Annotated in this window: 116 protein-coding genes, 2 pseudogenes and 1 other annotated feature (2 of these 119 running past the window's edge); of the genes and pseudogenes, 116 read left to right on the top strand and 2 right to left on the bottom strand. The window is 36.5% G+C overall.

Annotation, left to right across the window (positions count from 1 at the left end; genetic code table 11):
- The 36 genes and pseudogenes from F7888_RS05280 to pyrE all read left to right on the top strand — a co-directional run.
- Nucleotides 1-539 carry the final stretch of a UDP-N-acetylmuramoyl-L-alanyl-D-glutamate--2,6-diaminopimelate ligase gene (locus tag F7888_RS05280; RefSeq protein ID WP_191778218.1) on the top strand. It extends 925 nt beyond the left edge of the window, so 539 of the gene's 1464 nt are visible here — the last part of the coding sequence; its start codon lies off the left edge, out of view; its stop codon occupies nucleotides 537-539.
- A gap of 2 nt (nucleotides 540-541) precedes the next feature.
- On the top strand, nucleotides 542-1012 hold the full coding sequence (locus F7888_RS05275) for a hypothetical protein (RefSeq protein ID WP_191777924.1): 471 nt from the start codon (nucleotides 542-544) through the stop codon (nucleotides 1010-1012).
- A complete protein-coding gene (gene mraY / locus F7888_RS05270) occupies nucleotides 1005-1982 on the top strand; it encodes a phospho-N-acetylmuramoyl-pentapeptide-transferase (protein ID WP_191777922.1) in 978 nt (325 codons plus the stop codon). Before F7888_RS05275 ends, mraY begins: the two co-directional genes overlap by 8 nt.
- Complete coding sequence (gene murD, locus F7888_RS05265; protein ID WP_191777907.1) at nucleotides 1983-3335, top strand: UDP-N-acetylmuramoyl-L-alanine--D-glutamate ligase; 1353 nt, start codon at nucleotides 1983-1985, stop codon at nucleotides 3333-3335.
- A gap of 82 nt (nucleotides 3336-3417) precedes the next feature.
- Complete coding sequence (gene spoVE / locus F7888_RS05260; protein ID WP_191777905.1) at nucleotides 3418-4518, top strand: stage V sporulation protein E; 1101 nt, start codon at nucleotides 3418-3420, stop codon at nucleotides 4516-4518.
- 390 nt (nucleotides 4519-4908) lie between these two features.
- Nucleotides 4909-5997: an undecaprenyldiphospho-muramoylpentapeptide beta-N-acetylglucosaminyltransferase gene (gene murG, locus F7888_RS05255; protein ID WP_191777902.1), complete on the top strand. Its 1089-nt coding sequence runs from the start codon at nucleotides 4909-4911 to the stop codon at nucleotides 5995-5997.
- Nucleotides 5998-6073: 76 nt separating this feature from the next.
- A complete protein-coding gene (gene murB, locus F7888_RS05250; RefSeq protein ID WP_191777900.1) occupies nucleotides 6074-6982 on the top strand; it encodes a UDP-N-acetylmuramate dehydrogenase in 909 nt (302 codons plus the stop codon).
- A gap of 259 nt (nucleotides 6983-7241) precedes the next feature.
- Nucleotides 7242-8033: a cell division protein FtsQ/DivIB gene (locus F7888_RS05245; RefSeq protein ID WP_191777899.1), complete on the top strand. Its 792-nt coding sequence runs from the start codon at nucleotides 7242-7244 to the stop codon at nucleotides 8031-8033.
- On the top strand, nucleotides 8017-8724 hold the full coding sequence (locus F7888_RS05240) for a DUF881 domain-containing protein (protein ID WP_191777897.1): 708 nt from the start codon (nucleotides 8017-8019) through the stop codon (nucleotides 8722-8724). Before F7888_RS05245 ends, F7888_RS05240 begins: the two co-directional genes overlap by 17 nt.
- 54 nt (nucleotides 8725-8778) lie before the next feature.
- Entirely contained in the window at nucleotides 8779-9492 is a 714-nt protein-coding gene (locus F7888_RS05235) for a DUF881 domain-containing protein (protein ID WP_412095980.1), read from the top strand.
- Between the two features lies 1 nt (nucleotide 9493).
- Entirely contained in the window at nucleotides 9494-9856 is a 363-nt protein-coding gene (locus tag F7888_RS05230; protein WP_191777895.1) for a small basic family protein, read from the top strand.
- A 125-nt stretch (nucleotides 9857-9981) separates the two neighbouring features.
- Nucleotides 9982-11271, top strand: coding sequence for a cell division protein FtsA (gene ftsA, locus F7888_RS05225; RefSeq protein WP_191777893.1), 1290 nt, complete (start codon nucleotides 9982-9984; stop codon nucleotides 11269-11271).
- Nucleotides 11272-11315: 44 nt separating this feature from the next.
- The gene (gene ftsZ / locus F7888_RS05220) at nucleotides 11316-12461 is read left to right on the top strand and encodes a cell division protein FtsZ (protein WP_191777891.1); all 1146 of its coding nucleotides are present in this window, start codon (nucleotides 11316-11318) and stop codon (nucleotides 12459-12461) included.
- 275 nt (nucleotides 12462-12736) lie between these two features.
- Entirely contained in the window at nucleotides 12737-13663 is a 927-nt protein-coding gene (gene spoIIGA, locus F7888_RS05215) for a sigma-E processing peptidase SpoIIGA (RefSeq protein WP_191777889.1), read from the top strand.
- A gap of 58 nt (nucleotides 13664-13721) precedes the next feature.
- Complete coding sequence (sigE, locus tag F7888_RS05210; protein ID WP_191777886.1) at nucleotides 13722-14441, top strand: RNA polymerase sporulation sigma factor SigE; 720 nt, start codon at nucleotides 13722-13724, stop codon at nucleotides 14439-14441.
- Nucleotides 14442-14597: 156 nt separating this feature from the next.
- Complete coding sequence (sigG, locus tag F7888_RS05205) at nucleotides 14598-15377, top strand: RNA polymerase sporulation sigma factor SigG (protein ID WP_191777884.1); 780 nt, start codon at nucleotides 14598-14600, stop codon at nucleotides 15375-15377.
- Between the two features lie 121 nt (nucleotides 15378-15498).
- Nucleotides 15499-15756, top strand: a complete 258-nt coding sequence (locus F7888_RS05200; RefSeq protein ID WP_191777882.1) for a YlmC/YmxH family sporulation protein — start codon at nucleotides 15499-15501, stop codon at nucleotides 15754-15756.
- 152 nt (nucleotides 15757-15908) lie between these two features.
- Nucleotides 15909-16742 carry a peptidoglycan editing factor PgeF gene (gene pgeF / locus F7888_RS05195; protein WP_191777880.1) on the top strand — a complete coding sequence of 278 codons (834 nt, stop codon included), beginning with the start codon at nucleotides 15909-15911 and terminating at the stop codon, nucleotides 16740-16742.
- Nucleotides 16743-16749: 7 nt separating this feature from the next.
- The gene (locus F7888_RS05190) at nucleotides 16750-17424 is read left to right on the top strand and encodes a YggS family pyridoxal phosphate-dependent enzyme (RefSeq protein ID WP_191777878.1); all 675 of its coding nucleotides are present in this window, start codon (nucleotides 16750-16752) and stop codon (nucleotides 17422-17424) included.
- A gap of 16 nt (nucleotides 17425-17440) precedes the next feature.
- On the top strand, nucleotides 17441-17887 hold the full coding sequence (locus F7888_RS05185) for a cell division protein SepF (RefSeq protein WP_191777876.1): 447 nt from the start codon (nucleotides 17441-17443) through the stop codon (nucleotides 17885-17887).
- 5 nt (nucleotides 17888-17892) lie between these two features.
- A complete protein-coding gene (locus tag F7888_RS05180; protein ID WP_191777875.1) occupies nucleotides 17893-18156 on the top strand; it encodes a YggT family protein in 264 nt (87 codons plus the stop codon).
- 66 nt (nucleotides 18157-18222) lie between these two features.
- On the top strand, nucleotides 18223-18996 hold the full coding sequence (locus F7888_RS05175; RefSeq protein ID WP_191777873.1) for a YlmH family RNA-binding protein: 774 nt from the start codon (nucleotides 18223-18225) through the stop codon (nucleotides 18994-18996).
- Between the two features lie 332 nt (nucleotides 18997-19328).
- Nucleotides 19329-19829, top strand: a complete 501-nt coding sequence (locus tag F7888_RS05170; protein WP_191777870.1) for a DivIVA domain-containing protein — start codon at nucleotides 19329-19331, stop codon at nucleotides 19827-19829.
- Nucleotides 19830-19897: 68 nt separating this feature from the next.
- Nucleotides 19898-20118, top strand: a binding site (T-box leader).
- Nucleotides 20119-20203: 85 nt separating this feature from the next.
- Complete coding sequence (gene ileS / locus F7888_RS05165; RefSeq protein ID WP_191777868.1) at nucleotides 20204-22972, top strand: isoleucine--tRNA ligase; 2769 nt, start codon at nucleotides 20204-20206, stop codon at nucleotides 22970-22972.
- Nucleotides 22973-23186: 214 nt separating this feature from the next.
- A pseudogene (locus F7888_RS05160) lies at nucleotides 23187-23486 on the top strand (TraR/DksA C4-type zinc finger protein); the annotation flags it as partial.
- Between the two features lie 191 nt (nucleotides 23487-23677).
- On the top strand, nucleotides 23678-24145 hold the full coding sequence (gene lspA, locus F7888_RS05155; protein WP_191777865.1) for a signal peptidase II: 468 nt from the start codon (nucleotides 23678-23680) through the stop codon (nucleotides 24143-24145).
- Nucleotides 24142-25050 (top strand): RluA family pseudouridine synthase, encoded by a 909-nt coding sequence (locus F7888_RS05150; RefSeq protein ID WP_191777863.1) that lies wholly within the window; start codon nucleotides 24142-24144, stop codon nucleotides 25048-25050. Before lspA ends, F7888_RS05150 begins: the two co-directional genes overlap by 4 nt.
- Before the next feature lie 200 nt (nucleotides 25051-25250).
- The gene (gene pyrR / locus F7888_RS05145; RefSeq protein ID WP_191777861.1) at nucleotides 25251-25793 is read left to right on the top strand and encodes a bifunctional pyr operon transcriptional regulator/uracil phosphoribosyltransferase PyrR; all 543 of its coding nucleotides are present in this window, start codon (nucleotides 25251-25253) and stop codon (nucleotides 25791-25793) included.
- A gap of 347 nt (nucleotides 25794-26140) precedes the next feature.
- Nucleotides 26141-27046 (top strand): aspartate carbamoyltransferase catalytic subunit, encoded by a 906-nt coding sequence (locus tag F7888_RS05140; protein WP_191777859.1) that lies wholly within the window; start codon nucleotides 26141-26143, stop codon nucleotides 27044-27046.
- On the top strand, nucleotides 27040-28326 hold the full coding sequence (locus F7888_RS05135) for a dihydroorotase (protein ID WP_191777857.1): 1287 nt from the start codon (nucleotides 27040-27042) through the stop codon (nucleotides 28324-28326). The genes F7888_RS05140 and F7888_RS05135 overlap by 7 nt, the downstream gene beginning before the upstream one ends.
- A complete protein-coding gene (locus tag F7888_RS05130; protein ID WP_191777855.1) occupies nucleotides 28323-29423 on the top strand; it encodes a carbamoyl phosphate synthase small subunit in 1101 nt (366 codons plus the stop codon). The genes F7888_RS05135 and F7888_RS05130 overlap by 4 nt, the downstream gene beginning before the upstream one ends.
- Nucleotides 29408-32620, top strand: coding sequence for a carbamoyl-phosphate synthase large subunit (gene carB / locus F7888_RS05125; protein ID WP_191777852.1), 3213 nt, complete (start codon nucleotides 29408-29410; stop codon nucleotides 32618-32620). The genes F7888_RS05130 and carB overlap by 16 nt, the downstream gene beginning before the upstream one ends.
- Complete coding sequence (locus tag F7888_RS05120) at nucleotides 32617-33396, top strand: dihydroorotate dehydrogenase electron transfer subunit (protein WP_191777843.1); 780 nt, start codon at nucleotides 32617-32619, stop codon at nucleotides 33394-33396. Before carB ends, F7888_RS05120 begins: the two co-directional genes overlap by 4 nt.
- 11 nt (nucleotides 33397-33407) lie before the next feature.
- Nucleotides 33408-34334 (top strand): dihydroorotate dehydrogenase, encoded by a 927-nt coding sequence (locus F7888_RS05115; RefSeq protein ID WP_191778212.1) that lies wholly within the window; start codon nucleotides 33408-33410, stop codon nucleotides 34332-34334.
- Nucleotides 34306-35022, top strand: a complete 717-nt coding sequence (pyrF, locus tag F7888_RS05110; RefSeq protein WP_191777841.1) for an orotidine-5'-phosphate decarboxylase — start codon at nucleotides 34306-34308, stop codon at nucleotides 35020-35022. The genes F7888_RS05115 and pyrF overlap by 29 nt, the downstream gene beginning before the upstream one ends.
- Nucleotides 35019-35654, top strand: coding sequence for an orotate phosphoribosyltransferase (gene pyrE, locus F7888_RS05105; protein ID WP_191777839.1), 636 nt, complete (start codon nucleotides 35019-35021; stop codon nucleotides 35652-35654). The genes pyrF and pyrE overlap by 4 nt, the downstream gene beginning before the upstream one ends.
- A gap of 49 nt (nucleotides 35655-35703) precedes the next feature.
- On the opposite strand, the gene F7888_RS05100 is transcribed toward pyrE, so the two are convergent.
- Nucleotides 35704-37413 (bottom strand): Rqc2 family fibronectin-binding protein, encoded by a 1710-nt coding sequence (locus tag F7888_RS05100; protein ID WP_191777837.1) that lies wholly within the window; start codon nucleotides 37411-37413, stop codon nucleotides 35704-35706.
- A gap of 171 nt (nucleotides 37414-37584) precedes the next feature.
- Between F7888_RS05100 and F7888_RS05095 the strand changes: the two genes are divergently transcribed.
- The 16 genes from F7888_RS05095 (at nucleotide 37585) to spoVM (ending at nucleotide 54770) form a co-directional block, all read left to right on the top strand.
- Complete coding sequence (locus F7888_RS05095) at nucleotides 37585-40263, top strand: calcium-translocating P-type ATPase, SERCA-type (RefSeq protein ID WP_191777822.1); 2679 nt, start codon at nucleotides 37585-37587, stop codon at nucleotides 40261-40263.
- A gap of 123 nt (nucleotides 40264-40386) precedes the next feature.
- Nucleotides 40387-41262, top strand: coding sequence for a YicC/YloC family endoribonuclease (locus tag F7888_RS05090; protein ID WP_191777820.1), 876 nt, complete (start codon nucleotides 40387-40389; stop codon nucleotides 41260-41262).
- 74 nt (nucleotides 41263-41336) lie between these two features.
- A complete protein-coding gene (gene remA / locus F7888_RS05085; protein ID WP_191777818.1) occupies nucleotides 41337-41600 on the top strand; it encodes an extracellular matrix/biofilm regulator RemA in 264 nt (87 codons plus the stop codon).
- 15 nt (nucleotides 41601-41615) lie between these two features.
- Nucleotides 41616-42233: a guanylate kinase gene (gmk, locus tag F7888_RS05080; RefSeq protein WP_191777816.1), complete on the top strand. Its 618-nt coding sequence runs from the start codon at nucleotides 41616-41618 to the stop codon at nucleotides 42231-42233.
- A 1-nt stretch (nucleotide 42234) separates the two neighbouring features.
- Nucleotides 42235-42474: a DNA-directed RNA polymerase subunit omega gene (gene rpoZ / locus F7888_RS05075; protein ID WP_191777814.1), complete on the top strand. Its 240-nt coding sequence runs from the start codon at nucleotides 42235-42237 to the stop codon at nucleotides 42472-42474.
- 95 nt (nucleotides 42475-42569) lie between these two features.
- Nucleotides 42570-43775 carry a bifunctional phosphopantothenoylcysteine decarboxylase/phosphopantothenate--cysteine ligase CoaBC gene (gene coaBC / locus F7888_RS05070; protein ID WP_191777812.1) on the top strand — a complete coding sequence of 402 codons (1206 nt, stop codon included), beginning with the start codon at nucleotides 42570-42572 and terminating at the stop codon, nucleotides 43773-43775.
- A complete protein-coding gene (gene priA / locus F7888_RS05065; RefSeq protein ID WP_191777810.1) occupies nucleotides 43772-46186 on the top strand; it encodes a primosomal protein N' in 2415 nt (804 codons plus the stop codon). The genes coaBC and priA overlap by 4 nt, the downstream gene beginning before the upstream one ends.
- Nucleotides 46187-46234: 48 nt before the next feature.
- Nucleotides 46235-46738, top strand: a complete 504-nt coding sequence (gene def, locus F7888_RS05060) for a peptide deformylase (protein WP_412095979.1) — start codon at nucleotides 46235-46237, stop codon at nucleotides 46736-46738.
- 7 nt (nucleotides 46739-46745) lie between these two features.
- Nucleotides 46746-47690: a methionyl-tRNA formyltransferase gene (fmt, locus tag F7888_RS05055; RefSeq protein WP_191777806.1), complete on the top strand. Its 945-nt coding sequence runs from the start codon at nucleotides 46746-46748 to the stop codon at nucleotides 47688-47690.
- 2 nt (nucleotides 47691-47692) lie between these two features.
- A complete protein-coding gene (rsmB, locus tag F7888_RS05050; protein ID WP_191777804.1) occupies nucleotides 47693-49036 on the top strand; it encodes a 16S rRNA (cytosine(967)-C(5))-methyltransferase RsmB in 1344 nt (447 codons plus the stop codon).
- Between the two features lie 5 nt (nucleotides 49037-49041).
- Nucleotides 49042-50133 (top strand): dual-specificity RNA methyltransferase RlmN, encoded by a 1092-nt coding sequence (rlmN, locus tag F7888_RS05045; RefSeq protein WP_191777802.1) that lies wholly within the window; start codon nucleotides 49042-49044, stop codon nucleotides 50131-50133.
- A 4-nt stretch (nucleotides 50134-50137) separates the two neighbouring features.
- On the top strand, nucleotides 50138-50887 hold the full coding sequence (locus F7888_RS05040; protein ID WP_191777800.1) for a Stp1/IreP family PP2C-type Ser/Thr phosphatase: 750 nt from the start codon (nucleotides 50138-50140) through the stop codon (nucleotides 50885-50887).
- Nucleotides 50888-50892: 5 nt separating this feature from the next.
- Nucleotides 50893-52854 carry a Stk1 family PASTA domain-containing Ser/Thr kinase gene (pknB, locus tag F7888_RS05035; protein WP_191777798.1) on the top strand — a complete coding sequence of 654 codons (1962 nt, stop codon included), beginning with the start codon at nucleotides 50893-50895 and terminating at the stop codon, nucleotides 52852-52854.
- A 14-nt stretch (nucleotides 52855-52868) separates the two neighbouring features.
- A complete protein-coding gene (gene rsgA / locus F7888_RS05030; RefSeq protein WP_191777796.1) occupies nucleotides 52869-53753 on the top strand; it encodes a ribosome small subunit-dependent GTPase A in 885 nt (294 codons plus the stop codon).
- 5 nt (nucleotides 53754-53758) lie between these two features.
- Nucleotides 53759-54406 (top strand): ribulose-phosphate 3-epimerase, encoded by a 648-nt coding sequence (gene rpe / locus F7888_RS05025; protein WP_191777794.1) that lies wholly within the window; start codon nucleotides 53759-53761, stop codon nucleotides 54404-54406.
- A gap of 283 nt (nucleotides 54407-54689) precedes the next feature.
- A complete protein-coding gene (spoVM, locus tag F7888_RS05020; RefSeq protein WP_057996873.1) occupies nucleotides 54690-54770 on the top strand; it encodes a stage V sporulation protein SpoVM in 81 nt (26 codons plus the stop codon).
- A gap of 111 nt (nucleotides 54771-54881) precedes the next feature.
- On the opposite strand, the gene rpmB is transcribed toward spoVM, so the two are convergent.
- Nucleotides 54882-55070 carry a 50S ribosomal protein L28 gene (rpmB, locus tag F7888_RS05015; protein ID WP_078547210.1) on the bottom strand — a complete coding sequence of 63 codons (189 nt, stop codon included), beginning with the start codon at nucleotides 55068-55070 and terminating at the stop codon, nucleotides 54882-54884.
- Between the two features lie 325 nt (nucleotides 55071-55395).
- Between rpmB and F7888_RS05010 the strand changes: the two genes are divergently transcribed.
- The 64 genes and pseudogenes from F7888_RS05010 to F7888_RS04695 form a co-directional block, all read left to right on the top strand.
- Nucleotides 55396-55758 (top strand): Asp23/Gls24 family envelope stress response protein, encoded by a 363-nt coding sequence (locus F7888_RS05010; RefSeq protein WP_191777792.1) that lies wholly within the window; start codon nucleotides 55396-55398, stop codon nucleotides 55756-55758.
- A 17-nt stretch (nucleotides 55759-55775) separates the two neighbouring features.
- Nucleotides 55776-57458, top strand: a complete 1683-nt coding sequence (locus tag F7888_RS05005; RefSeq protein WP_191777791.1) for a DAK2 domain-containing protein — start codon at nucleotides 55776-55778, stop codon at nucleotides 57456-57458.
- Between the two features lie 87 nt (nucleotides 57459-57545).
- On the top strand, nucleotides 57546-58208 hold the full coding sequence (gene sdaAB / locus F7888_RS05000; RefSeq protein WP_191777789.1) for an L-serine ammonia-lyase, iron-sulfur-dependent subunit beta: 663 nt from the start codon (nucleotides 57546-57548) through the stop codon (nucleotides 58206-58208).
- 40 nt (nucleotides 58209-58248) lie between these two features.
- The gene (gene sdaAA / locus F7888_RS04995) at nucleotides 58249-59130 is read left to right on the top strand and encodes an L-serine ammonia-lyase, iron-sulfur-dependent, subunit alpha (protein WP_191777786.1); all 882 of its coding nucleotides are present in this window, start codon (nucleotides 58249-58251) and stop codon (nucleotides 59128-59130) included.
- 1 nt (nucleotide 59131) lies between these two features.
- Complete coding sequence (recG, locus tag F7888_RS04990; RefSeq protein ID WP_191777784.1) at nucleotides 59132-61180, top strand: ATP-dependent DNA helicase RecG; 2049 nt, start codon at nucleotides 59132-59134, stop codon at nucleotides 61178-61180.
- A 108-nt stretch (nucleotides 61181-61288) separates the two neighbouring features.
- Nucleotides 61289-61888 carry a transcription factor FapR gene (gene fapR, locus F7888_RS04985; RefSeq protein ID WP_191777782.1) on the top strand — a complete coding sequence of 200 codons (600 nt, stop codon included), beginning with the start codon at nucleotides 61289-61291 and terminating at the stop codon, nucleotides 61886-61888.
- Nucleotides 61872-62858, top strand: a complete 987-nt coding sequence (plsX, locus tag F7888_RS04980; protein WP_191777780.1) for a phosphate acyltransferase PlsX — start codon at nucleotides 61872-61874, stop codon at nucleotides 62856-62858. The genes fapR and plsX overlap by 17 nt, the downstream gene beginning before the upstream one ends.
- 20 nt (nucleotides 62859-62878) lie before the next feature.
- Nucleotides 62879-63823, top strand: a complete 945-nt coding sequence (gene fabD, locus F7888_RS04975; protein WP_191777778.1) for an ACP S-malonyltransferase — start codon at nucleotides 62879-62881, stop codon at nucleotides 63821-63823.
- 1 nt (nucleotide 63824) lies between these two features.
- Entirely contained in the window at nucleotides 63825-64565 is a 741-nt protein-coding gene (fabG, locus tag F7888_RS04970) for a 3-oxoacyl-[acyl-carrier-protein] reductase (RefSeq protein ID WP_191777776.1), read from the top strand.
- Nucleotides 64566-64648: 83 nt separating this feature from the next.
- The gene (acpP, locus tag F7888_RS04965) at nucleotides 64649-64885 is read left to right on the top strand and encodes an acyl carrier protein (RefSeq protein WP_191777774.1); all 237 of its coding nucleotides are present in this window, start codon (nucleotides 64649-64651) and stop codon (nucleotides 64883-64885) included.
- 100 nt (nucleotides 64886-64985) lie between these two features.
- Entirely contained in the window at nucleotides 64986-65720 is a 735-nt protein-coding gene (rnc, locus tag F7888_RS04960; RefSeq protein ID WP_191777773.1) for a ribonuclease III, read from the top strand.
- A 346-nt stretch (nucleotides 65721-66066) separates the two neighbouring features.
- Nucleotides 66067-69630, top strand: coding sequence for a chromosome segregation protein SMC (smc, locus tag F7888_RS04955; protein WP_191777771.1), 3564 nt, complete (start codon nucleotides 66067-66069; stop codon nucleotides 69628-69630).
- Between the two features lie 15 nt (nucleotides 69631-69645).
- Nucleotides 69646-70647, top strand: a complete 1002-nt coding sequence (gene ftsY, locus F7888_RS04950) for a signal recognition particle-docking protein FtsY (protein WP_191777769.1) — start codon at nucleotides 69646-69648, stop codon at nucleotides 70645-70647.
- 89 nt (nucleotides 70648-70736) lie between these two features.
- Nucleotides 70737-71066 (top strand): putative DNA-binding protein, encoded by a 330-nt coding sequence (locus F7888_RS04945; protein ID WP_191777768.1) that lies wholly within the window; start codon nucleotides 70737-70739, stop codon nucleotides 71064-71066.
- A 13-nt stretch (nucleotides 71067-71079) separates the two neighbouring features.
- Nucleotides 71080-72420 (top strand): signal recognition particle protein, encoded by a 1341-nt coding sequence (gene ffh, locus F7888_RS04940; protein WP_191777767.1) that lies wholly within the window; start codon nucleotides 71080-71082, stop codon nucleotides 72418-72420.
- 96 nt (nucleotides 72421-72516) lie between these two features.
- Entirely contained in the window at nucleotides 72517-72789 is a 273-nt protein-coding gene (rpsP, locus tag F7888_RS04935) for a 30S ribosomal protein S16 (protein ID WP_191777766.1), read from the top strand.
- Nucleotides 72790-72803: 14 nt separating this feature from the next.
- Complete coding sequence (locus F7888_RS04930; protein WP_191777765.1) at nucleotides 72804-73034, top strand: KH domain-containing protein; 231 nt, start codon at nucleotides 72804-72806, stop codon at nucleotides 73032-73034.
- 227 nt (nucleotides 73035-73261) lie between these two features.
- Nucleotides 73262-73645: a YlqD family protein gene (locus F7888_RS04925; protein ID WP_191777764.1), complete on the top strand. Its 384-nt coding sequence runs from the start codon at nucleotides 73262-73264 to the stop codon at nucleotides 73643-73645.
- Between the two features lie 10 nt (nucleotides 73646-73655).
- Entirely contained in the window at nucleotides 73656-74171 is a 516-nt protein-coding gene (gene rimM, locus F7888_RS04920) for a ribosome maturation factor RimM (protein WP_191777763.1), read from the top strand.
- Entirely contained in the window at nucleotides 74168-74902 is a 735-nt protein-coding gene (trmD, locus tag F7888_RS04915) for a tRNA (guanosine(37)-N1)-methyltransferase TrmD (protein WP_191777762.1), read from the top strand. The genes rimM and trmD overlap by 4 nt, the downstream gene beginning before the upstream one ends.
- A 139-nt stretch (nucleotides 74903-75041) precedes the next feature.
- Nucleotides 75042-75386 carry a 50S ribosomal protein L19 gene (gene rplS, locus F7888_RS04910; RefSeq protein WP_191777760.1) on the top strand — a complete coding sequence of 115 codons (345 nt, stop codon included), beginning with the start codon at nucleotides 75042-75044 and terminating at the stop codon, nucleotides 75384-75386.
- Between the two features lie 146 nt (nucleotides 75387-75532).
- Nucleotides 75533-76063 (top strand): signal peptidase I, encoded by a 531-nt coding sequence (gene lepB, locus F7888_RS04905; RefSeq protein ID WP_191777758.1) that lies wholly within the window; start codon nucleotides 75533-75535, stop codon nucleotides 76061-76063.
- A gap of 33 nt (nucleotides 76064-76096) precedes the next feature.
- Entirely contained in the window at nucleotides 76097-76966 is an 870-nt protein-coding gene (ylqF, locus tag F7888_RS04900) for a ribosome biogenesis GTPase YlqF (RefSeq protein WP_191777756.1), read from the top strand.
- 292 nt (nucleotides 76967-77258) lie between these two features.
- Nucleotides 77259-78047: a ribonuclease HII gene (locus tag F7888_RS04895; protein WP_191777754.1), complete on the top strand. Its 789-nt coding sequence runs from the start codon at nucleotides 77259-77261 to the stop codon at nucleotides 78045-78047.
- On the top strand, nucleotides 78044-79135 hold the full coding sequence (locus F7888_RS04890; RefSeq protein WP_191777752.1) for a hypothetical protein: 1092 nt from the start codon (nucleotides 78044-78046) through the stop codon (nucleotides 79133-79135). The genes F7888_RS04895 and F7888_RS04890 overlap by 4 nt, the downstream gene beginning before the upstream one ends.
- Complete coding sequence (locus F7888_RS04885; protein ID WP_191777750.1) at nucleotides 79132-79416, top strand: EscU/YscU/HrcU family type III secretion system export apparatus switch protein; 285 nt, start codon at nucleotides 79132-79134, stop codon at nucleotides 79414-79416. The genes F7888_RS04890 and F7888_RS04885 overlap by 4 nt, the downstream gene beginning before the upstream one ends.
- A 333-nt stretch (nucleotides 79417-79749) precedes the next feature.
- Entirely contained in the window at nucleotides 79750-80910 is a 1161-nt protein-coding gene (gene sucC / locus F7888_RS04880) for an ADP-forming succinate--CoA ligase subunit beta (RefSeq protein WP_191777747.1), read from the top strand.
- A 17-nt stretch (nucleotides 80911-80927) separates the two neighbouring features.
- Nucleotides 80928-81830, top strand: coding sequence for a succinate--CoA ligase subunit alpha (gene sucD / locus F7888_RS04875; protein WP_191777746.1), 903 nt, complete (start codon nucleotides 80928-80930; stop codon nucleotides 81828-81830).
- A 118-nt stretch (nucleotides 81831-81948) separates the two neighbouring features.
- The gene (gene dprA, locus F7888_RS04870; RefSeq protein ID WP_191777745.1) at nucleotides 81949-82827 is read left to right on the top strand and encodes a DNA-processing protein DprA; all 879 of its coding nucleotides are present in this window, start codon (nucleotides 81949-81951) and stop codon (nucleotides 82825-82827) included.
- Nucleotides 82828-82950: 123 nt separating this feature from the next.
- Entirely contained in the window at nucleotides 82951-85026 is a 2076-nt protein-coding gene (topA, locus tag F7888_RS04865) for a type I DNA topoisomerase (protein WP_191777744.1), read from the top strand.
- A 92-nt stretch (nucleotides 85027-85118) separates the two neighbouring features.
- Nucleotides 85119-86426, top strand: a complete 1308-nt coding sequence (gene trmFO / locus F7888_RS04860; RefSeq protein WP_191777743.1) for an FADH(2)-oxidizing methylenetetrahydrofolate--tRNA-(uracil(54)-C(5))-methyltransferase TrmFO — start codon at nucleotides 85119-85121, stop codon at nucleotides 86424-86426.
- Between the two features lie 61 nt (nucleotides 86427-86487).
- On the top strand, nucleotides 86488-87390 hold the full coding sequence (xerC, locus tag F7888_RS04855) for a tyrosine recombinase XerC (protein WP_191777742.1): 903 nt from the start codon (nucleotides 86488-86490) through the stop codon (nucleotides 87388-87390).
- Nucleotides 87391-87417: 27 nt separating this feature from the next.
- Entirely contained in the window at nucleotides 87418-87960 is a 543-nt protein-coding gene (gene hslV, locus F7888_RS04850) for an ATP-dependent protease subunit HslV (protein WP_191777741.1), read from the top strand.
- A 19-nt stretch (nucleotides 87961-87979) separates the two neighbouring features.
- A complete protein-coding gene (gene hslU / locus F7888_RS04845) occupies nucleotides 87980-89380 on the top strand; it encodes an HslU--HslV peptidase ATPase subunit (protein WP_191778210.1) in 1401 nt (466 codons plus the stop codon).
- A gap of 34 nt (nucleotides 89381-89414) precedes the next feature.
- Nucleotides 89415-90194, top strand: coding sequence for a GTP-sensing pleiotropic transcriptional regulator CodY (codY, locus tag F7888_RS04840; protein WP_191777740.1), 780 nt, complete (start codon nucleotides 89415-89417; stop codon nucleotides 90192-90194).
- A gap of 231 nt (nucleotides 90195-90425) precedes the next feature.
- Nucleotides 90426-90809: a flagellar basal body rod protein FlgB gene (flgB, locus tag F7888_RS04835; protein ID WP_191777738.1), complete on the top strand. Its 384-nt coding sequence runs from the start codon at nucleotides 90426-90428 to the stop codon at nucleotides 90807-90809.
- A gap of 2 nt (nucleotides 90810-90811) precedes the next feature.
- Nucleotides 90812-91258, top strand: a complete 447-nt coding sequence (gene flgC, locus F7888_RS04830) for a flagellar basal body rod protein FlgC (RefSeq protein WP_191777736.1) — start codon at nucleotides 90812-90814, stop codon at nucleotides 91256-91258.
- A gap of 10 nt (nucleotides 91259-91268) precedes the next feature.
- A complete protein-coding gene (fliE, locus tag F7888_RS04825) occupies nucleotides 91269-91574 on the top strand; it encodes a flagellar hook-basal body complex protein FliE (RefSeq protein WP_191777735.1) in 306 nt (101 codons plus the stop codon).
- A 60-nt stretch (nucleotides 91575-91634) separates the two neighbouring features.
- Nucleotides 91635-93242, top strand: coding sequence for a flagellar basal-body MS-ring/collar protein FliF (gene fliF / locus F7888_RS04820; RefSeq protein WP_191777734.1), 1608 nt, complete (start codon nucleotides 91635-91637; stop codon nucleotides 93240-93242).
- Nucleotides 93243-93255: 13 nt separating this feature from the next.
- On the top strand, nucleotides 93256-94272 hold the full coding sequence (fliG, locus tag F7888_RS04815) for a flagellar motor switch protein FliG (protein ID WP_191777733.1): 1017 nt from the start codon (nucleotides 93256-93258) through the stop codon (nucleotides 94270-94272).
- Complete coding sequence (gene fliH, locus F7888_RS04810; RefSeq protein WP_191777732.1) at nucleotides 94265-95032, top strand: flagellar assembly protein FliH; 768 nt, start codon at nucleotides 94265-94267, stop codon at nucleotides 95030-95032. The genes fliG and fliH overlap by 8 nt, the downstream gene beginning before the upstream one ends.
- Nucleotides 95033-95035: 3 nt before the next feature.
- On the top strand, nucleotides 95036-96352 hold the full coding sequence (gene fliI / locus F7888_RS04805; RefSeq protein WP_191777731.1) for a flagellar protein export ATPase FliI: 1317 nt from the start codon (nucleotides 95036-95038) through the stop codon (nucleotides 96350-96352).
- A gap of 5 nt (nucleotides 96353-96357) precedes the next feature.
- Nucleotides 96358-96801 (top strand): flagellar export protein FliJ, encoded by a 444-nt coding sequence (gene fliJ, locus F7888_RS04800; RefSeq protein ID WP_191777730.1) that lies wholly within the window; start codon nucleotides 96358-96360, stop codon nucleotides 96799-96801.
- Nucleotides 96802-96810: 9 nt separating this feature from the next.
- Nucleotides 96811-97392 carry a MotE family protein gene (locus F7888_RS04795; RefSeq protein WP_191777729.1) on the top strand — a complete coding sequence of 194 codons (582 nt, stop codon included), beginning with the start codon at nucleotides 96811-96813 and terminating at the stop codon, nucleotides 97390-97392.
- A 135-nt stretch (nucleotides 97393-97527) separates the two neighbouring features.
- The gene (locus F7888_RS04790; RefSeq protein ID WP_191777728.1) at nucleotides 97528-99129 is read left to right on the top strand and encodes a flagellar hook-length control protein FliK; all 1602 of its coding nucleotides are present in this window, start codon (nucleotides 97528-97530) and stop codon (nucleotides 99127-99129) included.
- Between the two features lie 10 nt (nucleotides 99130-99139).
- Nucleotides 99140-99577, top strand: coding sequence for a flagellar hook assembly protein FlgD (gene flgD / locus F7888_RS04785; RefSeq protein ID WP_191777727.1), 438 nt, complete (start codon nucleotides 99140-99142; stop codon nucleotides 99575-99577).
- A gap of 9 nt (nucleotides 99578-99586) precedes the next feature.
- Nucleotides 99587-99973, top strand: coding sequence for a TIGR02530 family flagellar biosynthesis protein (locus F7888_RS04780; RefSeq protein ID WP_191777725.1), 387 nt, complete (start codon nucleotides 99587-99589; stop codon nucleotides 99971-99973).
- 87 nt (nucleotides 99974-100060) lie between these two features.
- Entirely contained in the window at nucleotides 100061-101017 is a 957-nt protein-coding gene (flgG, locus tag F7888_RS04775) for a flagellar basal body rod protein FlgG (protein WP_191777723.1), read from the top strand.
- Between the two features lie 64 nt (nucleotides 101018-101081).
- A complete protein-coding gene (locus F7888_RS04770; protein WP_191778208.1) occupies nucleotides 101082-101306 on the top strand; it encodes a flagellar FlbD family protein in 225 nt (74 codons plus the stop codon).
- Complete coding sequence (gene fliL, locus F7888_RS04765) at nucleotides 101296-101721, top strand: flagellar basal body-associated protein FliL (RefSeq protein WP_225228607.1); 426 nt, start codon at nucleotides 101296-101298, stop codon at nucleotides 101719-101721. Before F7888_RS04770 ends, fliL begins: the two co-directional genes overlap by 11 nt.
- 43 nt (nucleotides 101722-101764) lie before the next feature.
- A complete protein-coding gene (fliM, locus tag F7888_RS04760; RefSeq protein WP_191777719.1) occupies nucleotides 101765-102763 on the top strand; it encodes a flagellar motor switch protein FliM in 999 nt (332 codons plus the stop codon).
- Nucleotides 102756-103964, top strand: a complete 1209-nt coding sequence (gene fliY / locus F7888_RS04755; protein ID WP_225228606.1) for a flagellar motor switch phosphatase FliY — start codon at nucleotides 102756-102758, stop codon at nucleotides 103962-103964. The genes fliM and fliY overlap by 8 nt, the downstream gene beginning before the upstream one ends.
- A gap of 20 nt (nucleotides 103965-103984) precedes the next feature.
- The gene (locus F7888_RS04750) at nucleotides 103985-104347 is read left to right on the top strand and encodes a response regulator (protein WP_191777718.1); all 363 of its coding nucleotides are present in this window, start codon (nucleotides 103985-103987) and stop codon (nucleotides 104345-104347) included.
- Between the two features lie 33 nt (nucleotides 104348-104380).
- The gene (gene fliO, locus F7888_RS04745) at nucleotides 104381-105049 is read left to right on the top strand and encodes a flagellar biosynthetic protein FliO (RefSeq protein WP_191777716.1); all 669 of its coding nucleotides are present in this window, start codon (nucleotides 104381-104383) and stop codon (nucleotides 105047-105049) included.
- Entirely contained in the window at nucleotides 105046-105711 is a 666-nt protein-coding gene (fliP, locus tag F7888_RS04740; protein ID WP_191777714.1) for a flagellar type III secretion system pore protein FliP, read from the top strand. The genes fliO and fliP overlap by 4 nt, the downstream gene beginning before the upstream one ends.
- A gap of 18 nt (nucleotides 105712-105729) precedes the next feature.
- Nucleotides 105730-105999: pseudogene (gene fliQ / locus F7888_RS04735) on the top strand (flagellar biosynthesis protein FliQ).
- A gap of 4 nt (nucleotides 106000-106003) precedes the next feature.
- Nucleotides 106004-106780, top strand: a complete 777-nt coding sequence (gene fliR, locus F7888_RS04730; RefSeq protein WP_191777713.1) for a flagellar biosynthetic protein FliR — start codon at nucleotides 106004-106006, stop codon at nucleotides 106778-106780.
- Between the two features lie 3 nt (nucleotides 106781-106783).
- Nucleotides 106784-107866: a flagellar biosynthesis protein FlhB gene (gene flhB / locus F7888_RS04725; RefSeq protein WP_191777711.1), complete on the top strand. Its 1083-nt coding sequence runs from the start codon at nucleotides 106784-106786 to the stop codon at nucleotides 107864-107866.
- A gap of 34 nt (nucleotides 107867-107900) precedes the next feature.
- A complete protein-coding gene (gene flhA / locus F7888_RS04720) occupies nucleotides 107901-109937 on the top strand; it encodes a flagellar biosynthesis protein FlhA (RefSeq protein WP_191777709.1) in 2037 nt (678 codons plus the stop codon).
- Nucleotides 109934-111085, top strand: a complete 1152-nt coding sequence (flhF, locus tag F7888_RS04715) for a flagellar biosynthesis protein FlhF (RefSeq protein WP_191777707.1) — start codon at nucleotides 109934-109936, stop codon at nucleotides 111083-111085. Before flhA ends, flhF begins: the two co-directional genes overlap by 4 nt.
- On the top strand, nucleotides 111078-111944 hold the full coding sequence (locus F7888_RS04710) for a MinD/ParA family protein (RefSeq protein WP_191777705.1): 867 nt from the start codon (nucleotides 111078-111080) through the stop codon (nucleotides 111942-111944). The genes flhF and F7888_RS04710 overlap by 8 nt, the downstream gene beginning before the upstream one ends.
- Before the next feature lie 15 nt (nucleotides 111945-111959).
- Nucleotides 111960-113036: a protein-glutamate methylesterase/protein-glutamine glutaminase gene (locus F7888_RS04705; RefSeq protein ID WP_191777703.1), complete on the top strand. Its 1077-nt coding sequence runs from the start codon at nucleotides 111960-111962 to the stop codon at nucleotides 113034-113036.
- 14 nt (nucleotides 113037-113050) lie between these two features.
- On the top strand, nucleotides 113051-115108 hold the full coding sequence (locus F7888_RS04700) for a chemotaxis protein CheA (RefSeq protein WP_191777701.1): 2058 nt from the start codon (nucleotides 113051-113053) through the stop codon (nucleotides 115106-115108).
- A gap of 25 nt (nucleotides 115109-115133) precedes the next feature.
- Nucleotides 115134-115343, top strand: partial view of a chemotaxis protein CheW gene (locus F7888_RS04695; protein ID WP_191777699.1) — the start only. 255 nt of this gene lie beyond the right edge of the window; 210 of the gene's 465 nt are visible here — the first part of the coding sequence; the start codon lies at nucleotides 115134-115136; its stop codon lies beyond the right edge, outside the window.

The raw sequence follows: 115343 nt of genomic DNA, 5'->3' as shown, positions 1-115343 counted from the left end.
TAGCGACATGTCTCGTATCTAATATTCCGCTTTCGCAAATTGTTCGTTCAGTTGGTGAAATTGAAGGGATTGCTGGACGGTTTGAGGTTGTAAATGGCGGACAGAACTTTACGGTTGTTGTTGATTATGCACATACTCCAGACAGCTTGGAAAATGTACTGACGACTGTAAATCAATTGGCGAAGGGACGAACGATTGTTGTTGTTGGTTGCGGTGGTGACAGGGATCGAACAAAGAGACCATTAATGGCAAACATCGCTGTGAAAAATGCTGATTTAGCGATTTTTACATCTGATAATCCAAGATCTGAAGATCCAGCAGAAATTCTTCGTGAAATGGAAGCTGGAGTGGATGAACAGCATTATGTTTCGATGGTAGACCGTGCAGAAGCGATTAATTATGCAATCTCACAAGCGAGAGAACATGATATTATTGTTATTGCCGGAAAAGGGCATGAAACATATCAAATTATTGGTGACAAAACCCATAAGTTCGATGATCGCCTTGTTGCCATGAAGGCAATTAAGGAGTTGAGTTAATCATGTTATCTTATCAAGACTTGAAGACGTTATTTAAGGAATATCGTGGAACACCAGATAATATTGAATTTCACGAATTATATATTGATCCTACGAAGAAAGTGAATAGAGGGTTATTTGTTCCACTTAGTCAAGATCCGACTGCTGACTTGAAGCAGGCATTGTACAATGGTGCTATTGGATCACTGTGGAAGAAAGAAATCGAACTACCAAGCTTTCTCCCAAATCATTTTCCACTTTTTATCGTGGAGGAACAAGTTGACGCAATCAAACAAGTAATCACACTTGTTAAAAAAAACAAAGGAATAAATGAACAGACTATGGAAACAAGAATATCTCTTACTTTTGGAAATACACATATTGAAGAAGGCAATACATTTGAACAAGAAATAATGAAGGAAATAAAAGCATTACAAGCATTATATCAAGAGGAAGCTACAAATAATAAGCAAGGAGGGGAACGTCATGAGTGAACAAGTGATTTTATTTACAATCTTTCTAGGCTTTTTCATTTGTGTGATTCTATCACCCTTTTTCATTCCCTTCCTAAGAAGACTAAAATTTGGGCAAAGTATTCGAGAAGAAGGACCTAAATCTCATCAAAAGAAATCTGGTACACCAACAATGGGTGGAGTGATTATCCTTCTATCTATTATCATTACAACATTAGTAATGACTGGGAAGTATGCAGAAGAAATGACCGCAAAAACACTTTTATTACTATTAGTAACTGTAGGATTCGGTTTATTAGGGTTTTTAGATGATTTCATTAAAGTTGTGATGAAAAGAAATCTTGGTTTAACTTCAAGACAAAAATTAATTGGACAAATCGTTATCTCTGTCATCTTCTATATCATTTTTAAACAAAATGAATTTTCAACAGTTGTAAGTATTCCAGGGATTGATTATGGGATTGATTTAGGTAATTTTTATGTCTTCTTCATTATTTTTTGGTTAGTTGGTTTTTCAAACGCGGTTAACCTTACAGATGGGTTAGACGGATTAGTTTCTGGTGCTACTGCTATTGCGTTTGGAGCTTTTACTGTCTTAGCTTGGTATCAAGCTGAATTTGAGGTTGCCATTTTCTCAGTGGCTGTAGTTGGAGCTGTTTTGGGATTTCTAGTTTTTAACGCTCATCCAGCGAAAGTGTTTATGGGAGATACAGGTTCTCTAGCTTTAGGTGGTGCGATTGCAACAGTTGCCATCTTAACAAAACTAGAAATTCTACTGATTATTATTGGTGGAGTTTTCGTCATTGAAACATTATCTGTAATTATCCAGGTTATTTCATTCAAAACAACTGGAAAACGAATATTTAAAATGAGTCCATTACACCATCACTATGAATTAGTAGGATGGAATGAGTGGAGAATTGTAGTTACTTTTTGGAGTGTAGGTTTATTATTAGCCATGCTCGGAATCTATATAGAGGTGTGGATTTAATTGAAAAATACAGAGATGTTTCGAGGTAAACATATATTAGTCCTTGGACTAGCTAAAAGTGGATTTGCAGCTGCTGATGTATTACATAGCCTAGGTGCAAAGGTTACTGTGAATGACCAAAAGCCATATGAGGAAAATGTAACAGCCCAAGCATTGGAAGCTAAAGGAATAAAAGTGATTTGTGGAGGTCATCCAATTTCGATATTGGATGATCATTTTGACATCGTTGTTAAAAATCCTGGAATTCCGTATAGTAACCCTATAGTAAAATTAGCATTGGAAAAAAATATTCAAGTTATTACAGAGGTTGAAATTGCTTATTACTTAACCGATGCACCTTTTATTGGTATCACGGGTTCAAATGGCAAAACAACAACTACTACGTTGATTTATGAAATGTTTAAAGAGGGAAACAAACAACCATTAATAGCGGGGAATATCGGTACTGTCGCATGTGAGGTTGCTAGGAATTCAGAGCCTGACAATGTAATTGTGACTGAATTATCTTCATTTCAGTTAATGGGTGTTCCTACTTTTTCACCTAAAGTAGCTGTCCTTTTAAATATCTTTGACGCTCATTTAGATTATCATGGAACAAAACAAGAATATGTCAAAGCAAAAGGGAATATCTTCAAAAATCAATCTAAGGACGATTATAGTGTGATCAATGCAGATGATGCGGAAATCGTTTCGATAGCTAAGCAAAGTCAGGCAAAAAAAGTCTACTTTTCAACCTCAAAAGTGTTAGAAAGTGGAGCATATGTAAAAGATGGTCACGTCTACTTTGATCAAGAAGCAATCATGACTGTGTCGTCAATTGCTCTTCCAGGGAAGCATAACCTAGAAAATATTCTTGCTGCAGTAGCTGTTGCGAAGATTATGAATGTAGATCATACTGCGATCATTCATGTCCTAACAACATTTACTGGTGTGAAGCATCGCTTGCAATATGTAGAGACAATTAATGGTCGGAAATTCTATAATGACTCGAAGGCAACAAATATTCTTGCCACCAAAAAAGCTATTTCAGCCTTCACTCAACCACTGATTTTACTTGCTGGTGGGCTTGATCGTGGGAATGAGTTTGATGAGTTAATTCCAGAATTAAAGAATGTTAAAACTCTGATCGTATTTGGTGAAACGGCTGATAAAATCAGTAAAGCCGCTCGTGTTGCTGGAATAGATACAATAAAACATGTCGATAATGTAGAGAAAGCTGTACAAATGGCTTATGCTCTGTCAGAAGATAAAGATGTGATTTTATTATCGCCAGCTTGTGCAAGTTGGGATCAATATAAGACTTTTGAAGAAAGAGGAGACATTTTTATAAACGCAGTGCATAAGCTTAAGTAAGGGGCTCGTCTTATTAATGGTAATGAACAATTAAACCGTTTTTAACACATGCTCTTAATTTAAGAACGTTGAGGTGTGTGCATTGTCGACCAAAAAATCTACGCCAGACATCATATTAGTTGTAATCACTCTTTCTCTATTAACTGTTGGATTAATCATGGTTTATAGTGCAAGTGCAATTTGGGCAACTTACAAGTTCGATGATTCATTTTTCTTTGCGAAACGGCAATTATTATTTGCTGGTGTCGGTGTATTAGCGATGTTCTTTATTATGAATGTCGATTATTGGACATGGAGAACATGGGCAAAAGTCATTATCATTGTTTGCTTTGTCCTACTTATCCTAGTACTAATACCCGGAGTTGGGATGGTAAGAAACGGTTCAAGAAGCTGGATTGGTGTCGGTGCTTTTTCGATTCAGCCCTCTGAATTTATGAAACTTGCGATGATTGCTTTTCTAGCCAAGTACTTATCAGAGAATCATAAGAAAATTACTTCGTTCAAGAAAGGGTTAGTTCCTTCATTATCGCTTGTATTCCTTGCCTTTGGGATTATCATGCTTCAGCCTGACTTAGGAACAGCTACAGTGATGGTTGGGACATGTATTGTGATGATTTTTGTAGCGGGTGCTAGAATTAGTCATTTTGTTATGCTTGGGATGCTTGGAGTTGCTGGGTTTGTTGGGCTTATTGTTTCTGCCCCATACCGGATAAAGCGGATTACCTCCTTTTTAAATCCGTGGGAGGATCCGTTAGGAAGTGGATTCCAAATTATTCAATCCTTATATGCAATAGGTCCAGGTGGACTATTTGGATTAGGACTAGGTCAGAGTCGTCAGAAATTCTTTTATTTGCCCGAACCTCAAACAGATTTTATCTTTGCAATTCTAGCAGAGGAGTTGGGCTTTATTGGTGGGACATTTGTGATTCTATTATTTAGTCTTCTGCTCTGGAGGGGTGTTAGAATTGCACTAGGTGCACCAGATCTATATGGAAGCTTTCTAGCTATAGGAATAATTGGTATGATTGCTATTCAGGTTATTATTAATGTCGGTGTAGTGACGGGATTAATGCCTGTTACAGGTATTACTTTACCATTTTTGAGTTACGGTGGTTCGTCCTTAACCCTCATGCTAGCTGCTGTAGGTGTTTTACTGAATATAAGTCGATATGCCCGTTATTAAAAAGATTATTAGACTGAGCTTTACTCATGTTATAATATCTTCTAAAGTAAACCCTGTTAATTAACAGGGTTTCTTTTGCGAAGGCTGTTTTCGTATATATTGTTGCTTTTGATACCGCAGCCTGAATACACTCCGCGTCCTGTGGGGTAACCGGTGAGCCTCCTCGTCGCTGGTGCTCCTGCGGGGTCTCACTTTGGCTACTAGTCCCACGGGAGTCTCCGTGTATTCAGTCTGCTAGAAATCTATTCTCAATTAATTCACCTCAAAAAACAACAGTCTTTGAGAAAACAGCCTTTGCGAAAAAACATGTGTACAGGCTCATATGAATAAAATAGAAAAAGTGATGATTGGTTAGAACGTTAAATGACCAATGATTGGAGGAGTTACAAAATGAGGATATTAGTAAGTGGTGGGGGAACTGGTGGTCACATCTATCCAGCATTAGCATTAATAAATGAAATAAAAAAAATGAACCCACAGGCTGAATTTCTATATATCGGTACAAAAAAAGGGTTGGAAAATCAAATTGTTACTAGAGAGGGTATTCCTTTTAAGACAATTGATATAACTGGTTTTAAAAGAAAACTATCCTTTGAAAATGTAAAAACTATAACAAGATTTCTCAAAGGTGTTTCAGATAGTAAACGATATATAAAAGAGTTTAAGCCGGATGTTGTCATTGGTACAGGTGGATACGTATGTGGTCCTGTTGTCTATGCAGCTTCAAAGTTAAACATTAAGACCGTTATTCACGAGCAAAACAGTGTTCCTGGATTAACAAACAAATTTTTAAGTCGTTATGTTGATAAAGTGGCGATTTGCTTTGAAGAAGCAAGAGTATTCTTTCCAAACGACAAAGTCGTTATGACTGGTAATCCGCGTGCGTCTGAGGTTCTGGGAAAAGACGGATTAAAAGGGAAGTTGAGTGTAGGCTTAAAACCAGGGAAGAAATCAGTTTTAATTGTCGGGGGTAGCCGTGGGGCAAAGCCGATTAATGATGCATTCCTTGAAGTGTTACCACAAGTTGCAACAAAAGACTACCAGTTCTTATATGTAACTGGAGAGGTGCATTATGATAAAGTGATTGATAAGGTAAAGGAAGTTGGGAATCCTGATAATGTTATCATCAAACCATTTCTACATAATATGCCTGAGGTCCTATCAGGAGTTGATTTAATTGTTGCTCGTGCAGGTGCAACAACTTTAGCTGAAATTACAGCACTAGGACTTCCTAGTATTTTAATCCCAAGCCCATATGTTACAAACAATCACCAAGAAAAGAATGCTAGGTCATTAAGTGATCACAATGCAGCAATCTTACGACTAGAACGTCATTTTTCTGGTGAACTACTACTAAAAGATATTGATTCAATTCTTTTAAATGAAAACACATTGACAGAAATGAAAAAGGCCTCTGAGTCAATTGGAATTAAGGATGCTGCTGACAGACTATATAAATTAATTAAAGAGATAAAATAACTGTATAAGTTCCTATAGGTATATGTCATGAATATGATAAATATACAGTTGGTTTTAAGTTAGGAGGTATAAGGAAATGAATAAATTATTTGAGGAATTACAAGCTGCCGATGTTGGCAAAATTCTACTAAACGAGCCTTTGGCTAATCATACGACTATTAAAATTGGTGGTCCAGCTGACTTGCTGCTTATTCCTAAGGATATAAATGGTTTAAAAACGACGATGGATCTTATTAGAAAACATAATACAGCTTGGACTGCTATTGGTAGAGGGTCAAATCTACTTGTTTCAGATAAGGGAATTGAAGGTGTTGTCATAAAATTAGCAAATGGACTTGACCATCTTACAATTAATGGAACAACCATTACGGTTGGTGGTGGATATCCAGTTGTGAAGCTTGCGATGGTTATTAGTAAGGAAGGGCTTGATGGCTTTGCCTTTGCGAGTGGAATCCCTGGTTCTGTTGGTGGGGCAGTTTATATGAATGCAGGTGCACATGGATCTGACATATCAAAAATATTAACGAAGGCTCATATCCTTTTTGAAGATGGAACGATGGAATGGCTGTCAAATCGTGAAATGGAATTTTCATACCGTACGTCAATCCTTCAACATGAACGTCCAGGAATTGTATTAGAAGCGGAATTTGAATTAAAAGAAGGAACAAAGAAAGAAATTATGGCGATTATGCAGAAAAACAAAGATTATAGAAGAGATACTCAGCCATGGAACTTTCCTTGTGCGGGTAGTATTTTTCGTAATCCACTCCCCAATTATGCTGGACAATTAATAGAATCAGCAGGTCTAAAAGGATATTCCATAGGTGGAGCACAAATTTCTGAAATGCATGGGAACTTTATTGTGAATGCAGGAGGAGCTACTGCTCAAGACGTTTTAGATCTCATCACGTATATAAAAGAAACAATTCTTGAAAAATACGATGTTGTTATGGAAACAGAAGTAGAAATTATAGGGCGAAAGTAATATGTATTCTTTCACCAAATATCTGGTAATTATGTTATAATACTTTCCATAAGTTGATCAAATGCATGAGTTGGTCATTAATCAATCTAGAGTTTGGAATATAAGCGGCTTGAAAACTTAAAGATTACTAAGATAACCTTATTATCTAATTGTTTACTTGCCGCTTCTTCAATAATAGGACAACCTATACGAGATTGAAAATACCTAAAGAGATTTATGTATTCGAATTCCGACTTGCATCTAAAGTGGGGGATCAGAATTGGCCAATAAAGTTGTTACAATTGAAGACAGAATACCAAAGCTCAAACAAAAGAGAAAACAAAAAGCAAATCGAAGAATTATCATTACAATCTTTTGTTTTTTCTTTATGGTTATTTCTGTTACTTATCTACAATCTCCATTAAGTAAAGTTTCTACAATTACTGTTAACGGAAATCAGCATGTATCAAATGATGATCTGATTAAACTAAGTAGACTTTCAAATCAGACTAGCTTCTGGAAGATTAATAAAGCTGAAATTGCAGATAATGTAAGTCAACATGAGGAGATCAAATCAGCCTCTGTGAAAAGAAAACTACCTAATCATATCGTTATTGAAGTTGAAGAGCTTCAAAGAGTAGCTTATGTGCAAGAATCAGATAAATTATATCCGGTCTTAGAGAATGGAAAAACGCTCAAAGCTGTAAATGAGTTTGGACAAGCTATTGACGCTCCTCTATTAGTTAACTGGAATGACGGTAATATTGTTGAACTAGCAAGAGAATTGAATGAATTAACAGTAAGTGTTGCGAATTCGATATCAGAAATCCACCATACCCCTCAAGATTCAGACAATCAGCATGTAACGGTATTTATGAATAATGGTTATGAGGTCAGTGTTACGCTTAGAGGATTTGCTGAAAAAATGGAGGCATATCCAACCGTCATAAGTGAATTGGATCCTTCCCTAAAAGGAGTTATTCATTTAGATGTTGTTCCGTTCTTTAGAGAATACAAAACAACAGAAGATGAGTTAGAAGAGGGGGAGGTACCAAATGAAACTGAAGGGTAATCATGCTGTACTTGCATTTGTCTGTATTGTTCTCGGTTTTATGATTTCCTTCTCTTACCAATTCACAAAACAAGAAACCTCGCAAGGTAGATTGACTGATCGACAATGGAGTAAGGAAAATGAAATACGAACCAGTTTAATTGAACAAGAGGAAAGAAACATGGAGCTCCAAGAAGAATTAGCATCAAAGCAAGCTAGAGTTAGGGAAATTGAAGAGGAGCTTGCAAGGAAAGAACAAGAGCAAATCTACTTTAATTTAGTTGAGGATGTTGAAAAATACCGCATGTTTATTGGTGAAATTCCAGTAAAGGGACCAGGGGTTAAGGTCACGTTAGAGGATGCTTCCTATGTCCCATCTGGCGAGGATGTTAATAACTATTTAGTACATGAAAGTCACTTATTTAAAGTGATAAACGAGCTATATATATCTGGTGCTCAAGCGGTATCTGTCAATGGGAAGAGACTGACTCATAAATCATATTTGTATTGTAATGGTCCAGTCGTGATGGTAGATGGTAATCAATATCCAGCTCCATTTGTCATCTCAGCTATTGGTAACCCAGATGTATTAATTCCAGCCTTAAATATAAATGGTGGGATAAATGAACAATTAGTACAGGATAACATTGTGGTTACGATTGAAAATACAGAAGTAACAATGGAACCCTTGCTTCAAGCATCTAATGATTAATTAGAGAGAATGAAGGAGAGTTCCGCCCTTATACATAGAAAAAGGTGGTTTGGTTTGGGAAAACATATGAATATCAGTTTTTCAATCGTATTAGTTGTGATTGGATTCATGCTTGCTGTTCAGTTTCAAACTGTGAAAGAGCCTGTTGTTCGTGATACTCGTGATATGTGGGAATTAAGAGATGATTTGAAAAAGGCTCAAGAATTACATTCAGAGTTAATTAATGAGATTTATAAATATGAAGAAAAAATTGTGCAGTATAATTCGAATCGTAACGATGGCAAAGAAGAAGTCTTAAAAGCAACCCTAGAGGAATTAAAGGAAGCAGCGGGATTGACTGAAGTGAAGGGTCCAGGGATCATTTTGACTGTTGATCGTGCTTTTAATGAAATAGGGGTACCAAGCGAGGCAGTTTCTGCTGAAATTCTTCGAAGATTAATTAATGATCTTAATTCATATCAAGCTGAGGCAATAGCAATCGATAATCATAGAGTCATTAATACAACGGTTATCAGAGAAATACAAAGAACAACGAAAATCGATTCTTACTCAATTAGATCACTTCCATTTCAAATAAAAGTGATTGCACAAGATGCTGAGAAATTATATAACCGAATGAAAGCATCAGAAGCTGTAGATGAGTTCTTTGTTGAGAACTTAAAGCTATCAATATCGAAGCCCGTTGCTGAAGTGACTATTCCAGCATATGACGACCCGATAAGGATTAAAGATATGGAACCTGTTAAAACAGAAAAAGGTGGAAATTAAAATGTGGCTCCCTTTAATCGGACTATTAATAGGAATCATTCTGGGACTATCGTCTCAGTTTACAATACCTGAAGAATACTCGAACTATTTATCGATTGCCGTACTAGCTGCTCTTGATACATTGTTTGGTGGGATTCGCGCACATCTTCAAAATATCTATGATCAAGCAGTGTTTGTATCAGGATTTTTCTTTAACATCATTTTAGCTGCAAGTTTAGCTTTCCTAGGTGTTCATCTTGGTGTAGACTTGTATTTAGTAGCTGTATTTGCTTTTGGAGTAAGATTATTTCAAAACATTGCTGTTATTAGAAGAATTTTAATATCAAAATGGAGCTTATCTCGTAATAAAATAGAAAAAAATTGATTTAATTAAAAGGGTTAAGCACTCTATTTGTTGAATATTTTTCTTATGAATAAATTTACATTTATATTGTTGTTCTTCAAATTCCTAAACGAAGACCTGTTAATTGCAAAAGGAGGTGCCAAAGAATGAACAGCAATGAAATTTGTGTTAGTCTAGACATCGGTACATCCAGTGTTAAAGTAATCATTGGCGAAATGGTCAACGACTCTTTAAACATTATTGGGGTGGGGAATGTAAAATCAGAAGGCTTGAAAAAAGGTTCCATTGTAGATATAGATGAAACCGTTCATTCTATTAAAAAAGCAGTCGAACAAGCTGAAAGAATGGTTGGAATTCCAATCAACCAGGTTGTAGTAAGTATTCCAGCTAATCAAGTACAGCTTCAAGATTGTCATGGTGTTGTGGCTGTATCAAGTGAAAACAGACAGAATAGGGAAATTAGTATTGATGATGTAACCAGAGTGATAGAAGCAGCTCAATTTGTATCAATTCCTCCTGAAAGAGAAATCATTGATGTCATACCAAAGCAATTTATCGTCGATGGCTATGATGAGATTAATGATCCAAGAGGAATGCTAGGAGTACGATTAGAAGTCGAAGGTACGATTATCACTACTTCTAGAACGATCTTACATAATTTACTTCGATGTGTTGAAAGAGCAGGGCTTGATATAGTTGCTATTTGTCTTCAACCATTAGCCGCTGGCTCGATCACACTTTCTGAAGATGAAAAGAATCTTGGCGTTGGACTTATTGATATTGGTGGAGGCTCAACCAGTATTGCTCTTTTCGAGGACGGACACTTAAAAACGACAAGTGTTTTACCAATCGGTGGCGATCACATCACAAAGGATCTATCCATAGGTTTGAGGACCTCTACTGAGGATGCTGAAAAAATCAAAATTAAGCATGGACATGCTTTTTATGATTTAGCTTCAGAGGATGAGGTGTTTAGTGTACCGATTATTGGTAGTGATCAACATCAACAATTTACTCAATTAGAAATATCAGATATTATAGAAGCAAGGCTAGAAGAAATTTTTGATCTTGTTCAAAACGAGGTCAGAAAACTAGGTGCTAATGATTTACCAGGAGGATATGTGTTAACTGGTGGTGTCGTTAATATGCCTGGAGTATTAGAGTTAGCTCAAGCTGTTTTGCAAAATAATATTCGAATCGCAAAGCCAGACTATATTGGGGTAAGAGAACCGCAATTTTCAACGGGTGTAGGTCTTATACAATTCGCATATGAGCATGCTAAGATTCAGGGCCGTGAAATCAGTTCTACTGTGCCAGTAGAGCATACTGAAAAAAGAGTACCAAAACAACAGCAACAAGTAAAAAACAAACAAATTGAACCTGAACAAAAAATAGGAAAAAAAGTAAAGAAATTCTTTGGTTACTTCTTTGAATAAGAAGTTATAAGAGAAGTATTTATGGAGAATTAGGAGGACCTAGGATGTTGGAGTTTGATACCAATCTTGATCAATTAGCAACTATAAAAGTAATTGGTGTTGGTGGCGGAGGAAACAACGCTGTCAATCGAATGATAGAACATGGTGTTCAAGGTGTTGATTTCTTAGCAGTTAACACAGACGCTCAAGCCCTAAATTTATCAAAAGCAGAAACTAAGATGCAAATTGGTGGAAAGCTAACTAGAGGTTTAGGTGCAGGTGCAAATCCAGAAGTTGGAAAGAAAGCTGCAGAAGAAAGTAAGGAACAAATTGAAGAAGCTCTAAGAGGAGCTGATATGGTATTCGTTACAGCTGGAATGGGCGGAGGTACTGGTACAGGTGCTGCGCCAGTTATTGCTCAGATTGCCAGAGATTTAGGAGCATTAACAGTAGGTGTAGTAACTAGACCATTCACTTTTGAAGGGCGTAAACGTGCTGGACAAGCTTCAGGCGGAATTGCTGCTATGAAGGAAGCTGTTGACACGCTTATTGTCATTCCAAATGATCGTTTATTAGAAATTGTCGATAAAAATACTCCAATGTTAGAAGCATTCCGCGAAGCGGATAATGTGTTAAGACAAGGTGTTCAAGGTATTTCAGATTTAATTGCTGTACCTGGTTTAATTAACCTTGATTTCGCTGATGTGAAGACAATCATGTCTAACAAAGGTTCTGCATTAATGGGGATTGGTGTTGCAACTGGTGAGAACCGTGCGGCTGAAGCTGCTAAGAAAGCAATCTCAAGTCCATTATTAGAAACGTCAATTGATGGAGCTCAAGGTGTTCTAATGAACATCACTGGTGGAACAAATCTAAGCTTGTATGAAGTTCAAGAAGCAGCTGATATTGTGGCAACGGCGTCTGATCAAGAAGTGAATATGATTTTTGGTTCTGTAATTAACGATAACCTAAAGGATGAAATTGTCGTTACTGTTATTGCAACTGGATTTAACGAAGCTGAAGTAAGTCAACCGAAGCCTTCTTCACGTCCTTCATTCCAAACACAAAAGCCAACACCTGTGAAAAGAGAGACTAAGCGTGAAGAGCCTGTTGTTGGGCAACCAGAACAAGCAAATCCGCGAGGGAATCAATCAAATGAAGAGGCATTAGATATCCCAACATTCTTGAGAAATCGAAATCGCCGTAGATAATTATAAATAAGTGTCAAGAGCTACCTATTAAATGGTGGCTCTTGACACTTTTTTATTTTCTGCATTTCACTATATTTATAGTTTTCCTAGAGCAGAATGAAGACTTGAATTACCCCTTCTTCCAAATTTCTACGATACACTGACAAAAAACGAAGGAATCTCTTAAAATTTCTTCACTATTATCGGCATGAAATGACAGACTTCCTTATAAGATGTACTATATACTAATTTTTAATAAGGTACTTTGCTTAGATTTGCGTGAAAGGAGTACACGTTTGTATATCTATTTAGATATTATATGGTTGTTAAACTTTCTGTTTGATTTTATGTTATTGCTCTTAACAGCAATTATCTTAAAAAGAAAGATCGTGAAGTGGAGGATATTCCTAGCTGCATTGTTAGGGTCAACGATTGTGTTATTGATGTTTATGCCAATTCAGTCACTAGCATCACATCCAATTGTTAAGATTTTATTTTCATGCCTTATTATTTTGACAGCGTTTGGCTATAAAAAATTTCGTTATTTTTTTCAGGGGTTGCTCACCTTTTATTTCACAACATTCATGATTGGAGGTGGAATGATAGGTGTCCACTATTTCTTTGAATATGAGGTTAGTATTACGAATAATGTAATGGCTACCTCTACTACTGGCTTTGGGGATCCAATTAGTTGGTTATTTGTATTTATAGGTTTCCCATTAGCATGGTATTTCTCTAAACAACAAATCGATCATATTGAAACGAAAAAAATTCATTATGATCAAATAGTGACCGTGGAAGTCAGCATCGACCACATATCATTTTCTCTCAAAGGGTTAATAGATAGTGGAAACCAACTCTATGATCCAATAAGTAAAAGTCCGGTGATGATCTTAGATACTAAAAAAATCGAACATATATTACCGAAAAGTATTTTAGAGCAGTCAAAGAATCTAGATTCCTTAGGAACCAATACAACAGAGGAATCACATCCGTGGGAAAGTAGAATTCGACTAGTTCCATATCGTGCAGTAGGTCAAGACCATCAGTTCCTATTAGCTTTAAAGCCTGATGAAATTACTCTGTATTATAATAACGAGAAAATAAGAGTCAAAAAAGCACTTGTAGCCTTAAATCATACAACTCTGTCATCTGTGGATGAGTACCAATGTATCGTTCATCCTAAAATGCTCATTACATCCTCAGTACAACCAGCATCTTAAATCATATTGCTAATACTATCTTACTCACAATTTTACAAAATAGAAGGGAGAACATGCAGTGACAAAACTAAAACTTCGTTTAACATATATGTGGTATAAATTGTTAATCAAATTAGGGATAAAAACAGATGAAATTTATTATATAGGCGGTAGTGAAGCATTGCCTCCCCCATTATCAAAAGAAGAGGAAGAGGTTTTACTTCAGAAGCTACCAAATGGTGATAAGGCTGCAAGATCGATTTTAATTGAACGTAACTTGAGATTGGTTGTATATATTGCGAGAAAATTTGAGAATACAGGTATTAATATTGAAGATTTAATTAGTATCGGTACGATAGGATTAATAAAAGCAGTAAATACATTTAATCCTGAAAAGAAAATTAAATTAGCTACATATGCATCAAGATGTATTGAAAATGAAATCCTTATGTACTTAAGACGAAATAACAAGATCCGTTCCGAGGTGTCTTTCGATGAGCCGCTAAATATAGATTGGGATGGTAACGAATTATTATTATCAGATGTACTTGGCACAGATGAGGATATTATTACAAAGGATCTTGAGGCAAATGTAGATCGGAAATTATTAATTAAAGCACTTCATCAATTAAATGACCGAGAAAAGCAAATCATGGAGCTACGATTTGGTTTAATTGGTGGAGAGGAAAAAACCCAAAAGGATGTTGCAGATATGCTTGGGATTTCTCAATCCTATATATCTAGATTAGAAAAAAGAATTATAAAAAGACTAAGAAAAGAATTTAATAAAATGGTGTAAATCGTTATTGTTATATTGGGATTTCTGATATATTGATCACTTATAGACACTGCATTTTCAAATTTTGAGGATGAAAAGAAAGAACAATCGTGCATATTTTTCCCACCTAAGGAGATACTTAACTTTGTACAGCAACTCCTGTTAGGAGGGAAAGAATTGACTCGAAATAAAGTAGAAATATGCGGTGTAGATACATCAAAACTCCCAGTACTTAAGAATGAAGAAATGCGTAAGCTTTTTAGACAAATCCAAAGCGGTGATTTGTCTGCCAGAGAAAAACTAGTTAATGGTAATTTAAGACTAGTACTTAGTGTGATTCAGCGTTTTAATAACAGAGGAGAATATGTTGATGACCTGTTTCAGGTAGGATGTATTGGCCTAATGAAATCTATTGATAATTTCGATTTGAGCCAAAACGTTAAATTTTCAACATACGCTGTACCAATGATTATTGGGGAAATAAGACGTTATCTTCGTGATAACAATCCAATTAGGGTCTCACGTTCACTAAGAGACATTGCTTATAAAGCATTGCAGGTGAGAGAGCGTCTAATGAGTGAGACAAGCAGAGAACCAACTGCTGAAGAAATTTCAAAGGTTCTAGAGGTTCCACACGAAGAAATTGTATTTGCACTTGATGCAATCCAAGATCCAGTTTCATTATTTGAACCGATTTATAATGATGGTGGAGATCCTATTTATGTGATGGACCAATTAAGTGATGAAAGAAATCGAGATATAAATTGGATCGAGGAAATCGCCTTGAAAGAAGGAATGAGAAGGCTAAATGAACGAGAGAAGCTAATTTTAAGAAAGCGTTTCTTCCAAGGGAAGACACAAATGGAAGTGGCAGAAGAAATTGGGATCTCTCAGGCCCAGGTTTCACGACTTGAAAAGGCTGCGATTCGACAAATGAATAAGAACATCCAAAATTAAAAGAGACTATCTACAGTCTCTTTTTTAATATGAATTGATATTTATCGAAGTTTTGTTCATGAATTCATAGTACAACATCATATATTGAAGATAAGAAAAAAGTTGAGGGGTAGGAGAGACGATGGTATATATTTCAGAATTGCAGGCCAAAGATGTGGTTAGTGTATCTGATGGGAAACGATTAGGGAATATTGGGGATATCGATATTAATTTATCAACTGGAAAGATTGAGGCCATCATTATTTCAGGCTCAGGTAAGGTGTTGGGCTTTTTTGGGAAGGATGAAGAGGTTTCAATTCCATGGAATCATATTATGAAGATAGGTACGGATGTCATTTTAGTAAAGTATCCACAAGCGCCTCAAGCTTTAATAGAGTAACGCACTTATTTTGACATTTTTCAATTTATTCCCCCTCTAATTAGATAAATTATGATAAAATAAGCAGATAAGAACCGAGAAAATTGTTCCTTTTTAAGGATATTTAGGTAACTTAATCGAAAGTTTTCTATTAAGAGCAAAGGGAGTTTACTATGCAAAGTGATCCATATAAAAGTAGTTCTCGGAATACATTCTTACAATTGAATGATTTTAATAGCTTAAGCAATGATGATACAATTATAGCAGGGTTTTCAACTAAAAATGGTGGTTTTAGTAAGGATGGCTTTTCCACTTTAAATCTCGGTTTTCATGTGTTTGATGACGAAGAGTTAGTCAAACAGAACAGGAGATTATTAGGTGAACATCTGGGTATTCAGGCAGATAAATGGGTAGGATGTGAACAAGTTCACGAGGCGGCTGTTGTTAAAGTGACGAAGGAGATGTGCGGGCGTGGAGCATTGAATTATAAAGATGCCATTCCAAGAACAGATGCGATTTACACAACCGAGAAGGATTTGCTGCTAACACTTTGCTATGCAGATTGTGTGCCATTATATTTCTATGATCCTACTAGTGGGATGATAGGAATTGCACATGCTGGGTGGAAGGGAACAGTAAATGACATCGCTGGTGAGATGGTCAGAACATGGGTCCAAAATGAAGGTGTGAATCCTCATAATATTTATGCAAGCATTGGACCTGCTATTGATCAGTGTTGTTATATCGTTGATGATGCTGTCATAAATGCGATTAAAGATTTGGAAATCAATCATACCGGCGTGTTTAAGGAGGTAAGAACTGGTCAATACCAGCTTAACTTAAAATACCTGAATGAATTACTTATGATAGAAGCTGGAATTCCAAAGGAGCAAATCAGTGTTTCTTCCTACTGTACAAGTTGTGAGACTGGACTCTTCTTCTCACATCGACGAGACAAAGGGAAAACAGGAAGAATGTTAAGCTATATAGGTCGTAAGGAGGTTTGAACAGAAAGTGAATGTTGCAGAGAATCTAGCAGCGATAGAACAACAAATATCTCAATCATGTAAAGCCGTTGATAGGAATCCACAAGATGTCAAAGTGATTGCTGTAACTAAATATGTGAGTATTGCAACTGCTGAAGAAGCATATCATGCTGGGGTAACACATCTTGGTGAAAACAGAGAAGAAGGTTTAAATGAGAAGTGGTCTTACTTTGGCGAGAAATTTACATGGCATTTCATCGGATCTCTTCAAACCAAAAAAGTTAAGAAAATCATTGATAAGGTGGATTATATCCATTCATTAGATCGACTATCACTTGCTGAGGAAATTCAAAAACGAGCATCACAAAAAATAAAATGCTTTGTACAATTAAATGTATCAGGTGAAGAGTCTAAACATGGGATTCATCCAGATGAATTACAATCATTCATACAAAATCTCGAAGCGTATCCTTTGATTGAAATTGTAGGATTAATGACGATGGCTCCATTTACTGAGGATAGGGATCTGATTCGAGCTTGCTTTCATAAATTGAAAGTATTACAGCAGGAAGTACAAGCATTACAATTAGCTTATGCACCATGTCAGGAGCTTTCAATGGGGATGTCAAATGACTATGATATTGCAGTAGAAGAGGGAGCAACGTTTATTCGTATAGGAACATCACTAGTTGGTAACAAATGAAGAGGAGGGAATAACAATGGGGATAAAAACTAAATTTAAGAGTTTTTTTGCTTTAGATGATGAATATGAATATGAAGAACAAGAACAGTACGATGTGGATGAAATTGAACCACCTGCTCCTACTACAAGATCAGTTAAACATAATAAACAGAATGTAGTAAGCTTACAAAGTGTTCAAAAATCATCAAAAATGGTATTATTTGAACCAAGGGTATATGCTGAAGCCCAAGAAATAGCGGACCATCTAAAAAATCGTCGAGCAGTTGTTGTGAATTTACAGCGAATTCAACATGATCAGGCGAAGAGAATTGTAGATTTTTTAAGTGGGACAGTCTATGCTATAGGCGGAGACATCCAACGAATTGGCTCTAACATATTCTTATGTACACCAGATAATATTGATGTGTCAGGTAATATTTCAGAGGTTTTTGCAGAGGAAGAGTATACAGATAAGAGGTGGTAGTGTTAATGGATTTGATTTTTGGAATATTGATAAGTCTCCTGAATGTTTATTCTTACGCGTTAATTGCATATATTTTGATGTCTTGGTTTCCTAACGCGCGTGAATCAAGTATTGGACAGTTTCTTGCTAGAATTTGTGAACCATATTTAGAACCTTTTCGAAGAATCATACCACCACTCGGGATGATTGATATTTCCCCAATCGTGGGTATATTAGTCCTGAATTTCGCAGGTATGGGATTAAGCGCCCTATCTAGAATGTTTACATAGGCTAACAAAGGGATCCGAAAAAGGTTCCCTTTTTATCTGGACTTATAATTGAAATGGATTGATTTGATGGACATTTATCAGCATTTTCGAAAAGAGGAACATGCTTTTATTGATAAGGTACTTGAATGGAAAACAGCAGTAGAATTTGAATATAGTCCTAAGCTTTCAGATTTTCTTGATCCTAGAGAACAAGAAATCGTCAAATTAATTGTTGGTGAGCAATCAGACGTTTTAATGAAAGCATTTGGAGGTAGTCCTACTTCCGAGAGAAAAAGAGTTTTAATTTATCCTTCGTATTTGACACCTACAGAAGAAGATTTCCAGCTTTCGTTGTATCAATTGGTGTATCCTTCAAAATTTGTTACGATTGAACATCGGCAAATACTAGGTTCTTTGATGTCAATTGGATTAAAACGATCTAAGTATGGTGATATTCTGATAGTTGATGATCTTATCCAAATTATTGTTTCAAAAGAAGTGGACACTTTTATTGAATTAAATTTACAGTCTATTGGGAGAGCAACCGTATCTCTTAAGAAACGACCGTTGTCAGAAATAATACAACAAAAAGAAGAATGGGCTGAACAAGTCTTATCACTTTCCTCTCTTCGCTTAGATGTTGTGATTTCTTCTGCGTTCCAAATTTCTAGGCAAAAAGCTCAAAGCATTATACAAAATGGACAAGCTAAGCTCAATTGGAAAATTGTTGAAAACACAGCTTTCGAATGCAAAGAAGGAGATATCATTTCTGTTAGAGGGTTCGGTAGATTGAAGCTTATATCGAACGAAGGGAAATCAAAAAAAGATAAATTTAGATTCACTGTAGGAAAACAAAAATAAATTTGGTTTTTTTGCAGGATTTAGGGCGATTCTGTCGAATTGTATAATTCAAACACACAAATATAAATAACTTATAGTTAAAGGCTGTTTTCTCAAAGTTTGTTGTTTTTTGAGGTGAATTAATTGAGAATAGATTTCTAGCAGAATGAATACACGGAGACTCCCGTGGGACTAGTAGGCTCCCACAGGACGCGGAGTGTATTCAGGCTGCGGTATCAAAAGCAACAATATATACGAAAACAGCCTAGTTAGAATATGAACTTGATTTGTGAATTAAAGCAACAATCTATCTAAACACAGCGACAATAAAATACTAACTGGAGGTGGCTTTTGTGCCTTTAACGCCATTAGACATTCATAACAAAGAGTTTACAAAAGGTTTTCGTGGATATGATGAAGATGAGGTAAATGAATTTCTTGATCAAGTCATCAAAGACTATGAAATGGTCATTCGTGAAAAGAAAGAGCTTGAAAATAAACTATTAGAACAAAATGAAAGACTTGGCCATTTTACAAATATTGAAGAAACATTACATAAATCAATTGTCATAGCTCAAGAGACAGCTGAGGAAGTAAAGCGCAATGCTCAGAAGGAAGCGAAATTAATTATTAAAGAAGCCGAAAAGAATGCTGATCGAATTATTAATGAATCGCTAGCTAAATCTAGAAAAATAGCGATAGAAATTGAAGAATTGAAAAAGCAATCTAAAGTATTTAGAAATCGTTTTAAAATGCTAATTGAAGCTCAATTAGACATGCTTGAAACAGATGACTGGGATCACTTAATGGAATACAATGTTGAGCCTGTTTTGGCAGAAGCAGAAGAAAAATAAGTAACTAGCCTTGACTAAAGACTTTAACTCACATATAATTTTGTAACGATAAATATATTTAAATAACCAAAATGACATTGATAGGGACAGTAATTATTATCAATACTTATTTTAGCGATTCGAGAATGGTGGGAGCTCGATATAAGTGATAGTAATGAAAATCACCCTTGAGTTCCGTGCTGAACGATTTCAGTAAGCATAGGCGAATACATTCTCGTTACGAATGATTAAGTGGACTATTATTTAGTCTATTAGGGTGGTACCGCGGGAAAACCTTCTCGTCCCTTTTGGGATGAGAAGGTTTTTTTGTGTTATTTTATCGTTCTAAATATGGTTATATTGGAAAAGATAGTGATGAAATGAGGAGGATAACAATGGATTACAAAGACACGTTATTAATGCCAAAAACGGAATTCCCGATGCGTGGCAATTTGCCAAATCGTGAACCACAGCTTCAAGAAAAATGGAATGAAATGAACATCTATCAAAAGGTGCAGGAACGCACGAAAGATCGTCCACTGTTCATTCTACACGATGGCCCTCCATATGCGAATGGAGATATTCACATGGGTCATGCGTTAAACAAAATTTTGAAGGATATCATCGTCCGATTTAAATCAATGGACGGGTATAATGCTCCGTATGTTCCAGGTTGGGATACACATGGTTTACCAATCGAAACGGCATTAACGAAAAATAAAAAGGTGAACCGAAAGGCAATGAGTGTTGCCGAATTCCGTAAGCTTTGTGAAGAATATGCATATGAACAAATTAACAATCAAAGAGAACAGTTTAAGCGTTTAGGTGTTAGAGGTGATTGGGAGAATCCATATATTACATTAAAGCCTGAATATGAAGCACAGCAAATTAAAGTATTTGGTGAGATGGCTAAGAAGGGCTATATCTATAAAGGGAAAAAGCCAGTATATTGGTCACCATCAAGTGAGTCTGCACTTGCTGAAGCTGAAATTGAATATCAGGATAAGCGTTCTGCTTCAATCTACGTTGCATTTGATGTGAAAGATGGTAAGGGTGTACTAGAAGGTGATGAGAAGTTCATCATCTGGACTACAACACCTTGGACAATTCCTGCAAACTTAGGTATTAGTCTTCATCCCGATCTTGATTACAGTGTAGTATCTGTTGAGGGAACGAAATATATTGTTGCAACACAATTAGTTGAATCAGTAACTAAGGAACTTGATTGGAATGAACCAACGACAGTTAAGACAATCAAGGGGAGCGAGCTAGATCAAATCGTTGCAGTTCATCCATTATATAAACGTGAGTCATTAGTGATGAACGGAGAACATGTTACAACTGATGCTGGTACAGGTTGTGTTCATACAGCACCAGGCCATGGTGAGGATGACTTCATTGTTGGACAAAAATATGGTCTAGACGTATTATGCCCAGTTGATGAAAAAGGGTATATGACAAATGAAGCTGTTGGGTTTGAAGGGCTATTCTACGATGAAGCAAATAAGCCAATTGTAGCAAAGTTACAAGAAGTAGGTGCTTTATTAAAGTTAGCCTTTATTACTCACTCTTATCCACATGACTGGAGAACGAAGAAACCAACCATTTTCAGAGCAACTGCTCAATGGTTTGCATCGATTAAAGATTTCCGCAATGAATTAATGGATGCTGTTAAAGAAACAAAATGGGTACCAGCATGGGGTGAAACTCGTCTATATAACATGGTAAGAGATCGTGGAGATTGGTGTATTTCACGTCAACGTGCATGGGGTGTTCCAATTCCTGTATTCTATGGCGAAAATGGAGAACCAATTATTACTGACGAAACAATCGATCATGTATCACATTTATTTAGACAGCATGGGTCAAATATTTGGTTTGAAAAAGAAGCTATTGACTTATTACCAGAAGGATTTAAGCATGAGTCAAGTCCTAATGGAAAGTTCACAAAAGAAACCGATATTATGGATGTTTGGTTTGATTCTGGTTCGTCTCATCAAGCCGTTTTACTTGAAAGAGATGATTTGCAAAGACCAGCTGACCTTTATTTAGAAGGTTCTGACCAATACCGTGGATGGTTTAACTCATCTCTATCAACTGCAGTTGCTGTAACTGGTAAAGCACCATATAAAGGTGTTCTAAGCCATGGATTTGCTTTAGATGGAGAAGGAAGAAAGATGAGTAAATCTATTGGTAATGTTGTCATTCCTGCAAAAGTTATGAACCAGCTTGGTGCTGACATTCTTCGCTTATGGGTAGCATCTGTTGATTATCAATCTGATGTGCGCGTATCTGATAATATCCTAAAGCAAGTAGCTGAAGTATATCGCAAAATTAGAAATACATTCCGCTTCTTGCTAGGAAACTTAGCTGACTTTGATCCAGTTAAAGACAGTGTTGCATATGACAACTTAAGAGAAGTAGATCAATATATGCTTGTGAAATTAAATAAATTAATTGATAAAGTGAAGCTTTCATATAACCAATATGAATTTGCAGCAATCTATCACAATGTACACAATTTCTGTACGATTGAGCTAAGTTCATTCTATTTAGATTTTGCAAAAGATGTCCTTTATATTGAAGCTTCATCAAACGAAGAGCGTAGAGCGATTCAAACTGTTTTATATGAGTCATTAATTACGCTAACTAAGCTAGTGGCTCCAATTCTTCCACATACTGCTGATGAAGTATGGAATTATATTGACTCTGTAGAAGAAGAAAGTGTTCAATTAGTTGATATGCCAGAATCAAAGCAATTTAACAATGCTGATTCATTAGAAGAGAAATGGGATGCATTCATGGAGCTAAGAGATGATGTATTGAAAGCTCTCGAAGTTGCACGTAATGAAAAAGTCATTGGAAAATCTTTATCAGCACAAATCGAATTGTATCCAAACGAAAAAGCAAAGGCGCTTTTAGACTCTGTTTCAGAAAATCTTGCGCAATTATTTATCGTTTCAGGATTTAAGATTGCAGGAGCTTATCAGGATGCTCCAGAGCAAGCAAAGGAATTTGAACAAGTTAAGATTGTTGTAACACCTGCTGAAGGGGAAACATGTGATCGTTGTTGGGTTGTTTCAACAACAGTAGGCCAAGACCAATCACACCCAACATTATGCTCACGCTGTGCTGAAGTAGTTACTGAAAGCTACTCTGTATAATAAGAAGAAGGAATGGGACTTTTGTTTCCATTCCTTCTTTTTTATGGATAATCAGACTCGTACTCAGTCACAATACGCATTACTTCTGCGTATTGTATCAATAAGGAATGCATTATACAGGAAAAAGTTGTAGGCTTTTTTTAATTTGTTTTCGGATACACTATCACTACTACCTAATAAGCATTAATCAAAAGCATGACAAGGAGGCGTTCAAATGAACGATCAATATGCAGAGATTAAAGCAGAGTTAGAGTTAACAAGAAAAGAATTACGACAAAGGTTATCCAGTACAACAGATATGGAAGCTAGCTATGAAATGCTTTTCGAAAATCCAATAAATGAAAAAGAAAAAATGGTTCTTCACCATATAAAGGAAGATTTACAAGATGTTGAACGAGCATTAGGAAAACTTAAATATGGATCGTATGGTATATGCGAAGAAACAGGAAAACATATCCCAGTTGATAAGCTAAAGATTATTCCTACAGCAAGAACCCTTTATGATTTTTCATTTAGTGATTTATTTGAAAAGCGTCAATTTTCCTCATCAATCCATTCAACAAATTCCACAAAGGTATCTGCACAATAACAGAAGTGAGAAAAATCACTTCTGTTTATTTTTGCGGTTTTTAGAATGCATTTTACCGATATCGTTTATTATGCTAAAATCAGTTAGAGCATGTACTAGTTGAGAGGGGTATAGTTGTGATTTATTACGCAATAGCATTTATCATCATTTTGGCAGACCAGCTGTCCAAATGGGCAATTGTCCGTTATATGGAATTAGGAGAGCGCATTCCAATCATTAATGAGTTCTTATACATAACATCACATCGAAATAGAGGAGCAGCTTGGGGAATATTACAAGGTCAAATGTGGTTTTTCTATATTATAACAGCCATTGTAGTTGTTATTCTTGTCATTTATATTAAGAACCTTAAACCTCAGCAGAAGATGTTTGGTATTGCACTAGGTTTAATGCTAGGTGGAGCAATTGGTAATTTTATTGACCGTATTTTTCGTAAGGAAGTAGTAGATTTTATAGATGTACTGATTTTTTCTTATGATTTCCCGATTTTCAATATTGCCGATTCGGCTTTAGTAATTGGTGTAGGCTTTATATTTGTATTAACCTTGCTTGAAGGGAAAGAGGATAAGGAGAACGTTAAATGAGTGATAATATAATTTTGGTTGAAAATGAAGAGCAAAATGACAGAATTGATAAAGTTATTTCGATGCAAAATAGTGAATGGTCAAGAAGTCAGGTTCAGCAATGGATCAAAGAGGGACATGTCACTGTGAATGGTCAAAGGGTAAAATCTAATTATAAAAGCACGCCAGGTGACAAAATTGAAATTAGCTTACCAGAACCAGAGTTACTTGATGTTGTTCCAGAGGAAATGAATTTGGAAATTTTCTATGAGGACGCAGATGTTCTTGTAGTAAATAAACCTAAAGGGATGGTTGTTCACCCAGCACCAGGTCATTACACAGGTACCTTAGTCAATGGTCTAATGGCCCATTGTACGGATTTATCAGGGATTAATGGAGTATTAAGACCAGGGATCGTCCACCGTATTGATAAGGATACCTCTGGCTTATTGATGGTTGCCAAAAATGATATGGCTCATGAATCTTTAGTACAACAACTTGTTGATAAAACAGTCACTCGAAAATATAAAGCGATTGTCCATGGGACAATTCCTCATGACCAAGGTACGATTGATGCTCCAATTGGGCGAGACAAGCGTGATAGACAAAGCATGACTGTAACTGATGAAAATAGTAAAGAAGCTGTTACCCATTTTAATGTTCTAGAAAAACTGAAGGATTTTACTTATATTGAATGCCAATTAGAAACAGGTAGAACACATCAAATACGTGTTCATATGAAATATATTGGCTATCCTCTAGCTGGCGATCCGAAATATGGACCCAAAAAGACATTAGATATTGGTGGGCAGGCTTTGCATGCTGGGATATTAGGTTTTATCCACCCACGCACGAAAGAATACCTTGAATTTGAAGCACCACTCCCTTCTGAGTTTGAGGAATTATTGGACAAGTTAAAAATCTAATTGACAAAATTCGATCATTAGATTATGATTAAAACAGTTAAAAAAGAACCTTTAATGAACAGTCCCGAGAGGCTGAGAAGGGAACGGATAAATAATGAAGGATAGGTTAACTATGTCTTCATTTCCAAAACCCCTCTGCCCTTCGCAAGAGGGGTTTTTGTGTACAACAGATAGAAAAGTCACACTAATGAGGTGAAGAAATGGTTGAGAAAGCAATTGTTCTAGATAACCAAGCAATAAGAAGAGCACTTACTCGCATTGCACATGAGATTATCGAAAGAAATAAAGGGATTGAAGATAGTATTCTTGTCGGGATTAAAACAAGAGGCATCCATCTTGCTAATCGTATAGCTGAAAGAATATATCAAATTGAAGGTAAGCATATACTAGTTGGAGAATTGGATATAACATTATATCGAGATGACCTAACAAAGAAGACTGCAGACCTTGAGCCAGAAGTAAAGGGTTCAGACATCCCTTTTGATATCACAAATAAAAAGGTCATTCTAGTTGATGATGTTCTATTCACAGGCCGAACAGTTCGTGCTGCAATGGATGCTCTAGTGGATATTGGCAGACCAGCGCAAATCCAATTAGCTGTCTTAGTAGACCGTGGCCACCGTGAATTACCAATTAGAGCTGATTTTGTTGGTAAGAACATTCCAACAGCAAGCTCAGAAAATATCGTGGTTGAGCTAGTTGAACAAGATCAAGTAGACCAAGTAAGTATACATGAAAAATAAACAACACTCTTTAATGTAGTCCTGAGAGGCTATCAAAGTGTGCGACTGTTTTCCACTCGTATGTGGAAAGGGATTGCCTCTTTGTGCCTTCAATGGATACAAAGAGGCTTTATTTTTGGATTTATATTCAAAAGTTAGATTTCTACCTACGTCTAGATAAGCAACATTTAAATTAAATAGTTAGCCTTTTAAAAAAGTCCTGTGAGACTTTGAAGGGTGTGTTTTTGGTGTAGTTCAAGGAGAACTTAGGCCTCTTACTATGCAAAAACGGATTAAACACCCTATCTTGATCTAAAGATAGGGTGTTTTTTATAGAATAAAGCCCAATATTAAATGGAGGGAAATGTATGAACCATTTATTAACAATGAATGAGTTATCTGTTACAGACATTCAAGAGATTCTTGAGGATGCCGACAAATTTAAAAACGGTAAACAATGGAATATAGAACAACAAACATTTATTGCAAATCTCTTCTATGAACCAAGTACACGAACAAAATTTAGCTTTGAAGTAGCTGAGCGAAAAATGGGTTTTGAAGTTTTGAACTTCGAGGCTGCAACATCAAGCGTTCAAAAAGGTGAATCACTGTATGATACAGTTCGAACTTTACAAGCAATTGGTGCAAAAGCCGTAGTCATAAGACACTCGCAGGAGGAATACTTCTCAGAGTTAAATGGAAAAGTAGACATCCCAGTCATTAATGCTGGAGACGGCTGTGGTCATCACCCAACTCAATCATTACTAGATTTATTAACAATTAAACAACAGTTTGGCAGATTCAATGGATTAAAGGTTGCAATCATAGGTGATATTAGACATAGTCGTGTTGCTCGTTCTAATGCAGAGGTACTTACAAGACTTGGTGCTGAGGTTATCTTCTCAGCTCCAAATCAATGGCAGGATCGTACAAATCCATATGGTCAATATGTGCATATTGATGAGGCAATAGAAACTTCAGATGTTGTGATGCTCTTAAGAATTCAACATGAACGTCATGATGAAGCAATGGGGCTAACAAAGGAAGATTACCATTCACTGTTTGGATTAACAGTTGAGCGTGAGAAACGAATGAAATTAGGCAGCATCATCATGCACCCAGCACCATTTAACCGTGATGTTGAGATTGCAAGTGAGTTAGTCGAATGTGAGCGTTCAAGAATATTTAAACAGATGGAAAATGGAGTTTTTGTCAGAATGGCTGTATTAAAACGCGCATTACAAATAGCGAAAGAAGGAGTGGTTGTATGTTAACACTATTAATTAATGGAAAGCTTATAAATAATGAAGGTCAGCTTGTGCAGACAGAAATCAAAATTGAGAATAATAGAATAATAGAAATTGGATCAAACTTAGATCGTACAAATTGTGAGGTTATCGATACAAAAGGAAATCTCATTTCAGCTGGATTTATAGACGTTCACGTTCACTTACGTGAGCCTGGTGGAGAGCATAAAGAAACGATTGAAACTGGATCACACGCTGCAGCAAAGGGTGGATTCACTACGATTGCAGCCATGCCAAATACAAGACCAGTTCCAGACAGTGTCGAGCAAATGAACAAGCTACAAGATAGAATCAAGGAAACTGCTTATGTAAATGTCCTACCATATGCTTCAATCACGATTCGTGAATTAGGTCAGGACCTAGTTGATATGGAAGGTCTCAAGAATGCTGGTGCCTTTGCCTTCACTGATGATGGTGTAGGAGTGCAATCTGCAGCAATGATGCTTCAAGCAATGAAAAAGGCTTCATCAATCAATATGCCAATTGTAGCTCATTGTGAGGAAAACACGTTAATTAACAAAGGTAGTGTTCATGAAGGGACATTCTCAGCTGCTAATGATCTAAATGGAATTCCATCTGTATGTGAATCAGTTCATATTGCTAGAGATGTGTTATTAGCTGAAGCTGCGGATTGTCATTACCATGTATGTCATATAAGTACTAAGGAATCAGTAAGAGTGGTTAGAGATGCAAAACGTGCAGGGATTAAAGTAACAGCAGAAGTTACACCACACCACTTATTATTGTGTGACGAAGACATTCCAGGGTTAGACCCTAACTATAAGATGAATCCACCATTACGTGGCAAAGCAGATCAAGAGGCTTTAATTGAAGGGTTATTTGATGGAACCATTGATTTCATCGCAACTGATCACGCACCACACACTATGGAAGAGAAAAATGAAGGAATGCTTCTTGCGCCATTCGGGATTGTTGGGTTAGAAACAGCCTTTCCATTACTATATACACACTTTGTTGAAACTGGAAAAATGACGTTGCAACAATTGATTGGATACTTAACAGTGAAGCCAGCGAACACATTTGGACTTGAAAGCGGACGTTTAGAAGTGGGAGCTGTCGCAGATATCACGATTATCGACTTATATGAAGAACAGGAAATTAATCCGAAGACATTTGTATCAAAAGGAAAAAATACACCATTTACTGGCTGGAGCTGTAAAGGCTGGCCTGTAATGACGATTGTAAATGGAAAATTGGTTTGGGAGAAAGGGAGCGTCTTAGTATGAAACGACAACTAGTATTAGAAGATGGCACAGTATTTGTTGGTGAAGGGTTTGGTAGTACTGAAGATACAATTGGTGAGGTTGTATTTAATACAGGGATGACAGGTTACCAAGAAATTCTTTCGGATCCATCCTACTGTGGTCAAATCGTTACATTGACATATCCTTTAATCGGAAATTATGGGATTAATCGAGATGACTTTGAATCGATAAATCCAGCAATTAATGGATTTATCGTCAAAGAAGTATGTGACCATCCATCTAACTTTCGAAATCAATTCACATTAGATGAATATTTCAAATCAAAGAATATTCCTGGACTTGCAGGAATTGATACGAGAAAGCTAACAAGAATTATTCGTCAGCATGGAGCACTCAAAGGTGCGTTTTGTGGAATCGATGCAAATGTTGAAGAAGTGGTTGCTCGCTTAAAGGGACACACGTTACCAACAGATCAAGTAGAAAGTGTATCAACGAAGAGAGCTTATCCAAGTCCAGGTAGAGGTCATCGTGTCGTTCTAGTTGATTATGGAATGAAGCACGGGATTTTACGTGAGCTAAATAATAGAGACTGTGATGTCATTGTCGTTCCTTACAATGTAACGGCTGAGGAAGTTCTTGCGTTAAGTCCAGATGGTATTATGCTAAGTAACGGACCTGGAGACCCAAAGAGTGTTCCGCAAGCACTAGATATGATTACTGGAGTCCTTGGTAAGGTGCCGTTATTCGGAATTTGTTTGGGTCATCAGCTTTTCGCTTTGGCTAATGGTGCAGATACAGAGAAGTTAAAGTTTGGTCATCGTGGTTCAAATCATCCAGTCAAGGATTTATCAACTGGAAAGGTTGCAATCACTTCACAAAACCATGGCTACACAGTTAATGAGGAATCACTTATAAATACGCAGTTAGAAGTGACGCATATTGCGTTAAATGATGGAACGGTTGAAGGTTTGCGTCACAAAGAGTATCCAGCGTTCACTGTTCAGTATCACCCAGAGGCTTCACCTGGACCAGAGGATGCAAATAGTTTATTTAATGAATTCCTACAGATGATTGAAACTAACAAGAAAGCAGGGGAAAAAGTATGCCAAAACGTATAGACATTAATAGTATCTTAGTAATCGGATCAGGTCCAATTGTGATTGGGCAAGCAGCTGAATTTGACTATGCTGGTACACAAGCTTGTATCGCTTTAAAAGAAGAAGGATATAAAGTCATTTTGGTGAATTCAAACCCTGCAACAATTATGACTGATACAGAAATCGCTGATAAAGTATATATTGAGCCATTAAATTTAGAATTTGTAAGCCGCATCATTCGAAAAGAGCGTCCAGATGCTATTCTCCCAACTCTAGGAGGTCAAACGGGACTTAATTTAGCAGTAGAATTAGCCAACTCAGGAATACTTGATGAGTGCGGTGTTGAAATATTAGGAACAAAGCTAACAGCAATTGAGAAAGCAGAAGATCGTGACCTGTTCCGTACATTAATGAACGAACTAAATGAACCTGTACCTGATAGTGACATCATCCATACGTTAGAAGAAGCATTCAGCTTCGTTGAGAGAATTGGTTATCCAGTTATTGTTCGTCCTGCATACACACTCGGTGGAACAGGCGGGGGAATATGTCATAATGATGCAGAGCTAGTGGAGATCGTGACAAGTGGATTGAAAAATAGCCCAGTAACACAGTGTTTACTAGAGAAAAGTATTGCAGGCTTCAAAGAAATTGAGTACGAAGTAATGCGAGATTCAGCTGATAACGCTATTGTTGTATGTAATATGGAAAACTTCGATCCAGTTGGTGTTCACACTGGTGACTCGATTGTTACAGCACCAAGTCAAACACTAAGTGATCGTGAGTATCAGTTATTACGAAATACCTCATTAAAAATTATCCGTGCCCTTCAAATAGAAGGTGGCTGTAATGTGCAATTAGCATTAGATCCTCACAGCTTCAATTATTACATTATCGAGGTAAATCCTCGTGTAAGTCGTTCGTCTGCACTTGCTTCAAAAGCAACTGGTTACCCAATTGCGAAGCTTGCAGCGAAAATTGCTATAGGACTTACATTAGATGAAATGATTAATCCTGTTACTGGTAAAACCTATGCATGCTTTGAGCCAGCACTTGATTACGTGGTAACAAAGATTCCAAGATGGCCATTTGATAAGTTCGAATCAGCAAATAGACGTCTGGGAACTCAAATGAAGGCAACAGGTGAAGTGATGGCAATTGGTCGTAACTTTGAAGAGTCTATTCTCAAAGCTGTGCGCTCACTTGAATCAAACGTATATCACTTAGAATTAAAGGATGCAGATACTTTTGAAGATGAAATGATTGAAAAAAGAATCCGTAAAGCTGGTGACGAAAGATTATTCTACATTGCTGAGGCGATTAGAAGAGGAGTAACAATTGAACAAATCCATGAATGGAGCGAAATTGATTTATTCTTCCTTCATAAAATCCAAAATATCATTTCTTTTGAAACAGAATTAAAGGAAAACAAGGGGAATGTTGAAACTTTAGAAGCTGCAAAGAAATTAGGCTTCTCAGACTACGCCATTGCCAATCTGTGGGAGATGACCGAAGATGAAATCTACCAGATTCGTACGAATGAAAACATCATCCCAGTATATAAGATGGTGGATACATGTGCAGCAGAATTCGAATCATCAACAGCTTATTTTTACGGAACATACGAAGAAGAAAATGAATCAATCGTGACAGATCGAAAGAGTGTGATTGTTCTAGGATCTGGTCCAATACGTATCGGTCAAGGAATTGAATTTGATTATGCAACTGTACACTCAGTATGGGCGATAAAAGAGGCTGGTTACGAAGCGATTATTATCAATAATAATCCTGAAACAGTTTCAACAGATTTCAGTATCTCAGATAAGCTCTATTTCGAACCTTTAACTCTAGAGGATGTCATGCATATTGTTGAGCTAGAAAAACCAGTTGGTGTGGTTGTCCAATTTGGTGGACAAACAGCGATTAATCTAGCAGAAGGTTTATCTGCTAGAGGAGTGAAAATACTAGGAACGTCTCTTGAAGACATGGACCGCGCTGAAAATCGTGATAAATTTGAACAAACGATTAATGAGCTAGGTGTACCACAACCAAAAGGAAAGACAGCGACATCTGTTGAACAAGCAATCTTAATTGCTGAATCGATTGGCTATCCGGTATTAGTTCGACCATCCTATGTTCTTGGTGGTAGAGCAATGGAAATCGTCTATAAGACTGAAGAATTACTCCACTATATGGAGAATGCGGTTAAGGTTAATCCACAGCACCCGGTATTAATTGACCGTTATCTTACTGGAAAAGAAATCGAAGTAGATGCGATTTGTGATGGTGAAACGGTATTTATTCCTGGAATTATGGAGCATATCGAGCGAGCGGGAGTGCACTCAGGAGATTCGATTGCAGTCTACCCACCTCAAAGCTTAACAAATGATGTAAAACAACAAATTATTGATCACACAATCTCGCTTGCAAAGGGATTGAAAATTGTAGGACTGCTTAATATTCAGTTTGTAATAGCGAAGAATGTTGTATATGTACTAGAGGTAAATCCAAGATCAAGTAGAACGGTTCCTTTCCTAAGTAAAATTACAGGAGTACCAATGGCGAACCTTGCAACGAAAGTCATTATGGGAACTTCGTTAAGAGAGCTTGGGTATGAGACAGGTTTACATCCGGAGAGCGAAGGTGTGTATGTAAAAGTACCAGTCTTCTCCTTTGCGAAGCTAAGAAGAGTTGACATCTCTCTTGGGCCTGAAATGAAATCAACTGGTGAAGTTATGGGGAAAGATTCAACTCTTGAAAAAGCATTATACAAAGGGCTTGTCGCTGCAGGTACTAAAATTTCTACACATGGCTCAGTCTTAATGACCATTGCTGATAAAGATAAGGAAGAAGCACTTGATATCGCTCGTAGATTCTATACAATCGGGTACAATATCTTGGCTACAAGTGGGACTGCAAGCTTGATAGAACAAGCGAATATCCCAGTCACAGTAGTTAACAAAATAGGTTCTGAAGAGAAGAATCTTATCGATGTGATTCGTCAAGGTGAAGCGCAATTTGTTATTAATACATTAACAAGAGGTAAGCAGCCATTACGTGATGGCTTTAGAATACGACGTGAATCAGTAGAAAATGGTGTAGCGTGCTTAACGTCATTAGATACTGCAAAAGCTATTCTTGGAGTATTAGAATCTATGACATTCTCTAGTGAAGCAATGCCTAAAATTGTTCAGACTCGTGAGGTGACTTTTTCTTGATCAAAAAAGAGCTAATGAGAGTGATTTCTCAAGAATCAATCGCAGAAAACATCTTTGAATTAACATTGCAGGGGAAGTTAGTTCAAGAAATAAAAGAACCAGGTCAGTTTGTTCATTTGAAAGTAGCAAGCAGTACAGATCCATTACTAAGAAGACCAATCAGTATTGCAAATATAGATAAAGAGAATGACCAGTTTACAATGATTTATCGAAGTGAAGGACTCGGTACACGAGTCCTTTCAGAAAAACTAGCTGGAGACACTGTTGATGTATTAGGACCTCTTGGAAATGGCTTCCCGATTGAAGCTATTGCTAAAGGAGAGACTGCCCTTCTTGTCGGTGGAGGCATCGGTGTACCACCTTTATACGAGCTATCTAAGCAATTAGTTGAAAAAGGGGTAAGAGTTATTCATGTTCTAGGCTTTCAATCTGTGGCAGCTGTTTTTTATCAAGAGAAATTTTCTCTATTAGGTGATACCTATATAGCAACAGTGGACGGTAGCTATGGTGAAAAAGGATTTGTCACGGATGTTATTACGAAATATGGTTTGAATTTTGATGTCCTATATTCCTGTGGACCAACACCAATGCTAAGAGCTATTGAGTTACAATATCCTGAGAAGAATGTCTATATCTCACTTGAAGAACGTATGGGGTGTGGAGTAGGTGCTTGCTTTGCATGTGTGTGTCATACAGCTGATGATCCAACTGGATTTTCGTATAAAAAAGTATGTAGTGATGGACCAGTATTTAAAGTAGGGGAGGTCGTACTGTGAATCGATTACAAATGGAATTACCAGGGTTACAACTAAAGAATCCGATCATGCCGGCATCTGGATGCTTTGGATTTGGAAAAGAATACGCGCAGTTTTACGACCTTAGCTTACTTGGAGCCATCATGATTAAAGCAACAACAGCTGAGGCGAGATTTGGCAATCCTACGCCTAGAGTTGCCGAAACAACTTCTGGAATGCTAAATGCGATTGGATTACAAAATCCTGGTTTAGAAAAAGTCATTGAAAATGAGCTACCTTGGCTAAATCAATTCGATGTTCCAATCATTGCGAATGTGGCAGGATCTCAAGTTGAGGACTATGTTCAAGTAGCAAAAGAGATTTCAAAGGCACCAAATGTTCATGCGTTAGAATTAAATATCTCATGTCCCAATGTAAAAACAGGTGGGATTGCATTTGGTACGATTCCTGAGATTGCAGCAGATTTAACGAGAAAGGTCAAGGAAGTCTCAGAAGTACCGGTTTATGTTAAATTATCTCCTAATGTAGCTAATATCGTTGACATGGCAAAGGCCGTTGAAGAGGCTGGAGCTGATGGTTTAACAATGATTAATACCCTAATCGGAATGAAAATAGATTTGAAGACAGGTAAGCCAGTCTTAGCAAATAAAACAGGAGGACTATCAGGTCCTGCGATTAAACCTGTAGCAATCCGAATGATTTATGAAGTAAGCCAAGCGGTATCCATTCCAATTATCGGAATGGGCGGTGTCCAAACAGCTGAAGACGTACTTGAATATTTCTTTGCAGGTGCAAGTGCAGTTGCAGTTGGTACGGCGAACTTTGTGGATCCTTTTATCTGTCCAACAATCATTGATGAACTTCCAGGCTTGCTTGATGAATTAGGAATTGATCATATTTCAGAATGTATTGGAAGGAGCTGGGGAAAGAATGCAAAGACCATTAATTATAGCTCTTGATTTCCCAAGTCTACAAGAAGTGAATGGATTTCTTGCACGCTTTAGTGGCGAACATTTATATGTAAAAGTTGGAATGGAGCTTTTCTATCAAGAAGGGCCAGCCATCATTCATCATTTAAAGGAACAAGGACATTCAATCTTTCTAGATTTGAAGCTTCATGATATTCCAAATACAGTGAAATCTGCGATGAAGGGTTTAGCTAAATTAGGTGTTGATTTAACAAATGTACATTGTGCAGGTGGTACAAATATGATGGAGGCAGCCTTAGAGGGATTAGATCAAGGCACTCCAAGCGGGGAGAAGCGTCCTCATTTAATTGGTGTTACACAGTTAACAAGTACTTCAGAGCAACTAATGAAGGAACAACTTTTAATTGATCATTCGTTAAATGATGTGGTTGTTCACTACGCTTCATTAGCTAAGAGAAGCGGGTTAGAGGGAGTTGTATGTTCTTCTTTAGAGGTTCCTTTGATTAGAGAAGCGCTTGGGAAAGAATTTATGACGATTACACCAGGAATTCGACTTGCTAGTGATGACAAAGGCGATCAAACACGGATTGTCACACCTGAACTTGCAAGGGAGCTAGGAGCTTCTGGGATTGTTGTTGGAAGAAGTATTACAAAAGCAGTTAATCCACTGGAATCATATAGTCGAATTAAAAAAGGCTGGGAAGGGGTACTTATATGAAAAAACGAATCGCAAGTCATTTACTAGATATTGAGGCAGTTTTCTTAAATCCAAATGACCCATTTACATGGTCATCTGGGATTAAATCACCTATTTATTGTGATAATCGTTTAACTATGTCATTTCCAGCTGTTAGAAAAGATATTGCTAGTGGACTATCAGAATTAATCAAAGAAAACTTTCCTGAAGTAGAAGTGGTTGCTGGAACTGCTACAGCTGGGATCCCACATGCGGCATGGGTAAGTAACTTATTAGAATTGCCTATGGTCTATGTTCGTAGTAAGGCTAAAGGCCATGGAAAAGGAAAACAAATCGAAGGTAAAGTAGTAGAAGGACAAAAAGTGGTTGTTGTTGAAGATTTAATTTCAACTGGTGGAAGTGCAATTACAGCGGTAAAAGCTCTTAGAGAAGCAGGATGTGAAGTGCTAGGTGTAGTAGCAATTTTCTCATATCAATTAGATGCAGGAGATCAAAAGCTTCAAGAAGAGAATGTGAAAGCTGTGTCATTAAGTGATTACTCAGCTTTAATTGAAGTAGCCGTTGAAAAAGAATTGATTTCTCCAGATGATATTGAAAGCTTACAAAGCTGGAAATCAAATCCATCTGAATGGTTTGCTAAAGTTAAACAATAACATTTACATACAAAAAAGGGTGACGTCATCATGTCACCCTTTTTTGTGGTTATCCTCTTAATCTTAAAACTAAATCCTCATCTGGTGTCACGTAAACAGTATTTTGATTATCATAAATGACATACCCAGGCTTGGAACCATTTGGCTTTTTCACATGTCTAATTAAAGTGTAGTCGACTGGAACAGAAGCAGAATGTTTGGCTTTACTAAAATAGGCAGCTAAATTAGCAGCTTCTAGTATCGTTTCATCTGAGGGTGTTTTACTTCTAATCACGACGTGTGATCCAGGAATATCTTTTGTATGAAGCCAAATATCATCACGACTCGCTAATTTGTTCGTTAAGAATTCATTTTGTTTATTGTTTTTTCCAACCAAAATCTCCGTGCCATCACTTGATGTATATTTCTCAATGACAGTTTTTTGTGGCTTTTGTGTCTTTTTATTTTTGTGCTGGCGCCCCTTCAAGTATCCTTCTTCGATTAATTCCTCTCTAATCTCTTGTAAGTCCTTGGGTGAAGCAGATTCAATTTGTTGATAGAGAGTATCAAAGTATGCTACTTCAGCTTCAGTTTTTTCAATTTGTTCCTCTACTATGGAAATAGAGTTCTTTGCTTTTTGATATTTTTGAAAAAACTGCTGTGCATTTTCAGAAGCAGATTTTTGTGGGTTTAATGGAATCGTAATCGTCTCTTGGTCATCAGTATAATAATTGATGACATCAATTTCCTTTGTCCCCCTAGTAATGCTATACATATTAGCCGTGACAAGCTCCCCAAATAACTTATATCGATCAGCCTTTCCTGCATCATCTAATGTTTGCTTCAATTTCTTGATTTTCTTACTATTTTTATTTCTCTCATTTGAAATAAACCGTTCTAGATCATTTCCTTGCTGCTTCACTCGGTCACGTTCAGCCTTCCCGTAGTAAAATCGATCTAACATTTCACTAAAGGACGAAAATACCTTCCGTTCTCCTTCAATATGCTGCAAATCAATCATATAGAAGTGTTCTTTCTTTGCACTGACAATGACAATTGGAGTATATTCCTTTTGTTTGATGAGAGCGATTAGTGATAGAAAAGCATCAGGTAATGTGCCACGATTCACTAGACCTGCTCTATATGTAACCTCACGAGCAAACAAAGGAGATATTCCTGCAAACTGCTCAACGATTTGTTGATCAATTTTCCCACTGTTAAAATTAATCTTTTTTAGAATCGCTTCCTCATCCACTTCAAATGGATGTAACTTCTCTTGCACAGGTGGAGCAATATAGGGCTGACCAGGTAATACGGTACGGTGCCTATTTACAGCGGGTGATACGTGCTTAATACTGTCTAATATGACTTGTTTGTCACGATCTAAAAGAATGATATTACTGTGACGACCCATGATTTCAACGATTAATTGTTTATAAGACTCATCACCAATTTCATTCCTGCTTTTTATCGTGAAGATAATAATTCTGTCTAATTCCATTTGTTCGACTTTCTCAATGAAGCCACCTTCTAAATGTTTTCTTAATAACATACAAAACATCGGTGGTTCACTTGGATTTTCATACGTTTCATTTGTGAGATGAATTCTCGCATAGCTTGGGTGAGCAGAAATAAATAGCTTATGATTTTTTCCATGAGCACGAATGTGAATCATTAATTCTTGTTTATATGGTTGATGTATCTTTGAAATTCTCCCGGAAACTAGAGCAGAATTCAGTTCATCTGTTATCACGTGTGTAAATATGCCATCAAAGGCCATGAGTTAAGCACCCTTTTCTATTTTCAATAATAAGGACAAGTTATCCTTTGAAAAGTATAGCATTTTTTGGGACGAGGCTGAATAAGCTTTCAATGAACAATAGAAATTATTTTGTTTACATAAGGCTTTCTACAAAAAGAGAAGGATGAGTGAGGAGTGTGTGATGGCTGAATGAAGTGGTATCAGATGGAAGCTGAGAAGGTAGAGCGAACAATGAATACTGATATTCAAACAGGATTATCAGATAAAGCAGTAAAAGAAAGACAGGAGCAATATGGCTACAATGAATTAAAGGAAGCAGATCGACCATCAGCGTTACTTGTATTTCTGGAGCAATTTAAAGATTTTATGGTTGTTGTCCTACTTGCAGCAACTTTAATTTCTGGATTATTAGGGGAATACATTGACGCAATTGCCATTATTGCGATTGTTTTAATTAATGGATTACTTGGTTTCTTCCAAGAAAGGAAAGCTGAGAAATCTCTCCATGCACTGAAGGAATTATCAGCTCCACAGGTAAATGTATTAAGAAATGGTCAGTGGGGTAAGATTCCTTCAAAAGAACTAGTTGTGGGTGATTTGATTAAGTTTTCAAGTGGAGATCGGATCGGTGCAGACCTTCGTGTGATTGAATCGAAGAGTTTGGAAATAGAGGAGTCTGCACTTACTGGGGAATCTCTTCCGGTTGCAAAAAAGGTACAACCAATCGCAAATGATGATATAGCTCTTGGTGATCAAGAAAATATGGCATTTATGGGGACAATGGTGACTAGAGGAAGCGGTGTCGGCATTGTTGTTGGAACCGGTATGGATACAGCAATGGGACAAATTGCAGACCTATTGCAATCAGCTGAGACAATGGTTACACCGTTGCAAAGGAAGTTAGAGCAACTCGGCAAAATCCTAATTGTCGTGGCATTACTCTTAACCTTGTTAGTTGTTGTTATTGGGGTCATTCAAGGTCATGATATTTATGATATGTTCTTAGCAGGTGTTTCTCTTGCCGTTGCTGCGATTCCTGAAGGATTACCAGCCATCGTAACGGTCGCTCTATCACTTGGCGTTCAACGAATGATTAAGAAGAAATCGATCGTTCGTAAATTACCTGCTGTTGAAACTCTTGGTTGTGCTTCAGTGATATGTTCAGACAAAACAGGAACAATGACTCAAAATAAAATGACAGTTACTCACCTTTGGTCTGGAGGAAAGACCTGGAAAGTAAGTGGAACTGGGTATGAACCACAAGGAGCATTTTCGCAAGGGGATGATACAGTAGACCCTAAGAAAATAAAGTCATTACATCAATTGCTTACATTTGGTGCGCTTTGTAATAATGCGGAACTATTAATGAAGGATAAAGAATATATCATTGATGGGGATCCAACCGAAGGAGCATTGTTAGTAGCAAGTCTAAAGGCAGGAGTAAGTAAAGCAGCATTGGCCTCACAGTTTACAATTGAACAGGAGTTTCCGTTTGACTCTGCCAGAAAGATGATGAGTGTCATTGTTAAAGATAAAGAAGGAAAAAGATATGTCATCACTAAAGGAGCCCCAGATGTTTTATTAAATACAAGTGAGTCAATTCTATGGGAAAATAAACAGCAATATTTAACTGAAAATAATAAAAAGGAAGTAAAGAATGCGATCGAGAAGTTAGCATCTGGTGCTTTAAGAACGATTGCGATAGCCTTTAAGCCAATGAAAGAGAATCAACAAATTAAATCTGAATTTGAAGCAGAAAAAGACCTTGTATTTATTGGACTACAAGGGATGATTGATCCTCCACGGCCTGAAGTGAAGCAGGCAGTGAAGGAATGTAAGGATGCAGGCATCAAAACGGTGATGATAACTGGTGACCACGTCATTACCGCTAAAGCAATTGCTACACAATTAGGTATTCTTCCAATGGGTGGAAAAGTACTTGATGGAAATGCACTTTCTGCGATGTCTGTTGAGGAGCTTGAGGATATTGTTGATGATGTCTATGTGTTTGCTAGAGTATCGCCAGAGCATAAGCTGAAGATCGTTAAAGCATTTCAGAAAAATGGACATATTGTTGCAATGACAGGGGATGGTGTAAATGACGCTCCTGCAATTAAAGCAGCTGATATCGGAATCGCCATGGGTATCACAGGTACAGATGTAGCAAAGGAAGCTTCATCATTAGTCTTACTTGATGATAATTTTGCAACGATCAAGTCAGCTATTAAAGAAGGGCGGAATATTTATGAAAATATTCGTAAATTCATCCGTTATTTACTTGCTTCAAATGTTGGAGAAATCTTGGTGATGTTATTTGCAATGATTTTAGGTCTTCCATTGCCACTTGTCCCTATTCAAATCCTTTGGGTCAACTTGGTAACAGATGGTCTTCCAGCAATGGCATTAGGCCTTGACCAAGCAGAAGGCGATGTAATGAAACGTAAGCCACGAAGTCCTAGAGAAGGTGTGTTTGCTAGAGGTTTAGGTTGGAAGGTCATCAGTCGTGGTTTCTTAATCGGGATCGCCACTCTCATTGCATTTATGATTGTGTATAACCGTAATCCAGAAAATTTAGGTTATGCTCAAACAATTGCATTTGCAACACTCGTATTAGCACAGCTAATTCATGTATTTGATTGCCGGAGTGAACGCTCAGTATTCCATCGAAACCCATTTCAAAATATGTATCTTGTATGGGCAGTTATTTCGTCGATCTTATTAATGCTTGTCGTGATCTACTATCCACCACTACAACCAATATTCCATACTCAGTATATAGAGCCAAGAGATTGGTTACTAGTGATTGGATTATCAGCTCTACCGACTTTTTTACTAGCAGGGTCACTATTATCGAGAAAAAAAAGATAAGATATGTTATAATCCAAAAGGTAATGAGCCGACTAAAGCTTATTACCTTTTTTTATGATACACTGATAAAAAATCTACTCAGACTAAACAAACAGTGATAAAATTAGTGGATGTGATGAAAAAATGATCGTAAGTATGACTGGTTTTGGTCGGGCTAAGGAAGTCACAAGCTCATACAGTGTCACCGTTGAAGTAAAATCAGTAAATCATCGTTTTTGTGAAATACAGATAAGAATGCCTAGACAATTGATGGTGATTGAAGATAAAATTAAACAATCAATTAATGAATATGTTAATCGAGGTAGGATCGAACTTTTTTTAACTGTTGATGGAAATGGGATCATTCAGCGAAAAGTAGAAATAGATTGGGAGCTAATGGACAAATACGTTCAACTCTTACAGCAAATGAAAGAACGATATCAATTAAAGGATGAAGTGTCTCTTAAAGACCTCATCTCCTTAAAGGATGGTACAACTGTCATTGAAGAAGAGCCAGAAAATCCTGAGTTGCAAGCCAGCATCCTTAAAGCCGTACATCATGCGATGAGCAGTTTGAAAGAGATGAGAGAAATTGAGGGGAAACAACTCTATAAGGAAATGAACGAACAAATCTTACATATTATAAACATTGTGAATCAAATTTCTACATTAGCTCCTCACGTTACATTTGCTTATCATGAAAGGTTATTAAAAAGAGTGAGCGACTATGTCACAGGTGTTGTTGATGAAAGTAGGTTAATGACTGAAGTGGCCGTTTTTTCTGAGAAAGCTGATATTGCTGAAGAAATAACAAGGTTAAAGAGCCATGCAGATCAGTTTTTGAACAACATGAATAGTGATGAAGCAGTGGGAAGAAAACTAGATTTTATCGTCCAGGAAATGAACCGAGAAGCCAATACGATTGGTGCAAAGGCAAATGACCATATAATTGCAAAGCATGTAGTTGATATTAAGAGCTTATTAGAGAAAATAAAAGAACAAGTTCAGAATATTGAATAGAAAATTACATTTTGTGATTATGAAAGAGTTCTAGCGGTAAAAATAGATTTGTGGAAGTGTAGGGGGAGCCATGGATGAATATTAAATTAATTAACATTGGATTTGGTAATATTGTTTCAGCTAATCGGATTATTTCTATTGTAAGTCCAGAATCTGCTCCTATCAAAAGGACAATTCAAGAAGCACGTGACCGAGGCATGTTAATAGATGCAACCTATGGAAGAAGAACACGTGCTGTCATTATCATGGATAGTGAACATGTGATTTTGTCTGCCGTTCAACCTGAAACAGTTGCTCAGCGATTAACAAATAAAGATGATATAAATGACGAAGGGTAGGTATTATTAAATACTATGACTGAAAGAGGATTATTAATTGTTCTATCTGGCCCATCAGGTGTTGGAAAAGGAACGGTTCGAAAGGAACTATTTTCACAGCCTGATACAAAGCTACAATATTCAATTTCAATGACAACAAGAAATCCCCGTGAAGGTGAAAGGGATGGCATTGATTATTTCTTTAAATCTAGAAATGAATTTGAAGAGTTAATCAAGGCTGAAAAATTGTTGGAATGGGCAGAATATGTAGGGAATTATTATGGAACACCGGTAGATTACGTAGAAGAAACGTTACAAAAAGGGCAAGATGTGTTTCTTGAAATTGAAGTTCAAGGAGCATTGCAAGTAAGAAAAGCTTTTCCTGAAGGTCTATTTATCTTCTTAATGCCACCTAGCCTTAGTGAATTAAAGAATCGAATCGTAACAAGGGGCACTGAATCTGAAGATTTAATCAATAATCGTATGAAGGTAGCCCGAGAAGAAATTGAGATGATGGATGCATACGATTATGTTGTAGAAAATGATCGTGTAGAGCTTGCATGTGAGAGAATTATGTCAATAGTCACTGCTGAGCATTGTAAGAGAGAAAGAGTATCCCTTAGATACAAAAAGATAATGGAGGCTGAATTTTAATATGTTATACCCATCAATTGATAAATTAATGAATAAATTGGATTCAAAATATACACTTGTAACGGTTGCAGCTAAGAGAGCAAGACTTATGCAACAAAACAAAGATCAACGAATTGTAAAACCTCGCTCCCATAAATTTGTTGGGAAAGCATTAGAAGAAATAAATGCAGGAATCTTAACATATACATCAGAACAAAAAGAACAGGTTGATACAACTCCAACAACAACAAACGCAGAATAATTTAAGAGGGGCTGTCCAATAAGTGCCTAGCACTTTGCTTTTGGGACAGCTTTTTTTTGATACTTTTTTGAAATCTGAAGAAATGGGGGAAGCTTATGTTATTTCATAAAAAGATATTACTTTGTGTGAGCGGAGGCATTGCGGTATATAAGGCAGCAGCGTTAACGAGCAAGTTAAGCCAAGCTGGTGCACAAGTGAAAATAATTATGACTGATTCTGCAAAGGAATTTGTAACACCATTAACATTTCAGGCATTATCAAGAAATGATGTTTTTGATGATACGTTTGATGAGAAGGATTCACGAGTGATTGCACATATTGATCTTGCAGATTGGGCAGATTTGGTGATTGTTGCACCAGCTACTGCTAATACAATTGCTAAGCTAGCAAATGGCATAGCGGATAATATGTTAACATCAACCTTACTTGCTACCACAGCTCCTGTTTGGATTGCTCCTGCTATGAATGTGCATATGTATGAGCACCCAGCTGTTCAAAAGAATATCTCAATTCTTGCTGACTACGGATATCGTTTCATCGAACCATCTGAAGGTCATCTTGCATGTGGGTATGTTGGTAAAGGGCGACTTGAAGAACCTGAAAAAATCATTGAGATCATTACTTCATTTTTCAATAAGTCAGGAAGTATGAAAGGAAAAAAAGTGCTTGTGACTGCAGGCCCAACAAGAGAAAAAATTGATCCGGTACGTTTTGTTACTAATCATTCTACAGGGAAAATGGGTTATGCAATAGCAGAAGAAGCTGCAAGTGAGGGGGCAGAGGTCATCTTAATATCTGGCCCAACGAACCTACCAACCCCAAACAATGTACATATCATTCACATAGAAACAGCGGAAGAAATGTATAACCAAGTGATCGCCCATTATGAAGAGAGTGATGTGGTAATAAAAACAGCTGCTGTTGCTGATTATCGTCCGAAAATGATTCATTCAAATAAAGTCAAAAAGCAACAAGGTGATCTTCAGATTGACATGGAAAGAACAATAGATATTCTAAAGACACTAGGTGAACAAAAGAAAAATCAAGTATTGATTGGATTTGCTGCTGAAACTGAAAACGTAGAAGAATATGCTCGGAAAAAATTATTAACCAAAAATTTAGATATGATCATTGCTAATAATATCACTGAAGCTGGGGCTGGTTTTGCAGGCGAAACCAATATTGTAACCATCTACAAAAAGAATGGAACCTCTATGAAGTTACCATTATTATCAAAAAAAGAAGTGGCAAAAGTCATTATTGACGAAGCTGCTAAACTAGTAATGGGCGAGCAGCTATGAAGGTTGCAAGTGTTGTAGTCGATGTTCCAGCTATGCAGACGGATCGCTTGTTTGATTACTTGATTCCACCAGAATGGAATCAAGTAATTGTCCCAGGTATGCGCGTTATTGTTCCTTTTGGGCCAAGAAAGGTTCAAGGGTTTGTGATGGAAGTCAGCAGCTCCACAGAAATAGACAAGCTAAAGGAAATTCATACTGTGTTGGATTTGAGCCCTGTCTTAACAAGTGAGCTACTACAGCTTGGAAATTGGTTAACGGAAAAGACCTTAAGCTATAAAATTTCTGCACTTCAAGTCATGCTTCCAGCTGCAATGAGGGCAAAGTACCAAAAGGAAATTAAATTACTTAAAAGAGAAGCGGTTGGTGAATTAGAGCCAGCAGTTGCAAAGTGGTTTGAAACGAATGATGTTGTTGCATGGGAAGATGTTGAAAAAAGGAATCAACTCTCAGCTTTTCAAAAGGGGATTCAATCAGGCTTCCTTGAAGTTATTTATAAGGTAAAGGATCGCGCCAACAAAAAAACAGTTAGACATGTAGAGCCTGTCTTAACAAAGCTAGAACTGACTGAATTTCTCGAGAATCTACCTTCTCAAGCGATAAAACAAAAGGAAATTATCGATTATTTTATCGAAAACCCATCATCAATTGAAATAAAGCAGCTTATAAATCAAATTGATTGCACTGAAGCCTCTATAAAAACTCTGGTCAAAAAGGGTGTTATAAAACAAGTTAATGTAGAATCTTATCGTGATCCCTTTGATCATCGAGAATTTAAACCAACAAAACCTCTTCCTCTTACTAATGAACAAACAAAGGTTATTACTCCAATTCTTCAATCAATTAAGGATGTAGCTCATGATGTGTTTCTACTATTTGGGGTAACAGGAAGTGGAAAAACCGAGGTTTATATGCAAGCAATTGAAGAGGTATTGAATAAGGGGAAAGAAGCAATTGTTCTCGTGCCAGAAATATCTCTAACACCTCAAATGGTTAATCGCTTTAAAGGAAGATTTGGTTCTAAGGTAGCGGTATTACATAGTGGTTTAGGTACTGGAGAAAAGTATGATGAGTGGCGAAAGATTCATAGGAAAGAAGTAAGTCTTGTTGTTGGAGCTAGATCTGCGATATTTGCTCCATTTGAAAACCTAGGCATTATCATTATTGATGAAGAACATGAGACAAGCTACAAACAAGAGGAAAATCCGCGTTATCACGCCAGAGATGTGGCGATTTATCGTGGTGAGTACCATCAATGTCCAGTAGTACTAGGGAGTGCTACCCCTACGTTAGAGTCGTTTGCAAGAACCTCAAAGAATGTTTATAAATTGCTAACATTGGAAGAGAGAGTAGGCAATCGACCGCTGCCTTCAGTTGAAATTGTTGATATGCGTGAAGAATTAAAAAGTGGTAACAGGTCGATGTTTTCAACATCCCTATTTGAGAAGTTAAACGATCGGTTAGAAAGAAAGGAGCAATCTGTTCTTCTATTAAATCGACGTGGATATTCTTCTTTTGTTATGTGCCGAGATTGTGGTTTTGTCATGAATTGTCCTCATTGCGAAATATCCTTAACCTATCATCGTTCAAGTCAATCACTTAAATGTCATTACTGTGCTCATGAAATTCCGATGCTAAAAACCTGCCCAGAATGTGATAGTGAACATATTCGCTTCTTTGGTACGGGTACACAAAAGGTTGAGGAAGAACTAACGAAAATTTTGCCTGAGGCACGAGTCATACGAATGGATGTAGACACAACAAGTAGAAAGGGTGCGCATGAACGACTACTAAATGATTTTGGAGAAGGGAAAGCCGATATTTTACTTGGAACGCAGATGATTGCCAAAGGGTTAGACTTTCCATATGTCACATTAGTTGGTGTTCTTGCTGCGGATACAATCCTTCATCTTGCAGATTTTCGTTCATCAGAAAAAACTTTTCAATTATTAACTCAAGTAAGTGGACGAGCTGGGAGACATGAATTACCTGGGGAAGTAGTCGTTCAGACCTATACGCCAGAACACTATAGTATCCAATTAGCAAGTCATCACGATTATCGTTCCTTCTACAAGAATGAAATGATGATACGTAGGCAACATGCATACCCACCATTTTATTATTTGGCATTATTAACGATTTCTCATCCTGAGGTCTTAAAAGTGGTAGAGGTTGCTGAGAAAATCACCACTCATTTAAGACATTCGCTCAGTGAGCAGACGATCATCTTAGGACCTGTTGCCTCACCAATCCCTAGGATCAATGATAGATATAGATATCAATGCATGATAAAATACAAGCAAGAACCAGACCTTACTAATTTGTTAAAGCAAATCTTAATAAGATATCAGAAAGAGATATCAGCTAATGGGCTGAACCTTTCTTTTGATCTTAATCCTTACATTTTAATGTAACAAGCCTATATATTCCTTACTCTATGGTAATAATTGTACTATTACTATATGAGAATAAATTCATTTGGAGGAACATCATTGTCTTTACTAACAATTATTGAACATCCGTCAGAAGTGCTAGAAACACCATGCGAGCGGGTTGCAAATTTCGATAGAGCTTTAATTAAGCTATTAAATAATATGTATGATACAATGCTTGAGGCTGATGGTGTTGGTCTAGCCGCACCACAGGTTGGAATCACAAAACAAATTGCCATTGTTGATATAGGTGATAAAACTGGCCGTATTGACTTAATAAATCCACTCATCCTTGAAGCAAGTGGAGAACAAACTGGACCTGAGGGATGCTTGAGCTTTCCAGGTCTTTATGGAGAGGTGTCTAGGCCAAATTCGATTAAGGTTCGAGCGCAAAATCGAAGAGGGAAGACGTATACACTTGAAGCAAGTGGTTTTCTTGCAAGAGCCATTCAACACGAAATCGACCATTTACATGGGGTTTTATTTACGTCAAAGGTTTTAAGATACTATGAAGAAGGCGAACTAGAAGGGTAGGATAGTTATGGAGAGAATTGTATTTATGGGTACTCCTGATTTCTCAGTACCTGTTTTGAGACAATTAATTGAAGACGGATATAATATCGTAGGGGTTGTGACACAACCTGATCGACCTGTTGGTAGAAAAAGAGTGTTAACACCCCCACCGGTCAAAGTGGAAGCATTAAATCACAACATTCCAGTTCTTCAACCTGAAAAAATCAAAGAAGAAGCTGAAGTTAAAAAGGTACTAGATTTGAAGCCGGATTTGATTGTTACAGCCGCATTTGGACAAATTTTACCTCAGGAAATCTTAGACGCACCTAAATACGGTTGTATTAATGTTCATGCATCTCTTCTTCCTGAACTACGAGGTGGAGCACCTATTCATTATTCGATCTTACAGGGAAAAGAAAAAACGGGTGTAACCATTATGTATATGGTGAAGAAGCTTGATGCAGGTGATATTCTTACACAAGTTGAAGTACCAATTCATGAAGAGGATCATGTGGGTTCACTTCATGATAAGCTAAGTGCTGCTGGTTCTAAATTGTTATCAGAAACGATTCCACTTTTACTTGATGATAAGATTATTCCTATAAAACAGGATGATTCAAAGGCTACTTTTGCCTCTAATATAAAAAGAGAGCAAGAAAAAATAGATTGGTCTGCTAAAGGGAACGATATATACAACCACATTCGTGGATTACATCCTTGGCCAGTAGCCTATACCATGCTGAATGATGAGGTTGTGAAAATCTGGTGGGGCGAAAAAGTTCCTCAACATAACCCATCAACTATGGAAGCTGGAGTGATTACTGAGATTGAAGATCGTGGCTTTGTTGTTTCAACGGGAGATCATACGTATATAAGAATCACAGAATTACAACCAGCAGGTAAAAAACGAATGAGTGCTGAGCAATTCTTGAGAGGTGCGACCATCAAAGTCGGAGAAAAGTTAGGATTATAAATATGGCAAAGAAAAAAGTTAGAGAAGTAGTTTTAGACATTTTACTCTCAATTGAGAAGAATCAGGCGTATAGTAATTTACTGTTGAATAAAATGATTCAAAAAAATGAACTGTCAAATAAGGATGTAGGACTTCTAACTGAAATCGTTTATGGAACGATTCAACGAAGAGATACACTCGATTATTATCTTTCTCCTTTTATTAATAATAAGAAGAAAGTAGAAATCTGGGTGATTGTTCTATTACGTCTTTCTTTGTACCAGATGGTATACTTGGATCGAATTCCGGAGCGTGCCGTATTATTTGAAGCAGTTGAAATCGCCAAAAAACGTGGGCACAAAGGAATTGCTTCGATGGTAAATGGGGTATTGCGAACGATACAGCGTAATGGACTTCCAAGTACAGATGAAATTAAGGATCCGGTTGAAAAATTATCAATTGAGTCAAGTCACCCTCTTTGGTTAGTGAAAAGATGGGTCAGCTTCTTTGGCTATGAAGAGGCAAAAAAGATGTGTGAAGTCAATCTGTTACCACCTGTACAAAGTGCAAGAGTAAATATAACGAAGATAACGGTGGATGGTGCTATAGAGAGGCTTGCAGCTGAAGGAATTGAAGCATCCTACGGAGAGTTATCTCCAAACAGCATCAAAATAAACAAAGGGAATATTGCTCACTCCTCACTATTTAAAGAGGGATTCATCACGATTCAAGATGAAAGCTCAATGCTTGTTGCAACAGCGCTTGGTGTTGACAAAGAAGATCGTGTATTAGATAGCTGTGCAGCACCAGGAGGAAAAACGACGCATATTGCAGAGCTTCTTCACAACACAGGATCTGTTACGTCTCTTGACCTTCATGATCATAAAGTAAAGTTAATTGACGAACAAGTGAAGCGACTCGGTTTAAATAATGTAACAACAAAAGCACTTGATAGTCGTACCGTTTCTGAGCATTTTGAGAAAGAATCTTTTGATAAGATTTTAGTTGATGCCCCTTGTTCTGGCTTTGGTGTCATTCGTAGAAAGCCAGATATTAAATACTCAAAAACTGAAAATGACATTCATCAGCTAAAAAAAGTTCAACAATCCATTTTATCAGCAGTTGCTCCCCTTCTAAAAAAAGGTGGGACACTTGTCTACAGTACATGTACGATTGATGAAGAAGAAAACGAGCAAGTGATAAATGAATTTTTAAATAACCATACAGAATATATCATGGATAATGAACTAGCAGATAAGCTACCTAATCAGGTTGGCTCCTATGTTTCAGAAGGAAAAGTTCAACTCTTACCTCATTACTTTGGTACGGATGGATTTTTTATTGCTAGTTTTAGAAAGCAGGTGTAAAGTAAATGAAAGAAGTAAAAACAACAGGAAAAAAAACAGACATCGAACAAAAAAGGCCATCTATTTACACACTTCAATTAGAAGAGATGAAAAATTGGCTAAGTGAGAATGGTGAAAAGCCATTCCGAGCAACACAAATATTTGAATGGCTATATGGAAAGAGAGTTAGCTCATTCGAAGAGATGAGTAATCTTTCAAAAGAATTAAGAGAGAAGCTATCTGAGCAGTTTAATTTTACAACGTTAAAGACATTAATTCAGCAAACATCTAAAGATGGTACGATGAAATTCTTATTTGAACTTCATGATGGATATTCCATTGAAACAGTTTTAATGCGCCATAATTATGGTAATTCTGTATGTGTAACGACTCAAGTTGGATGTCGCATCGGTTGTACTTTTTGTGCATCAACTTTAGGTGGCTTAAAACGAAACCTTGAAGCAGGAGAAATTGTTGCTCAGGTAGTGAAGGTTCAACAAGCTCTTGATGAATTAGGTGAACGAGTAAGCCATGTTGTTATTATGGGAATTGGTGAACCATTTGATAACTATGATGAGATGTTATCATTCTTGAAAATCATTAATCATGATAAGGGATTAAATATTGGAGCTAGACATATTACCGTTTCAACAAGTGGTATTATTCCAAAGATTTATAAATTTGCTGATGAAAATCTTCAAATTAATTTTGCCCTATCACTACACGCTCCGAATAATGAAATTCGTGGGAAATTGATGCCGATTAATCGAGCATACAAATTACCAGATTTAATGGAAGCGATCAGATACTATGTTGATAAGACTGGAAGACGAGTGAGCTTTGAGTATGGCTTATTCGGTGGAGTTAATGATCAAGTAGAGCATGCAGAAGAATTAGCTCAGTTAATTAAAGGGATCAATTGCCATGTGAATTTAATTCCAGTAAACTATGTACCAGAAAGAGATTATGTGAGAACACCAAAAGATCAAATTTTTGATTTCGAAAGAACATTAAAAAAACACAATGTTAATGTCACAATTCGCCGAGAGCACGGTCATGATATAGATGCTGCTTGTGGACAACTACGTGCAAAGGAGCGAAAAGAGGAGACGAGGTGAAGCAATGAAATCGGTATGTTTATCTGATAGGGGAAGAGTGAGACAGTTAAATGAAGATAGCTGTGGAGTTTTTACAAATACAGATGGATTAACATTGGCTGTTGTAGCTGATGGTATGGGTGGTCATCGCGCTGGTGATGTTGCTAGTTCAATGGCAACATCACTATTAAAGGAGCTTTGGGAGCAATCGAAATCAATCGATTCCCCAGAGCTTGCTGAAAATTGGTTGCGTGAACATATTGAACAGATTAATCAAAAATTGTACAAGCATTCACAAGACAATAGTGAATGTCAAGGCATGGGAACAACAGTTGATGCTGTTATCTGTTCACCAACATTTGCGACGATTGCACATATTGGGGACAGTCGTTGTTACTTATCAAATTCAAATGGATTTAACCTCATGACTAGTGATCACACACTTGTTAATGAACTTGTTAAATCTGGTCAGATTTCAAAGGAAGATGCAGAGCATCATCCGAGAAAGAACTGGATTTTACGAGCTTTAGGTACAGAACCTTCAGTAGAAATGGACATTAAGACAATTATCCTTGAAGAAGGGGATTTTCTTCTTCTATGCTCTGATGGACTAACAAATAAAGTACAAGAATCCGAATTAAACGAAGTACTACATACAAATGAAGAATTACAAAAGAAAGCAGAAGTGCTTGTTCAAATGGCAAATGAAAATGGTGGGGAAGATAATATCACCCTTGTCATTGTTCAGTATTCGTCGATGAGTGAAAGTGGGTGATGGGGATGCTCATTGGAAGACGACTAAGTGGCCGCTATAAGATACTTGAGGTCATTGGTGGCGGTGGGATGGCAAACGTATATTTGGCAAGAGATGTCATACTTGAGAGAGATGTTGCCATAAAAATCCTTCGTCTTGATTTTTCAAATGATGAAGAATTGATTAAACGCTTTAGACGAGAAGCACATTCAGCTACAAGTTTGGCACATCCTAATGTCGTTAGTATTTACGATGTTGGAGAAGAGGATAATATTTATTATATTGTCATGGAATATGTGCCAGGGAAGACTCTTAAACAGTACATACAAAAATATGCCCCTCTTGATTCGAAAGAGGCATTAGATATTATTGAACAATTAACGTCAGCAATTGCACATGCCCATCATAATCATATTGTTCATCGAGATATCAAACCTCAGAATATTCTAGTGGATAATGATGGGACAGTGAAGGTAACGGATTTTGGAATTGCAGTTGCATTAAGCTCAACAACCATTACACAAACAAATTCTGTGCTTGGTTCCGTACATTATTTATCACCTGAGCAAGCACGTGGTGGCATGGCTACGAATAAATCAGATATTTATTCTTTAGGTATTGTGTTATTTGAGCTATTGACTGGAAGAGTCCCTTTTGAGGGAGAATCAGCTGTGTCAATCGCATTAAAACATCTACAAACTGAGACACCTTCACCTAAGAGATGGAATCCGTCTATTCCTCAAAGTGTAGAAAACATCATTTTAAAAGCTACTGCGAAAGATCCTTTTCATCGCTATAGTACTGTTGAAGAGATGGAAGAAGATATAAGAACAGCTCTTAGTCCTAATCGTCTTAATGAAGAACGATTTGTTACTCCTTTGGATAATGATGAGGTAACAAAGGCCATACCAATCATCAAAGAGGAGCCAAAAGAATCAGAGACCATTATTCGTGGCAAAACTCCTGAAACACCAGATTCTGATAAACAAAAACAAAAAGAAGAAAAAAGACCAAAAAAGAAAACGAAGCTATTTGTTATTCTCTTAACTGTTTTTCTATTAATCGGTGCGGCTGGAGTTGCAGCAATAACGATTATTCCATCATTATTTTTACCTAAGGAAGTAACAATACCTGATTTGAATAATTGGGAATATGATGAGGCATTGAAGGAATTGGTTACATTAGGATTAGAAGTAGAAGATCCTATTCAACAAGTTCATGATGAAATTCCTGAAGGTCATGTCATTAAAACAGACCCTAAGGCGAATACAACGGTTAGAGAAGGTTCAAGTATCACAATCTATGAAAGTACTGGGAAAGAGAAGCTTGAATTTGATAACTATGAAGGTATGGATATTTCTGAAGTAGAGGACTTGTTAAATCGTTTAGGATTTGAATCAATTACAATTGAGAGAATTAATCATGATAGTGAACCAGGCACAATCATCTCGCAATCAATTGATGAAGGTGAAATGGTTATACCAAGTGAAACAGATATTACGTTTGAAGTGAGTGACGGACCACCAAAGATTGTATTGAGAAATCTTGAAAGATGGACACAGGAATTAGTTGATGACTATACATTAGAAAATGAACTTAACATTAACCGTGATGAACAATATTCAGATGAAGTACCAAAAGGATTAGTGATTTCACAATCACCAAAACCAGGCACTGAATTAAAGAGAAAAGATACAATTGAAGTAGTCTTTTCACTTGGACCAGAAGAAAGAAAACCAAAAGAACAAAAAGTTGAAATCACAATTCCTTATAACCCAACAGAAGAAGATGAAGAACAACATGTCGTATTAAATATTGAAGATGCGGAGCATTCTCTTTCTGATGTGTATGATTCATTCACGATATCAAAGTCAGAAACAATAACAATAACTTTTCTTGTTCCTTATGGTCAGAATGCTAAATATTTATTACTTGTCGATGGGAAACTTATAGAAAATAAGGTCATTCCATATGACGATAGTGAATAACAAGGAGTGAAAGTATGCCAGATGGCAAAATTATTAAGGCATTAAGTGGCTTTTATTATGTATTAAATCATGACCATGAAATTATCCAATGTCGTGGAAGAGGAGTTTTTCGGAAAAATAAAGTCAATCCCCTTGTCGGTGACCAAGTTGTCTATCAAGCTGAGAACCCAACTGATGGGTATATCCTTGAAGTAAAGGAACGGAAAAATGAGCTAATTAGGCCACCTATTGCAAATGTTGATCAAGCAATTCTTGTGTTCTCAGCAGTTGAACCTGACTTTAGTACCGTATTATTAGATCGATTTCTCGTATTAATAGAATCTAACCATATCGAGCCAGTTATTTGTATTAGCAAAATAGATTTAGTGCCGGATGCTAAAAAGGCAGAAATTGATGCATATGCAAAAGACTATGAGAAGATAGGTTATAAAGTGATTCTTACTTCAACAATAGATCGTAAAGGGGTACAGGTTTTACTTCCATTACTTGAAGATAAAATCTCAGTATTTGCTGGTCAATCAGGTGTAGGAAAATCTTCACTTTTAAATGTGTTGCGCCCTGAACTTGGATTAAAGACTGATAATATTTCTTCTCACCTAGGAAGAGGTAAGCATACAACACGTCATGTTGAATTAATAGAGGTTGGGACAGGATTAGTGGCTGACACTCCAGGATTTAGTTCATTAGAATTCACAGAGTTAGAGGTCGAAGATTTAAATTATTGTTTCCCAGAAATTGAGGAGTATAGTAAAGACTGCAAATTTCGTGGCTGCACCCATACGTCTGAGCCAAAATGTGTGGTGAAGCAGGAAGTGGAAACAGGTGAAATTAAGCAATATCGATATGATCATTATGTTCAGTTTATCGAAGAAATAAAAGACAGAAAGCCGAGGTATTAGTTTATATGGTGAAAATTGCACCGTCAATACTTTCTGCAGATTTTTCGAAATTGGGAGAAGAAATAAAGGATGTTGAACGAAGTGGAGCAGACCTCATTCATGTTGATGTAATGGATGGTCATTTTGTCCCTAATATTACAATTGGTCCATTAATTGTTGAAGCGATTAGACCTGTTACGAAGCTTCCATTAGACGTTCATTTAATGATTGAAGAGCCTGATCGCTATATTCCAGAGTTTGCAAAAGCAGGTGCTGATTATATTACGGTTCATGTAGAGGCTTGTCGACATCTTCATCGAACGATTCATTTAATTCATTCATTTGGAGTAAAGGCTGGTGTGGTTCTAAACCCAGCTACGCCAATTGAAACCATTAAGCATATCATTGATGAAGTAGATATGGTGTTATTTATGACAGTTAATCCTGGTTTTGGTGGACAATCATTTATTCATGGCGTACTACCAAAAATAGAGGAATTAGCTCAAATAATTAAAGAAAAAGGATTAAATGTTGAAATCGAAGTCGATGGTGGAGTGAATGAACAAACGGCGAAGCTTTGTATTGAAGCAGGTGCCACCGTTTTAGTTGCAGGTTCAGCCATTTATAATGAAGTGGATAGAGAGCTCGCTATTTCGAAAATTAGAGGAAAATAAGAACAGCTAAAAGAGTCATCTTAGATGGCTCTTTTTTAATATTTTAAATATTATCGTCATAATATAGTATTAGCTTCACTATGTATTAGTAATGAACTTATATATAGAGGTACTTTTTCAATCCATGATAGCATATTAATGGTGTTAAGCAGTTATCAATAAATTAATTAAAACAGCATGAACTGTCATGGTACTCTTTTTTCTTTATTGAATATACTTATAAAGATTAAAACTGTAAAACTTTAGAAAAAAGATCGTGGAAATTGCATTGAGGAGGGAAATTATGAAATTTTATACGATTAAATTACCGAGGTTCTTAGGTGGTATCGTTCGTGCGATGTTAGGATCTTTCAAAAAAGGATAAGAAAAAGCACCCTTTTCTCAAGGTGCTTTACTTTTTAAGTATGTAAGGTAAAATTAAATTTCAACATAAAGAAAAGTCGCATCAAGCGACTTCTTTTTTGTTTATATAGTATTAAACTCGCTCAACTTTACCAGACTTAAGAGCTCTTGCTGATACGTATACGCGTTTAGGTTTCCCATCAACTAAGATACGAACTTTTTGAAGGTTTGCACCCCAAGTACGTTTGTTAGCATTCATAGCATGTGAACGAGCATTTCCTGAACGAGTTTTCTTTCCTGTAATTACACATTTGCGTGCCATATTATTTCCCTCCTTACTTGCAAAAACTAACCATACAGTTTTCATAGATAACGTATGAAAATCACTTATCTAATTTATCACACCTAAATTGATAATGCAATACTTATACAGTTGTCCTTCAATGTATATCATATATTTTATCATATGCTGTATAATAAGAAGTAGATAATCCATTTATAAGCTAAATGAACATCTATATTTTCACTTAATCATTGTTCAGAATTGGTGAAATAAATCTTGAATTAAGGGAATTACTTTCAAAAACAGCTCGGTTATAGTAAAATGTCTATAGCCAAAGGTGAACAATACCAAGGGGGGAACTTATATGTCCATCGAATTAAAGACGAAGTACGGACAAATTGATATATCAACAGAAGTAATTGCAACAATTGCCGGAGGAGCTGCAATTGAGAATTACGGTATTATTGGAATGGCTTCAAAGAATCAAATTAAAGATGGAATTACTGAAATTTTGAGGAAAGAAAATTTCAAACGTGGTATCATAGTACGTCAGGAAAATGATGAAGTACATATTGACATGTATATTATAGTTAGCTACGGTACGAAAATTTCAGAGGTTGCCCACAATGTTCAAACAAAGGTGAAATATACATTAAACCAAACTGTAGGACTAGCTGTAGATTCGGTTAATATTTTCGTGCAAGGTGTTCGTGTGACGAACCCGTAAAGAGGAGGAAAAAGTCTGTGTCTATTACAAGTTTAGATGGGAAGCGTTTTGCAGAAATGATTATTAAAGGTTCTGCTTATTTATCAAACAATGCTAAATTGGTTGATTCTTTAAACGTTTTCCCAGTTCCAGATGGTGATACTGGTACGAACATGAATTTATCAATGACATCTGGTGCTAAAGAAGTGAAAAACAACGTTTCAACTCATGTTGGGAAAGTTGGATCTGCTCTTGCAAAAGGTTTGCTAATGGGAGCAAGAGGAAATTCTGGTGTTATCTTATCTCAGTTATTTAGAGGATTCTCTAAAGCGATTGAATCAAAAGAGACGATTGATGCCCGTGATTTTGCATTGGCTTTAGATGCAGGAGTTAAAACAGCATATAAAGCTGTTATGAAGCCTGTTGAGGGTACAATCCTGACAGTTGCAAAAGATGCTGGAAAACACGCTGTTGCTGTTTCTGAAAATGAAAAAGACATTGTGAAATTAATGACTGAAGTTGTGAAAGAGGCTCAAAGCTCTCTTAACCGTACTCCAGATTTATTACCTGTATTAAAAGAGGTTGGAGTCGTTGATAGTGGTGGTCAAGGTTTACTATTTGTTTATGAGGGATTCTTAGCTGAATTAAAGGGAGAAGAACTTCCTGATAATCAATCTAAGATGCCTTCACTTAAAGATCTAGTAAGTGCTGAGCACCATCGCAATGTTCAAAGTCATATCAATACAGAAGATATCGAATTTGGTTACTGTACTGAATTTATGGTGAAGCTTGATCCAGCAAAACTAAAATCTCCTTTTAATGAAGATACATTCCGTCAAGATTTGAGTCAGCATGGGGATTCTTTATTAGTCATTGCCGATGAGGAGCTTGTAAAAGTTCATATTCATGCAGAGCATCCAGGAAATGTTCTTTCATACGGACAGCGCTATGGTAGTCTCATTAACATGAAAATTGAAAACATGAGAGAGCAGCATAGCAACCTCCTATTTGAAGAAAACGAATACACTGAAGAAACTCCTAAAGCATCTGTAAATAAGGAGAAACAACCTTATGGGATTGTAACAGTAGCAATGGGTTCTGGTATTTCGGATATGTTTAAAAGCTTAGGTGCGCATGCGGTCATTGAAGGTGGCCAAACAATGAATCCAAGCACAGAGGATATCTTGAAAGCAATTGAAGAAATACATGCTGAAAAAGTCTTCATCTTACCAAATAATAAGAACATTATTATGGCTGCTGAGCAAGCTGCATCTGTGGCAGATGGGAATGTTGTAGTTATTCCATCAAAGACTGTACCTCAAGGAATGGCAGCGATGTTAGCCTTTAATCCAGCAAGTGATATTGAGCAGAATAAAGCGATGATGGATGCTGCTTTATCACATGTAAAGACTGGACAAATTACTTATGCTGTTCGTAATACAAATATTGATGGAATTGAAATTACTAAAGATGATTTCATGGGTATCTCAGAAGGAAAGATTGTTACAACAGACAAAGAAAAAGTTGAAGTAGCAAAGAACTTATTAGATATTATGCTTGAAGAAGATGATGAAATATTAACAGTCCTTGTTGGTCAAGAAACTACTGAAGAAGAAGTTGAACTTTTAGTTGAGTACATTGAAGACAAATACGAGGATATTGAAATAGAAATTCATAATGGAAATCAACCATTATACAACTTTATTTTCTCAATTGAATAAGACTAATGAATAGAAGGGATGGTATGTTCCCTTCTATTTCACTGTTTAATAGAGGATAAATGTCTTGTTACGAGGAGGGAAAGTGAGATGAAATATAAAAGTGTCTTTGATATCATTGGTCCAGTCATGATTGGTCCATCAAGTTCTCATACAGCAGGAGCGGCTCGTATCGGACGTGTGGCTCGTAGTTTATTTGGAAGAGAGCCAAAATGGGCAAAGATTTCATTTTATGGTTCCTTTGCTAGTACGTATAAGGGGCATGGAACTGATATTGCAATCGTAGGTGGATTGCTGGATTTTGATACTTTTGATGAAAGAATCAAAACATCCCTTGAAATTGCCTCTAATTCTGGCATCGAAATTGAAATAAGAGAAGAAGAGGCAGTTACAGATCATCCGAATACAGCAAGAGTGTACATCGGTGATGATAAGGGTGAGCTTGAATTAGTTGGCATTTCAATTGGTGGTGGTAAAATAGAAATTACAGAGTTAAATGGCTTTTTACTAAAACTATCAGGTAACCATCCCGCATTATTAGTGGTTCATAATGACAAATATGGTGCAATTGCTGCAGTCGCTAATGTATTAGCTAAATATACAATCAATATTGGACATATGGAGGTTTCCCGAAAGGAAGTAGGGAAACAAGCGCTTATGACCATTGAGGTTGATCAAAATATTGATCAAAAGGTTATAGACGAGCTTTCCATCCTGCCGAATATCATTCAGGTTACTAGAATTGTGGATTAATATTATATTGCATCTTTAGAAATACAAGGAGGGGATGGCTATGTTTCGTAATGTCAAGGAGCTAGTCAATCTAGCAGAAAGTCAAAATATAAAAATATCAGAAGTAATGATTGCTCAGGAAGTTGAAGTAACAGGGAAATCAAGAGAGCAGATCATTCAACAAATGGAATTTAATTTAACCATTATGGAGCAAGCGGTCGAAAAAGGTTTAGCTGGAGTGATGTCCAATTCTGGATTAACTGGTGGTGACGCTGTCTTAATGCAGAAATATATCCAGAAAGGGAACTTTCTATCAGGGGAAACACTCCTTCATGCTGTTAGTAACGCTGTTGCTACAAATGAAGTAAATGCAGCTATGGGGACGATTTGTGCGACACCTACTGCAGGTTCAGCTGGTGTTGTTCCTGGAACCTTGTTTGCCTTAAAAGAAAAATTAAATCCAACAAAAGAACAAATGATTGAATTTTTATTTACGGCAGGAGCATTCGGCTTTGTAGTTGCAAATAATGCTAGTATTTCTGGAGCTGCTGGTGGATGTCAAGCTGAAGTAGGGTCTGCAGCAGGAATGGCGGCAGCTGCAGTTGTAGAAATGGCTGGGGGAACACCAAGTCAATCTGCAGAAGCAATGGCAATCACTCTGAAAAATATGTTAGGTTTAGTTTGTGATCCAGTTGCAGGCTTAGTTGAAGTGCCATGTGTGAAGAGAAATGCGATGGGTGCAGCAAATGCGATGGTTGCAGCAGATATGGCATTAGCTGGTATTACGAGTAGAATACCATGTGATGAAGTGATTGATGCTATGTATAGAATTGGTCAAACGATGCCAACAGCTTTAAAAGAAACTGCACAGGGAGGTTTGGCGGCAACCCCAACAGCACGTGAGCTAGAAGCGAAGATATTTGGGATGACGCTTAATAAATAAAGTGAAAAATGTACTAAGACAACCAGTCGGCGATATCAAAGGAATTGGTGAAGAAACATCCACGCTGTTAGGTGAAATGAACATTTATACAATTGGCGATTTAATCGAATATTTGCCGTACCGTTATGAGGATTATCAATTACGGGACTTAGCTGAAGTAAAACATGAGGAGAGAGTAACTGTAGAAGGGCAGATTCATACAGCTCCATTACTCTCTTATTTTGGAAGGAAGAAGTCTCGTCTTACGTTTCGGGTGCTTATTGGCAGATATCTCATTAATGCGATTTGTTTTAATCAACCATATTTAAAAAATAAGATTTCGCTTCACGAAACAGTCACAATAACTGGTAAATGGGATCAACATCGTCAAACAATTACAGTGAATGAATTACATGTTGGTCCACAGATAAGGCAACAATCAATTGAACCTGTCTATTCTATTAAAGGGGACATATCTGTTAAAGGAATGCGTAGGTTTATTACGATTGCTTTAAATCAATATGGTGATCAAATCTGTGAGAACTTACCATTGTCATTACTTCAAAAGTACAAACTTCTTTCAAAACAAGAAGCCCTTCGAATTATGCATTTTCCTGCAAATCATCAGGAGTTAAAACAAGCGCGTAGACGGTTTGTTTATGAAGAGTTTCTATTATTCCAACTTAAGATGCAAGCTTTACGAAAGTTTGAAAGAGAGTCAAGCGCAGGTATTGAGCATCGTTTTGATGCGAGTAAATTGCAACAATTTATTGATCATCTTCCGTTTCCATTAACAAAAGCTCAAGAAAGAGTAAGGGATGAAATAATACAGGACCTTCAATCCCCTTATCGGATGAATCGATTACTACAAGGAGACGTAGGATCTGGGAAAACTGTTGTTGCAGCTATTGCTTTATATGCTGCGTTTTTAGCTGATTCTCAAGGTGCGCTAATGGTTCCAACAGAAATATTAGCTGAGCAGCATGCCCATTCATTAAAAGGGTTGTTTTCAAATACGGATGTTTGTGTTGAATTATTAACGAGCTCAGTTAAAGGGAAAAAGAGAAAAGAAATTTTAGCGCGTTTAGAGTCTGGCCAAGTCCACATTTTAGTAGGGACACATGCCCTTATCCAGGATGAAGTGGTGTTCAAAAAGCTTGGTCTTGTAATCACAGACGAACAGCACCGTTTTGGGGTAGCGCAAAGAAAAGTACTTAGAGAAAAAGGAGAAAATCCTGATGTACTATTTATGACAGCGACCCCTATTCCACGAACGTTAGCCATCACAGTTTTTGGTGAAATGGACGTTTCCATTATTGATGAGCTACCAGCTGGTCGTAAATCAATCGAAACCTATTGGGCTAAACACAATATGTTAGATCGAATTATTAACTTTATTGAAAAAGAGCTTTCAAAAGGGAGACAAGCTTATGTGATTTGTCCTCTTATTGAAGAATCAGAAAAACTCGATGTTCAAAATGCTATTGATGTACACAGTATGCTTTCTTTACATTTTCAAGGGAAATGGAATATTGGCTTAATGCATGGACGACTGTCCTCGGATGAAAAAGAAAGTGTGATGAAGAGCTTTAGCGATAATGAGGTTCAATTACTCGTATCAACAACAGTTGTTGAGGTTGGAGTGAATGTGCCAAATGCGACAATTATGGTCATCTATGATGCAGAGCGTTTTGGTTTATCACAGTTACATCAATTGCGTGGCCGAGTAGGAAGAGGGAGTGAGCAATCCTATTGTATTTTGCTTGCCGACCCTAAATCTGAGGTAGGTAAAGAAAGAATGAGAATAATGACTGAAACAAATGATGGGTTTGTTTTATCTGAAAAAGATTTAGAATTAAGAGGACCAGGTGATTTCTTTGGTAGGAAACAAAGTGGAATGCCTGAATTCAAAGTCGCTGATATGGTTCATGATTATCGAGCCTTGGAAGTAGCTAGGGAAGATGCTAGCAAATTAATTAATTCTACGGTTTTCTGGGAGCATCCAGAGTATGGCTATTTAAGGTCATATATCAATCAATCGGGAATTATTAGTGGTGAAAAATTAGACTAAGAATCAAACAAGCAGACTTGAGATGAAGTAGATTCATCTTGCAATCTGCTTTTTTTAATTATATACTACTATTAGTACCTAGTCATAATAGTTCGGTGGTGTAAATGAATGAAGCGAAATAAGAAGGCTCGACAGGAATTGCTTAAAGAAACGATTCAAACTACTCCTTTTATTACTGATGAGGAGCTTGCTGAAAAGTTTTCTGTAAGTGTTCAAACGATTCGATTGGACCGTTTGGAATTATCAATTCCAGAGCTTCGGGAACGGATTAAGTCAGTTGCAGAGAATAACTTAGATAACGAGGTTCGTTCTTTACCAATAGATGAAGTGATTGGTGAAGTGATAGACCTAGAATTAGATCATAGCGCGATTTCAATCTTTGATGTGACAAGTGAGCATGTTTTTAAGCGTAATGGTATAGCACGTGGACATCACTTATTTGCTCAGGCGAATTCATTAGCTGTTGCAGTAATTGATGACGAACTTGCTTTGACTGCAAAGGCGAATATCCAATTCACTAGACAAGTAATGGAAAATGAGCGAGTTGTTGCTAAAGCAAAGGTTCAACGTTTAGAGCAGGCTAAAGGGAGAACACTAGTAGAAGTTAAGAGTTATGTAGGAAGTGAATTAGTGTTTTCTGGTGAGTTTGAAATGTTTCGTTCGAATAAGGCAAAAAAGGTGGAGTCATTTAATGAAAATAGCAATTGATGCAATGGGTGGAGATCATGCACCAAAGGAAATCGTTTTGGGAGCTATGAAGGCCATTGAAACGTTCAATGATTTAGAAATTACTTTGGTGGGAAATGAAGCGAAAATTAGAGAGTTTCTATCAAATGAAGAAAGAATTTCTATTATACATACAGAAATGAAAATAGAAGGTGATGAAGAACCAGTTCGAGCAGTCAGACGAAAAAAAGACGCTTCAATGGTTTTGATGGCGCAGGAAGTAAAAGAAGGAAGAGCTGACGCATGTATCTCTGCTGGTAACACTGGCGCCTTAATGACTGCTGGTTTGTTTGTGGTTGGTCGTATTAAGGGGATTGACCGCCCAGCCCTAACTCCTACATTGCCAACAATTGATGGACAAGGTTTCATATTATTAGATGTCGGTGCCAATGTTGATGCAAAGCCCGAACACTTACTTCAATATGCAATTATGGGTTCTATTTATGCAGAAAAGGTTAGAGGTATTACTAGGCCAAAAGTTGGGTTATTAAATGTTGGGACTGAGGATGGCAAGGGAAATGAATTAACTAAGTCAGCCTTTCAATTATTATCCTCAGCTGACCTACATTTCATTGGGAATGTAGAAGCAAGAGATTTATTAGATGGAGTGGCTGATGTTGTTGTCACAGATGGATTTACAGGAAATGTTGCTCTAAAAACGATTGAAGGGACAGCATTATCTGTATTCTCAATGCTTAAGACGGCTTTAACGAGTAATTTGCAAAGCAAACTTGCAGCTGCTGTACTAAAACCGAAATTAAAAGAGTTAAAGAACAAAATGGATTATTCAGAGCATGGCGGTGCTGGTTTATTTGGATTAAGTGCACCAGTTATAAAAGCCCATGGTTCATCTGATGCAACGGCCATTTTTAGCGCAATTCGTCAAACAAGAGAAATGGTAGAACATGATGTTTCAGGAACGATTCGAAAAATAGTGGAAAATCAGTCATAATCGTAAAGGAGTGTTTTGGTTTGGGTAAGATTGCATTTGTTTTTCCAGGGCAGGGTTCACAAAGTGTTGGGATGGGACAAAAGCTAGCAGAGAATTACGAAGAGGTTGCATCCATCTTCAAACAAGCAGATGATAGACTTGGTGATTCGCTTTCTTCTTTGATTTTTAATGGTCCACAAGAAACGTTAACAAAAACAACGAACGCACAGCCAGCGTTATTAACGACTAGCATTGCGATATTAGAAAAATTCAAAGAAGCGAATATAACTGCTGATTACATGGCTGGTCATAGCTTAGGGGAATATACAGCCTTAGTGGCTAGTGGTGCATTGAGCTTTGAAGATGCTGTTTACCTCGTGAGAAAACGTGGAGAGTTCATGGAAGAAGCAGTTCCTTCAGGACAAGGGACAATGGCTGCTGTCCTCGGGATGGAAAGTGCGTTATTAAAAGAAGTATGTGAGGGTGTAAATAATACTGGTCATCCTGTCCAACTTGCTAATATTAACTGTCCTGGTCAGATTGTTATCTCTGGCTCAACTGAGGGTGTAACGATTGCCTCAGAAAAGGCAAAAGAACACGGAGCAAAACGAGTGATTCCTTTAGAGGTTAGTGGTCCATTTCACTCCTCATTAATGAAACCGGCGGCACAGAAGCTACTAGAAGTATTAGACAAATGTGATGTGAAGGATGCTACGATTCCAGTAATAGCTAATGTTTCTGGAGATCAAATGACAAATAGCCAAGTCATTAAGGATAAGCTAATTGAACAGTTATATTCTCCAGTGTTGTGGCAGGATAGTGTTGAAACGATGATTAATCTTGGGGTAGATACTTTTATCGAAATTGGACCCGGGAAAGTGTTGTCAGGATTGATTAAGAAAATAAATCGAAAAGTGACTACATATGCAATCAATGATGAGGATTCATTACAAGCGACAATTGTAGCGTTAAAGGGGGAGAATTAATATGTTAGAGGGAAAAGTGGCTTTAGTAACAGGCGCATCCCGTGGGATCGGAAGAGCAATCGCTCTTGAATTAGCCCAGCAAGGTGCGAAAGTAGCTGTAAACTACTCCGGAAGTGAAGCCAAAGCTAATGAAGTAGTGGATGAAATCAAGGAGATGGGTGTTGAAGCAATCGCCATCCAAGCGAATGTCGCGGATTCAAATTCTGTAGCTGAAATGATTAAAGAAGTGATTTCTACATTTGGTTCACTTGATATTCTTGTGAATAATGCAGGAATTACTAGGGATAATTTGATAATGAGAATGAAAGAAGACGAATGGGATGACGTAATTAATACGAACCTAAAAGGAGTATTTAATTGTACGAAAGCTGTTACTCGTCAAATGATGAAGCAAAGACAAGGGCGTATTATTAATATTGCCTCAGTTGTAGGAGTAAGTGGTAATCCTGGTCAAGCTAACTATGTAGCAGCAAAGGCTGGGGTAATTGGTTTAACCAAAACAACTGCTAAAGAGCTTGCGAGTCGAAATATTACTGTAAATGCAGTTGCTCCTGGCTTTATCACGACTGACATGACTGATAAATTATCAGAAGAAGTGATTACTGCCATGCAGAATCAAATTCCACTAGCGCGTCTAGGAAATCCTGAGGATATTTCATCACTTGTCGCATTTTTAGCTTCAGAAAAAAGTAGTTATATAACTGGTCAAACGATCCATGTTAACGGTGGTATGGTCATGTAATGACGATGTCCACAATGTTTTATAGTTTGACCTAGTTTTTATAAATAAAATACACTATAATGACTTGAGGGGAGGTGAAGAATATGGCAGATGTATTAGAAAGAGTTACAAAAATCATCGTAGACCGTCTAGGTGTAGATGAATCAGAAGTGAAGCTAGAGTCTTCTTTCAAAGAGGATTTAGGTGCAGACTCTCTTGATGTAGTAGAGCTTGTAATGGAACTTGAAGATGAGTTTGATATGGAAATCTCAGATGATGAGGCAGAAAATATCACTACAGTTGGTGACGCTGTTAACTACATAAATAAGCTTCAACAGTAATTAAGTTCTATTTTCTTAAAGTCCCGTTTGAAACGGGGCTTTATCATATTATTCTAATCACTTTAAACTGCTTGTGTTTGTTTTTCTTTTGGAGGTTAACATGGTAAAAGGAAAGAATTATAACGAGAAAAAAACAAAAGTGTTCATTAAATTTAAAGAGTTCCAGGACAAGCAGGGAATTTCATTCAATAATGAAAAACTACTGATCCAGGCTTTTACACATTCATCGTATGTGAATGAGCATCGTAAGAAACCATATGAGGACAATGAAAGACTAGAGTTTTTAGGAGACGCAGTGCTAGAACTGACTGTATCGGAATTTTTATTTAAGAAATTTCCAATCATGAGTGAAGGTCAGTTAACCAAAATGCGTGCTGCAATCGTTTGTGAGCCTTCTCTTGTTTCTTTTGCAAATGATCTTTCATTTGGTGAATTTGTACTCCTTGGTAAAGGTGAGGAGCTTACTGGTGGAAGAGCTAGGCCGGCATTATTGGCTGATGTTTTTGAAGCCTTTATTGGCGCTTTGTACTTAGATCAAGGAATCGATTCTGTATACAAATTTCTAGAAAAGACAGTGTTTCCGAAAATTAATGAAGGTGCTTTTTCTCATGTGATGGATTATAAAAGTCAATTACAAGAATTGATACAGCGTGATGGCAAAGGATTGATTGAATATAAGGTCTTACAGGAAAAAGGACCTGCTCATAATCGAGAGTTTGTTTCAAAAGTATCTTTGAATGGTGAAGAACTTGGAATGGGTTCTGGAAAGTCGAAGAAGGAAGCTGAACAAAGAGCTGCTCAAACGGCTTTAGAAACATTAAAAACAAGAAAATAGTGTTCTCTTTAACCCCGTTTAGTAAATGGGGTTTTTATAATGGGGAGAATCACCTATAAATAGATGAAATTGTCGGTGTTGAATCGACAGAGAGTATGATAAAATATGTAAGGATTAAAGGGATTTAGGACTAGTGCCTTTGTAAAGACTGTTTTCTCAAAGTTTGTTGTTTTTTGAGGTGAATTAATTGAGAATAGCTTTCTAGCAGACTGAATACACGGGGGACTCCAGTGGGACTAGTAGGCTCCCACAGGACGCGGAGTGTATTCAGGCTGCGGTATCAAAAGCAACAAAATGCGAAAAAAGTCTTTTATAAATATTAAAAAGTAGTTAAAGGGGGAAACGTATGTTCCTCAAACGTTTAGATATAGTTGGATTTAAATCGTTTGCTGAAAGAATTGCTGTTGATTTTGTTCCTGGTGTAACGGCAGTTGTTGGCCCAAATGGAAGTGGGAAGAGTAATATTACTGATGCGATTCGTTGGGTACTGGGAGAACAATCAGCGAAATCACTTCGAGGCGTCAAAATGGAGGATATTATATTTGCCGGAAGTGATAGTCGAAAAGCACTAAACATTGCAGACGTTACATTAACTTTAGATAATAGTGATCAGTTTCTACCAGTAGACTACCATGAAGTAAGTATTACAAGACGTGTCTACCGTTCTGGTGAAAGTGAATTCTTAATTAATAAACAATCATGTAGATTGAAGGACATTATCGATTTATTTATGGATTCAGGACTTGGCAAAGAGGCATTCTCAATTATAAGTCAAGGGAAAGTCGAAGAAATCCTAAGCAGTAAAGCTGAAGAGCGTAGAACAATCTTTGAAGAAGCTGCTGGTGTCTTGAAATATAAGACAAGAAAGAAAAAGGCCGAATACAAGCTTGCAGAGACACAAGAAAATCTAAATCGGGTCAATGACATCATCTATGAATTAGAGGATCAAATTGAACCTTTAAAGATTCAATCTTCTATTGCAAAGGATTATCTAGAGAAAAAAGAAGAGCTCGAGCATGTTGAAGTGGGTGTCATGGTTGTGGAAATTGAAGAATTCCATCAAAAATGGGAAGCCTTAAAGAAACAAATAGAAGAGCATTCTGAAAGAGAAATTCAAATCAATACAATCATTAATAAAAAAGAGGCGAATGTCGAACAAATTAGGGATCAAATTGATGGTCTTGATGTCATGATTCAAGAATTACAGCAAGTGCTTCTAGTAACAAGTGAAGAGTTGGAAAAGCTTGAAGGAAGAAAAGAAGTTCTCAAAGAGAGAAAAAAGAATGGTGACCAAAACAAGGTTCAGCTTGAGCAAATGATAAAAGAGCTCGAAAGTAAAATCGGAACAGCAAATGAATCGATAGTCACTGAAAGAAATAGACTTAAGGACTTAATTAAGGTAATCGATGAACTAAAAGTGTCCTTAAAAGAACATCAATCATTGCTCTCAGACTATGATCAAGATATTGATAAGAAGATTGAGTATCTTAAAAGTGACTATGTAGAATTATTAAATAAACAAGCTTCTGCAAGAAACGAAATAGGATATCTTCAACAACAAATTGATCAACAACAAATGAAACACAAGCGCCTCGAAGATAGTAATGAAAAATACATTCTTGCTAGACAAGAAATTGAGCAAGAGAAATTACATCTTCAAACAAAACTATCAGTTATTGAAACAGAACTAGCTCAGCAAATATCGTCTTATCGTGAATTGATTGAAAGTATTGAAGATAAAAAAGAGAAGTTTCAGAAAAAGGAAAAGACCTTATATCAAGCATATCAATATCTTCAACAAACAAAGTCACGAAAAGAAATGCTAGAAGAGATGCAAAATGATTATTCAGGCTTCTTCCAAGGTGTTAAGGAAATCTTAAAGTCTAGAGATGGTCAATTAAATGGGATAGAAGGAGCGGTAGCTGAATTATTAACTGTCCCTAAAGAATATGAAACAGCAATAGAAATTGCTCTAGGAAGTGCGACACAGCATATTGTAGTTGATAATGAAATGAATGCAAGAGCAGCTATTCAATATTTAAAAAAGAATTCCTATGGTCGTGCAACCTTCTTGCCGTTAACTGTAATCAAAGAAAGGCGAATCAATGAATCTCAATTAGATGCTGTGAAAAATCATCCATCATTCATTGGTCCTGCAGCCTCCCTAATTAAGCATGATCACAAATATTATTCTGTTATTTCAAACTTGTTGGGAAATGTGATTGTTACTAAGGATTTAAAGGGTGCAAATGAACTTGCTAAAAGCCTTCAATATCGCTTTCGCATCGTTACGCTAGATGGTGATGTTGTTAATCCTGGTGGCTCCATGACAGGTGGAGCAGTGAAGAAAACAACAAATTCACTTTTAGGTAGAGGAAGAGAGTTAGAAAGTATTATTGAAAAGCTAGCAGAAATGGAAGAAAAGACAACGTCCCTTGAGATGCAAGTAAAGGACGAAAAGAAACAATTAATTGAGCTAGAACAAAGAGTAGAGAAACTTAGGGAAACAGGAGAAGCACTTCGCTTCAAGGAGCAATCTGTTAGAGGGCAGTATCGTGAAATAGAACTAAAAGAGCGAAATATTAATGAGCATTTATCATTATATGATCATGAAAAGCAGCTTCTTAACAGTGATCAGCAAAGATTAGATGAGCGAAATAAAGAACTCGAAGTAATGATTGAGTCAATAGGTCCACAAATTATTGATTTAGACAAGGAGATTCAAGACTTAACCGCTAAGAAGAGCGATGAGCAAATCTCTAAAGATACGATTCAAACAAAAATCACTGATTTAAAAGTCGTACTAGCTGAGAAAAATCAATTGTTACAAAATCAAGCAGAAAAAGTGGATAAGCTTGAGGAAGAGAAACAAGAGGCAACACAGAAGTTAGATTCTCTAAAGGATGATTGGAATTTCTTAAGTAGTGATATTGTGACAAATACTTCTGGAGAAAAAGAATTAGAAGAAGCTGCAAGGAAAAAACTAGAAGATAAAAATGAAACAATCAAGCTCATCAGTGCTCAGCGGGAAAAACGATTAAATCTTCACACCAGTCTTGAGGATATTGAAAGAGAATTAAAGGAAGAAAAAAGACAGCATAAGCAGTTAGTCGATATTCTAAAGGACGAAGAGGTTAAGGTGAATCGATTAGATGTAGAGCTAGAGAATCGATTAACAAATTTAAGAGAAGAGTATTTTTTAAGCTATGAAGCAGCAAAAGAGCAATATCCACTAGATTTAGACTTAGCAGAAGCTCGAAAAAAAGTGAAGCTAATTAAGCTAGCTATTGATGAGTTAGGAACTGTGAATCTAGGAGCAATTGATGAATATGAACGTATTTCAGAACGATTTACTTTTCTTTCAGAACAAAAAGAGGATTTAGAAACAGCGAAGGATACACTTTATAAGGTCATTGATGAAATGGATGAAGAAATGAAGAAGAAATTCCATACAACTTTCATGAGTATTAAATCGCATTTTGAAGGTGTTTTTCAAGCGTTGTTTGGTGGAGGACGAGCTGACTTACGATTAACAAACCCAGATGATTTATTAAATACTGGAGTGGATATTGTTGCACAGCCTCCAGGGAAAAAACTTCAAAATCTAGGATTGCTTTCTGGTGGTGAGCGTGCATTAACAGCTATTGCACTATTATTCTCAATCTTAAAAGTACGACCAGTCCCATTCTGTGTTCTTGATGAAGTAGAAGCAGCCTTAGACGAAGCAAATGTGTTTCGTTTTGCACAATATTTGAAAAACTTTAGTGGAGAAACACAATTTATTGTCATTACCCACCGAAAGGGTACAATGGAAGAAGCTGATGTCCTTTATGGTGTAACGATGCAGGAATCAGGCGTATCAAAATTAGTGTCAGTTAAACTCGAGGATTCAAAGGAATTTGTTAAATAGAAAGGTTGGTTTTTGATGAGTTTTTTTAAGAAGTTAAAAGATAAGATTTCCAAACAAACAGATACTGTTACAGAAAAGTTTAAAGAAGGCTTAACGAAAACTAGAGATTCATTTTCCGGAAAAGTCAATGACCTTGTCGCAAGATACCGAAAAGTAGATGAAGAGTTTTTTGAAGAGCTTGAAGAAATATTGATTGCTGCAGATGTAGGTGTTGCAACAGTAATGGAGCTCATTGATGAGCTGCAAATGGAAGTGAAACGTAGAAATATTCAAGATACAAAAGAGGTTCAAGCTGTCATATCAGAGAAATTAGTTGAAATCTACCAAGGTGGAGATGAGGCATCCCCGCAATTAAATATTCAACAAGATGGATTATCAATCATTCTTGTTGTTGGTGTTAATGGAGTTGGTAAGACAACAACCATCGGAAAACTAGCGAATAAACTCAAAAATGATGGCAAATCCGTGTTATTAGCAGCGGGAGATACATTCCGAGCGGGTGCGATTGATCAATTAGAGGTATGGGGCGAGAGAGTTGGGGTTGATGTTATTAAGCAATCAGAAGGATCTGATCCTGCAGCTGTTATGTTTGATGCTGTACAAGCAGCGAAATCTCGAAATGTAGATGTGCTCATATGTGACACAGCTGGACGCTTGCAAAATAAAGTTAACCTGATGAAAGAGTTAGAGAAGGTTAAGCGTGTTATTGAACGTGAATTCCCAGGTGCACCACATGAGGTGCTATTAGTACTAGATGCAACTACTGGTCAAAATGCATTAACACAAGCAAAGACATTTTCTGAAGCAACTGAGGTAACTGGTATTGTATTAACAAAGTTAGATGGTACAGCAAAAGGTGGTATCGTATTAGCGATTCGCAATGAGTTAAATATTCCTGTTAAGTTTGTTGGATTAGGTGAGAAGGTTGATGATCTTCAGGAGTTTAATGCTGAACAATATGTATATGGTTTATTTGCTGATTTAGTGGAAGACAGTCAAGAAGAAGAAAAAGAATAGTACTGTTAAGAAAAAAACTTGACATCCTTTGCTGTGAATTGTAGACTAATTACTTGTAAAGGAATTTCACTTAACACGGGGTGAGAACAATGCTTGAAAAAACAACAAGGGTCAACTACTTATTTGATTTTTATCAAACGTTGTTAACTCCAAAACAGAGTAGTTACATGTCTTTGTATTACTTAGATGATTACTCACTTGGTGAAATTGCAGATGAATATAATGTTAGCCGTCAAGCTGTATATGATAATATCAAAAGAACAGAAGCAATGCTTGAAGAATACGAAGAAAAACTGTTACTATTTCATAAATTTCAAGAGCGACAGAAGCTATTAGGTCAAATGAAATCCATCATCCAAAAGGACGGGTTACCAAATGAGCTAGAGCAAGTCGTTGAGTTGCTGGAGAAATTAGAATAGGGGGGCGGCATGAATGGCATTTGAAGGATTAGCCGACCGACTGCAGAATACCATTCAGAAGATTCGTGGGAAAGGGAAAGTAAACGAATCTGATGTAAAAGAAATGATGCGTGAGGTACGCCTTGCACTTCTTGAGGCAGACGTGAACTTCAAGGTTGTTAAAGACTTTGTTAAGAAGGTTAGTGAACGTGCTGTTGGACAAGAGGTGATGAAGAGCTTAACTCCAGGGCAACAGGTTATTAAAGTTGTTCAAGAAGAGTTAACCGCTTTGATGGGTGGAGAACAAAGCAAAATTGCGGTAGCAAAACGTCCCCCAACCGTTATTATGATGGTTGGTCTTCAAGGGGCAGGTAAAACAACGACAACAGGAAAGCTAGCAAATCTTCTGAGAAAAAAACATAATCGTAAACCTATGTTAGTTGCAGCTGATATTTATCGACCTGCTGCAATCAAACAGTTAGAGACATTAGGAAAGCAATTGAACATGCCTGTGTTTTCTTTAGGTGATCAGGTTAGCCCTGTTGAGATTGCTAAACAAGCAATTGAGAAGGCGAAAGAAGAACATCATGACTATGTCTTAATTGACACTGCAGGACGTTTGCATATTGATGAAGAATTAATGGATGAATTAGTTCAGGTGAAGGAAATCGCTAAGCCTGATGAAATCTTCTTAGTTGTAGATGCAATGACAGGTCAAGACGCAGTAAATGTTGCTAGTAGCTTCAATGACTTATTAGGTTTAACTGGCGTTGTTTTAACAAAGCTTGATGGTGATACACGCGGTGGTGCTGCGTTATCAGTAAAGGCTGTTACAAATACACCAATTAAATTTGTCGGTCTTGGAGAGAAACTGGACGCTATTGAAGCATTTCATCCTGAAAGAATGGCATCTCGTATTCTAGGGATGGGTGACGTACTTACGTTAATTGAAAAAGCTCAAAGCTCTGTCGATGAAGAAAAAGCGAAAGAGTTAGAGCAAAAGTTTCGTTCAGCATCCTTTACATTTGATGACTTTTTGGAACAATTAAGTCAAGTACGAAAAATGGGTCCGTTAGATGAAATTCTTGGCATGCTTCCAGGTGCTAACAAAATGAAGGGCTTGAAGAATGTTCAAGTCGATGATAAGCAGATTAGTCATGTTGAAGCGATCATTCAATCAATGACTAAGGATGAAAAAATTCATCCTGAAACGATTAATGCAAGTCGTAAGAAGCGAATTGCAAAAGGAAGCGGTAGAACTGTTCAGGAAGTTAACCGCCTATTAAAGCAATTTGAAGACATGAAAAAAATGATGAAACAAATGACAGGCATGTCAAAAGGGAAGAAAAAAGGTATGAAATTCCCTTTCATGTAAGGAAAAAATGATATGTAAAGAAAAAAGACTTTACAAACCTTAGCAAACTTGCTAATATAATATCTTGTTGAAATATTTTCGGAGGTGCTATTTAAAATGGCAGTTAAAATTCGTTTAAAGCGTATGGGAGCAAAAAAATCTCCTTTCTATCGTATTGTTGTAGCTGATTCTCGTTCACCACGTGATGGACGTTTCATTGAAACTGTAGGAACTTACAATCCTGTAATCCAACCTGCAGAAGTAAAAATTGATGAAGAGTTAGCATTAAAATGGTTACAAAATGGTGCAAAGCCATCTGACACAGTTCGTAACTTGTTCTCACAACAAGGAATTATGGAAAAGTTCCATAACGTAAAACTTGGCAAGTAATGAATGTGGACAAGATGAAAGAGTTAATTGAAACGATCGTAAAACCACTTGTCGATTATCCTGATCAGGTTTCAGTTGAAGAAAAATCTGATGAACGTAATATCACTTATTTGTTGTCATTAAACAAAGAGGATATTGGTAAGGTGATTGGTAAGCAGGGTAGGGTCATTAAAGCGATTCGAACTGTTGTCTATGCAGCAGGGACTAGTCATAATAAACGAATTCATCTAGAAATTAACGAATAATAAGAAAAGCGAAAGCGGCTCGTTTAGCCCCGAAAAGTGCTGGAGGCATGGGACTAGGAAGTTTACTTCCGTAGGAGCATGGTGAAGCAATCGAGGTGCTAGCCGCTGTAGCTAGACACTAAAACTTAGTTCATAGCTACTACACTTTCTATATTACTAAAAGGGTGAGGGATAACCTCCCCTTTTTTTATACAAATAAAAAGGGTTTGTGGGAGTTGGGATGTCTGATGCACATTATACAAACAGTCATCGTGAAACAAATATTAACCGAAAATAGCAAAGCCTCTTTGATTGAATCCTTCCAGCAAAGGCATCAACAATTAACGAAAGAAATTGAGCAGCTTAAATTCGAAAGGAAGAAATTTGAGAAAAATACGAAACAAACAAAGAGTATAAGTAATCAATTCATTAAGGAAATGACAAATAGAGAAGAAAAATTAAAACTTCTTGATTTTCAAATAAATCAAATACATATGCTACCATTAGGTAGTGAAATTAAAGATAAAGAAGTACAAGGATTAATTGAAGTGAAGCCTGGTGATAAATGGGACGAGGCTATACAATACAAAACGATTATTGTGAAAGACGGAATCATACAGGAAATACGTTAGAGGTGAAGAAATGGAAAAGTGGTTTAATGTAGGTAAGATTGTAAACACACATGGAATTAAAGGGGAAGTACGTGTTATTTCAAAGACAGATTTCGCTGATGAAAGATATCGAGTGGGTAATGATTTGTATCTATTCTTACCTGAACAAAAGGAACCTCTCCATGTCGTTGTGAAAAGCCATAGAACCCACAAGCAATTTGATCTATTAGAATTTGAAGGCTACAGTGATGTGAATCTAGTAGAGCGCTTTAAAAATGCCATTATAAAGGTTCCTGAGGAGCAACTGACTGATTTGAATGATGGGGAGTATTATTTCCATCAAATCATTGGTTGTACCGTTATAACTGACACAGGAGATGAAATTGGTAAGATTACTGAAATATTAACACCAGGAGCAAATGATGTTTGGGTCATTAAGGGGAAAAATGGAAAAGAAATTCTTATCCCTTATATCGATGATATTGTGAAACAAATTAACATCGAGGAAAAGATGATTACAATTGAAGTAATGGAAGGTTTACTATGAAAATAGATGTTTTATCCCTTTTTCCAGAAATGTTCAGTGGAGTATTTGGTCAATCTATTTTGAAGAAAGCAAAAGATTTGGGTAAGGTTAACTACAATGTCGTTAACTTTCGGGAATTTACAACAAACAAGCATCAAAAAGTAGATGATTATCCATATGGTGGTGGTGCAGGAATGGTTCTTCAGCCTCAACCACTATTTGATGCAGTTGAACAATTAGCACCAACGGATGGGAAGAAGCCTAGAGTCATCCTGATGTGTCCACAAGGGCAGAGATTCACCCAAAAACATGCCGAGGAGCTAGCAGGTGAAGATCATCTGATTTTTATCTGTGGGCATTATGAAGGGTATGATGAGCGCATCAGAACACATCTAGTAACCGATGAATTTTCAATCGGGGATTATGTCTTAACAGGTGGGGAGCTTCCAGCTATGGTAATGATTGATAGTGTTGTAAGGCTGTTACCTGGTGTATTAGGGAATGAGGATTCACCTATTAAAGATTCGCATAGTACAGGCTTGCTTGAGCATCCACAATATACGAGACCGGCAGATTTCAGAGGCCATCTTGTACCTGAAGTTTTACTTTCTGGTAATCATAAACATATTGAAGAGTGGCGTGAAAAAGAAGCGTTACGAAGGACGTTTAATAGAAGGCCAGATATGCTAGAAGGCTATCCATTAACTGAGCAACAAAAAAAATGGATAAAAGAGTTTGAAGAAGGAAAATAACTATTGCATCAAGCGGGTGAAAATGTTAAGATTATCTTTGTGACTTGGGCACTTATGTCTTTGTCCTTATTAAGATGTTCCGCTGCAATGATATAAAAAGCTTTGACAAGAGCGTCTGTTGGAAGGAGTTGAATGAACGATGCAACAATTAATTGAAGAAATCACAAAAGAACAATTAAGATCTGATCTTCCTACTTTCCGTCCTGGAGATACTGTACGTGTACACGTTAAAGTTATCGAGGGTACTCGTGAACGTATTCAGGTTTATGAAGGTGTTGTGATTAAGCGTCGTGGTGGTGGAATTAGCGAAACATTTACAGTACGTAAGGTATCTTACGGTGTAGGTGTTGAACGTACATTCCCTGTGCATACACCAAAAATCGCGAAGCTTGAAGTAGTTCGTCGCGGTAAAGTACGCCGTGCGAAGCTTTACTACCTACGTGAACTTCGTGGTAAAAAAGCACGTATTAAAGAAATTCGATAATACAAAAGTAAGGAGCTTGTCTAAATGCAAGCTCCTTTTATTTTCTTTTTCCTGAAAAACTTATCATTTTAAATCGATTGTAGTATATTTATATTAAATAGATCCCTTTTTAAAAGAGATAAAAAGTAGAGTTAGGTGGAGGAGCAATGACGCGAACAAAAAACGAAATTTTTGAATGGCTAAAAGCCCTTGCTATTGCAGTCATTTTAGCTGCTGTGATTCGTTATTTTTTATTTGCCCCAATCATCGTGGATGGTCAATCAATGATGCCAACATTGAATAACAAGGATCGCATGCTAGTGAATAAAATCGGATATATCGTTGGTAGCCCAGATCGATTTGATATAGTTGTATTTCATGCGACTCAAGAGAAAGATTACATAAAACGAATAATTGGGTTACCAGGTGACCATATTGAATATAGAGATGATATTTTATACATAAATGGAGAAGCCTATGATGAACCATATCTAGATGCTTATAAGAAGGAAGTAATTGATGGACCATTAACAGAGCCTTTTGAAATAGAAGTTCCTGAAGGACACTTATTTGTGATGGGAGATAATCGAAGACAAAGTAGAGATAGTCGTCATATCGGACCAGTATTAATTGATGAAGTAATGGGTAAGACAAATCTTGTCTATTGGCCGTTTTCAGAAATTAGACTAGTTGATTAAACAAAAGTAAGTAAAAGAAGTTGGGTGAAGAAGTTGACAATACAATGGTTTCCAGGACATATGGCCAAGGCCAGAAGACAAGTAACTGAGAAATTAAAACTAATTGACATTGTGATAGAGCTTGTCGATGCACGTATTCCTGCGTCATCAAGAAATCCAATGATAGATGAAATTATAACGAATAAACCAAGATTATTGCTTTTAAATAAAGCTGATTTAGCAGATTCGAATTTAACTAAAGAGTGGATTAAGTTCTATGCAGATAAAGGGATTACTGCCCTTGCAATCGATTCACAAACAGGAACTGGTATGAAACAGATTGTTGCAGAATCGAGACTAATATTAAAAGAAAAATTTGATAAAATGGCTTCAAAGGGTATTAAACCAAGAGCAATACGAGCATTAATTGTTGGGATCCCAAATGTGGGGAAGTCTACGTTAATAAATCGTTTAGCAAAAAAAAATATTGCTCAAACTGGTGATCGTCCAGGTGTAACAAAAGCACAACAATGGATTAAGGTTGGAAAAGAATTAGAGCTACTAGACACACCAGGAATCCTATGGCCAAAATTTGAGGATCAGCAGGTTGGCTTACGTCTAGCTACAACTGGGGCGATAAAGGATACACTACTTAATCTTCAAGACATCGCTGTATATGCATTGAATTTCCTCAAAGAGCATTACCCAAATCGATTGATAGAACGATATCAATTGGAATCAATTCCAGAGGATATCGTGGAATTATTTGATGAAATTGGCAAACGCAGAGGCTGTAGAATGTCAGGCGGCTATATTGACTATGATAAAACCGCTGAGCTTGTGATCAGGGAACTTAGAGGAGAAAAGCTCGGAAGACTTACATTTGAACGTCCAAATGAAGAAGAAAAAACGGAACAAGAGTAATTTATGTGAAACAGGTTAGTTCTTAGAACTGATCTGTTTTTGTTTTATCGCTAGGCTGTTTTCTCAAAGTTTGTTGTTTTAAGATAAATTTATTGAATATAGATTTCTAGCAGCCTGAATACACTCGGGGGTTCCCGTGGGATGCGTTGGCTCCCACAGGACGCGGAGTGTATTCAGGCTGCGGTATTCAAAGTATCAATATATACGAAAACAGCCTATTGCTATCCTTTACTTTATTAATAAATAACCGATAATATAGATAGACATATTTGGTAGAAGGTGAGTACAAAGAATGACGAATAAAACGATCAAACAAATTGCTCAAGAAATAGAATTAATTACTGAAGACAATGAATACTTGATAGAGCAATATAAAGCTGATTCAAGAAAAGGTATTCAACAATTAATTACTAGATGGAAAAAAGAACAAGTCGCACAAAAGCGAGCAAAAGCTCGTTTTCATGAAATGTCTCAATTTGAGGATACATTGTTTTCTCAAGGAATCCAATTAATCGCAGGTATTGATGAAGTCGGTCGCGGTCCATTAGCCGGTCCAGTAGTAGCTGCAGCAGTCATTTTGCCTAAGAACTTCATTTTACTTGGTCTTGATGATTCTAAGAAGCTATCAGAGGCAAAGCGTGATGAGTTATTTGAACAAATAATGGAATCAGCTATTTCTGTAGGGGTAGGAATGATTGAAGCGAAAGTCATTGATGATATCAATATTTATCAAGCTAGTAAATTAGCAATGAAACAAGCTGTTTTGAAGTTATCACAAACACCGGAGCACTTACTAATTGATGCGATGGAAATACCAATTGATTTACCACAAACATCGATTATAAAAGGGGATAGTAAAAGCTATTCTATTGCAGCAAGCTCCATCATTGCTAAAGTAACAAGGGATCGATTAATGAAAAGGATAGCTCAAGATTATCCACAGTATGGGTTTGAAAAGCATATGGGATATGGAACAAGCCTTCATTTAGATGCATTAAACCAATACGGTGTAACAGAACATCACCGTCAAAGTTTTTCACCAGTTCAACAATTAGTTGTTGGGATGGAAACAAATGAATGAAGGTACATAATAGTTTGCCCGTAATCACATCAAATTCAATAAATCTTGGAGAAGGCAATCAGTCCACAAAACAAGGTCAGACCATAGCCAACAAGGTTTCAACTGAATCGATCATAAGACAAGCTAACCTTCCGAATACTACCCTAAATCGTGAGGTCATATCTACACTACTAAAAGAAAATCTTCCATTGACTAATAGCGAATTACCAATTATTTTAAATTGGATTGAAGAAGTTGACGATATACCACGTGCAATTGAAACAATAAAAGTAGTTATAAGAGGGGAAAATCCTATTAATAGAACTAATTTAGCAGGGATTTATGCGTTCTTTGATAAAGAGCAGTTAAGTGCTCAGCTAGTAAAGCTTCAACAACTATTAACAGACCATCCATTAAAGACTGAGGAAAATGTTGCTAAGCTTATTATGAAACTAGAAGAAATAACTCAATTTAATCCAATTGAACGCATGATGACAAAGAATCAAAAAGGGTTTCAGTTTATCTATGAGATTATGAGGAATTTTGGATTAGTGTCACAAGTAGATGAAATTGACTCTGAAAACACACTTAAAACCCTATTGCAAACAGCCTTATCAGAATTTAAGGGAGATATTAAAGTGAGTGAACAAATGGAAAGGATCGTTCATCGCTTATACGGTATGCAGCAATTTACACAAGAACAAGGTCATATCCAACAGGTACTATTACAATTACCACTAAAAATTGGGGACTTTCATACAGATCTAACCCTGCAGTGGAGTGGAAAAAAGAATAATAAAGGTCAAATAGATCCAGAGTTTTGCCAAGTATTATTTTATCTTAACCTTGAGCAATTGGGTGATACTGTCATTGATATGAAGATTCAGCAGAGAGTCCTATCGCTTACAATTTATAATAAATTTAATGAAATAGACGAGATTATGTCACAACTTAAACCAATGTTGAAGCAAGGTTTAGAGAGTCATGGGTATCATCTTTCGCAAATAAGATACTGTACACCTGTGCAAGAAGAAGATCGTATTAACACAGTATTATCAACGAATCATTTGTTTACAGCAGACCTTTCTAGTGTGGATGTGAAAATATGAAACATGCTCAACATAGTAAGAAAGCTATTGCTTTAAGATATCAACCAGACAAAGATGCAGCACCAACTATTCTTGCTAAAGGGAAGGGGATAGCTGCTGATCGAATGATCGAGACGGCAAAACAACATCATATACCAATCGAAGAAAATCATAGCCTCTCAGAATTACTTGTTCAATTGAATATTAACGAACAAATTCCTGAAGAATTATATAAAGCTGTAGCAGAGGTTTTTGCATTTATCTACCAAACTGATAAAAAATTTAAAGAACAATCTAAATAAACACTAAAAAAATGCAAACCAACCATGGGTTTGCATTTTTTTCTAGATAAATATTTGATATAAATATAGTTTATTATACTCAGATGGTAGACAATAACAGTACATAAGTATAAAATGAAAGCGCAGTCTATTTTTCAAATCAGAATTTTGTGTAAAATTCTGATTTTCATAGAAAGTTTGTAGGATTATTTGTATAATAACAAGTGACTTACTTAATTAGGTGAAATTAAAACGACTTATCAAGCTATTAATCAACATGATTCATAAAACTGAGCGGTCGCTAGATATTTTGCCAAAGAAAGAATTTGCTACATAAGGATAGGAGGATGGGAAATGAATATCCATGAGTATCAAGGTAAAGAAGTCCTTAGAAAATATGGGGTGGCTGTTCCTAATGGAAAAGTGGCATTCACAGTCGAAGAAGCTGTAGAGGCTGCTAAAGAATTAGGTTCAACTGTAAATGTTGTAAAAGCACAAATCCATGCTGGCGGACGTGGGAAAGCTGGTGGTGTTAAGGTTGCAAAAAATCTTGACGAAGTACGTACATATGCTGAAGAGATTTTAGGTAAAACATTAGTTACCCACCAAACTGGGCCAGAAGGCAAAGAAGTAAAACGTTTATTAATTGAAGAAGGCTGCGATATTAAAAAAGAATATTATGTTGGTCTTGTACTAGATCGTGCAACTTCACGTGTCGTGTTAATGGCTTCAGAAGAAGGCGGGACAGAAATTGAAGAAGTCGCTGAGAAAACACCTGAAAAAATCTTTAAAGAAGTAATTGATCCTGTGATTGGACTTCAAGGCTTCCAAGCACGAAGAATTGCTTTCAATATTAATATTCCAAAAGAGTTAGTAGGGCAAGCGGTTAAATTTATGACTGCTTTATATACTGCATTTGTTGAAAAGGATTGCTCAATTGCTGAAATAAATCCTTTGGTTGTAACAGGAGATGGAAAAGTATTAGCACTAGATGCGAAGCTTAACTTTGATTCTAATGCATTATATCGTCATAAGGACATTCTCGAGTATCGTGACCTTGATGAAGAAGATGCAAAGGAAATTGAAGCATCTAAATATGATTTAAGCTATATTTCATTAGATGGAAACATTGGTTGTATGGTTAATGGTGCAGGTCTTGCGATGGCAACGATGGATATCATTAAGCATTATGGTGGAGATCCAGCTAACTTCCTTGATGTTGGGGGTAGTGCAACAGCTGAAAAGGTAACTGAAGCATTCAAAATCATCCTATCAGATCAAGCTGTAAAGGGGATTTTTGTTAACATCTTTGGTGGAATCATGAAATGTGATGTCATTGCAGAAGGTGTTGTTGAGGCTACAAAGCAAGTAGGACTTGAGATTCCATTAGTCGTTCGTCTTGAAGGGACAAATGTAGACCTAGGGAAAAAGATTCTACAGGAATCTGGTTTGAATATAACGGCTGCTGAATCAATGGCAGATGGCGCACAAAAGATCGTATCACTAGTAGGATAGAAAGGCAGGGGAAAAACATGAGTGTACTAATAAATAAAGATACAAAAGTAATTGTTCAAGGAATTACTGGAAAAACGGCTTTATTTCATACGAAGCAAATGCTTGAATATGGCACGCAAATTGTTGGTGGAACTTCACCAGGTAAAGGCGGTACTGAAGTAGAAGGATTACCAGTGTTTAATACTGTGAGCGAAGCTGTACAAGAAACTGGGGCTACTGCTTCTGTCATCTATGTTCCTGCTCCTTTCGCAGCTGATGCGATTCTAGAAGGTGTAGATGCTGAATTAGACTTAGTCATTTGTATTACTGAACATATTCCAGTATTAGATATGGTTAAAGTTAAGCGTTACATGGAAGGAAAGAAGACACGTTTAATTGGACCAAACTGCCCAGGAGTTATTACACCCGAAGAATGTAAGATTGGAATTATGCCTGGCTATATTCATAAAAAAGGGCATGTTGGAGTTGTATCACGATCTGGAACGCTTACATATGAAGCGGTACATCAATTATCTCAGGCTGGGATTGGTCAATCTACAGCTGTTGGAATTGGTGGAGATCCAGTAAATGGAACAAACTTTATAGATGTATTAAAAGCGTTTAATGAAGATGAGGATACTTATGCAGTAATCATGATTGGAGAAATTGGTGGAACAGCCGAAGAAGAAGCGGCAGAATGGGTGAAGGCGAATATGACTAAGCCTGTTGTCGGCTTTATCGGTGGTCAAACTGCACCTCCAGGAAAACGCATGGGGCATGCTGGTGCGATTATTTCTGGTGGTAAGGGAACTGCCGCAGAAAAAATCAAAACAATGAATGAGTGTGGTATACAAGTTGCTGAAACACCATCAGTAATGGGTGAAACACTAATTTCTGTATTAAAAGAGCAAGGCCTATTTGAAAAGTGTAAAACACATTAAAGAAATTTTATTAGCAGACCTTCTTTTTGGGGTCTGCCTTTTCCCCATCCTTCCCTTCCATGTAGAATTTCCTATTTATAATCAAAATCTAACAATCTCAAAGATATAAGGAGGAACTATGAATTTAACCTTCAAAGAACGATTAGTCCAAATTCACCATTGTAATATAGGGTGGAAATCGATATTAAAGCTTCTTCAAATCGACCCAAACCTTTCCTCAATCTATCACCTCACTGTCTCAGACGTTGAGAATTTACTTCAAATCAACACAAATAATGCAAGAAAATTCATAAATGATTTGCAATCTATCAAAAACCAAAGTATGCTAAATCATTATAAAGCGAAAAAAATTGATATTCTTACCATTTTTGATGAAACCTATCCAGAACCTCTTAAACAAATTTATGATCCACCTTGGGTGATTTATTTGAGTGGAGATTTGAGCATCTTAAATGAACAGAGAAAATTAAGTGTTGTTGGAACGAGAAATCCTTCTAATTATGGATATGGATCAATGGAAAAAGTAATTGTACCACTTATTCAAAACAATTGGACCATTGTGAGTGGCCTAGCTATTGGGATTGATACTCGTGCACATGAACTAGCTATAGCTCATAAAGGGAAAACAATTGCCGTTATCGCTGGAGGATTTCAACATATCTATCCAAAATCAAATAAGCTACTTGCACATAAAATAAGTCAAGACCAATTATTACTCTCGGAATATCCACCACATACAGAACCAAAGAGATGGCATTTTCCTATGAGAAATCGAATAATCAGTGGATTATCTCTTGGCACACTTGTAATTGAAGCAAAGAGTATTAGTGGTTCTTTAATTACTGCAAACCTTGCTCTTCAACAAGGAAGAGAGGTATTTGCCGTTCCTGGTGCAATCAATCTTCCAACAAGTAGTGGATGCAACCACCTTATTCAAGCAGGAGCTAAATTGGTTATGACAAGTGAAGATATCTCCTCCGAAATCTCATATCTTTAGATTGATTTATTTGCGAAAATGATGAATAAAATGCAAACTTTAAACAATACTGTTTGACAAAACGTACTAGGTTATTTAATAATAGTGAAGATTTTATAATACCTCTTAAGGAGGAAATGTTTGATGTCTGACTTCTTAGTCATAGTGGAATCACCTGCAAAAGCAAAAACAATAGAACGTTATTTAGGTAAAAAATATAAAGTAAAAGCATCTATGGGGCATATCCGAGATTTACCAAAGAGTCAAATGGGTGTTGATGCAGAGAATCACTTCAACCCTAAATATATAACTATTCGAGGAAAAGGGCCTGTATTGAAGGAATTGAAGACAGCTGCAAAAAAAGCGAAGAAAGTTTTTCTCGCGGCTGACCCGGATCGTGAAGGGGAAGCAATTGCTTGGCACTTGGCTCATAGTCTTGATCTAGATGTTAGTTCAGAATGTCGAGTGGTATTTAACGAAATTACAAAAGAAGCAATCAAAGAATCATTCAAGCATCCTAGAGCGATAAATCTAGATTTAGTTGATTCACAACAAGCAAGAAGAATTCTTGACAGATTGGTAGGGTATAATATTAGCCCATTACTTTGGAAGAAGGTAAAGAAAGGTCTCAGTGCAGGCCGAGTTCAATCGGTTGCCGTTCGATTAATCATCGAGAGAGAACAAGAAATTGAACGATTTGAACCAGAAGAATACTGGACAATAGCTGCTGATTTTCTAAAGAAGAATGAGCAATTCTCAGCGCTTTTCTATGGTAGAGATAAGAAAAAGTTAGAATTAAAAAATGAAGAAGAAGTTAAAGAAATCATGGAGCGCATTAAAGGCAAAGACTTTGTTGTCCAATCAGTGACAAAGAAGGAAAGGAAACGAAATCCTGCTCCACCATTTATTACTTCATCTCTTCAACAGGAAGCTGCAAGAAAATTGAACTTCCGAGCAAAGAAAACAATGATGCTTGCTCAACAATTGTATGAAGGGATTGACTTAGGTAAAGATGGCACAGTTGGTCTTATTACATACATGCGTACGGATTCAACCCGTATTTCAGAGACAGCTCAAAATGAAGTTGCGGATTTTATCCAACATACATATGGAAAAGAATATGTCACTGAAAATAAGCGGAAGGATAAAAAAGGATCAAACACGCAAGATGCACATGAAGCGATCCGCCCTACTTCTACATTAAGAGAGCCAAGCACGTTAAAGGAATATCTTTCAAGAGATCAACTCCGACTTTATAAATTAATTTGGGAACGTTTTGTTGCAAGTCATATGGCCTCTGCTGTCATGGACACAATGAGTGTTGATCTTATAAACGAAGGAATATTATTTAGAGCTACTGGTTCTAAAGTGAAGTTTCCTGGGTTTATGAAGGTGTATGTAGAGGGAACTGATGATAATGAGGAAGAAAAAGATAAGATGCTACCAGATCTTCAAGAAGGAGATAAGGTCATCTCAAAAGACATAGAACCGAAACAGCATTTTACTCAGCCACCACCAAGATATACAGAGGCAAGACTTGTAAAAACTCTTGAAGAGCTTGGAATAGGTCGCCCATCTACATTTGCACCAACTCTGGATACGATTCAAAAAAGAGGATATGTCACTCTTGATAATAAACGATTTATACCAACTGAGTTGGGTATGATTGTTCATGATCTCATGTTGGAGTTTTTCCCTGAGATCCTTGATGTTGAATTTACTGCGAAAATGGAGAATAGCCTAGATGAGATTGAAGAAGGCAACATTGAGTGGGTAAAGATTATCGATGAATTCTACCAAGACTTTGAAAAACGACTAGCATTTGCCGAGAATGAGATGAAAGAAGTCGAAATAAAGGATGAACCTGCTGGTGAAGATTGTGAATCATGTGGGAATCCAATGGTCTTTAAAATGGGACGCTACGGAAAGTTTATGGCATGTTCTAATTTCCCTGATTGCCGGAATACAAAAGCAATTGTTAAGGATATAGGTGTAAAATGTCCGAAATGTGAGAAAGGTAATATTATCGAGCGAAAAAGTAAGAAAAAACGGATATTCTACGGTTGTGATCAATTTCCAGGATGTGACTTTCTTTCATGGGATAAGCCTATTGCAAGAAAATGTCCAAAATGTGAGAATATGTTAGTAGAAAAGAAGTTGAAAAAAGGCTTACAAGTACAATGTGTAGAATGTGATTATAAAGAAGAAACTCAGAAATAACAGGTGGTGAGCTTCTAATGCTCACCTCTTTTATGTTAACGCATCAAAATTTGGCAAGATGAATAGAAACAACTGTTTGGGAGGAAACAATAATGAACGAACAAGTAGTAAATGTCATAGGAGCAGGTTTAGCTGGAAGTGAGGCAGCTTGGCAATTAGCTAAAAGAGGCGTAAAAGTACATCTATATGAAATGCGTCCAGTTGTACAAACTCCAGCTCATCATACAGATAAATTTGCAGAGTTAGTATGTAGTAATTCTCTTCGTGCAAATAATTTAACAAACGCAGTTGGTGTATTAAAGGAAGAAATGAGAATGTTAGATTCGGTTATTATAAGAGCTGCAGACGAGTCTTCTGTTCCAGCAGGTGGCGCACTAGCAGTTGATCGCCATGAGTTTGCTGCAAAAGTAACTGAGAGTGTAAAGAACCATCCAAATGTAACGGTGTTTAATGAAGAAATTCAAGAAATACCAGAAGGTCCAACTATCATAGCGACTGGTCCGTTAACCTCAAAGGCATTATCAGAGAAATTAAGAGGATTAACTGGAGAAGAGTATTTGTATTTCTACGATGCTGCAGCTCCTATTATTGAAAAAGAAAGTATCGATATGGACAAGGTTTACTTGAAATCTAGGTATGATAAAGGGGAAGCAGCCTATTTAAATTGTCCTATGACAGAGGATGAATTTAATAAATTCTATGATGCATTAGTATCTGCTGAAACGGTACCTTTAAAGGAGTTTGAAAAGGAAATCTTCTTCGAAGGTTGTATGCCAGTAGAAGTAATGGCTGCTAGAGGTCGAAAAACAATGCTATTTGGACCATTAAAGCCTGTAGGGTTAGAGGATCCAAAAACAGGAAAGAGACCATATGCGGTTGTTCAGTTAAGACAAGATGATGGAGCTGGAACACTCTATAACATTGTAGGATTTCAGACACATTTAAAATGGGGACCACAGAAAGAAGTAATTAGGTTAATCCCAGGACTTGAAAATGCTGAAATCGTAAGATATGGAGTTATGCACCGTAACACGTTTATAAATTCACCTAATCTTTTATTGCCAACATACCAATACAAAGGACGTAAGGATTTATTCTTTGCAGGTCAGATGACTGGTGTAGAAGGCTATGTTGAATCAGCCGCTTCAGGATTAGTTGCTGGATTAAATGCCGCATTAATGATCCTTGGAAAGGATCCAATTGTTTTTCCTCATGAAACTGCAATTGGGAGTATGGCTAGATACATCACAACAACGAATTCAAAAAACTTCCAGCCAATGAATGCAAACTTCGGTTTGTTCAAGGAATTGGATGTGAAAATAAAGAACAAACAAGAACGTAATGAACAATATGCTAATCGCGCATTAGAAACAATTCAGAATTTTACAAAGATAATATAAAATCATTTGCAAGGGCTATTAAATTGTGATACTATTTAGTAGCCCTTGTGAGGTGAAAATATTGGAAAATGACAGTCGTTCATTGGATATGTTTATTGAATATTTACAAATAGAAAGAAACTATTCAGCGAATACAATAAAATCCTATGAACAGGATATTTTAGATTTTTTAACTTTCATGAAACAGGAAAAGCTTTCAGCTTTTTCTGAAATCACATATTCTGAAATACGACTTTTTTTAACGGAGCTATATAAAAAACAATATTCCCGTCGAACTGTAGCGAGAAAAATCTCCAGTTTGAGAAGTTTTTATAAGTTTATGACACGAGAACAAATAAATGGTGAAAATCCCTTTACATTAGTATCTTTACCGAAAAAAGATGTGAGGATTCCAAGCTTTTTGTATAAAGAAGAGCTAGAGAAGCTATTTAATGTAAGTGATTTATCTACATCCATTGGTCAAAGGAATCAAGCACTTTTAGAGATTTTATATGCGACAGGAATGCGAGTTAGTGAGTGTTGTCAAATTGAAATAAGTGATATTGATTTTTCACTTGGCACCATCCTCGTAAATGGGAAGGGAAGTAAACAACGATATGTCCCTTTTGGTGAGTATGCAGATAAGGCAATTACTCGATATATTACAAAGGGAAGATTGGAGTTACTTAGCAAATCAAAATCTACTTCAGATTTTCTATTTTTAAACTTCCGTGGGGGCAATTTAACACCAAGAGGAGTAAGGTTAATATTAAACAAATTAGTTAATGAAACCTCTTCAACTGTACATATTAGTCCACATGTTCTAAGGCATACCTTTGCCACCCATTTATTAAATGAAGGGGCAGATATGAGGTCAGTACAAGAATTATTAGGTCATGAGCATCTTTCATCAACTCAAGTTTACACGCATGTGACAAAGGATCACCTTAAAAAAATCTACATGTCTTCCCACCCAAGAGCTTAATCTGGGAATAAAAGGAGGTAATTAGATATGTCTAATTTTCATGCAACAACTATCTTTGCCGTCCATCATAAGGATGCCTGTGCAATGTCAGGGGATGGACAAGTAACTTTCGGAAATGCTGTAGTTATGAAGCACACTGCACGTAAGGTCCGAAAGTTATTTAATGGAAAAGTTCTAGCAGGTTTTGCAGGTTCTGTAGCGGATGCATTCACTTTGTTTGAAATGTTTGAAGGAAAGCTAGAAGAATTTAATGGCAACTTGCAGCGTGCCTCTGTTGAACTCGCACAGCAATGGAGAAGTGATAAAGTTCTTAGGAAGCTAGAAGCGATGCTAATTGTGATGGATCGATCAAACATTTTGCTTGTTTCCGGAACAGGTGAAGTTATTGAACCAGATGATGGTGTACTTGCGATTGGATCTGGTGGTAATTATGCCCTATCAGCTGGTCGTGCACTTAAGAAATACGCTGGAGAGCAGATGACTGCAAGGGAAATTGCCAAGGCTGCATTAGAAACTGCAAGTGAGATATGTGTTTATACAAATGAGCATATTATTGTTGAAGAACTTTAATTAGGATAGGAGGAAGAAAATTTTGAAAACAAATCTAACTCCAAGACAAATCGTAGAGAAGCTTGATCAATATATTGTAGGACAAAAGGAAGCAAAAAAAGCGGTCGCAGTTGCTTTGAGAAATCGATATCGTCGAAATTTATTAAATGAAAAGCTAAGGGATGAGATTGTACCAAAGAATATATTAATGATTGGCCCAACTGGGGTAGGTAAAACAGAAATTGCAAGAAGATTAGCCAAACTAGTTGGAGCACCATTTATTAAAGTTGAAGCAACAAAGTTCACAGAAGTGGGATATGTGGGTCGTGATGTTGAATCAATGGTAAGAGACTTAGTTGAAACGTCTGTCCGTTTAGTGAAAGAAGATAAGATGATTGAAGTGAAAGATCGTGCGGAACAAAATGCAAATCGTCGTATTGTTGATTTGTTAGTTCCTTCCCAAAAGAAACAGACGTCCTATAAAAATCCTTTAGAAATGTTATTTGGAGGGAATCAGGCAGAAGTTGAGCCTGAGCCACAAGCAGAAGAAGCAAGTATAAAGGATAAGCGAAACCAAACAGCACATAAGCTTGCTCTAGGTGAATTAGAGGATCATTATGTAACTGTTGAGGTTGATGAACAGCAGCCATCGATGTTTGATATGCTTCAGGGTTCTGGTATGGAACAAATGGGGATGAATATGCAAGATGCATTTAGTAATCTTATGCCGAAGAAGAAAAAGAAAAGAAAACTAACTGTACGCGAAGCAAGAAAAGTCCTAACAAATGAAGAGGCAGCAAAATTAATTGATATGGATGAAGTAACCCAAGATGCGATCGAACGTGCAGAGCAATCTGGAATCATTTTTATAGACGAAATTGATAAAATTGCTGGGAAAAATGGTCAATCATCCTCTGCTGATGTATCTAGAGAAGGTGTTCAACGTGATATCTTACCAATCGTAGAAGGTTCAACTGTTGTGACAAAGTATGGTTCAGTAAAAACGGATCATGTACTATTTATAGCTGCAGGAGCTTTCCATATGGCTAAGCCTTCTGATTTAATTCCTGAATTACAAGGTAGATTTCCGATACGTGTTGAACTTACGAAGTTAACCATTGATGATTTTGTAAGTATTCTAGTTGAACCGGATAATGCTTTATTAAAACAATATTCTGCATTATTAGAAACAGAAGGTATACAACTTGAATTTTCTGACGATGCTATACGTAAGCTAGCTGAAATTGCATATCAGGTTAATCAGGATACAGATAATATCGGTGCAAGGAGATTACATACCATTTTGGAAAGACTATTAGAAGATTTGTCTTTCGAGGCGCCAGACATATCGATGGATAGCATTAGAATTACTCCTCAGTATGTTGAAGAAAAATTAAACACAATTGCAAAAAATAAAGATTTAAGCAGATTTATATTATAATTACGTTGTCCAAAGCGACAGGAGGAACAATTGAATGTCATTATTAGAAAAAACAAGAAAAATTAATGCTTTGTTACAAAAAGCAGCAGGTAAGCCGGTAAACTTTAAAGAAATGTCTGAGACATTACGAGATGTAATCGATGCGAATATCTTCGTTGTAAGTCGTCGTGGTAAATTGTTAGGGTTTGCTATTAATCAACAGATTGAAAACGAAAGAATGAAGAAAATGTTGGAAGATCGTCAATTCCCTGAGGATTATACAAATAGCTTATTTAATATCACTGAAACTTCTTCAAACATTGATATTAATAGTGAATATACCGCTTTTCCAGTTGAGAATAAAGAATTATTCCAACAAGGGTTAACAACGATTGTACCAATTATTGGTGGTGGAGAGCGTCTTGGAACACTTGTTTTATCACGCCTTCAACAAAATTTCGAAAGTGATGATTTAATTCTTGCTGAATACGGTGCAACAGTAGTAGGAATGGAAATCTTACGTGAGAAAGCAGAAGAAATTGAAGATGAAGCTAGAAGTAAAGCAGTTGTTCAAATGGCAATCAGTTCATTATCTTATAGTGAATTAGAAGCTATTGAGCATATCTTCGAAGAATTAAACGGTAATGAAGGATTATTAGTAGCAAGTAAAATTGCAGACAGAGTTGGAATTACAAGATCTGTTATCGTAAATGCCCTGAGAAAACTTGAAAGTGCTGGTGTTATTGAATCAAGATCTTTAGGAATGAAGGGAACATATATCAAAGTATTAAATGATAAGTTCCTATTAGAATTAGAAAAATTAAAATCTAATTAATGAAAAAAGATGAGCTTAGCTCATCTTTTTTTTGTTTTATATAGAAGAATTTAGCAAGTATATTGGTAAATGTTATAACTTGTTGTGAATAAAGCACTATTTTGTCGAAAAAAGATGAAATTTCCTAGGTGTGACATAGACAGAACAAAAATTATTCATTAAAATAAGATGAAGTTAGCACAGTTCGACATATACTTCGAAACTTGTAATCAATTTGTGAGGGGATAAAGGTTGAAAATTTTTTCTGGTACAATAAACTCGCTTGAACAAGCGTTAAAATATTCATCAACAAAACAAAAAACAATATCTCATAATATAGCAAATGTCGACACTCCGAATTTTAAAGCAAAGGATGTTACATTTAGAACAGACTTGGAGAATTCAGTACAAGCATTAAAAACAAATGAAAAGCATGTCGATTTTGCAGGAAGTTCGGCAGCATCTATAAATATAAAGACTAGAAACAACACTCTTTACAATCATAACGGGAATAACGTTGATATCGATAAAGAAATGGCAGCTTTAGCTGAAAATCAAATCTATTTCAATGCAGTAGCAGACCGCATCTCAAGTAAATTCAATACGTTAAAAACAGTTATTAAAGGAGGTAAGTAAATATGACGATTTTTCATGGCTTGAATAATAGTGCCTCTGCATTAACAGCACAAAGATTAAGGATGGATGTTATTTCTTCAAATATGGCCAATGTTGATACAACACGTGGTGAGTATGTTAATGGAGAATGGCAGCCGTACAAACGCAAAATGGTTGTTACCCAAGAGAATGAAGGTCAATTTACTAACCTTTTAAATAAAGCGATGGATAAAAATGCCGGTAATGGTGTGAAGGTAGCTAGAATCGTAGAGGATAACACTCCTACTAAATTAGTCTTTAATCCAGAACATCCTGATGCAAATGATGAGGGATTCGTAGAAATGCCCAATGTAGATCCACTGAAGGAAATGGTTGATCTAATTAGTGCAACAAGGTCGTATGAAGCGAATGTAACTGTGTTTAACGCATCAAAGGGATTATTAATGAAATCATTAGAAATAGGGAAATAGGTGAATAAGCATGATAGATCGTATTAATGTCGCTAATCAATATAAGATAACTAACCAATTAAACCCAATAAATAAGCCTACTAGTTCAGAGGCTACTCAAGCATTTTCAACTTTTTTAAAGGATGCAATTAATGGAGTGAACCAAGCTCAAGGTGCATCAGACGCAATGACCGAAAAGCTAGTAAAAGGGGAAAATGTAGACTTGCATGAGGTAATGATTACAGCAGAAAAAGCGAGTGTAACTCTATTAACAACAATAGAAATTCGCAATAAAGTTGTAGAAGCATACCAAGAAGTTATGAGAATGCAAGTTTAATTTTGTTTCGGTTATTAATTATCTTTGTAGAATTTAGAGAATAGCCGGGGGAATGATATTTTGAACGAAAAATTAAATCAATATACAACTAAATTAAAGACATTTTGGTCCGAGCGCTCTAAAACTCAAAAACTAGTAATGGTTGGTTCGGTATTATTACTTATAACACTAATTGTTGTTTTTGCATTATTAGGGTCTCGCCAAAGTCTTGTGCCTTTATACAGTAACCTATCTCCACAGGAAACTGGTCAAATTAAAGCAACTCTTGACTCAAGAGGTATTCAATCAGAAATTGCAGATAATGGTTCTACAATCAGAGTTCCAGAACAGATGGTGGATACACTGAAGGTTGAACTTGCAGCAGAAGGAGTTCCTGATACTGGGACAATTGATTATGGCTTTTTTGGCCAAAATGCTGGGTTCGGAATGACTGATAATGAATTTAATGTATTAAAGCTGGAAGCAATGCAAACTGAAATTGCTTCTCTTATTAAGGGGATTGATGGGATAAATGACGCAAAAGTAATGATCACTATCCCAGAAACAAGTGTATTTCTAAATGATGTCCAGAATAGTGCATCTGCATCAATTGTTTTAAATACTCGTCCAGGGTACCAATTCGATCAACAACAAATAAATGCACTATATCATTTAGTTTCAAAAAGTGTTCCCAATCTCCCTACAGATAATATCGTCATTACTAATCAAAATTTTGAGTACTTTGATATAGAAAATAACCAAAATTCATCAAATTTAGGAAATGTTGCATCACAACTTGAACTAAAGCGTGAAATTGAGCGAGATATCCAAAAGCAAGTTCAACAAATGCTTGGAACGATGATTGGACAAGATAAAGTAATTGTGTCTGTAACTGCTGACCTTGACTTTACTCAAGAAAATCGAGAAGAGAATTTAGTTGTACCTGTCGATAATGAAAATATGGAAGGTTTAGACATCAGTGTAGAGAGAATTACTGAATCCTATACCGGAAATGGAGCAGATGCTGCTGGAGTGACTGGGGTTGGAGAAGATGATGTTGCAAACTATCCAGCTGGCACGGCAGATGGTAATGGTGATTATGAACGAATTGAGGAACGTATTAACAAAGATGTGAATCGAATTCGTAAGGAAATCGTAGAAGCACCATATAAGATTCGCGATCTTGGTATCCAAGTAATGGTAGAACCACCAGACCCAACAAATGTTCAATCTTTATCAGCTCAAAGTGTTGAAGATATTACAAAAATCCTTTCAACAATTGTGCGTACAACTGTTAATAAGGATGATGCTTCAGTCGCGCTTACAGACGAAGAACTTCAGGACAAAGTAGTTGTCTCTGTTCAACAATTTAACGGAAAACCGCAATTTGAAGAGACTGGAATAAACAGTAATCAACTTCCAATGTGGATTTATATTGTAGGAGGAGCATTAGTATTAATTGTCCTAATCCTATTAATCATTGTCTTCCGTAGAAAATCAAAAGTAGATGAAGAAGAATATATTGAAGAAGTAAGTCAACAAAGACCAATCTTTTCAAGTGAAGTTGCTGATTTAACAGCCGAGCAGGAAACAGAAGCTTCAACTCGAAGAAAACAGCTTGAAAAAATGGCGAAAGAGAAGCCTGAGGACTTTGCTAAGTTGTTAAAATCGTGGTTATCAGAAGAATAGGAGGAGCTTATAAATGGTAAGAAAAAATAATAATGAAATATCTGGGAAACAAAAAGCAGCTATCCTCCTAATCTCGTTGGGTCCTGATGTTGCATCCTCTGTATATAAGCACCTATCAGAGGATGATATTGAAAAATTAACACTTGAAATATCAAGTGTGAGGACTGTAGATTCTAAATCCAAAGAAGAAATCTTAGATGAGTTCCACCAAATTGCATTGGCTCAAGACTATATTTCACAAGGTGGAATTGGTTATGCGAAAACCGTCCTTGAAAAGGCATTAGGAGAAGAACAGGCAGCTTCAATTATTAATCGATTAACATCTTCCTTACAAGTAAGGCCATTCGATTTTGCAAGAAAAGCTGATCCGGGTCAAATTTTGAATTTTATACAAAGTGAACATCCACAAACGATCTCTTTAATTCTTTCGTATCTTGAACCAACACAAGCTGGACAAATCTTATCTGAACTACCTCCTGACATGCAGGCAGATATTGCACGACGAATTGCATTGATGGATAGTACCTCACCTGAAATTATTAATGAAGTAGAACAAATTTTAGAGCGAAAGCTATCAACTACTGTTACACAAGATTATACTCAAACGGGTGGAGTAGAAGCGGTCGTAGAGGTTCTAAATGGCGTTGACCGCAGTACCGAACGAACAATATTAGATGCCCTTGAGATACAGGATCCTGAGCTTGCTGAGGAAATCAAAAAGCGAATGTTTGTATTTGAAGATATTGTTACTCTCGATAATCGCTCGATTCAAAGAGTTATTCGTGATGTTGAAAATGAAGACCTATTACTTGGACTTAAAGTAGCAAGTGAGGAAGTTAAGGATATTGTATTCAAAAATATGTCAGCTCGTATGGTTGAGACATTTAAAGAAGAGATGGAGTATATGGGGCCAGTTCGCTTAAAAGATGTTGAAGAGGCTCAATCTCGAATTGTTGCAGTGATCAGAAGATTAGAAGATGCCGGAGAAATTGTCATTGCTCGTGGCGGAGGAGACGATATTATTGTCTAACATCATAAAATCTTTTTCCTCAGAACGAAATCAACAACAAAATCGAGTCATCCAATTGAAAACTTTATCAATTCCTCAGAGTAACCAAGCTTTAAGTGAAGAAGAGCAACATTCATTAAATGAAGTTGCTTCTAACATTATTCAAACAGCAAAAAATCAAGCGAATCAACTAATTGAACAGGCTGAACGTGAATACCAACATCATAAAGACAAGCTTCATCATGAACAAATGTTATGGATCGAAGAAAAACAACAATTAATAGAAGAGGCTCGAAAAGAAGGATTTGAAGCAGGCTTTCTACAAGGTCAGCAAGCTGGCTTTGAAGAATATGAACAAGAAATATCTCTTGCAAAAGAAATTGTAAATAAAGCAAAAGAAGATTCGCTTACTCATATTGATACTGCAGAAGAAATCATTTTAGCATTAAGCTTGAATATAGCAGAGAAAATAATAGGTAAACAAATTAATGACGATCAAACTGCTTTTTTATCCCTTGTGAAGAATGGTGTGAAAGAGGTTAAGGAACATTCTCAAATTTCAATTACTGTTCACCCATTAAACCATCAAATGCTTTTAGATAATAAGGATGAATTAATGGCAATTATGAATAAATCAAGTGATTTGTATATTTATCCAAATCATGAACTTAAAGAGACGGATTGTATTATAGAATCCTCTTTTGGAAGAGTAGATGCCAGTGTAGATAGCCAACTAGGTGAAATTAAAGAAAAACTGTTAATGCTACTATTGGAGGAATAAAAATTGAAGGTACATTCGCTCCTCGATGAATTATCATATATTGATCCTTTCAAAAGGTATGGAAAAGTTAGCAAAGTTGTGGGACTAATGATTGAATCTCGTGGTCCTGAATGTTCCATCGGCGACTTATGCTACATTTTTATTGGACCTAATAAGAAGAGAAAGATTTATGCTGAGGTAGTTGGCTTTAGAGAAGAAAATGTTCTATTAATGCCTTTCACAAATATAAAGGATATCTCTCCTGGTAGTATTGTCGAAGCAACGAGAAAACCTCTTGAAATTAAAGTTGGCCAAGGATTAATTGGGAGTGTTCTTGACTCTTTAGGAATGCCTCTTGATGGGAGCATGTTACCAAAAGGATTAACAAATGCTCCGACAGAACAAGATCCGCCTAACCCTATGTTAAGACCTCCGATCGAAGAACCAATTGAAATCGGAGTTAGGATGATTGATAGTTTATTAACGGTAGGAAAAGGGCAACGTGTTGGCATATTTGCAGGTAGTGGTGTTGGAAAAAGTACGTTAATGGGTATGATTGCAAGAAATACGACAGCAGATATAAACGTTATCGCACTAGTCGGAGAACGTGGGCGAGAAGTTCGTGAATTCATTGAGAATGATTTAGGCAAAGAAGGACTAAAAAATTCGATTGTTGTCGTTGCAACCTCTGATCAGCCTGCTCTAATGAGGATCAAGGCTGCCTATACAGCAACTGCAATCGCTGAGTATTTTCGTGATAAAGGCATGAATGTCATGTTTATGATGGATTCTGTTACACGTGTAGCCATGGCACAGCGTGAAATTGGACTAGCGATTGGTGAACCTCCAACAACTAAAGGATATACACCAAGTGTTTTTGCTATTCTCCCTCGACTGTTGGAAAGAGCAGGAACAAATGAGGTGGGATCAATTACAGCTTTTTATACAGTATTAGTTGATGGTGATGATATGAATGAGCCAATTGCAGATACTGTACGTGGTATTTTAGATGGACATTATGTGCTTGATCGGAATTTAGCGAATAAAGGACAATATCCAGCCATCAATGTCTTGAAAAGCGTTAGTCGTGTCATGAATCAAATCATTACAGACGAACATAAGCATTATGCAGAAAAACTTCGTGAAATGTTATCCACCTATATGAACGCAGAAGACTTAATTAATATTGGGGCCTATAAGAGAGGTTCTTCACGTGAAATTGATGAGGCAATTAGATTTTATCCTAATATTATCTCTTTTTTAAAGCAGGCAACGTCTGAGAAAATTACTAAAGAGGACAGTATAAACGCCTTATATCGTTTAGTAGAGAAAGGTGAATAGTGCAAATGAGCGGTCGGAATAATTTTCAAAAACTGATAAAGATAAAAGAAAGTGAAAAAAATCAGATACTCTCTGACTATCAAACTTCTGTATCAGAATTTGAAGATGTAGCAGAGCAATTATATTCGTTTATGAAGAAAAAAGAAGACCTAGAATCTACTCAACAGCAAAAGCTAAAGCAAGGCTTAAGTATATACGAAATGCGCCATCAACAAAGTTTTATCTCAAATCTTGAACAAACGATTGCCTATTATCAAAAGTTAGTGATCAAAGCTCGAAATAAGATGCAGTTTGTTCAAGATAAGCTATTAGAAAAAAACATTGAAGTAAAAAAGTACGAGAAGATATACGACAATAGTCAAAAGGCATACTTGGAATCGATTCATCTATTTGAATCAAAATTTATGGACGAAATTTCTATTCAGCAATATATAAATCGTGGTAACTAGGGTGATGTTATGGAAGTTGTAGAAAAACGATCTAGCAAAATACAGTCGTTCATTTTTCTTTTCCTTATACCGTTGTTATTTACAGTCATTTTGTCACTTGTTTTAATGCAAAGAGCGGGAATTAACGTAGTAAGTCAGGTGAAGGAAATCAGTCAAAAGATTCCTGGAGTGTCGTCATTTGTCATTGATGAAAGTGAAAATGAAAAAATTACAACTGAAGAACGATTAAATAAGAACATTGAGAATCTTCAATTAAAAATGGAAGAAAAGGATTCAACCATTGATGAGTTAAACATGATCGTTCAAGAAAAAGAAAATGAAATTTCTTCGCTTGATCAAGAGTTGAAGAGAGTGAAGTTTGAGTTGACATCAATACAGCAAGAGCAACATGACGACCGAAATATTGAGGTTGAAATAACAAAGCTGTACGAAACAATGACGCCAAAAAAAGCAGCATTAATCATTCCCAATTTAGAGGATGCCGAAGCTAAGCTAATCCTATCATCATTGAAAACTAATACTTTAGCTGCGATTCTTGAAAGAATGTCACCAGAGGACGCTGCAAAATTTACTAAGCTATTAGCAGAATAAGGATGTGTATATGAAAGGAGGTGAAAAAAACTGAACGGGTTAATCTCTTTATTAAATCTTACACCCAGTGTGAACTCAGTACAGCCAATGAAGCAGGCTGGTACTACATCAGAAAATTCTTTTGCGGAATTATTTATGAATAATTATATGAAAAACGAACCAGAAAATCAGTCTCCAATTATTAATGAGGAACCATCATTTTTTTCTATGGAACAAGAGATGGAGCCTATTATAGAAGAGTTAACTGAGCTATTTATTACTATTCAAAATAGTGGTTTGACTGATAGTGGTGATGAGTCGGATGTAACTAATCTTCTTGACCGATTACCTCAATCAAGTGGAACGGCAATAAAACTTCTGTTAGCAGGAGAAGTTGAAGAATTAAATAACGATTTCAAGTTTAGTCCTGAGGTCTTGCTTGGAATGATGATTTCTTTATCTCAAGCTGAGAAGCAAGGTGAAGAGCTTGATTTTAGTCTTGAAGGATTTGAAGGTATTCAACAAATTTTAACCGAAGCATTTGAAATAGAATTTGATGTTACTCACAATCAGTTCTCAACTCTCTTAACTGATGTAAGTAATCAATTACCATTATTATCAGAAGTGGCGGATACCAAGCTGCCAACAAAGCTTAACAATATAAGTAATCATCGAGTGTATCAATTGCTTAATCATGAGATTAGCGAACCGGTTGTAGAAGAAGTCGCTCAAATCATTGAAATTAAAGCTTCAAATCAAGTACAAGAACAAATTGTAGAAGATCCTTTAATGAACAATCGGATTGAAATACCTATGCAAGCAACGCCTATAGGTCCATTACATTCAAATGAGGATGTTGAACTAACCTACAACAAACTTTCACAACTAGTAAAGGAGATTCTTCCGACAGAGACAGAGAATCTACCTGATATAGAAACTGTGAGTTCAAAACTAATCGAAAAAATAGAACAGTTAAGTATTGAAAAAGGAACAGCTGCTGCTTTCCTAGGACAATTATTAAGAAGAATCAATTTAGAATCTTCACAGGTGAATAATAATAAAGGTAATCAAGCTATCCAGGAATTTGATGGGATCGTTGAACAATTGTTACCTGATATAAGTAAGCAAGGATCATTAGCAACAAAAAACAATGATCAAGCAAAAATGATTTCTGATATTCTTACTGCAGCTATTCAATCATTAGATGCTTCAAGTGGTCAAATTGAAACTGGCAAACCAGTTTTACATTCGGAGAATACACCAATGACGAAGATTCAACAATTTGTCATTCATGTAGGACAAAACTCTACTGAATCACAAGCAAAAACAAGACAAGAATTCATCCAGCAATTCTACGATATCGTGAATGCTGGCAAGTTTCGAGCAACTACAAATGGTCATTCACAGATGGTGATTAAGTTCAAACCAGATCATCTAGGTTCTGTAATCGTAAAATTATCACAGATCAATGGAGAATTCACTGCGAGAATTATTACTGCATCAAAAGCAGCTCAAGAATTGGTTGAATCAAATATTTCTCAACTAAGAGCACATTTTTCTGCTCAAAATATAACAGTTGATCGATTAGAAACATACTCTCAAGAGCAATATCAAGGATTGCTTAAAGATTCAGATCAATCTGGAACAAAAAAAGAGCAGCAAGATGAGTCAGGTAGAAAGAATGAGTCTGAGTTGAACAAAACAGAAGATGCTTTTAGTGACCATTTATTAGAAGAGATTGTTAATTTACAAGTTTAGGAGAATTTATATGACGAACACTATAGATTCATCTTTATATTTAAATCAAAAACCAAGAACTGTAACAGGCTCAAGTACGTTAGGTAAAGATGATTTTTTGAAAATCCTCATGGTGCAATTACAAAACCAAGATCCGTTAAAACCAATGGAGGATAAAGAATTTATTTCACAGATGGCTAACTTTTCAACATTAGAACAAATGACAAATATGACATCTTTGTTAGAAAAGCATCTAAATAGTAATCCCTATGATTCACTTATTAAATACAGTGAGTTAATTGGGAAGCAGGTTGAATGGACTAGTGCGTCTAGTGAGTCAACCGATAAGGGAATGGTTAAATCAGTTTCACAAAATGGGAAAGAGTTTATATTAGAATTAGAGGATGGACGAACGATTTCATCATCATTAATCACAAAGGTAAGTCAAGTTTCTGATAAGGAAAACTAGGTTGGTACCATGAATAATCGAGTTCACGTATATCAAACACATCCCTTATCATTGGCACAGAAACAAAATAAAGCTGGCACAAATCATCAGTTAAATAAAACAGACAATTTCCATGAAATTCTAAAAAATGTAACAATCCCAGAACTGAGAGTAAGTAAGCATGCACAAAAACGATTAGATGAACGCAATATATCGCTTCAATCAAGTGAGTGGACAAGAATCGGTGAACTCTTAAAGGATGCAAGAGCAAAGGGAATTAATGATTCACTAGTACTAACGAATGACGCAGCACTTATTATCAATGCCAAAAACAATACGGTCATTACAGCAATGGATCGTACTGAGGCGAAGTCACAGATTTTCACAAATATAAATGGAACAATTATATTAGATTAAAATTTAACAGCTGGACCTATTTTTGGAGGCTGAAAAGTTGCTGACTGATAGAAGCAACTAAATACACATAATAGAGGAGAATGAATTATGTTACGTTCAATGTATTCTGGTATTAGTGGGATGAAAAATTTTCAAGCAAAGCTTGATGTAATTGGCAATAATATTGCCAATGTCAACACATATGGATTTAAGAAAAGCAGAGTAACGTTTCAAGACCTTATGAGTCAGCAAGTTGCTGGAGCAACACAAGCAACTGAGACTCGAGGTGGAATCAATGCTAAGCAAATTGGTTTAGGATCAGCGATTTCATCCATTGATACGATTCATACTGGTGGATCAACTCAAACAACTTCTAGAATGCTGGATTTAACGATTGCTGGAGATGGATTTTTTGCTGTAGGTGCGATAAAAGATCTAGCTAATATCAATATTGATTCAAATGGAGTTGCAGGTGATAACAAAATTACTGGTGCAATTGATGAGGCGATTGAACTGAATTACACTCGCGCAGGAAATTTCTATATGGATCAAGATGGTTACCTTGTAACGGCTGAAGGACTATATTTAATTGGACAAACAGGTGAGAAAACAACTAGTGATCCAGCTGAGTGGACAGAAGATTTAAGTGCTGATGCAGGTTTGATTCAAATTCCAATGACGGCAAAGAGCTTCAGTATTTCCCCGGATGGAAAAGTATCGTTCGTGAATGAAAACGGAGAATTACGAATGGCAGGTCAAATTAAGTTAGCTAATTTTGCAAATGATGGTGGTCTTGAAAAGGTTGGAGGGAATTTATTTAGAGCAACAAGTAATTCTGGCACATTAGACCGTGACGGAGAGCCGGGAATTCAAATTACTGAACTTCTAACTCCAGGGTCTGACGGATCAGGTTCATTACTTTCAGGTGCACTTGAAATGTCAAATGTTGATTTATCTGAAGAATTCACGGAAATGATTGTTGCTCAACGTGGTTTCCAATCGAATACTAAGATTATCACGACTTCAGACGAAATCTTACAAGAGCTTGTTAATCTGAAACGATAAACCGTAAGGAGGTAGAGATAGTCAGGTGATGATTTTTATTACCAGACTATCTTTCAAATACAATATGGTAACTTTAACTAGATTGAATGGAAAAAGCTTTATCATTAATGCATTATATATTGAGCAAATTGAATCCTTTCCAGATACAACCATTACGTTAACAAATGGAAAGAAGTTCGTAGTGCGAGAGTCTGAGGGAGATGTTATGCTCAGTGTTGTTAATTTCTATCGCAGCATTCAAATTCTCGGACTTCATAAACATTTGGAGGAAGATCGCTTTGAAGAATAAGTTAATTACAGTTATGTTTATTATCTTAGGTGCAATTACCCTAGTAGCAGCAACAGCTTTTATTGTATTTACTAAGTTTACTGGGGAAACTGAACAAAAGGAGCCAAGTATTGATGAAGTACTAGCGGCAACTGTCGAGGTTCCAGAAATTACAACTAAATTATTAAGCAATGACTATTTACGTATCTCATTTAATATACAAACTGATAGTAAGAAAGCAAAAGAAGAATTGGAAAAAAGACAATTTCAAGTTAAAAATCTTATCATTAAAGAACTCTCTGATATGAGATCTGAAGAATTTAAAGGCGAAGGTGGAATTGCTACACTTGAGTCGAAATTAGAGGGACGTATTAACGAACTAATGCAAGAAGGTAAAGTTGTAAAAGTATATGCAACCTCCTTTCTTCCTCAATAATAACTATCATTAGGAACTTATAGGTGAATAGGAGGTGACATCATTGTCTGGAGAAGTTTTATCACAAAATGAAATAGATGCGCTTTTATCTGCTCTTTCAACAGGAGAAATGGATGCAGATGAACTAAAAAAGGAAGAGACCGAAAAGAAAGTAAAGGTCTATGATTTCAAACGAGCATTAAGATTTTCCAAGGATCAAATTAGAAGTTTAACAAGGATTCATGAGAATTTCGCAAGGCTGCTGACTACCTATTTCTCAGCACAGTTAAGAATTTACACTCAAATAACTGTCGCGTCTGCTGACCAAATTCCATATGAGGAGTTTATTCGCTCCATTCCTAAAATGACGATCCTAAATGTATTTGAGGTGCCACCACTAGATGGACGAATTTTAGTTGAGGTGAACCCAAACATTGCTTATTCAATGATGGATCGAATGTTAGGTGGAAGAGGAGGTAGTTCAAATAAGGTAGATTCATTAACTGAAATTGAAACAACGTTAATGACTAATATGTTTGAAAAAGCCTTTGAAACGCTAAGAGAAGCTTGGAGTAATGTGGCTGAAATCGATCCAATATTGTCTGCTTTTGAAGTGAATCCGCAATTCTTACAAATGGTATCACCAAACGAAACGGTTGTAGTTATTTCATTAAATACTCAAATTGGTGATACTAGTGGGATGATCAATATATGTATTCCACATATTGTACTCGAACCAATTATTCCTAAGCTATCAGCACATTATTGGATGCAGTCAAAAACAAAAGAAAAGAACACGAAAGAAATTATTGAAATTGAGAAGAAGATTAAGCATGCTGATTTAATGCTTACAGCACAGCTTGGTGAGTCTAATATAACCATTAATGAATTTATGCAGCTTTCAATCGGTGATGTTATCCAATTAGATCAGTCGATTCAGTCGCCACTGATAATTAAGGTTGAAGAAGAGCCTAAGTTTTATGGACAAGCTGGGAAATTAAATAAAAAGCTAGCAGTACAGATACTTGATCAGTATAAGAGGGGGGAAGAAACAAATGAGTAATATGCTATCACAAGATGAAATCGATGCTCTTTTAAATGGAACGAGTAACTTAGACAACAATGATGAAACAGAAGGTCAGTCCACCCCCTCAGTTGATACCTATTTAACACCAATGGAACAGGACGCTTTAGGGGAAATTGGGAATATCTCTTTTGGGAGCTCTGCCACTGCTTTGTCTACATTATTAAATCAGAAAGTGGAAATAACAACACCTACGGTGAGCGTACTACAAAAAGATAAGCTCTCAGACGAATTCCCACATCCTTATGTGGCTATAACAGTAAGTTATACAGAAGGTTTCTCAGGAGCCAATTTACTGGTTATTAAACAAAGTGATGCGGCAATTATTGCTGACTTGATGTTAGGTGGAGACGGTAGGAATCCAGCAGACTTACTAGGAGAAATCCAATTAAGTGCTGTTCAAGAAGCGATGAATCAAATGATGGGGTCTGCAGCGACAAGTATGTCAACTGTGTTTAGTAAGAAAATAGACATTTCACCTCCTGGAATTGATTTGCTTAATATAAACGAGGACACTGGTACGGATAACATCCCTGATCAAGAGATTTTGGCAAAAATTTCATTCAGATTAAAAATTGGAGATTTAATTGATTCAAGTCTAATGCAGCTTACTCCAATTGAATTCGCAAAAGACTTAGTGAATGAATTATTAAACCCAAGTGGACTTGCAGAGGCTTCAGCAACCTTGTATGAAGAACCAGTCACTCAAGAGCAACAATATGACTCGTCTCATTCATATTCATATGACAACAATCATGTAGCACCCGTTCAGAATCAACAGGTCACTCAGGAAATACCTAATGCACATCAAAATGCTCCACAGCATTTGGGTGGCGGTAGAAGTCATTTCTCTGAGCCAGCTACGATTCAACCAGCTGCTTTCTCATCATTTGAACCGACAAAATTACCTGAAGCTGAAACAAACAATCTTGATATGCTTTTAGATATTTCCTTACAGGTAACAGTTGAGTTAGGTAGAACAAAGCGTTCAATAAAAGAAATTTTAGAGCTATCATCTGGTTCTATTATTGAATTAGATAAATTAGCTGGTGAGCCAGTTGACGTTCTGGTTAATAATAAGCTTGTGGCAAAAGGGGAAGTAGTTGTTATTGATGAGAACTTTGGTGTGAGAGTAACGGATATCATTAGCCAAAGGGATCGAATTAAGAATTTAAAATAATCTAATTGGGGGAAATAATAATGGCACATAAAATTTTAATAGTAGACGATGCTGCTTTCATGAGAATGATGATTAAGGATATCCTTTCAAAGAATGGCTTTGATGTTGTCGCAGAAGCAGCAGATGGAGCACAAGCTGTTGCAAAATATCAGGAGCATCAGCCTGACTTAGTAACGATGGATATTACAATGCCTGAAATGGATGGAATTACTGCATTAAAGGAAATCAAAAAAATGAATCCAAATGCAAAGGTAATTATGTGTTCAGCAATGGGGCAACAAGCGATGGTTATTGATGCAATCCAAGCTGGAGCGAAGGACTTCATTGTAAAACCATTCCAAGCTGATCGTGTACTAGAGGCGATTAATAAAACATTAAGCTAAGTTACTTAATTTCTCATGGAGGGAGGGACGGACTTGATTTCGAAATCAAAAGTCATTTTATGGATTGTACTAATAGTAGTCTTTTTTATCTCTGATGTGCATGCAGATGATTCAGGAGATAAAAGTGTTTATGAAGGATTACCAATAAATCAAGAACAGCCAGAGTCGGATCAAGGTACCATTCCCGCCCCTGCTCCGCAAGAAGAACAAGTTGACCCATTAATTACTGAAGGACCTAAAATAACAGCTTGGGATTTCTTTAAAATGATTTTTGCGCTAATGTTTGTACTACTATTAATGTATTTTATTTTGAAATTTGTTAATAAACGGAATAAATTATTTAGTCAGCAAAGGTTTATGGAGAATCTAGGTGGTACAAGTCTTGGAACTAATCGCTCCTTACAACTGGTGAAGGTTGGTAACGAAATTCTGGTTTTAGGTGTTGGTGAGTCAATTACTTTATTAAAGGAAATCAATAATGAGGATGAAGTAAATGAGATCGTGGATGAATTTAACAATCAAGATCAAATCGTCCAACCAATCAATATACTTAAGAAATTAACAGGAAAGCAGACGAGCGAACATGAAAACAAAGGCAATGATCAATTTATCACGTTGTTGAAAGAGCAGCTTTCAGACCTTTCAGATAATCGTAAAAAGATCATGCAGCAGTTTGAAAAGAAGGGGACTAAAAAAGAATGAACGAATTTATGGAGTTCTATAATAATAGTGCCCCGGAAAATGTAGCGACATCTGTTAAAATGCTCCTTTTGCTAACTGTTTTATCAATTGCACCAAGTATTTTAATATTAATGACTAGCTTTACTCGGATCATCATTGTGTTGTCGTTTGTAAGAACTTCACTAGCAACACAACAAATGCCACCCAATCAGGTTTTAGTGGGACTTGCACTATTTTTGACGTTTTTTATTATGACACCAGTGTTATCAGAGGTAAACGATGTCGCGTTAACACCATTGTTTAATGACGAAATCAATTTGGAAGAGGCATACGAAAGGGCAGCTATTCCTTTTAAAGAATTTATGAGCAAACACACGAGACAGAAAGATTTAGCACTGTTTTTAAGTTACACGGGAAGTGAAGCACCACAATCAATTGAAGAAATACCATTAACAGCTCTAGTGCCAGCGTTTGCCATAAGTGAGCTTAAGACAGCATTTCAAATTGGCTTTATGATTTTTATTCCATTTCTAGTCATTGATATGATTGTTGCTAGTGTCCTTATGTCAATGGGAATGATGATGTTACCACCGGTTATGATTTCACTTCCGTTTAAAATTTTATTATTTGTTTTAGTAGATGGTTGGTATTTAATTGTTAAATCATTGTTACAGAGCTTTTAAAAGAAATGAGGGGATTTGGTGGGTTCAGAATTTGTTGTTTCATTAGCAGAAAAAGGAGTTTATACCATCCTTATCATTTGTGGTCCGTTGCTTTTATTAGCGCTTGCTGTTGGTTTGCTTGTTAGTATCTTTCAAGCAACAACACAAATACAAGAGCAAACATTAGCATTTGTGCCAAAAATTGTTGCCGTCTTATAAGGACTAATCTTCTTTGGACCATGGATGCTATCAAGTATGCTGTCATATACTCATGATATTTTTAGTAATCTAACCCGATTTGTAGGATAGGTAAATGGGAGAATTATTTGTTAATTTCCCTGCATTTCTACTAATGCTCGTGCGTGTATCTAGCTTTTTTGCAACCCTGCCATTATTTTCATATCGGACAATCCCTATTCAACATCGTTTAGGACTAGCTTTTTTTCTCTCGTGGATTATGTTTTTTACAATGAGTCCTGCAGCAATAAGTATAGATGGGTTCTTTTATATGCTGATTATTAAAGAAGCGTTAGTTGGATTATTAATTGGTTTGGTTGCCTATATGATCTTAGCTGTCATTCAGATTGCTGGAGCTTTTATCGACTTTCAAATGGGTTTTGCGATTGCCAATGTCATCGACCCACAAACGGGTGCACAGTCACCATTGGTCGGTCAATTCTTATATACATTCGCATTGTTATTATTACTTAGTTTAAATGGCCACCATTTACTTTTAGATGGGATATTCTATAGTTATCAATTTATACCCATAGATCAAGTATCGCTTCCGTTAGGTGACGAAGGTGTTGTCGAATATATTGTAGCAACATTCAATAAGGTGTTTGTTATTGCCTTTCAAATGGCCATTCCTGTTGTTGGAGCGCTATTTCTAGTGGATGTTGCACTTGGAATTGTTGCTAGAACGGTGCCGCAATTAAATGTGTTTGTGGTCGGTTTACCATTAAAAATAGCAGTGAGCTTCATTGTTCTCATACTGGTTCTCTCAGCCATGTTTATGGTTGTCCAAGACTTATTTGAGACAATGATTTATACAATGCGAACATTAATGGGGTATTTAGGGGGACGTTAATTCATGTTTCTTGTCAGATTAGACTTACAGTACTTTGCTGGTGAAAAGACTGAAAAAGCAACACCCAAAAAACGCCAGGATTCCAGAAAAAAAGGTCAAGTAGCGAAGAGTGCGGATGTAAATACGGCAATCTTAATTCTAGTAGTGTTTCTTCTTCTTTTATTTGTAGGCGGATTTATGAGGGATAAAATGCTCTTACTTTTTAAGCATTCTTTTCAGGAATATATGCTGTTGGATTTGACTGAAAAAAGAATCGAACAAATCTTTTTAGAGGTTAGCCTTGAGGCAGCTATCATTCTTGGCCCCGTTATGGGTATCGCTTTAGTCGCAGGTGTTGCTGCAAACCTAATGCAGGTTGGTTTTTTATTTGCACCTGAATCGATCCAAATGAAATTAAACAAGCTAGACCCAATTCAAGGATTTAAACGGATTTATTCGATAAGAGCAATTGTTGAAATGCTTAAATCGATTCTTAAGATTGGCTTTATTGGAACGATTGCCTTTGCAGTCATTTGGTACAATCTTAATGATATTTTAAGGCTTTCACAAGTTGGAATTGGTCATTCTTTACAAACAATCGCTTCAGTTACAGTGCAAATGGGTCTGTTTTCAGCTGCAGCCTTATTGTTTTTATCTGTATTAGATTATTTGTATCAACGATATGATTTTGAGAAAAACATTCGTATGTCAAAGCAAGATATTAAAGATGAGTATAAAAAAACAGAGGGTGATCCTCTAATTAAATCGAAAATTAAGCAAAGGCAACGTGAAATGGCCATGCAACGTATGATGCAGGATGTACCTAATGCGGATGTTATCATTACAAACCCTACTCACTATGCAGTTGCCATTAAATACGATGAAAATAAAGCTGATGCACCTTATGTAGTGGCAAAAGGTGTTGATTTTATGGCACAAAAAATTAAAGAACTAGCGAAAGAACATGATATAGTTACGGTAGAAAACGTTCCATTGGCTAGAGCTCTATACAGTCAAACTGAAATTGGTGATATTGTACCAGAAGAATTCTTTAAAGCTATCGCCGAAATACTAGCCTATGTCTATAGGTTAAAACAAAAGATATAATCCTCATAAATGTAAACACTAAGGAGAGAATCAAATGTCAGCAAGAGATTTATCAGTACTACTCAGCGTAATATTAATAGTAGCTATGCTTATTATCCCATTTCCCTCATGGATGCTAAGTGTATTTATTATTATTAATATTTCTCTTGCTTTGTTAGTTCTTCTTACGTCAATGAATATGCAAGAACCCCTTCAATTTTCAATCTTTCCATCTTTACTTTTATTATTAACATTATTTCGTTTAGGGCTAAATGTATCAACAACAAGGTCGATTCTGAGTAAAGGAGAAGCTGGGGAAGTTGTTGCAACATTTGGTACCTTTGTTGTGGGTGGCAATGTATTAGTTGGGTTTGTTGTCTTTCTAATATTAGTTGTTATCCAATTCGTAGTTATTACAAAGGGTTCAGAACGTGTTTCAGAAGTAGCTGCACGCTTCACATTAGATGCGATGCCTGGTAAGCAAATGGCGATTGATGCGGACTTAAATGCTGGTCTCATTTCGGAGAAGGATGCAAGAGAAAGACGAGAAAAAATTTCATCAGAAGCTGATTTCTATGGGGCAATGGATGGAGCAAGTAAATTTGTAAAAGGAGATGCCATAGCTGGGATAATTATGGTATTAATAAATCTCCTATTTGGATTTATTATTGGGATGACACAAATGGGTCTCAGCTTTGCAGAAGCTATACAAAAATTCACAATGCTGACTGTTGGAGATGGGATCGTCAGTCAAATCCCTGCACTATTAATTTCAACAGCTACGGGAATAGTAGTAACAAGAGCAGCGTCTAAAGGGAATTTAAGCTCTGATATCACATCACAATTATTTGCATATCCAAAGATGTTATATGTAACAGCCGGTACAATCTTCTTATTAGGTCTATTTACTCCGATTGGCCCTGTATTAACTATTCCAATCGCTGTACTTCTAGCATTTGGAGGATACAAAATAAGTAAATCTGCGAATGAAGAAGAGCAATTGCCACAAGAAGTTGAAGAAGAAATTGATGCTGATGAAATGAAGAGTCCAGAGAGTGTTGTTAACTTACTTAATGTAGATCCAATTGAATTTGAGTTTGGCTACGGTCTTATACCATTAGCGGATACTAATCAAGGTGGAGATTTATTAGATCGGATTGTCATGATTAGACGTCAATTAGCGATCGAATTAGGACTTGTTATTCCAGTTGTACGAATTAGAGATAATATCCAGCTTCAGCCGAATGAATACATTTTAAAAATAAAAGGAAATGAATTTGCTAGGGGAGAGCTTTTGTTAGATCATTACTTAGCGATGAGTCCTGGAATTGAGGATGATTCAATAGAAGGAATTGATACAATTGAGCCATCTTTTGGCTTACCAGCAAAATGGATTTCTGAAGAAATGAAGGATCGCGCAGAAATGTTTGGATATACAGTTGTTGATCCACCATCAGTTGTATCAACACATATTACAGAAGTCATTAAATCAAATGCACATGAATTAATTGGTCGTCAAGAAACAAAGCAACTCATTGACCATTTGAAAGAATCTCATCCAATTTTAGTTGAAGAGGTAACTCCAACGCCATTATCAATTGGAGATGTGCAAAGTGTGTTGGCAAAGCTGCTTAAAGAAAAAGTATCAATCAGAAATCTTCCAATCATATTTGAAACATTAGCTGATTTTGGAAAGATGTCTACGGATACTGACCTACTTACTGAATATGTAAGACAAGCACTTGCAAGACAGATAACAAATAGTTATGTGAATCAAGGCGATATCATGAAAGTAGTAACAGTTTCTGGGAAAATTGAAAAAGCAATTGCCGATGGAGTTCAACAAACAGAGCATGGAAATTATTTATCATTGGATCCTGTAATGTCTCAAAATATAATAGAAGCAATCGCAAGACAGCTTGAAGAATTATCACTTCAAGAGCAAGCACCGATCCTGTTATGTTCACCTGCTGTAAGAATGTATCTTAGACAGTTAATTGATCGATATTTTCCTCAAGTACCTGTGCTTTCATATAATGAGCTCGAAGCAAATGTAGAGATTCAAAGTATCGGGGTGGTGAATATTGAATGAAAGTGAAAAAGTATGAAGCGGCTTCAATGCCTGAAGCAATGAAAATGATTCGATCAGAATTAGGGGATGAAGCCGTCATCTTAAATTCAAAAGTTGTTCATAAGAATGGTTTTCTAGGCCTATTTCGAAAGAAGAATATTGAGGTAATTGCAGCCGTTGATTCAGTCGTTCAAAAGCCAAAACAGCAAGTAACATTAACAAAAAGTACGATGAAGGAACAGAATAGAAACATCGCTGCTCCATTGAAAGATGAGAATCAAAAGCCTTCATTGGAAATGATGAATCAAATTACTGAACTTAAGTCAATTATTACGAGCTTGCAAAAGAATTCAGATGAGCTTTCAGATCACTATCCACTTCCAATTAAAAGTGTAAGTATGTTTTTAGAAGATCAGGAAATTGATGCTTCAATTCGAAAAGAACTAATTACAGCAATCTTAGAAAAGTGGTATGAAAATAAGCAGGAATTAACAACGGATGAACTGAAGGAGCTTTCACACTCCTTGTTAGTTCAAAAATTAAACGCACTCCCTTTTGGGGGGATTAGTTACAAGAAGAAATATGTTAGTGTTGTTGGACCTACAGGTGTAGGTAAAACAACGACCTTAGCAAAAATTGCGGCTGAAGCGATTCTAAAGGATGGAAAGAAAGTTGCTTTTATTACTACTGATACGTATAGAATTGCTGCCATTGAGCAATTAAAAACCTATGCAAAAATACTAAACGTCCCAATTGAAGTCAGTTATAACTTAGAGGACTTTCAAAAAGCTAAGGATCAATTTTCTGATTTTGATCTTATTTTAATCGACACGGCAGGAAGAAATTTCAGGAATCAACAGTATGTGAAAGATTTGCTGGAAATTATTGATTTCAATGAGGAAGTAGAAACGTTCTTAGTTCTTGGTTTGACCTCAAAATATTCAGACATGATGACTATTTATAAGCAGTTCTCAGTGATTGACATTGATAGAGTTATATTTACAAAAACTGATGAGACGGAGCACTTTGGTCAAATGGTTAACTTTATGATAAAAAATCGGATTGGTGCAGCTTACATCACAACTGGACAAAATGTGCCAGATGATATACAAACAGCGACACCAGAAATCGTTGTAAATACTTTATTTGGAGTAGCTGGCAATGAGTGATCAAGCGGAAAATCTTCGTAATCAGTTTAAAAACAAAGGACCAAAAAGAACAAAAACAATTGCAGTCATCAGTGGTAAAGGGGGAGTCGGTAAATCCAATTTCTCTTTGAACTTCTCGTTGGCTCTTTCAGAATCAGGTAAAAAGGTTCTATTATTTGATATGGATATCGGAATGGGTAATATCGATATCTTGATGGGAGTTTCATCATCATATTCCTTTGTTGATATGTTTGAAAAACAACTTAGTTTACGTGAAATCATTAAACATGTACCAGATCAACTCTCCTATATATCAGGTGGAACTGGCTTATCTGGGTTATTTAAACTTGATCAGCAGAAATTTGATTTTTTTGTGAATCAGTTAAATGGAATATTACCGGAGTATGATTGTTTGATTTTTGATATGGGAGCTGGGATATCTGAAGAAAACCTACAGTTCTTGTTAACAGTTGACGAGATTTTTATTATTACAACACCTGAACCAACAGCAATAACTGATGCCTATTCAGCAATGAAACATATTTGTGCATATACAAAAGATATCCCCTTTTATTTAATTGTTAATAAAGCACATTCTGAAAAAGAGGGGATAGCAACAATTGAAAGAATTGATCATGCGGTAAGGCACTTTTTATTAAAAGATACGATTAAATTAGGTTCATTACCTGAGGATAAGAATGTGAGTAAAGCGGTAAAGAGTCAAGTGCCTTTTTTGTTCTATTCACCGAAATCAAATATAAGTAAATCTATGCGTGAGATTGTTAAGAACTATCGCTTATCGACCTTATCGCAAGAAGAAAAGAATAAGGAACATACGCCTTTTATATTCAAGCTACGTCAACTAATTTCAAAAAGGTAAAGGAGGTTAGAGAGCATGAATCAAAGGATTAAAGTGTTTGTCGTTGATGACTCTGCTTTTATGAGGAAGCTAATAACAGACATCCTAACCTCCGAGCCATTGATAGAGGTCATAGGAACTGCTCGCAACGGTGAAGATTGTTTAATGAAATTGCAAACCTTAAAACCAGATGTTATTACGATGGATGTAGAGATGCCAGTCATGAATGGGCTGGAAGCGTTAAAAGTGATAATGGAAAGATACCAGCTTCCCGTTATTATGTTATCAAGTACCACTAATGAAGGCGCGGCAAACTCAATTACTGCCATGCAATATGGAGCCATTGATTTTATTACAAAGCCATCAGGGGCAATTTCATTAGACTTACACAAAGTGAAGGATGAAATTATTAGCAAAGTTCTTCATGCAAAGAAAGCTAATATATCTACACTTATAAAACCACTACAACCTGAAAAATTATCGTATAATAATAAAGATGATAGTGAAAAAGAACTAGTTTCGATGAAGAAAGGAATTGAGAGAAAGCTTGTCGTCATCGGTACCTCAACTGGGGGACCAAGAGCACTTCAACAGGTATTGACGAAACTTCCTAGCAATTTTCCAGCTCCAATCTTAATTGTTCAGCACATGCCAGCGGGTTTCACGAATTCTTTAGCCAAGCGATTAAATTCGATATCCGATATCGGTGTCAAAGAAGCAGAGAATGGGGAACTTTTGAAGAATGGGGTTGCTTATATCGCTCCTGGTGGACATCATTTGAAAATCAAAGAAGTTGGTACAGTAACAGCTATTCACTTAGATGATTCTGATTTGAGAAATGGTCATAGACCTGCTGTTGATGTCCTGTTTGAGTCAGTGAGTCAATTAGCGAATTATCGCAAAATTGCAGTGATTATGACTGGGATGGGCTCTGATGGGGCAAAAGGATTGATCTCACTAAAGCAATCCGGAAGCACAACAGCTATAGCAGAATCAGAACAAACATCGGTTGTTTTTGGAATGCCAAAGATGGCCATTGAAACAAACCTTGTAGATGAGGTTGCGAATGTCGATAATATTGCAGACGTGATCCTAAAATATATCGGAAAGTAAGGGAGTGGAGTTAGATGGATATCAGTCAATACTTAGAAGTGTTTATTGATGAGAGTAAAGAACATCTTCAAATGTGTAATGAACAATTATTAGAATTAGAGAAAAATCCAGATAATCTAGAAATCGTAAATGTTATATTTCGCTCCGCACATACATTAAAGGGTATGTCAGCTACTATGGGATATGAAGATTTAGCTAATTTGACTCATCAAATGGAAAATGTATTAGATGGAATTCGTAATAATAAAATCAAGGTAACATCTCAGATTCTAGATGTCGTATTTAAATCAGTTGATTACCTAGAAGAAATGATTTTTTCTATTGCTGAAGGTGGATCAGGTAAAAAGGATGTTTCAGATGTTGTGGCTCTCTTAAAGAAGATTGAGAAGGGAGAGAGCTTAGAAGAGGATACAGCGACTCAAAGTGAAGTTGCCGGGAATGTAAAAACAAGCACTACGAAGGAAGCTTCAAATTATGATGAATTTGAATTGACAGTATTACAACAGTCGAAAGAACAAGGTTTTCATATATATGAAATTGCTATTTCCTTAAGAGAAGATTGCGTTCTAAAAGCTGCGCGTGTTTTTATGATTTTTGAGGTACTTGAGCAAGTCGGGGAAGTCATTAAGACAACACCAAGTGTAGATATGCTTGAAGAGGAAAATTTTGACCATCAATTTAAAGTGTCGTTCATTTCTATGGAATTGCCAGAAGAACTGAAAAATAGAATCATGAAGGTTTCAGAAGTAGATACGGTTGAAATAAATACAATCTCATTAGAAAATATCGCTATTCCAGCAGAGAATAATGAAGTAGCAGTAACCCTTGAAGCAGTGAAGGAAGAAGAAACAACGCTAACTCCAGCGACAATTCAAAAAGAAACGAACGAACAACAAAAGACAACACAGGCAAAAGGAAATGTTAATAATAAAACAATTCGTGTAAGTATTGAGCGACTAGATATCTTAATGAATTTATTTGAAGAATTAGTCATTGATCGTGGTCGCTTAGAACAAATCTCTCGTGAATTAACTCATACCGATTTGACAGAAACGGTTGAGAGAATGTCCAGAATTTCAGGTGACTTACAAAGCATTATTCTAAATATGAGAATGGTTCCTGTTGATACAGTATTTAATCGTTTTCCTAGAATGGTACGTCAGCTGGCAAGAGATCTAAATAAAAAAATTGATCTTCAAATTATTGGAGCAGAAACTGAATTAGATCGAACTGTTATTGATGAAATTGGTGATCCGCTAGTGCATTTAATCCGTAATGCATTAGATCATGGAATTGAAACACCAGAAGTACGTAAAGCCGCGGGCAAGTCTGAGGAAGGTACACTGATTCTCAAGGCATATCACAGTGGTAACCACGTATTCATTGAAATCCAAGATAATGGTGCGGGAATTAATCGGGACAAAGTCATCGGAAAAGCCAAGAAACAGGGAATTATATCAGATTCTGAAGCTAATAGTTTAACAGATAAACAGGTATACGACCTTATTTTTTCATCTGGATTTTCTACGGCTGACAAAATCTCGGATGTGTCTGGACGTGGTGTCGGATTAGACGTGGTAAAGAGTACAATTGAAACTTTAGGTGGATCAATTACGATTGACTCAGTTGAAGGAGAGGGCTCTACGTTCTTTATCCAGCTGCCATTAACACTATCAATCATTTCAGTGTTACTCATTGAACTTGGGCAAGAGAAATATGGAATTCCACTTTCATCTATTATTGAAACAGCAATAATAAAGAAAAGTGACATCCTAAGTGCACATAATCAACGTGTGATTAACTTTAGAAATAAAGTCATTCCATTAGTATTCCTTGAAGAACTGTTCGAAGTCACACCACAAGATGAGACTTCAGAATATATGTCTGTTGTTATTGTCAAAAAAGGAGATAAAATTGCTGGTTTTGTTGTAGATTCATTCATTGGTCAGCAAGAAGTGGTCCTTAAATCGTTAGGGAATTATTTATCAACAGTATTTGCTATCTCAGGTGCGACAATTTTAGGTGACGGACAAGTTGCTTTAATTATCGATTGTAACTCATTGATTAAATAAGAGATGAAAGAAGGGAGAGATGATTATGAATGAAATGGAACTGGTTGCATCTAAAGTGATTGTGTTTGAATTAGAAAATGAAGAATATGTCATTCCTGTTGAAAAAGTTCGTTCGATTGAGCGACTTCAAAAGATTACGCGAGTACCACGGACAAAAAAATTTATAAAAGGTGTCATTAATTTGCGTGGAGTGATTACTCCGATTATAGATTTGAGAAAACTTTTTGATATGGAT

Origin of the sequence: Litchfieldia stipae (genome assembly GCF_014837155.1) — a bacterium.
Taxonomy (GTDB): Bacteria; Bacillota; Bacilli; order Bacillales; family Bacillaceae_L; genus Litchfieldia.
This window is presented reverse-complemented; position numbering and strand designations above follow the sequence as displayed.

What these genes read in the sequence shown, in the direction of transcription:
- F7888_RS05275 (WP_191777924.1), top strand. Translation starts at nt 542, where the DNA reads ATGTTATCTTATCAAGACTTGAAGACGTTATTTAAGGAATATCGTGGA.
- mraY (WP_191777922.1), top strand. Translation starts at nt 1,005, where the DNA reads ATGAGTGAACAAGTGATTTTATTTACAATCTTTCTAGGCTTTTTCATT.
- murG (WP_191777902.1), top strand. Translation starts at nt 4,909, where the DNA reads ATGAGGATATTAGTAAGTGGTGGGGGAACTGGTGGTCACATCTATCCA.
- murB (WP_191777900.1), top strand. Translation starts at nt 6,074, where the DNA reads ATGAATAAATTATTTGAGGAATTACAAGCTGCCGATGTTGGCAAAATT.
- F7888_RS05240 (WP_191777897.1), top strand. Translation starts at nt 8,017, where the DNA reads ATGAAACTGAAGGGTAATCATGCTGTACTTGCATTTGTCTGTATTGTT.
- F7888_RS05230 (WP_191777895.1), top strand. Translation starts at nt 9,494, where the DNA reads ATGTGGCTCCCTTTAATCGGACTATTAATAGGAATCATTCTGGGACTA.
- ftsA (WP_191777893.1), top strand. Translation starts at nt 9,982, where the DNA reads ATGAACAGCAATGAAATTTGTGTTAGTCTAGACATCGGTACATCCAGT.
- ftsZ (WP_191777891.1), top strand. Translation starts at nt 11,316, where the DNA reads ATGTTGGAGTTTGATACCAATCTTGATCAATTAGCAACTATAAAAGTA.
- F7888_RS05200 (WP_191777882.1), top strand. Translation starts at nt 15,499, where the DNA reads ATGGTATATATTTCAGAATTGCAGGCCAAAGATGTGGTTAGTGTATCT.
- pgeF (WP_191777880.1), top strand. Translation starts at nt 15,909, where the DNA reads ATGCAAAGTGATCCATATAAAAGTAGTTCTCGGAATACATTCTTACAA.
- F7888_RS05185 (WP_191777876.1), top strand. Translation starts at nt 17,441, where the DNA reads ATGGGGATAAAAACTAAATTTAAGAGTTTTTTTGCTTTAGATGATGAA.
- F7888_RS05180 (WP_191777875.1), top strand. Translation starts at nt 17,893, where the DNA reads ATGGATTTGATTTTTGGAATATTGATAAGTCTCCTGAATGTTTATTCT.
- F7888_RS05175 (WP_191777873.1), top strand. Translation starts at nt 18,223, where the DNA reads ATGGACATTTATCAGCATTTTCGAAAAGAGGAACATGCTTTTATTGAT.
- ileS (WP_191777868.1), top strand. Translation starts at nt 20,204, where the DNA reads ATGGATTACAAAGACACGTTATTAATGCCAAAAACGGAATTCCCGATG.
- F7888_RS05150 (WP_191777863.1), top strand. Translation starts at nt 24,142, where the DNA reads ATGAGTGATAATATAATTTTGGTTGAAAATGAAGAGCAAAATGACAGA.
- pyrR (WP_191777861.1), top strand. Translation starts at nt 25,251, where the DNA reads ATGGTTGAGAAAGCAATTGTTCTAGATAACCAAGCAATAAGAAGAGCA.
- F7888_RS05140 (WP_191777859.1), top strand. Translation starts at nt 26,141, where the DNA reads ATGAACCATTTATTAACAATGAATGAGTTATCTGTTACAGACATTCAA.
- F7888_RS05135 (WP_191777857.1), top strand. Translation starts at nt 27,040, where the DNA reads ATGTTAACACTATTAATTAATGGAAAGCTTATAAATAATGAAGGTCAG.
- F7888_RS05130 (WP_191777855.1), top strand. Translation starts at nt 28,323, where the DNA reads ATGAAACGACAACTAGTATTAGAAGATGGCACAGTATTTGTTGGTGAA.
- carB (WP_191777852.1), top strand. Translation starts at nt 29,408, where the DNA reads ATGCCAAAACGTATAGACATTAATAGTATCTTAGTAATCGGATCAGGT.
- F7888_RS05115 (WP_191778212.1), top strand. Translation starts at nt 33,408, where the DNA reads ATGGAATTACCAGGGTTACAACTAAAGAATCCGATCATGCCGGCATCT.
- pyrF (WP_191777841.1), top strand. Translation starts at nt 34,306, where the DNA reads ATGCAAAGACCATTAATTATAGCTCTTGATTTCCCAAGTCTACAAGAA.
- pyrE (WP_191777839.1), top strand. Translation starts at nt 35,019, where the DNA reads ATGAAAAAACGAATCGCAAGTCATTTACTAGATATTGAGGCAGTTTTC.
- F7888_RS05100 (WP_191777837.1), bottom strand. Translation starts at nt 37,413, where the DNA reads ATGGCCTTTGATGGCATATTTACACACGTGATAACAGATGAACTGAAT.
- F7888_RS05095 (WP_191777822.1), top strand. Translation starts at nt 37,585, where the DNA reads ATGAAGTGGTATCAGATGGAAGCTGAGAAGGTAGAGCGAACAATGAAT.
- F7888_RS05090 (WP_191777820.1), top strand. Translation starts at nt 40,387, where the DNA reads ATGATCGTAAGTATGACTGGTTTTGGTCGGGCTAAGGAAGTCACAAGC.
- remA (WP_191777818.1), top strand. Translation starts at nt 41,337, where the DNA reads ATGAATATTAAATTAATTAACATTGGATTTGGTAATATTGTTTCAGCT.
- gmk (WP_191777816.1), top strand. Translation starts at nt 41,616, where the DNA reads ATGACTGAAAGAGGATTATTAATTGTTCTATCTGGCCCATCAGGTGTT.
- rpoZ (WP_191777814.1), top strand. Translation starts at nt 42,235, where the DNA reads ATGTTATACCCATCAATTGATAAATTAATGAATAAATTGGATTCAAAA.
- coaBC (WP_191777812.1), top strand. Translation starts at nt 42,570, where the DNA reads ATGTTATTTCATAAAAAGATATTACTTTGTGTGAGCGGAGGCATTGCG.
- priA (WP_191777810.1), top strand. Translation starts at nt 43,772, where the DNA reads ATGAAGGTTGCAAGTGTTGTAGTCGATGTTCCAGCTATGCAGACGGAT.
- def (WP_412095979.1), top strand. Translation starts at nt 46,235, where the DNA reads ATGAGAATAAATTCATTTGGAGGAACATCATTGTCTTTACTAACAATT.
- fmt (WP_191777806.1), top strand. Translation starts at nt 46,746, where the DNA reads ATGGAGAGAATTGTATTTATGGGTACTCCTGATTTCTCAGTACCTGTT.
- rsmB (WP_191777804.1), top strand. Translation starts at nt 47,693, where the DNA reads ATGGCAAAGAAAAAAGTTAGAGAAGTAGTTTTAGACATTTTACTCTCA.
- rlmN (WP_191777802.1), top strand. Translation starts at nt 49,042, where the DNA reads ATGAAAGAAGTAAAAACAACAGGAAAAAAAACAGACATCGAACAAAAA.
- F7888_RS05040 (WP_191777800.1), top strand. Translation starts at nt 50,138, where the DNA reads ATGAAATCGGTATGTTTATCTGATAGGGGAAGAGTGAGACAGTTAAAT.
- pknB (WP_191777798.1), top strand. Translation starts at nt 50,893, where the DNA reads ATGCTCATTGGAAGACGACTAAGTGGCCGCTATAAGATACTTGAGGTC.
- rsgA (WP_191777796.1), top strand. Translation starts at nt 52,869, where the DNA reads ATGCCAGATGGCAAAATTATTAAGGCATTAAGTGGCTTTTATTATGTA.
- rpe (WP_191777794.1), top strand. Translation starts at nt 53,759, where the DNA reads ATGGTGAAAATTGCACCGTCAATACTTTCTGCAGATTTTTCGAAATTG.
- spoVM (WP_057996873.1), top strand. Translation starts at nt 54,690, where the DNA reads ATGAAATTTTATACGATTAAATTACCGAGGTTCTTAGGTGGTATCGTT.
- rpmB (WP_078547210.1), bottom strand. Translation starts at nt 55,070, where the DNA reads ATGGCACGCAAATGTGTAATTACAGGAAAGAAAACTCGTTCAGGAAAT.
- F7888_RS05010 (WP_191777792.1), top strand. Translation starts at nt 55,396, where the DNA reads ATGTCCATCGAATTAAAGACGAAGTACGGACAAATTGATATATCAACA.
- sdaAB (WP_191777789.1), top strand. Translation starts at nt 57,546, where the DNA reads ATGAAATATAAAAGTGTCTTTGATATCATTGGTCCAGTCATGATTGGT.
- sdaAA (WP_191777786.1), top strand. Translation starts at nt 58,249, where the DNA reads ATGTTTCGTAATGTCAAGGAGCTAGTCAATCTAGCAGAAAGTCAAAAT.
- fapR (WP_191777782.1), top strand. Translation starts at nt 61,289, where the DNA reads ATGAAGCGAAATAAGAAGGCTCGACAGGAATTGCTTAAAGAAACGATT.
- plsX (WP_191777780.1), top strand. Translation starts at nt 61,872, where the DNA reads ATGAAAATAGCAATTGATGCAATGGGTGGAGATCATGCACCAAAGGAA.
- fabG (WP_191777776.1), top strand. Translation starts at nt 63,825, where the DNA reads ATGTTAGAGGGAAAAGTGGCTTTAGTAACAGGCGCATCCCGTGGGATC.
- acpP (WP_191777774.1), top strand. Translation starts at nt 64,649, where the DNA reads ATGGCAGATGTATTAGAAAGAGTTACAAAAATCATCGTAGACCGTCTA.
- rnc (WP_191777773.1), top strand. Translation starts at nt 64,986, where the DNA reads ATGGTAAAAGGAAAGAATTATAACGAGAAAAAAACAAAAGTGTTCATT.
- smc (WP_191777771.1), top strand. Translation starts at nt 66,067, where the DNA reads ATGTTCCTCAAACGTTTAGATATAGTTGGATTTAAATCGTTTGCTGAA.
- ftsY (WP_191777769.1), top strand. Translation starts at nt 69,646, where the DNA reads ATGAGTTTTTTTAAGAAGTTAAAAGATAAGATTTCCAAACAAACAGAT.
- F7888_RS04945 (WP_191777768.1), top strand. Translation starts at nt 70,737, where the DNA reads ATGCTTGAAAAAACAACAAGGGTCAACTACTTATTTGATTTTTATCAA.
- ffh (WP_191777767.1), top strand. Translation starts at nt 71,080, where the DNA reads ATGGCATTTGAAGGATTAGCCGACCGACTGCAGAATACCATTCAGAAG.
- rpsP (WP_191777766.1), top strand. Translation starts at nt 72,517, where the DNA reads ATGGCAGTTAAAATTCGTTTAAAGCGTATGGGAGCAAAAAAATCTCCT.
- F7888_RS04930 (WP_191777765.1), top strand. Translation starts at nt 72,804, where the DNA reads ATGAAAGAGTTAATTGAAACGATCGTAAAACCACTTGTCGATTATCCT.
- F7888_RS04925 (WP_191777764.1), top strand. Translation starts at nt 73,262, where the DNA reads ATGCACATTATACAAACAGTCATCGTGAAACAAATATTAACCGAAAAT.
- rimM (WP_191777763.1), top strand. Translation starts at nt 73,656, where the DNA reads ATGGAAAAGTGGTTTAATGTAGGTAAGATTGTAAACACACATGGAATT.
- trmD (WP_191777762.1), top strand. Translation starts at nt 74,168, where the DNA reads ATGAAAATAGATGTTTTATCCCTTTTTCCAGAAATGTTCAGTGGAGTA.
- rplS (WP_191777760.1), top strand. Translation starts at nt 75,042, where the DNA reads ATGCAACAATTAATTGAAGAAATCACAAAAGAACAATTAAGATCTGAT.
- lepB (WP_191777758.1), top strand. Translation starts at nt 75,533, where the DNA reads ATGACGCGAACAAAAAACGAAATTTTTGAATGGCTAAAAGCCCTTGCT.
- F7888_RS04895 (WP_191777754.1), top strand. Translation starts at nt 77,259, where the DNA reads ATGACGAATAAAACGATCAAACAAATTGCTCAAGAAATAGAATTAATT.
- F7888_RS04890 (WP_191777752.1), top strand. Translation starts at nt 78,044, where the DNA reads ATGAAGGTACATAATAGTTTGCCCGTAATCACATCAAATTCAATAAAT.
- F7888_RS04885 (WP_191777750.1), top strand. Translation starts at nt 79,132, where the DNA reads ATGAAACATGCTCAACATAGTAAGAAAGCTATTGCTTTAAGATATCAA.
- sucC (WP_191777747.1), top strand. Translation starts at nt 79,750, where the DNA reads ATGAATATCCATGAGTATCAAGGTAAAGAAGTCCTTAGAAAATATGGG.
- sucD (WP_191777746.1), top strand. Translation starts at nt 80,928, where the DNA reads ATGAGTGTACTAATAAATAAAGATACAAAAGTAATTGTTCAAGGAATT.
- dprA (WP_191777745.1), top strand. Translation starts at nt 81,949, where the DNA reads ATGAATTTAACCTTCAAAGAACGATTAGTCCAAATTCACCATTGTAAT.
- topA (WP_191777744.1), top strand. Translation starts at nt 82,951, where the DNA reads ATGTCTGACTTCTTAGTCATAGTGGAATCACCTGCAAAAGCAAAAACA.
- trmFO (WP_191777743.1), top strand. Translation starts at nt 85,119, where the DNA reads ATGAACGAACAAGTAGTAAATGTCATAGGAGCAGGTTTAGCTGGAAGT.
- hslV (WP_191777741.1), top strand. Translation starts at nt 87,418, where the DNA reads ATGTCTAATTTTCATGCAACAACTATCTTTGCCGTCCATCATAAGGAT.
- codY (WP_191777740.1), top strand. Translation starts at nt 89,415, where the DNA reads ATGTCATTATTAGAAAAAACAAGAAAAATTAATGCTTTGTTACAAAAA.
- flgC (WP_191777736.1), top strand. Translation starts at nt 90,812, where the DNA reads ATGACGATTTTTCATGGCTTGAATAATAGTGCCTCTGCATTAACAGCA.
- fliE (WP_191777735.1), top strand. Translation starts at nt 91,269, where the DNA reads ATGATAGATCGTATTAATGTCGCTAATCAATATAAGATAACTAACCAA.
- fliG (WP_191777733.1), top strand. Translation starts at nt 93,256, where the DNA reads ATGGTAAGAAAAAATAATAATGAAATATCTGGGAAACAAAAAGCAGCT.
- fliJ (WP_191777730.1), top strand. Translation starts at nt 96,358, where the DNA reads ATGAGCGGTCGGAATAATTTTCAAAAACTGATAAAGATAAAAGAAAGT.
- F7888_RS04795 (WP_191777729.1), top strand. Translation starts at nt 96,811, where the DNA reads ATGGAAGTTGTAGAAAAACGATCTAGCAAAATACAGTCGTTCATTTTT.
- F7888_RS04790 (WP_191777728.1), top strand. Translation starts at nt 97,528, where the DNA reads ATGAATAATTATATGAAAAACGAACCAGAAAATCAGTCTCCAATTATT.
- flgD (WP_191777727.1), top strand. Translation starts at nt 99,140, where the DNA reads ATGACGAACACTATAGATTCATCTTTATATTTAAATCAAAAACCAAGA.
- F7888_RS04780 (WP_191777725.1), top strand. Translation starts at nt 99,587, where the DNA reads ATGAATAATCGAGTTCACGTATATCAAACACATCCCTTATCATTGGCA.
- flgG (WP_191777723.1), top strand. Translation starts at nt 100,061, where the DNA reads ATGTTACGTTCAATGTATTCTGGTATTAGTGGGATGAAAAATTTTCAA.
- F7888_RS04770 (WP_191778208.1), top strand. Translation starts at nt 101,082, where the DNA reads ATGGTAACTTTAACTAGATTGAATGGAAAAAGCTTTATCATTAATGCA.
- fliY (WP_225228606.1), top strand. Translation starts at nt 102,756, where the DNA reads ATGAGTAATATGCTATCACAAGATGAAATCGATGCTCTTTTAAATGGA.
- F7888_RS04750 (WP_191777718.1), top strand. Translation starts at nt 103,985, where the DNA reads ATGGCACATAAAATTTTAATAGTAGACGATGCTGCTTTCATGAGAATG.
- fliP (WP_191777714.1), top strand. Translation starts at nt 105,046, where the DNA reads ATGAACGAATTTATGGAGTTCTATAATAATAGTGCCCCGGAAAATGTA.
- fliR (WP_191777713.1), top strand. Translation starts at nt 106,004, where the DNA reads ATGGGAGAATTATTTGTTAATTTCCCTGCATTTCTACTAATGCTCGTG.
- flhB (WP_191777711.1), top strand. Translation starts at nt 106,784, where the DNA reads ATGTTTCTTGTCAGATTAGACTTACAGTACTTTGCTGGTGAAAAGACT.
- flhA (WP_191777709.1), top strand. Translation starts at nt 107,901, where the DNA reads ATGTCAGCAAGAGATTTATCAGTACTACTCAGCGTAATATTAATAGTA.
- flhF (WP_191777707.1), top strand. Translation starts at nt 109,934, where the DNA reads ATGAAAGTGAAAAAGTATGAAGCGGCTTCAATGCCTGAAGCAATGAAA.
- F7888_RS04710 (WP_191777705.1), top strand. Translation starts at nt 111,078, where the DNA reads ATGAGTGATCAAGCGGAAAATCTTCGTAATCAGTTTAAAAACAAAGGA.
- F7888_RS04705 (WP_191777703.1), top strand. Translation starts at nt 111,960, where the DNA reads ATGAATCAAAGGATTAAAGTGTTTGTCGTTGATGACTCTGCTTTTATG.
- F7888_RS04700 (WP_191777701.1), top strand. Translation starts at nt 113,051, where the DNA reads ATGGATATCAGTCAATACTTAGAAGTGTTTATTGATGAGAGTAAAGAA.